The organism is Acidobacteriota bacterium (assembly GCA_038040445.1).
In the GTDB taxonomy this organism is placed as follows: domain Bacteria; phylum Acidobacteriota; class Blastocatellia; order UBA7656; family UBA7656; genus Onstottus_A; species Onstottus_A frigus.
Genome location: JBBPIG010000006.1, coordinates 1 through 115,343, shown reverse-complemented (window position 1 = coordinate 115,343; position 115,343 = coordinate 1). Strand labels below are relative to the sequence as shown.

Genomic DNA, 115,343 nt, shown 5'->3' with positions numbered 1-115,343 from the left:
ACGCTCGTTCAGATCACAGACGCGATCGCTGCCGCGATAGAAGAACACGCGCGTCGAACTCACCCTGCCGAATGCTGCGGCTTGCTCAGCGGCAGCAACGGCTTGATTACCGATATTCATCAGCTTCGCAACGACGCCGACAAACCTGAGACCAGGTACTTCGCGACGCCCGAAGAGTTGTTCGCGGCGACGCGGCGCATCCGCGAAGCAGGCCAGGCTTTGCTTGGGGTCTATCACTCTCATCCGCGGACGCCGGCTTACCCGTCGGCGTCGGATGTGGAGATGGCTTTCTACCCCGAAGCGTTCTACTTTATCATCTCGCTTGAACCGCGCGTTGAACTGCGTGCTTTCAAGATTGAAGATTCGAAGATCGAGGATGTGGAACTGGTCCGTGGTCCGTAGTCAGTCGTCCGTAGCTCTTCGATGCGAGTTGATGGCGAGAGAGCCACGGACTACGGACTACGGACCACGGACTACGGACTCTGCACCCATGCCGAACACAGTACGCATCACCGCTCTATTATTCGGTCAGGCTCGCGAATGGGTCGGGTCGTCGAGTCTCGATCTCGAATTGGACGCGCCGGCTACAGTCGAAAGCGCTTTTGCGATTCTCAGATCACGCCACCCGAGGCTCGCCGAGATGGAGCGGAGTTTGTTGTTCGCAGTCAATGAAGAATACGCCGCGCCTTCGCATCCTCTTTCGGAGGGCGACCAGCTCGCGGTGCTTCCCCCTGTGAGCGGCGGCGAAGCTGAAAGCCGCGACATCTTCGAAATCACTCGTGAACCGATCGACATCGCCGGCCTCCGAGCGCGACTCCTCGAAGGAGACTCGGGCGCGGTGGTGATCTTCGACGGAGTTGCCCGCAACAATACGAAGGGCCGCCGGACGCTGTACCTCGAATACGAAGGCTACGAGCAAATGGCCCGTCGCACAATGGAACAGATCGGCCGCGAGGTCCACGGGCGCTGGCCCGTCAATCGCGTCGGCATTATTCATCGCCTTGGCCGCATCGACATAGCAGAGTCAAGCGTGGTCATTGTCGTAACCTCCGCCCATCGCAAGATCGCGTTCGAAGCTTGCCACTACGCGATCGATCATTTGAAGAAGATTGTGCCGATCTGGAAGAAGGAGTACTTCGAGGACGGAGCGGTGTGGGTAGAGAACGAGAAGGCAGAAAGCAGTAAGCAGTAAGCAGAAGGCAGAAGGCAGAAAGCAGAAGGCAGTAAGCAGAAGGCAGCAGGAAGCAGTTTTCGAGTCGTCACGCTGCCTTCTGCCTTCCGCCTTCTGCCTTCCGCCTTCTACCTTTCCAGTCCGCTTCTCGCCTGAGCTGCTTCGCGCTTTTGCTGTTCGAGTTCGGCCACTCGACGCCCAACGTCAGTTTGTTCGGGATCGTCCTTGATCGCGCGCAACGTTTTTATCGCTTCGTCAAACTGATACATCCCAGCATAGCAATCAGCCAGACCGTACGCCGCGCGCACTCGGACCTTCGGATCGCTGCTCATCGACCCGAGCTTCTGATAAATCGGTAACGCTTGTTGATACTGCCCGCGCTCGATGTGATAGATCGATGCTTCGCGCAAATACGCCTGTTCGCTCAGCTCGTCGTAAGGGACCAGCTCGATGACTTTTTCGTACTCGGTCAGCGCCTGGCTGTAGTTTCTCTGCGCGAAGTAAAGATCCGCAATTCGCAATCGAATGCGGCGGCGCTCGCCCGAGTCTTGCGGGTTCAGGTTCTCATACTCGGCGATCGCTTCATAGGAACGTCCCATTTCGCCGAGCACTTCGGCAAGGCGCTCGCGCGCCAACTGGGCTGATGGATGTGACGGGTTCTGCTCGACGAAAGCGGTGTAGTGAGATCGCGCCTGATCGTAGCCGCGCAACTTGAAGTAATAGATGTTCGCGAGTTGGAATCTCGCCTCCGGAGCTTTTTCGCTGGCTGGATTATGCTCGAGGTAACGTTCATACTCCTCGGCCGCGCGCTTGTAGTCACCGGAATCCCATGCTTCAACCGCCCGCGAGAGCGATTGCTCTACATCGCGATCACACCCTCCGGCGAGAAATGCTACGATCAGCAGCGCGAAAAAAACGGAAAGCGCTCGCCCTGGACGGGCGTCCCTCTGTGGGCGCCCCTCGGGTGTCCCTCGAGAAGATTCTGGTAACGACGGGCGTCCAGCGAGGGACGCCAGTACAGAACTTGAAATCGTCTTTGTCAACGTCTCTATCGCTAGCTTTCCGGCTCTATGGTCGCGTCTTGCTGACGTTCGATCAGCGAAGCCGACGATACCAGGTCGCCGTCGGAAGCATCGATCAGCTTGACGCCCTGTGTCGATCGCCCCGATACGCGAATGCCCTTTGTCTCCATACGAATCAGTTTGCCCTGATTGGTGATTATCATAATCTGACTCTCGTCGTTGACCGGCAATACGGCGACAACCAGACCATTTCGGTCGCTGGTCTTCATGTTGATCACGCCCTTGCCGCCGCGCGACGTGACACGATACTCCTTGAGCTGCGTACGTTTTCCGAAACCGTGCTCCGAGATCGAGAGCATCTCAGTGTCGTCTGTAACGGCTGCGACACTTATTACGTAGTCGTTTTTCTCCAGCGTAATTCCGCGTACGCCGGAGCCCTGACGTCCCTGAGCTCTAAGCTTGGATTCATCGAAGCAAATTGCCATTCCTTCGTGCGTGGCTAGGAAGATCTTCTTCTTGCCGTCGGTGATCTCGGCGGCGATCAATTCGTCGCCCTCATCGATTCCCATTGCGATGATTCCGCCGCTTCGAATGTTGGCAAATCGTGAGAGCTCGGTCTTCTTGATCGTTCCCTTACGAGTCGCCATAATGACGTACCTGCCCTCTTCAAAGTCGCGAACCGGAACTATGCCGGCGAACTTCTCACCGTGAGGGATGTTGACGAGATTGACGATGGCTTTGCCTCGTCCCGCCGCGGCCGCATCCGGGATCTCGTGGACCTTGATTCTGTAGACCTGGCCGTTGCTGGTGAAGATCATCAGGTAGCTGTGAGCCGACGCGACAAAGATATGATCGACAACATCGTCGGTCTTGGTGGTCGCCCCCTTGCGGCCCGTACCTCCGCGCCGCTGCGCGCGATAGACGGACACCGGCGTGCGCTTGATGTATCCCGAATGGGTCACGGTGATGGCCATGTCTTCGTCGGCGATCAAGTCCTCGAGGGTGAGCTCGGCGCCCGATTCGATGATCTCGGTTCTTCGTTTGTCGCCGAACTCCTTCTGGACTTCGCGCAGTTCCTTGACGATGAGGTTGCGGAGCACCGACTCGTTAGCCAGTATCTCTTCCAGCTCGGCGATGAGCTGAATGACCTCTTTGTACTCATCGATCAGCTTTTGCCGCTCCAAGCCGGTCAGCTTCTGCAACTGCATTTCGAGAATGGCGCGCGCCTGCAGCTCGCTGAAGTTGAATCGCTCCATCAACGCCTCGCGAGCTTCGGGCGCGCTCTTCGATTTGCGAATCAGCGAGATCACCGCATCCAGATTGTCGAGCGCTTTCTTCAAGCCTTCGAGGATGTGCGCGCGAGCTTCGGCCTTTCTCAGATCGTAACGCGTGCGGCGCAGCACTACGTCGCGCCGATGCTCGAAGAAGATGTTCAGCGTGTCGATCAGTTTAAGCTCACGCGGCTGCCCGTTGACTATAGCGAGGTTGATCACGCCAAACGACTGCTGCATCGGAGTCAGCTTGTACAGGTTGTTCAGCACGATGTCCGGTATCGCGTCGCGTTTAAGCTCGATGACGATTCGCATACCTTCGCGATCCGATTCGTCACGCAAGTCGGAAATGCCGTCGAGCTTCTTATCGTTGATCAGCTCGGCTATGCGCTCGAGCAGCTTGGCCTTGTTCACCTGATAAGGAATCTCGGTGACGACGATGGCCATTCTTTCGCCGGTGCGCCCGACGCGATCTATGGAGGCCCGCGCGCGCATAATGACCATGCCCCGGCCTGTCTCGTAGGCGTTCTTGATGCCTTCGCGGCCGTAGATGAATCCGCCGGTCGGAAAGTCGGGCCCGGGTATCATGCCCATCAACGTCTTCAGGCGCGCGGTGGGATTTTGAATGAGGTAGATCGTGGCTTCGATGACTTCGCTCAAGTTATGCGGCGGGATGTTGGTGGCCATGCCGACCGCGATGCCGCCCGAGCCGTTGACCAGCAGATTCGGATACCGGGTCGGCAAAACCGTCGGCTCTTCACGCGACTCATCGTAGTTGGGAACGAAGTCGACGGTGTCCCTGTCTATGTCGGCAAGCATCTCCATCGCGATGCGAGTGAGTCTCGCTTCGGTGTATCGATATGCAGCCGGCGAGTCGCCGTCGACCGAACCGAAGTTGCCCTGGCCATCCACCAGCGGATAGCGGAGCGAAAAGTCCTGCGCCATTCGCACCAATGAATCGTAGACGGCGGTGTCTCCATGCGGGTGGTACTTGCCGAGCACATCGCCAACGACGGTCGCCGACTTCTTGAACGGCCGGCCCGGGACCAGCCCGATCTCGTGCATTGAAAAAAGGATGCGTCGATGTACGGGTTTCAGGCCGTCGCGGGCGTCGGGAAGCGCGCGGCCGATGATCACGCTCATCGCGTAGTCCAGGTAGCTGCGCTTCATTTCTTCTTCTATGTTGACTGGAATCTTATGTGCAGCTTCTGCCATTCTCTTTCACTCTTTCGCACTCTTTCGTTGATATAGTCAGTTGAACCTGGCTGTTGTCTTGCCGCGGATATTCGCCGCGATCGTGACAATGATGGTCGAGTTTGCAACCGTCCCGCCTACGCGCAGCAAGCCCGGTTGCACAACCACGAAGCGCAACTTTTCCAAAGCCGGGCTGCCTGGCCCGGCTTTTTGCTGCCTCGTCTTTTGTGTTGCTAGGAGGCGTGCCGGAAGATTTTCGGGCTTCTCAACCAAGCCTGATTTTACTAGATCGAGGCTCGGTTTTCAAAGCCGGCAGTTCGAGAAATCTCGCTAGGAATCAGCTACTTAAGTGGCGATAGGAGTCGACGCAGATGCGCCCGGTTGTAGTCGCAATCTCGCAAGCTCGGCGGCATCCTTCTGTCCAAACGCGAACACGCAAACCGAGCAGATCGCGGCGGCGGAGAAGACTAACCTTCGCATGCGTGCGCTCCTGACGCGGGATTCAACCAATGCCTATAACGTGGCTGCGGGCCTCGTCAAGCGAGCGACAAAGTTCGCTGTGAAGATACTGATTCGTTCGCGCGGCGAGCGGCAAGAAAAACTCCTCCGTTGTCCGAATGTACCGGCGTTTCTTCTCCAGCTTCGGGGTGTCGATGACCGATCTCATGTTATCGAGTCGATCGCAAAGCTTCACGAGCGGCGCACCGGTGTGAGCGGCGGCTTCGATGCGACCGAGGTAGTCGCGCAAGCTCACGTCTTCAAGCTTCGTCAGCAGCCACACTACTTCGGCGATCCGTTCATCGAACATTCGCCCGATGTCATCCCGGGTAACATCGCTGTCCTCGATCACGTCGTGAAGCAGCGCAGAACAAACCAGCGTTGGCGAGTAGAGACTCAGTTCATCCACCAGGGACACAGCTACTCGCACCGGGTGGACGATGTAGGGCGTGCCTTCGTCGCGCGTCTGCCCCGAATGAGCAGTCCGGGCGACATCATACGCGCGATGGACGCCGGCAAGCTGCTGCTCGTCGAGTTGCGGCGTCAGTCGCGCGATCAGATATTCAAAGTTCAGTTCGTAGTTCATCGCGGGAATGACTTCACTGTAGCAGAGCAAAGCGATGGCTCTCAACAGGCACAGGCCGCGCGATCAAAGGCGGGCAAAGTGCGCTACGCTTGCACCGGCAGTCTGCTTCATAGTTTAATAAACCGCTTGTCAGATACGCGCTCGGGGCGGAGCGAGTAGAAAATCGCGCCTGCTAGAGATAGTATTCGCTGTGCTCTTGCAGTGAGCAAAAAGGTTCGTTTGTCAATAGTTTGATGAGGATGAAGCGACGTTGTTTTTGCTATTCCATTGGAATACCATAGCCACGTTGTCAACTAGTTCACAAGGAGTTTCTGACAAGTCAGCAGCGATGCTCTAAAAACCGTGATAAATGCAGCGCAATCCCGTACAGCCTTGCATAATATCTTTAGGAAAAACACGATGTTAAGAAAAGGCATTGCAACGATCTTATGCTTACTTTTTGTGGTAGCAGCGTTTGCAAACAGCAAAGAGCAAGTAAATTTGAAAGGTTATCTTGTAGATATGATGTGCGCCAACAGTTATGCGGATGACCCGGAAGCGCTCACGAAAGCGAAAGAGCACACGAAGGAATGCTCGCTAATGGCGCATTGCATAAGAGCCGGTTATGCCGTAATGACCGAAGACGGTAAGATATACAAACTCGATAAGGCTGGAAATAAAAAGGTGGCCGAAATATTGGATAAGACCAAAGATGAACAAGGTCTGCTGGTTTCGGTTGAAGGCAGGGTCAAAGGCAACATGCTTTACGTCAAGAGCATTGCCGAAGTAGTCGCAGAAGATACAAAGGTGAAATGATGAAGCGAACGATTGCGGTGATGCTTGCCGGAATTGCGTTGATGCTTGGCAACGTGAGCGATTCGCGCGCCGAGATAAAAGAGATACGCATGACGATTGCCGGGTCCTTGTGCGGCTACTGCGTGTTTAACGTCAAGAAGGCCGTGGGCCGTCTGGATTTTGCGCCGAAAGGCGATGACATAAAAATAGTGGACATCAAACGCGGTCTGGGAGTCTTTACGCCCAAGCCGGATAAGCAAGCCTCTTTCGCAAAGATTAAATCTGCGCTGAAGAAGACGGGCTATGTGCTCGCTTCCGCTGAGATCATCGTTTCGGGCACACTCATACGCGAAGAGTCGAACTGGTTTATCGAGATAGACTCGTCCAAACAAAGATTTGCGCTCGAAGGACCGAATCTCACAGAGACGCTTGCCGACGCAGCTAGTGGAGCGAGTATTGAGATTACCGGTGATTGGCAAACGGTTGGCAAAGATGCCAGCAGCCGCGAAGTCATACACCCAACCGCCGCGCGCAAAAACTGAGATGGTTCCTGCTTCGGACAAGACATCCTGTGACGAACGGGAATAGCCTGGTTTCGCAAGCCAGTCTCGACAGCGCGTTTTGAGTTAGCGGCGATGCGCTCGCTGATAGAAACCTGCGAGCGCAGCCAGAGATGCAAACCGCTTAGACTATTTTGGCAAGGGACAAAATGAGGAAACCAACACGCGTCTTGATTCTTTTGTTGTGCTGCTCCGCTCTGGCATCGGCGCAGACAAACAAACACAGTTCGACAAAAGCCGATACACCTGATCAGTTCAATGAAGACTCGCTAAATCTGCTTCTCGCACCAATCAGCGATGCGGAAGAATGTCGAGGCAAGGGCGCGTCGCAAGGCAAGATAAGGTTTTCGACTGGAGACTCAGCAAAGACTGAGATTGAACCAGCGTTGCTATCGGTCAAGACCGTCATATCCGCGCAGTACCTGAAAGACATAGATTTTTCGCTTGTCGGCGGCAACAGCAAATCGACTTTGTACCTTGCGCCAATACGAACAACCTCACCGGCAGTCACGGTTTATAGAGGCGGCGTAATTAAGCCGCGCTACGTCTTCACGAGCCGCGAACTCGGCGGCATCAAGGCTGACATCCACGCACTTGAGATGACGATGACCTACGGGCCAACGCCAAAGATTGAACTTGAAACGGACCTCTCTTTTCAGCGCACTTCTTTCAGCGATGGAGTGAACAAAGGCTCTGACGCCAGTCTTGGCAACATAACACTTTGGGGGAAATACCGCTTCTTTCGCACGATGGAAACCTGGGGGCATAGCCACGCGGCGATTCGATTCGGGCTGGGATTGCCAACGACAAAGAAGACGCTGGAGAAAAAGCTGGACGCCGATGATTTCGTTCGTCAACAACTGACGACCAATACGGGCGGCATCTCTTTCAATAGCGATGTGTCGTTTTCGCAAGCGAAGAATAGATTTATTTACGGAGCCAACATCCAGGGCATCATGCGGGCTGACCGCGATGGTTATCGTCTGGGCAATGAAATAAGAATCAATACGGATTTCGAATTCATAATCCTTCCGCTCAAATATCAGAACCCGGGTAAAGAAGTCTATGCAATTCTTGAGACCAATTACGTCCACCGAAGACGCGGGAGAATAAATGGCGGGGAAGTGCCCGGCAGCAGCTCATCGGAATTTTATCTAGCGCCCGCGCTTCAATATACCGCGACTTCTCAGTTCGTGGTTGAGGCGAGCTTGCAACTGCCTGTTGTTGACAACAGCGGACCGATGGTACTGCGAACCAGGAGAAGTCTGCTTATCGGCGTCCGTTATTTGTACTGAGGTTTTCGAGTGAAGATTCTTGTTATTTTCGTTTTCCTGATTCTCTTCGTCATTCCCGTCAATCAAGCGACTGCCGAGCAAGCGACAGATGCGCTACCTGCTTTCACGTTGAAAGACCTGAAAGGACGCACTGTGCGGTTGAGCGATTATAAAGGGAAAGTCGTGCTGGTGAATTTCTGGGCGACCTGGTGCGTACCGTGCCTCGCAGAGATGCCTGAACTGGTCAAGTTGCAGAAAGAGTACAAAGGGAGCGGCTTGCAAATCATCGGCGTAACCTACGAGGCGGAAGCGAAAACGCTGGTCAGTCGGCTGGCTCGTAAGTTCAAGATCAATTATCCACTGCTCTTTGGCACAACTGATCTCTCGAAACAGTACGGGATCGAAGAGGTCCTGCCCGTAACGCTCGTCGTTGACCGCGAAGGAAAACTCCGTGACCGCATTTTGGGTGTACTCGATATGGAAGAATTTGATGAGAAGATCAAGCCCATGCTTGAGTAATGATGTATTTTTTGACAGAAGACCGGATATGAGAAAACCAACACGCGCTTTGGTTCTTTTGTCGTGCTGCTTTGCTGTGGCATCGGCGCAGACCCATAAACACAGTTCGGCAAAAAACGGCAAACATAATCCCTTCGTCGCGTCGGACAATCACGGTGGCTTCTACCTGCTCTATGTCGAGCGGGCAAATGATAAGAACAACCTGATGCTGCGTCATTCGACCGACGGCAGAGTTTTCTCTGCACCCTCTCGCGTCAATAACATTGATGGAGACGCGATGGTGCGAAACGAGAATCCGCCAAAACTGGCTGTCGCCCCGAACGGCGAACTGTATGCGTGCTGGGGAATGGGCGCGTCTCACAGCGAAGGCAACATTCGGTTTGCGCGCTCAACAAATGGCGGCAAGACTTTCTCTCCGGCAATCACTCTTAACTCAGACGCCAGGAAGAAACCCGCCGGCCACGCTTTTCAATCCATAGCCGTTGATAAACACGGTCGCGTTTACGTTGTCTGGATTGACGAGCGAAACAAAAAACCGGGAGACAGGGGAGCCGATATCTGGATGGCGACTTCAGAAAATGCCGGCAAGACTTTTTCACCCGACCGCAAGATCCTTTCGGATATATGCGAGTGCTGCCGCACTCATACGGCCGTTGATTCTGCCGGAAGATTATTCGTCGCTTATCGAACTGTCCCGCGCAATGGACCTATGCACCGAGACATTCTGGTAGCGAGGTCTGATGATGGCGGCAAATCATTTACCGCGAAAGCCGCGAGTCAGGATGTGTGGGAGATCAATGGCTGTCCAGTTGCCGGTCCGAGCCTTTCGATCGACAGCAAGGATCAAATAACCGTCGTGTGGTTTACCGGAAGCGATGATCGGCCTGGTCTTTACTACGTTACATCAACGGATCACGGAGCGACCTATTCAACTCGCAAATGGCTTGATGCGGATCAGAAGGTGGGCAAACACGCCCAGGCAATCGCTTGTTCCGGCGGCGTATTTGTGGCTTGGGATGACGAGGCGCAGAAATCTACCAGTTGGGGATTATTAGATCCGCAAAAAGGAATGCTACAGAAAAGCGCGCCGTTCGCCGATGCCTCTTATCCTACGGTAGCCGCCAGCAATGATACGGTCGTGATAGCCGGTATGCTGACGGCAACAGCGGATATTTTCTGGCGCGCTGAATCCCTGCCGGCCGCCCTTCATAGCCCGCTTGAGAAACCTCGTTAGAGCAGCGGACTCGATCAAGTTGGTCCCCGTCATGCGATGTCAAAACGCTCCTTCGGACAGGTCCCGGTTTTTAGTCACATCCGCCACCAAAGTGCACTAAGCTTGCACCGGCGCTCTGCGGCATAGTCTAATGACACGGCCTACTTTCAGTTAACACGCTCGGGAACGGTTAGACTATGCGATTTCTAATAGCCGTGCTCAGCCCATTCGTTTGGTGGCTTTGCCGGATGCTGTTCAAAATTGAGTTCCACGGCGTCGAGAACATCCCGAGCGAAGGCGCTTGCATTATTACACCAAATCACGTCACCTACGCCGATCCGGTCTGGATCACCGTCCCGGTGCGCAGACGCGTCTACTACATGGCGTGGGACAAGCCGTTTCGCATACCGGTGTTCGGACTCATGATGCGAATGTTCGGGGCGTTCCCGGTGAACCTTGATGTAGCTGGGGATGCGTCGGCTCAACGAGAGGCGATCGATATGCTGCGGAGGGGGCGCGCGTTAGTGATGTTTCCGGAAGGCGGCCGCACTAAAACCGGGAAGCTGATGGGGTTCAAGATGGGCGCGTTCAGGTTGGCTTTGGCTCACGGTGTTCCCATCGTGCCCGTGACGATCCAGGGAGCGGGTACGATCTGGCCGGTAGGGCAAATGCTCCCGCGGCTGGGCAAGCTGACAATCACGTATCACCCGCCGATCAAAGTCGAGCGTATGGATGAAGAGGCGAGCAGGTCCGAACTGAAAGAACGCGCGCGGCAACTCGCGAGAAGGACTCACGACATTGTGGCAACCGCACTCGATCCCGCGAGCTTGCCCGCACCGGAGGCCGGCGATACTCTCTCGCTTGAAACCAACCCCTAACGGCGATATAACTTCCGCAGTCATGGCAATGTCAAAAAGAACCGCAGTGCTAACGGTTAGCCTTTTGCTGACACTCGCGAGCTTGACGCAAGCCAATCTGCCGACGGGTCACGCGCAGTCGGTTGCCGGCGGTTCCAGTCAAACACCGGGTGACGCATACGCATACTTCATTCAAGGCGCGGTGAACAAGCCTGGCGTTTACCGGATTGAGAGCGCCCCGTCGCTGTTGAAACTTCTCGCCCTGGCAGGGGGGCTTGCGGATAGTCACGGCTCGACCGCCTTTATCATACGCAGGCTCAAGACCCCGGATTCACTCGTGCGGTACGTAAAGATCGATGCATCGCTCACGGGCAATCTCGAGGCGGCTACGAATCTCGAGCCGGGCGACATTGTGAACATCCCTCAGGCCGACGTTGTCTTCGTCACAGGAGAAGTGACCGCGGCGGGGTCGTTCCCGTTCAAAGAAGGCATGACGTTGGTGCAGGCGGTGTCGCTTGCTCGCGGCGTGACCGTCAGAGCAAAGACTGGCCGAGTAGTCATATTCCGGCAGGATTCAACCGGGACGCGGCTAGAAATCAACGTCGACCTCGATGCCGTGATGAGCGGGAAACAGAAAGACGTCCCCCTCCAGCCGAATGACATCATCATCGTTCCGAATGATCGGGCCAGGACTGTGTTTTGGCGGTTCCTGGATATTCCGCCGATTCCGGTTTTAGTTCCTTGCCGCGGTTCGCGTCCCTGCATGGCGCGGTTGGATTTGAGTCTGTTCGAAGCCGGTAACGAACAAGATTAGCTGGCACGCCCGAGATGCTGAAACCGCTTTCTTGCCACTAAGACCCAAAGTCACAAAGAAGCCCGAACCGATTAAGTCGGTGTGTTCACTGATCTGGTGCGCCTTAGTGTCTTTGAGTCTTAGTGGCGGCAAACAGGTTTTGAGCATCCTGTTGGTGCTGGGGAGGAACAAGCTTTGTTGGCTCTACAGCGGGAGCGGGTCGCCGTATTTCATCTCTCGAAGCTTCTTCGCGCTGTCGCCTTTGCGGAAATCATCGATGATCACAAGCCGGTGTTTAGTCTGCGCCGCTGACTTCGCGTTCGAGTTCAACAACGCTTCCATTTCCTTCAACCCGCGCTCGACATCGCCGGTATGAGCGTAGGTTAGCGCAAGCGCGATCGCCAGACCAACGTATGCCTCATCAGAATACTCGCCGGTAGTTATTTGAGACTTCGCTTCTTCGATCGAAGCGCGTATGCGATCAAGCTCGCCCGTGTAAAAGTCCGCGAAGTCGCGAGCCGCATACACGTACTTGCCGTTTCGCCACCCGTATACCATCACCGCTCCCGGTGAGGCCGCGTGCGACAGGTCGTCGTAGGATTCCCATCGCGCGTCGGTCACCAGCAACTCATGAATGCCGTCGCCGTTGAGGTCGGCAATCCTTTGAATCGGCGCCGCGGCAATCAGCTCCGCTTTGTGATTGCGCACCTGATAGATCTCGGTCGGGTTGCAGCTCCAACAATTTCCACCGCTCGAGCTCTGAACGATTATCTCTTTGATCCCGTCGCCGTTTATGTCGGTGGCGTTCAACTTGTTTGGCTCGCGCGCGAGAGCGAAAGAGAAAAAGAAGTCACTACGCCGGAAGATTGTCTTGGAAGTTCGGCCGTCGCCTTCGAGGATTCGCAGTTCAAAGGCCTCGTTGGGAGCCTTCGGTTTCTCTTGTTGGAAGATGGCTGCCAGGTGATGGGCCGTTCCGTCCAAGCTGGCTTCCACGGCCTCTTTCAGCCTCGAGCCTGTCGAGGTGAGCTGTGAAACCTCAGCCTGAAACTCGGCGCTGACCTTCGGCGTTGTCGCGGCTTGAGCGCGGTTGGCGTAGAGCGGCGCGCAACGGCCAGTGCTTCCAAAAGCGAATGCATCGAGCGCGACTGCGATGCTAATGATGAAAGCGTAACGCTTCATAGACTCCTTCAAACATCTCACCCCTCCGGGGTGACACTTCGAACCACGCGGCCGCTATTATCGACGCCGACTTCGAGCGTGCGCGACCGGACGCCTGCCGTCGCGAGCCGGTAACTCATCTCGGCGGCGATCTGCGAGAAGTTCTCGGTGGCGAACGCGATCATAGTCGAGCCCGCCCCGCTCACCGCTACACCGAGCAAGCCCGGATAGTCGCGCGTCTGCTCGTTCATTCGCAGCACCTCTCCGAGCCCCGGCCCGTGAGGGATGCGATGCGGCTGGTGCAAGCGGTCGCGTAGAGCTTCGGCGAACAGTTCGTAGCGGCGTTCGGCGATCAGCGCTTGCAGCAGCGCCGCGCGCTGAACGTTGAACACTGCGTCTCCGAGCTTTACTTCCCTGGGTAAGACACCGCGCATCTGCGAAGTATTCATTTCAAATTCAGGAATGCATAGCACGATCTTCACATCTTCAGGCCACGCGCGTTTCACTGTGACGAGCGATCGTTCCAGCCTTGCCGTTTCTGTTACACAGGCGACGACCAGCCCTCCCAGCAGACTGGGCGCAAGGTTGTCGCCGTGATCTTCAAAGCGCAGACAGTAGCCAAACAACTCCTCCTCGCTCAAGCGCTCGCCGGTCAGCGCCTCGTAGACCGAGATGCCCGCGACAATGGCGGCACTGCTGCTGCCTAGTCCTCGCGCAAGCGGAATCTGGCTGTTAACAAGCAACCGCGCGCCCTCAATTCTCTTTCCGCAAAGATCGGCGACTGAACGCGCCACCCTGGCGATCAGGTTCGACTCGTCACGCGGCACGCGATCCGCGCCTTCGCCCGTCGGCACGACCTCGAATCCGCCGGCACGGTCTTCAACCGTGACCCGCAGATACAGCGAGAGCGCCAGCCCGCACGCATCGAAACTCGCGCCGAGGTTTGAAGTGGAGGCAGGGATTGTGATTTCTGTGTGCACCAGGTTTATCTTCCGCAGGCTCCTAACCGCCAGCCCTGCTTGCGAGCACTTCAATCATTCGATCGTGTATCAGACCATTGCTCGCCACGACCTCGGGTTTGTAGTTTGAGAATGGACCGCCGCTGAAATTCGTAATGCGTCCTCCTGCTTCGGTGACGATCAACGTGCCCGCGGCCGTGTCCCATGGAGAGAGGTTCAGCTCCCAGAATCCGTCGAAGCGCCCGCACGCAACGTAGCAAAGATCCAACGCCGCGGCTCCGTCGCGTCGAAGCGCCTGCGCATTCATCGCGAAGTTGGTCCAGTGATCCAGATTCGTCAGCTTCGAGGTTTTTATGTCGTAAGGGAACCCGGTGGATAGAATTCCCTGCATCAAGTCATCTATCTTCGATACGCGAATCGGGCGGTTGTTGAGCGCCGCGCCGCCTCCACGTTCTGCGGTGAACAACTCGTCGCGCATTGGATCGTAGACCACGCCAAGCATCACCTCGCCTCGGCATTCGAGCGCTATCGAAACGCAGAAGATGGGATACCCGTGCGCGTAGTTTGTCGTTCCATCAAGCGGGTCAACGATCCAGCGATACTCGGAGCTGCTTTCCGAAAGGCCGCCTTCTTCGGCAAGGATTTCGTGACGTGGGTGGTGGGTTGAGATCGCGTCGCGGATTAGTCTCTCGCTCGCGAGGTCGACGTCGGTGACCAGATTGATCGAGCCCTTATAGTCTATGTCGATCGTGGTGCCGACCCGATCGCGAAGCAGCCGGCCGGCATCTCTAGCCACGCCTATTGCGAAGTTCAGCATTTGGCTATTTCAACACAAAGCCGCGCGAGCACCAAGACTTTGTGCGCCGATGGCGCTTTGCTTCTGGCCAAGCGTTAGGAAGACTTTGTAAGAAGTTGATCGCAATACCACCAACGCAGTTGGTGGATTGTTCATACTCGGCCTACAACGGCAGTGCCCAGCGTGCCAGCTCCTGAATCCCACCAACGCAGTTGGTGGATCGTTCATACACTACCTACAACAGCGACGCTCAGGCGGCTCGCCTCGTTGAACCCACCACGCATTCAGCCTGGCCGCAATCGGTTTGTAGGCCGGGTCTGAACGATCCACCAACTGCGTTGGTGGGATTCAAAGGGGCGAGCCGGCTGGGCGCCACCGTTGTAGGCCGAGTATGAACGATCCACCAACTGCGTTGGTGGGATTCAGGACCGATGCGCCGAATCTCGTGGTAGGCTAGGTATCAACAATCCACCAACTGCGTTGGTGGGATTTTTGCCTCGATGACCGAGGCACGACTCCAACGCGGCTAGTGCCTCCTAACTACTTAATAACTTCACGAACTCAACTGCCATCATTTCAGCCCAGAAGCGTTCTTCACCTTCGCGATCGGCCGAGATGAAGCCGACGTGCCCGCCTTGCTCCGGCGCGAGAAGTGCGACGTTCGGATTCGCTTCGATGTCGCGGTGCTTGAACGACGCGAACGGAATGAACGGGTCATCCTGCGCGTGAACGATCAACGTTGGAACCGTGATCCGATTGATAAACTGAAGCGAGCTTGCCCGCTCATAGTAGGTAGCCACGTTGCCGAATCCAGAATGCGGCGCGGTGTAAACATCATCGAACTTGCGAATCGACCATACGCCTCGCAGCCTCGATGCGTCGTAGCGCTCGGGGAACAGACGCGCCTTCCGCCGCATCCTGGCCCTCAGGCTCCAAACGAATCGCATGTTGTAAATCATATTCGATCGCTGCTCGATCGCGTCCGCCGAAGCGTTCAGATCAATCGTCGGAGAAACCGCGATCACACCTTTCAACTGCTGAGGCGCGCCGCCGCCGTATTCACCGGCAAGCTTGAGCACGACGTTGCCGCCAAGCGAGAAACCCGCCAGATAAAGTTCTCCGAGGCCATCGCGCTCTCCAAGCTCCGAGATAATATGTCGCAGGTCGTCGGTCAACCCCGCGTGATAAAGCGTCGAGGTCAGGTGCTCCGTTCCGCCGCAGTTTCGCGTGTTCACTCGCACCGCGTTGAACCCGGCCGCCAGAGCCTTGTCCGCGGTGCCGAGCATGTAGCGCGATTCGGTCGAGCCTTCCATGCCGTGGAGTATTACAAGCGTCGGCCGAGTCGCGCGCTCGTTTTGCCACGAGCAGTGGGCCAGCACTCGGACGCCGGGCCCACTATCAAAATAGCGCGGCTCAGCGCGCTCGGTAACAAGTTTGAACCGGCGCGGGATCAGCGAGCCCGCAAGCGTCTGCGCGTGCGCGTTCCTCAGCTTCGGTAGCGGGATGAACGGCATCCGGGCGAGGTGTTCGAGTATGCGATCTTTCGTCATGCGGTTGTGTGCTGTACACTCAGCCCGCGCGGCTCGGTAGTCGGCGAAGGCTAAGAAGAATTGTAGTTGCCGGGCGTCGAGGCTATCAAGCTTGCCTGTCCACTGCTACTGGAAACGCGATGGCAAACTCGAGAGATGAGAGGCATCGTTACGGTCAGCACTACACGCCTCGCGAGGTGGCGCGCCTATTAGCGGCCTTCGCAATCCGTCGGCCCGGCGACCTGGTGCTTGACCCGAGTTGCGGAGATGGGAGGTTGCTTGAAGAGGCGCTCGGGCTTAAGAACCGGCTCGCGGCTCATGGTGATTCACCGAGGCTGGCACGAGAGGTCTTCGGAGTGGAGCGGTCGCCGTCCGCGGGAAGGCTCGCTCGTCGAACGGGCGCTTGCGTTGCGGTTGCTGACTTCTTTGATGTTGAACCCGGCGCGAGATTGAACCGGACGACGTCGCTGCCGCTCGAGTTCGACGCCGTCATCGGCAACCCGCCGTATATCCGGCACGAAGTAGTAGGCTCGACGGACAAGCGCCGCATAGAAGCTTGCCTGGTTCGCGATCGAGTGGCTTCGCTGGAGGTGTTCTGGCCGCGTTGGTCCGGCCGCTCGGACATCTACGTCTATTTCTTCGCTCATTCGATTCGATTCCTGAAGAGTCGAGGGCGGCTGGTGTTTCTGACAGCAGGCAGTTGGCTCGATGTAGGATACGGGGCAGCGCTACGCGAGTTTCTGCTTGCTAACTTCCGAGTGATTGCAGTCATTGAATCCGGCTGTGAAAGCTTCTTTGAAGACGCGTCGATAAACACGGCAATCACCGTGCTCGAACGCGAACCCGATCCGCGCGCAAGAGACAGGAACGCAATTCGGTTTGTCCGGTTCAATCGCGCGCTGACAGAGATTCTCGGGGAAGACAGCGCGCATAAGGACGGGCAACCCAATGCCGCGGTGCAGCTTGCGAGCGACATCGAACGAGGCGTGACTTCATCGACCGGCGAGCGGTATCGAATTCGCGTCATCGGTCAGTCGGAGCTGTTGCCTGCTACGACGGCTGCTACGACGAAAGCCCCCCAGCTAGTCGCGCGCGCCGTCGCACAAGGGTGGGGCAAGTACCTGCGCGCGGACGACGTCTTCTTCAAGGTGATTGAACGCGGCAGTTCGCGATTGCGAAGCTTGTCGAAGATGGCAAGTGTCCGCTTCGGCGTTAAGACGGGCGCTAATGAGTTCTTCTACGTGAAGGAGGACGGAGGACGGACGACGGACGACGGGCAAAGGGCGAAGGGCGAAGGGCGAAGCGCAAAGAGCAAGGGGCAAGGGGCGAAGGGCAAAGGGCAAGGTACGAAGGGCGAAGGGCAAGGGGCAAGGGGCGAAGGGCGAAGCGCAAAGGGCGAAGGGGCGTTGCTCGCGTTGGCGGAGGTGGCTTCGGTGCGGCGCGGCGTCACTACCGGCGCCAATGAGTTTTTTTATCTCAGTCGGGCTGACACGCCAACAGAGACGAGAGCTGGCGGCCGGCGCTCGCAGGCAAAGAGATCAACCAACGGGCTCACGGTTGTGCGCGACTCTGAGGGAAAGTTGCGAGAGATCGAATCAGAACTGCTCTCGCCGGTGGTCTTCTCTCTGAAGGAGGTTCGTGGAGTTCTGCTCGAGCGAGTGGCATCGCAAAGGATGCTATTCAACTGCCCCCTTGCTGCCGACAAGCTTTCCGGCACTCGAGCGCTCGAGTACATCAAAAGCGGCGAGCGCGCAGGCTATGACCAGAGGCCCACTTGCGCGTCACGCGATCCGTGGTATTCGGTGGCGCGCGATATGCAACCCGCCCCGCTGATCTTCCCTTCGAAGGTTGGCGAGCGCTGGGTCGTCGCCTTGAATCGCGCGGGTGTTTTTGAAGATAAGAAGCTGTACGGCATCTTCCCGAACGGCGGCGTATCGGAACTCGCGCTTGCGGCGCTACTCAACTCAACCTGGGCGCGCTACTACGCCGAGATCACTTGCCGGCAGATGACCGGCGCGCAAGCGATCGCCGACATCGACGTCGCAGTGGCCGAACAAATACTGCTGCCCGATCCGCGCAAGTTACCGGCGTCGATAAAGAAGAAACTTGAAGCGGCAATTTTGGAGTTGTCGCGCCGTCCGGTGTACTCGGTCTTCGAAGAAGTACAGCGTCCTGATCGCCGTCGGCTTGATATGTTGACGCTTGAAGCAATCGGCTTCTGCGGGAGATCAGAGCAAGGCGTTGTTGATGAGCTATATCAGGCTGTATCGAACCTTGTGAAAGGTCGCCTAGCGAAGTCGCGCGCCGGACAGCGGACGTGAGCTAGTAAGTTGTGCGAGGCGCGGGGGTGATGTGCATACGGAAAGTCCACCAGCCGACAACGAGGCCGGCGCAGCGTCAGTTAGTTGGCGCCATTTCCGCGGTTTTCTCTGGAGCTTTACTGCCGTTTCTTTTCGATTCGTTATCCACGCCAAACACTCTCCGCAGGGCAAGGGCGTTCATTGATTTGTTTGATAAATCGTCTGACAGGGTGATTAGTTCGAATGGCGGCGGCTCATTGTCACGGCCGCCCTTGAAATCCATCAGGGCCTCGGCAAAACCGTTGATAGCCTCATTGACATCCTCCTCGGCGACGCTACGCACCCCGGCATAATAGAGCGTCTCGAAAGCCCTGATCGCGGGTGCGGCCTCAGTCAATGATCTAGAGGAGACAATCTCGGCGGCCGCCTTACACACCGGGTAATACACTTCCTTTCGCTCCTTATAAAGCGTGAATTCGTATTCTTGCCTTCTGTTTTCAAAGTATGTAAATAATGTCCAGCCAACCCCGACAACCAGGAAGACCAATGTAAGTGATCTGAGGCTCATGTCCCAGAGCTCGAACGTTGGCTTTGATTTCGCCTCGGAAGTCTTGCCTCCCGTGCTTCCCTGAGCATTCCCTGTTGTAGTCATGACATCCTCCACGTCGAAGTCGGTCTTATTGGGTCTTCGATCCTTCCCACAGAATCACCTCCTGTTTCGGATCACTTTTTAACTCTGCAGGTCTTTGCCCACCCAGCTTGCCAAGGCACAACTGCAGTCTGGAGTTCTTGATGCTGAAGATCCCCATTGTTGTCTTTCCTTTGTTGGGACCGGTGGCGATGGACAAATCGATCCAAGTTGGATTGCTCGGGTATAGAATAATCCTTCCCGTCTCTCTATAGTTTGGGAGCACCGCATATGAGTAACCATTAACCTTAATCTCCAGAGAGGCAATCAATCTGTTGCCACCTCGCAGTCTCCATTTGCCAAGCAACAACTCTGTAGGAGTCTGCGCCCGAGATGACGGAGTCGCACAGATGCTCAACAGCACTAAGAGCAGCGCCAAACGCAGTGATAATCGCATGATTGCCTCCCAATCGTTGTCATTTCCCAATTCACCGAAGCGAGAGGTTCTGGGCAAACTGATCTTACGACTTTCAGATGGAGTGATCAAGCTGACAACCTATCTATCTTATCCATTCTAGTCAAGGAGTGTCCCAGGGGCGACGCGATGAATGCTTTGACCCTTGAAATTGTAGGTTGGCTAATGCCCAGTCTTGGCGCAATTGAGATCTGCACGACGGAAGCCCGGCTACGCGACTAACCGTCACTTGTGTCAGCTCGGTCTAGTTAACAGCAGGCGCTTGCCAGTCGGGCATGTTGAAGACCCGGCCGCCGCGCTTGCAAAGGCCGCATTCTCTTCGCGCTTGAAAGACGCTACGATCGGTGACTGGAGGGCCGGCTCATGGCGGCGCGTTCCGTAGAACACCCTTTGCCCCAAAATGTTGCCGCAACCAAGACCAGGTCGCCGGCTGTGTGCACCGTCCGAATCTCTTCAAAGCCAGCTCTCAATAAAGCTGTCTCGTGCTCACTCAAACTCAGCAGGTGCTCTTCCTGCTGATCGCCATCATTAACCTCATCGGCTATGAGGATGATGCCTCCTTCCTCGAGAAGAAGTCTTAACTCACCATAGAGCTTTGGAATCCGCGCCCCTTCGCGCACCTCGTGGATGGCTTGCATCGATACGAGCGCATCGTACGGAGCCGGCAGCGATCGCCACCATCCATCATCGAGGAAACTCCCCTGGTGAAAAACGGCTCTGTGGCCGAAATCTCTGAGCCGAGCGCGGCTGAGTTCGAGCATGTGCGGCGAGAAGTCGAACAAGTGGTAAGAGGCTACATCGCATCCGGCTAGAACTCTCTCGGCTAGGAAGCCTGGACCGCTACCGACATCCAGAACCTTCGAAGCGTGAAGGACCGCTAGCTCAGAAACAATCGCTTCGAAAAGCTCCGGGCGGAATGGCCTTTTGGAATTTGCTACACTTGCCCACTCGTTGACATAGGCTTCGTCAAAGTAGTCGTGAGGTCCGGTGTAGTCGTGCATAAGAGCTACAAATTTAGCCCCCAGTGCAAGGCGAAGTCTACCCGGCGGAGTTGCCGCAATTCGGGCGGTGAGAAGCCCCGCCGGTTGCAAAGGCTCGGCGCCAGTGTCGCATACTCGCAGGAATCGCGATCATTTTGGGCGGCGCGTTGATAATTCGTTCCGCCCGACTTAGAATCGCACCGGAGATAAGGATGTCCTCAAAGAGCCCTTTCAACCGAATCGTCCTCGTCGTCCTCGATAGCGTGGGCATCGGTGAGATGCCCGATGCAGCCGACTACGGAGACACAGGCGCGGACACGCTCGGGCACGCGCTCGGCTCGCGAGAGGTGCGCATTCCGAATCTCCAGCGGATGGGTCTGGCAAACATCAGAAGCTTGCCGGTTCACCCAGTTGAAAACCCCAGCGGCGTTTTTGGCAAAGCGGCGACCCACTCACGCGGCAAGGATACGACCACCGGCCACTGGGAGATGGGCGGCATCATTACCGCGAACCCTTTCCCTACCTATCCGGATGGTTTTCCGCCGCGTGTGATCGAGCCGTTTGAGCGAGCGATCGGCCGCCGGGTCTTAGGCAACAAGGCCGCCTCGGGAACGGAGATCATCAAGGAACTGGGCGAAGAGCACGTTCGAACGGGAAGACCGATCGTTTACACGTCGGCCGATAGCGTCTTTCAGATTGCCGCGCACGAACAGGTTGTCCCGCTCGATCAACTCTATGAATGGTGTGAGATCGCGCGCGGGCAACTCACCGGGCAGGACGAGGTAGGCCGAGTGATCGCCCGGCCGTTCATCGGCGAGCCAGGCAGCTTTCGCCGCACCGAAGCGCGACAGGACTACGCGATCGATCCGCCCGAGGATACGTTGCTCGATCGCGTGAAGTCGGCGGGTCTGGCGGTTAGCGCGGTTGGCAAGATCGGGTCGATCTTCTGCCATCGAGGAACGACCGAAGAATTGAAAGCCGGCAACAACAACGCAAGCATAGATCAGACGCTGCACGCGCTCGGATCCACCGGACGCGGTTTGATCTTCACGAATCTTGTCGACTTTGACATGCTCTACGGCCATCGCAACGACGTGGAAGGCTATGCTCGCTCGCTCGAAGAGTTCGACGCGCGGTTGCCGGAAATACAGGAAGCGATGGACGACGACGACTTGCTGATGATAACCGCGGACCACGGCTGCGACCCGGGGGATGTCTCGACGGATCACACGCGCGAGTACGTGCCGGTGCTGGCGTGGGGGCGGCGCGCGCGTGCCGGAGTCGATCTAGGCATTCGATCGTCGCTCGCGGATATCGGGCAGACTGTAGCCGAGAACTTCGGGTTGACCCTGCAGGCCGGAAGAAGCTTTTTGCGAGAGATGTTGTAAACTAACTTCTGATCAGGCTGTGCGCAGTCTGCGCCATCCGATATGAGACTTAGCCTATGAAGCTGGCCGTCATCCTCACACTTGTTCTAACCGTCTCCTGGCACACGCGGACCTCCGCAGGCCCGGCAATACAGAGCACGCCGCCGGTGCAAGAAAAATCGCAGAAGGATGATGAGACCGCGCGGATACTCGAGCGGATCAAGAGCCGGCTGCCCGCCGAGCGCCGGGAAGCGATCGATCAACTGGCCGAAGCTGGTGACCCGCGCGCGGTTGAACCGTTGATTGCCGCGCTGAAGGATCAGGAAGGAGACGTTCGAGCTTCCGCTGCGAATGCGCTGGGGCAACTGGCCGACAAGCGAGCAGTCGAACCGCTGATCTCGATGCTCAATGACGAGGTTTCATTCGTACGCGCCGCGGCGGCGAGAGTGCTCGGTCAACTGGGCGAGGCGCGCGCGGTCGACGCGTTGACGGGCGCTCTCAAGGATGGCAATTCGACGGTTCGCGGGGCTGCTGCAATGGGGCTCGGTTCGTTGAAGGAAGCGCGCGCCGTGCCCGCTTTGATCTCGGCGCTCAGAGACGAGGCCCCTGACGTGAGGTCGGCGGTAGCGGCGGCCCTTGGCGACCTTCGCGACAAGAAAGCGGTGGCGCATCTTATCCAGACGCTCAAGGACGAGTATAGGATGGTAAAGCTGGCGGCGGCGCTTGCGCTCGCGGACATCGGCGACAAGCTTGCGGTACAGGCGCTTAGTGAAGCCGTAGCGAATGAGAAAGACGAAGAAACGCGCTCGCAGATGAAGGAAGCACTTCAGAGATTAATGGCTTCTCCGGACTAGGAAAGCAGAGGTCAGAGGTCAGAGGTCAGAGTCGGACGTCAGCGGACTGCCGACCTCTGATGTCTGACTTCTGCCCTCTGATTTCTGACCTCTGTTCTTTCACTCTTCGTGGGTTACGTTCCGCTTTCGAAGGCTCTTTCTGGCTCGACGCCTGGCAACCTGTGACTTCAGGCGTTTGCGTTCGCCGGGCTTTAAATAGAAGGCGTGCTTCTTGGTGTCAGTGATGATTCCTTCGCGGGCTACTTGTCGCTTGAAGCGACGGATTGCGCTTTCGATGCTCTCGTTATCGTGAACCTTTACTTGTGCCACTCAGAACCTCCGTTTCCTTTACCGAGCGAAAAGCTTACACAACGAGCATTGCGAGTGTCAATCTTCAGGAACCGGCCCGTTTCGTCAACTACGGCAAGCTTGTCTTATCCATGGCCAGCCAATAGACTACACCGCTGTGACGACAGAACGCATTCATCAGATCGCGCGCGAAAGCATCGAAACCAATAAGGCATTCTTCGAGGCTCACGCTGAGACCGTTGCGCGCGCAGCCGAACTCGTAATCTCCGCAATCAAAGCAGGCGGCAAAATGCTGATCTTCGGGAACGGCGGCTCGGCGGCTGACGCTCAGCACATCGCCGCCGAGCTTGTGAACCGCCTCAACTACGACCGCCCGCCCATAGCGGCGATAGCGCTTACGACGGACACCTCGATTCTTACTTCTGTCGGGAACGATTCGTCGTTCGACGAATTGTTCGAGCGGCAGTTGCGAGCGTTGGGCCGGAAGGGTGATGTGGCTCTTGCGATCTCCACGAGCGGCAACTCGCCGAACGTCTTGCGAGCGGTCGAGGCCGCACGCGAGCTTGGCATCCGGACGTTAGCTCTCGCCGGCCGCAACGGGGGCAAGCTCGCGGCTGCAGTAGACATCGCTCTCGTGGTAAATGCTCACTCAACGCAGCGGATTCAAGAGACTCATATCACGATTGGACACATCCTGTGCGAACTGGTTGAGGACGCGCTATACGGAACCAAGCGATAGGACGGAAGGACCAATTGGATCAATACCATTATGTCGCGATACAAAACCGAGCCAATCGATCTCTCCCGGATTGCTACCTATCCGCTGGCTTCACGTCCGAGCAAGGTGACCACGGCTGACTTCGCTAAGCCGGCTCAAGACAGTTCATCGCTAAAGGGCTTTCTGGACGGCCTGCCAAACATTCTGGCCGCGCGTGAACTGCGCGAGCTTGCCGGGCTGATCAGAGAAGCAAAGCAAAAGGGCCGCGCGATCATCGTCGGGCTCGGCGGCCATGTGATCAAGACCGGCCTCGCTCCCATGTTGATTGATCTGATGCAGCGCGGCTACGTGACCGGGTTCGCTATGAACGGCTCGGCTATGATTCACGATTTCGAGATCGCGCTTGTGGGCGCGACTTCGGAGGACGTGGATGCAACGCTCGGCGCAGGTACCTTTGGCATGGCGGAAGAAACCGGCCGCATAATCAACGAAGCAGTCACTGCCGGAGCAAAAGACAACATCGGAATGGGAGAAGCGATCGGCCGCCAGCTTCAGCTCACGGGGCCGGCACACGCCGAGAAGTCACTGCTTCACGCGGCATATGAAGCGCGGATCCCGGTCACAGTACACGTCGCTATTGGAACGGACATCGTTCACATACACCCTTCGGCGGACGGAGCAAGCACAGGTAAAACGACTCTACATGATTTCCGGCTCCTGTGTTCGCTTGTGCGAGACCTTGACGATGGCGGCGTCTACTTGAATCTAGGGTCGGCGGTTGTGTTGCCGGAAGTTTTCTTAAAGACAGTAACCGTCGTTCGAAACCTGGGATTCAAGCTGCAAGACTTCTACACCGCTAACTTCGATTTCATTCAGCAGTATCGCCCGCTGACGAATGTGGTGCGACGCCCGGTGGCCGGCAGCGGGCGTGGGTTTTCGTTTGTCGGACACCACGAGATAATGATTCCGCTGCTTGCCGCCTCTGTTATCAACGGAACTTGATCTACTATCCGAACGAGGGGAATAGGAAGTCTCTTGCGTGTCCGTAAGCCTTGCGGTATTTTCCGCGCGACATGGCAAAGCCCAGAATCGCCATTCTAATATCCGGCCGCGGATCAAACATGGTAGCCCTGCTTGACGCGATCCGCGAGGGCCGCCTCGATGCCGAAGCCGCGGTAGTAGTCAGCAACGTCAAGTCAGCTCCCGGGCTAGCGAAGGCACAGGATCGCGGCGTTGAGACGCTGGTCATCAGCCACAAGAACCGAACGCGCGAAGAGCACGACGGCGAGATCTGTGCCGAGCTGAAGCGTCGAGACGTTTCGCTCGTATGTCTCGCGGGTTATATGAGACTACTCAGCCCTCAGTTTGTGCGCGCGTTCGAGAATCGGATTCTGAACATCCACCCTTCGCTCTTGCCCGCTTTTCCCGGCATCGACGCGCAGCGGCAAGCGCTCGAGCAAGGCGTCAAGTTCACCGGCTGCACCGTGCACATAGTCGACGAACAACTTGACCATGGTCCGATCGTGATGCAGCGCGCCGTCGAAGTCTTCGATGATGATACGGTCGAGACACTGTCGGCGCGAATACTCGAATATGAGCATCGTATCTATCCCGAAGCCGCCGCGCGTGTGCTGAGCAAAGGCTTCCGCGTTGAAGGCCAGCGAACGTTTTTCTGAGGTTAGAAGTGGATTTGCAGTCGATCTGGAAAGATTATGGCAACGACCCGCGTGTCGGACTGCCTCGAAAGGACGATTCTACCAGCGTTATTTAATCGGGTCGTTGCCTGTCAGTTAGATTCACTAAGACCCCCGTACGGGTTGCCTCGACGAACCGTATGAATGGGCCAGATGGCCGCTGAACCCATGAAGCCGCGCCGGGGCTTACCTCAAAGGGTTCAGCGGCACACCGGTTACTCGACAACGAATTGGAACACGTTTGATTGCTTGCCGTCGGGATTGACCACGTAAACCTGGTGAACTCCCGGCTTCTGTTTTCTCTTCTGGGTTATCAACATAGTTCCGTCCAGTGTGGCCCACAGACCTTCACCGTCGACGTAGACCGTCGCGTCAGTTTGAAAGTCGGTTCCGGAAACAAATACTTTCTTCTTTTTGAACAGAGCTCCTGTGATAGCCGGGCCAAGACCGGGCGGTCTCACCACAAGCGTAAATGAGCTTTGTGAAGTGTTGCCCGATGAATCCCGGACCTGGGCGACTACCTCGAAGTTCCCGGACACGCTGGTCCTTCCAAACAGGAACCCGCTCATCCCCATCTGCACACCGGGAGGCATTTGCCCGCCAACAAGATCCCAATGGTAGCCGCCCGTTCCGCCGCTTGCCTCCAGACTTACGGCGTAGTCGCGGTCTACGTTGGCAGTGGGGAGCTCGGACGTCATGATGCTCAACCGTCCTACTCCTGTTCCTCCGGGATATACGGTGGTGATGCCGCGAACGTCGTCGGGTGTCAGCGATGCGCACCGATTGTCGAAGTGAACATAAGCCGCCATCGTCGCGCTTGTATCGGATGAATGGCCGAGCCCGAGCGCGTGTCCCATCTCGTGAGTGGCCACTTCTTGAAATTGGCAACGATTCGTAAAGTTACAAAGTGCGTAAGGATTGAACGACATATTGGCTTCGACTGCCTTGCCGTATTTGGTGCCGCCGATGTTCTTCGTGGTGTTCGGCAAGTATCTTACGATGCCGGACACGGCGAGCAACCCCGAGCAGCTTTGCGACGCCGCGAAGTAGTTGTCACAGTTATTGAACGAAATCGTGTTGGCCCCATCGGCGACTTGAACTCCGCAGCCGCCCGTTGTGCCGCCGTAGGTCAGGCGAAGAGAACCGCCCGCAGTGGTCCACGCATTCATCACCGCCCGGATGTCATTTTCCAGTTGGAAGAAGCTCGGCGCGCCCGTTGGATTGACATAGAAGACTACCGCTTGATTGCTGTCTGGCTCGAACCAGCGCGAAGGACTAGTCGGGTTCAGAAGCACCCATTGAGGAGTGAACTCCATACCGGGAAGCGTTGACTGAAACTCGACGGGCTGAGCAAGCACCGGAACGTCTGAATAGTACCTCTGCTCGAAATTGCGCATCCCCTTTCGGTTCGCGGCAATCAAGCTTTCTACCATCTGAGTGTAAGCGCCAAGTTCGCTGCGATTGATCCCGTTGTCCCCCGAACCGCCCATGATGACGACGTTTTCGCCTTCCAACTGGCGTTCGACAAAAGCGCGCCCGGTGGAGGAATCGCGGATGATGTTGAACTTCCCCAGGAAGCCCTGATGAACTCGCAGCGCTCCGTCGGGCCAGGTGTTGAGGTACAAGAGAACTTCCTGCCCGGCATCGAATCTCGGCATTCCGAAGATCTGCGTGCCTCGATCGCGCGTCTCTCCGCCCATCTCCTTCAGCACTATCTCACGCTCGGAGATCATGCCTTTCAGCACCGTGTTCACTTGTAAGCGAACATAGGTATAAACAACGTCGGTGCCGGCGTCCACGCCGGTCGAGAGCTCGATCACTCTGCCGATGACAATCGCGCGGGATTCGACAACCATCTCGCTGTCTCTCGGAACTACCGCAGTCGTAGCAAGTGCTGCTTCACCATAAGCGAGAACCAAGAGGCATCCCGCTAGTGAAAGGATATGGAGTCTTCGTTTGAACATAATGCATTCCTGATTGCACTTCGTTGTGCAGAAAAATCGTGTTGGAACAGAAGTAAATCCAGTGAGGGCCGCTCCAATTGAGGCAAGGATGATGCCAATGTTACTGAAGGTGAGTGGGGTTAAGAGAAGTTTTCGCTAAGCGAAACATCGTGTCCCCATTTTGGGGACTGCATCAGGAATGAAAGCCGAAGCGATGGGTACCACGGGGAGAGAGATGACTAACGTACCGATGGAGAGATAGGTCAGGTGAGGCAAACGGCAGCGAGCACAAAAACGCCGCGCCCTCTTCGACTAACCGGGCGCGGCATAATACTTGGCAAAGTCAGAATGACGAGAGTTTTCTCTCAATCAATCATCGATCTGACCGAACGGAGAACGTAATCGGCCGAGTTGTGACCATACCTATTTCGGTACCGCTTCTGAGCTCTGCTTCGCTTCCTTTTGTGAGCATTACTCCGGCTACGCCGGCTCCGGCTCCAATGATCGCTCCGATGCCGGCGCCCTTGCCGCCGCCGATTGCGCCGCCGAGCACGGCGCCGCCGACGGTCCCGCCGCCGACATAGGCGACATTACGTTTGTCGGATGACTTGCCGCTCACTTCGTTTTCAGCATCGACGTTACCGGCGCGTGTGTCTTGTAGCTCGGTCAGCGCGCCGTCGAGCTGATACCTGGTTCCATCAGGCAGGACAACCGACTCGAACTGCATTCCGAGCTGTCCTTCGCGCCCACGCGTGCGAGCCGGAGAGACTGAGGTCACCCGGCCTTCGACGATCGAGCGCGCGGGGACGACTTCCACTCCGCCAGCATAGACGGGAGTCGTGACGGTGGACTGGAAGCGATCTCCTACACGCGACGTCCCGCTGTTAAGAGTCTGGTTCATTCTGAGGCGGAAATATTGGTTCTGGGGCAATGTGTAAGTGGCGAAAACCGGCCCCACAACCGCAGCGTTGGCCCCGCCATTTTGCGAAGCCAGCGTCGCGGCGGTTTGCGCGCGCGCCTTGCTCCGGGTTCTTCGACTCAACGCCGGTTTGCAATTGCAGGTTCGCTTTTTCTGCGCCGCCAGTGCCGCGGACTCCAAGAGCGGCGCGATGATGGCAATCAACATAGCGGCCGCCAAAGCGGTGACGATGCGTCTTTTCATACTCCCTCCTGAGCGTGGTTCGTGTTAGAAGTGGAAAGATGATTTTTCGGCGGTGTTGGGATGACAGGAGCTTGCCCGGGTGTTGCCTTGCCCGCGAGGAGATTTCGGCTCAGCCGTGTCATTGCCGAGCAGGAGGGGAATTTCAGATTTCATATTGCAGATTGCAGATTATTGCAGATTGCAGATTTCATATTGCAGATTGCAGATTATTGCAGATTGCAGATTTAAGCGTCGCGATCGTAGGCAACCTTGAGCCAGCGCTTCACGTCATCGTCGATTTCTTCGACCGACGTAATCGGTATGCGGTGCGTTATGCGATCCTTCTTCGCGAATCCGCCGGTGTCAATCAGCCGCCCGCCGCCTTTCATATCTCCAAGCGCGAAGCCGATGTCGATTCGCGTCTGAGTAATCGGTTTGATCTGCGCGAACACGTGGTTACGATAGAGCGGGACGATGGTCTGGCAGGGACATGCCTTCGCTTCCTTGCCAATGGAGAGCCCAAGCTTGAGCAGCGCGTCGTAGATCGGACGCAACGACTCCTTCTTCCCCTCGAACATTTTCTCAACGTAGCGCTCGGCCGCTCTCAAGTAAGCTTCGGGATCTCCCTCTTCGCCGCCCTTGCCTTCGGCTCTCTCGGCAAGCCACCCCGCGTAGTTGGTCCCGAGCCCGTGTTCCGTCTTGAGCCACTCACGCCGCTCCTTCTCAGTTTTTGGGCCGGACTTCTTGATGAACTTGAGCCACGAATCCAGACTTCTGCCGGTCTTGGCTGGCAGATTGTGGATCGCCTTCTGAACCATCGCGACGCTCGGATGAATGCCGTAGATAGACTTGCTCTTTGTCTTAGCCGCTTTGCGCGCCATAGCGACCAACCTCCCTTTCTAATCGTCCCTCCTAACCTTGTGAACGCGTTATCGCGAGGGCTCTTTTAACCATAGAGCAGCGGCCTAGTCCAATAATGCGGATCCCTTTTCATTTCCCTTCAGCTTCCGGGTGTTGGCTCAGACTGAACCAATTGCCGGAATTGTCCTTGAATACGGCCCCGATCCCCCAGGGTTGCTCCTGGGGCGGAGATATGAACTCTACTCCTCTTGCTTTCAGCTCTTCGTAGGCCGCCTGGCAATCGGTGGTGTCGAAAACCCCGCCTCCGAGCTTCCCTCCTTGCACAAGCTCTCTGATCTGCTTGGCAGTGGCCTCGTCGAACATGAAGCCGGGGCTGGGTTCCATCAGGATTATTTCAAAATCCGGCTGGTCCTTCGGCCCTACGGTCAGCCAGCGAAACCCTCCGTCCATCGTTGCGTCGGTTCGAACTTCGAAGCCCAACTTGTCTCGATAGAACTCCAGAGCCGCTTGTTTATCCAACACATAAATTGCGGCATGTGAATTTCGCTTTAGTGGCTTTTCCTTCCATCACCGTCGTCCAACCGCTGTCGGCGCCCATCTCCAACTTCATTGTGTACATCGTTGGCGAGATTTCTTTCGCAGTGAAGCGCATCTTTGTTGGCTTGCCTGCCATCTTCGATTCCGAAGTCCAAATCAACGAATCTCCCTCGGCGGTACCCTTGAAGTGCTCGGCCTCGCCGAAGTTGTTGAAGGCGTCGTAGGTGTACACCTTTTCCTCGGCGTTGTAGCCCATTATCGACAACCCCTTCATCTCACCCATCGAGCCCTTGCCCTCAGCGTGCGTGACCACGAAGAATCCGCCCGGCAACCATTGGCTGCGATCCGTGCCGGTCATCTTTGAGCCGGGACCCATCGGGCCGGGTTTGATTTCATACTCAACGTTCCAAGTCCCGACGTAGTATTGAAGCCTCTTCTGCTCGGGTCCGGGCTTCGGCATCTGGGTAGCATCTTGCGCCGCGGTGACACCCGCAAGAACAACCACAAAGCACACAGCAGTGATTAGTCGTTTCATTATGGTTTCTCCCCTGAAGAGTTCGTAGTCCCGCCTTCAGGCGGAAGTTCGTCAAACAGCCTCTCAAGCAACGCCGCTACGGACTTCCGCCTGAAGGCGGGACTACGAACCCTTTTGCGAAGTATACAACACAAACAGAAGCGAGGTTCAAACAAAGAAGCGGGTCTCAATCCTCGACTTGAGCGCCGTCCACCGGTATCAGTTCAGAAGCGCGCAGATGCGCAAAGTGCTCGATGATCCGCCGTGCTTCGCGAGCGCCGACGAACGGTTTTAACTCGTCGAAGCTCGCTTCCGAGACACGCTTCAGGCTTCCGAAGTTTCGAAGCAGGCGGGCCTTCAACTTGTCACCCACGCCCGGTATCGACGTCAGCTCGCTCTCGAAGTCGCGCATCGCTCTGCGCTTTCTGTGATAGGTCACCGCGAAGCGATGGGTCTCGTCGCGGATCATCTGGATCAAGTGCAGCACTGGAGAATGATGATCGATCCGAACCGGCTCTTCTTTGCCCTTGACGAACAGCAACTCTTCCCGCTTGGCAATCGCAGCCGCCGGCAAGGCTTCGAGCCCGAGCTCGTGCAGAGAGCGCGCGGCCGCAGCAAGCTGGCCTTTCCCTCCGTCAATCAGAACAAGATCCGGAAGCGGTTTGTTCTCGCGCATCAATCGCGAATAGCGGCGGCCGACCACTTCGTACATCGACTGAAAATCGTCGGCCCTTCCTTCGACTGAGCGCACCTTGAATTTGCGATAGTCGGACTTCTTCATCGCGCCGTGCTCGCACACAACCATCGAAGCGACGTTTTCAGCGCCCTGGATATTCGAGATGTCGAACGACTCGATGCGATCCGGAACCGTCGGCAGTTCGAGCGTCTCGCGAAGCTCCTCGAGCACTTTCCGCATATCCGGCCGCTGCATTCGGAAGCGCTGATCGAAATTCAATCGAGCATTCTTCTCGACCAGGTCGATCAAGTCCCTCTTGACGCCGCGTTGAGGCATGACGATGTGTACGCGCCGCCCGCGTTGAGTGGTCAGGTACTCTTCGAGCAGTTGGCGGTCTTCGAAATCGACCGGCACATCGATCTCGCCCGGCGCATAGTCTCCCGCGGTGTAGTACTGCTTGAGCGCCTGCCCGATGAACGCGGCCGGGTCGAACGGGTCGGCGATGTCTTCCCAGTAGAACTCGCGCTTGCCCACCACCTTTCCTTCGCGCATCGTGAACAGCGACAGCGCCAGCAGCGGGCCCTCTCGATAGTAGCCGAAGATGTCGATGTCATCGCGCGAGATGACCATCATCTTTTGCTGCTCGCCAAGCTTCTGAATCGTCCTGAGCTGATCTCGAAAGCGCGCGGCCGCTTCGAACATCAGCTCATCCGACGCTTGTTGCATTCGGCGCTTCAAATCGGCTTCAAGATCCGCGGTCTTGCCTTGCAGCAACAAATCGACGTCCCGAACGGCCTCGTTGTATTGCTCGATCGAGCACAGGCGGCTCACGCAGGGGCCGAGGCAGCGCTTGATGTGATATTCGAGGCACGGCCGGTCGGCTTTCCCGTTTATATCCATGGTGCAGGTGCGAAGCTGAAAATTCGTGTTGATCAGATCGAGCGTGTTCCAGGCGAGCGAGATCGGCAGGAACGGGCCGTAGTAACTCGCCCCATCCTTCAATATCTTTCGCGCGATCATCGCGCGCGGCGCGCGTTCATTGGTGACCTTGATGTGAGGGTACTGCTTGTCGTCTTTGAGCAGCACGTTGAAGATCGGCTTGTGTTTTTTGATCAGGTTGCACTCGAGGGCGAGCGCTTCGATTTCATTGTCGGTGACGATGAGGTCGACGTCGGTTATGCGGGCGATCAGATCGCCGGTCTTAAACTCGTGGGCGCGATCGGAATGAAAGTACTGGCGGACGCGATTGCGGAGGTTCTTCGCCTTGCCGACGTAGATTATCTTGGCTTTCTTGTCGCGGAAGATGTAACAGCCGGGCTGAGTCGGTAGGTTGGAGAGTTTCTCTTCAAGAGACATCGGAGGTGGGGGTTGGGGGTTAGGGGATGGGGGTTGGCGATTTCTAACCCCGAACCCCTGTCCCCCAACCCCCTATTCAAGCTTGAACAACGGAACGTATTTGCCTTCTTCAAACGTGAACTTGAAAGTGCCTTCGAAGCGGCGGATGCCGGACACCCCGGCGCCGCTTGCGAGCGTTGGCATTCTCAGCGTGCCTTCGTACTGGTTGTAGTCGATCGTCGCGCTGAATGACTTCAGCTTGTTCGCTTCTTTGTCGACCGCGTCAAGGTTATGAAGCCCCTCGATCTTGATCGTCAGCACGTCGCCAGTCTGGGGCTCGATCTGCACGATGCCCGACGCCAGCGGTACATTGGTCACGTCGCCTTTGGGCACAAACCGAAACCATCGCTCGTTTTTGCGGCCGGCGACGACCTCTTGAAAGTTGTAGTACTTCACCCGTTCTGGCAGAAGGGGAAAGAACGCCAGGTCCCAGACCGCTCCAAACGAAAGCAACGTCGGCTCGTCCTCTTTTACGCTGCGCTTTGGGTTCCCCTTCTTGTCGGTGTCGGCGGTGACACGAACGACGACCGGGGTCTCTCCGGATTTGTCGGGTTTCTTCGCGGGCTCAACGGTGACCGTCGTATCGCGCAGCTCTTCCTGGGTCTCTTTGTCGCCTTTGACCTTGAACCGCTCGACGTGAATCTTCTGCTCGTAGCGGCAGTGATCGCGGAAATAGAGCGATCGGTCTTGATTGGCGGCAACCTTGCAAATTAACTCCGGCGCGGTACAAGTTTGCGCGCTTGCGCGACCGGCTGCGAGCGCAGCCACGACGAGCAGAACAACAACAGCGTGTCTCATCAACTTCTTGACTCCCAAAGGGTTTTTCGTGTATTAACTCTAGCGTTGCTCTGAGAAAGTATAGGTTAGTCGGGGATATCACGGCAAACGTCATCATTATCTAGCGCACGAACCTCAGCCCGTGCTGATCGCGCTGGCACCTCGGCCGCAACCGGCATATCAAAGAGTATGGAGGCCCCTATGAAGCTTAAGGCGATGGCTGTTGCAGGCATCGCAGCCGCAGTTCTGCTTGGCAGCGCGTGCGCGACCAAGAAGTATGTTCGCAATCGAGTCAACGAACGCGCGACCCCTCTCGAAAGCAGAACTGGCGAATTGGAAGAGACGTCGCGGCGCAACACTCAAGACGTAGGCCGGCTCGGCCGGGAAATCGAAGAAGTCCGCCAGAGAACCGACCGCGCTCAACAGGGCGCTGATCGGGCAGCCTCGTCCGCCGAGCAAGCTAACACGCGGGTGACCGGCGTCGAACAAACAGTCTCGGATTTGCGAACCAACCTCGACAAGTACACCGTTCAGAAGACCGTGACCGTTCAGTTCAAAGCGGGCAAATCGGAACTGTTTCCCGAAGCAACGGCCGCCCTTGACGAGCTTGCGAGCCAGATCAAGGATCGCAACGGCTTCTTGCTCGAGATCGAAGGCTTCGCTTCAGCAGAAGGCAAGGCTGATCTGAACGAACGTTTAAGCCAGGCGCGTTCGGAGGTGGTTAAGAGATACCTGGCCGAGCGCCACAACATCCCGCTTTTCCGAATGTCGATACTCGGCTTCGGCACGAGCCGCCCGGTCGGCCCGAACGAAACAAAGGAAGGCCGCGAGCAGAACCGGCGCGTCGAGGTCCGCTTGTTGACCAATAACGCAGTCAGCCAGTCGCACTGAGGATCAGAAGGCAGAAGGCAGTGAGGATTAGAAGGCAGAAGGCAGAAGGCAGAAGGCAGAAAGCAGTGCGCATATCTTGCGGCGGACTGCCTTCCGCCTTCCGCCTTCTGCTTTCTGCTTTCTGCTTTCTGCTTTCTGCCTTCTGATTTCTGCTTTCTGCTTTCTGATTATGGAGTTTGGGATTGAGATACCGCGAGGCAAACCCTTCGACGCCGTCGCTCTTGGACTCAATGCCATAGATCACCTGATCGTCGTCCCTCACTATCCGGAATTCAACACCAAGATTCCTTTCATCTCGCAAACGATTGCGCCCGGCGGCCAATGCGCGACCGCGATGGTCACGCTGTCTCGCCTCGGCATGCGCGCGCGCTACATCGGCAAGGTCGGTTCGGATGAGATGGGCAGTGTTCAGATTGAGTCGATCACATCGGAAGCCGTCGAGTGCTCGGGCGTGGTTGTCGTCGACGGAGCGGAAACTCAAACTGCGTTCATCATTGTCGACCAGGCGAGCGGCGAACGGACCATACTGTGGAACCGCGATGAACGTTTGATCTTCACTGAGGACGAAGTAGATCGTGAGGCAGTCACGTCGGGCCGAGTGCTTCACCTGGACGGGCACGATGTTGCAGCTTCGATCGCCGCGGCCGGGTATGCGCGCGAGGCGCGCGTGCCGACGGTGATCGATATAGACAACGCGTATCCGGGATTCGAACAGTTGCTTCCTCTGATTGATTTCATCGTCTGTTCAGGCAGCTTCACCGAGCGGGTAACCGGCGAGCCGGACCTCCGCGCGGGTCTCAAGAAGCTGGCTGAGACCACCGGCTCACCTTTCGTTGCCGCGACCATCGGCCGAGAAGGAGTGCTGGCCCGCTTCAAAGACCAGTACATTCACTCGCCGGCCTTCGCTGTCGATTGCAAGGACACCACAGGCGCGGGCGATGCGTTTCACGGCGGATTCATCTACGGGTTGCTTGCAGGGTTTTCGGTCGAAGACACCTTGAGATTTGCAAACGTGGTGGCGGCGTTGAACTGCCGCCGCGTTGGAGCGCGCACCGCGCTTCCGACGCTCGATGAAGTAAACGCACTGCTCGCAGCATAGGCTTCAGTCTGTGCCGGTAGTGTCCTAATCGACCAACCCAAGATTAGGACACAACTGTATACTTTGAGTTAAGCCAGCGATTCCTAAGATAAGGTATCATTGTCCCGGACAAAATTATGCCGATCACGATTGGTAAGAAGATTGAGAGCGACTATTCGAATCCGCTGGGCTTGCTCAGCGATTGTCACCGGCGCATCGAGAAGTTTCTTGATGTGCTGATGAGGGTCACCAGCCAGGCACGAGGCGCCGGCCTGAATGAAGACCAGCGGCACGCCTTGGAAGTTGCGCTTCGGTATTTCCGCGAAGCCGCTCCGAAGCACACGCGCGACGAGGAAGAGTCATTGTTCCCACGTATGCTGGCGTGTTCCGACGAGCGAGCGCGGTCAGCGATTTCCTTGCTTGACGAGTTACACGCCGATCATGAGCTTGCAGACGCGGGCCACGCGGAAGTAGAAGCGCTCGGGAGCCGATGGCTTTCGGAGGACGTTCTGTCGATCGAGTCGACTGACCGTCTTAGCGAGCTGGTATACCAGCTTCACTCGACGTATCAAAAACACATCGCGATCGAAGATGGGGAAGTCTTTCCGCTTGCGGGCCAAATACTGAGTGACGCCGAACTCGCCGCCGTTGGGCGAGAGATGGCGACGCGCCGGTCGATAGACCTGAACGCGCTTGAATCGAACCTGAGCGTTTCGCCTGGGGCGGACAAGCCATGACAACTTCAGCAAGGCGCAACGATAGTCTGATCCCGCTTTCTCGCGAGCATCAGTACGCTCTGATGTTGTGCTTGCGCATCCATCGAGGACTGATCGAGCACGACGCAGATGCAAACTGGCTTCAGATGAAAGCGGGCGTTGCGGTCCGCTTCTTCGAGGGCGAACTGGCAGCCCACTTTCAAGCCGAAGAGGAGGTCTTATTTCCAGCGATGCGCGAGCTTTCGGGCGCTCAGCAGATCATCGACGAGCTGCTTGTGGAACACGGGAAGATGAGGCGGCTCATTGATGAGTTGCGCCAGATTGAACTTAGCTCGCTCGCGTCTACGCTAAAGGAATTCGCCGATACTCTCGAGGCGCACATTCGCAAAGAGGAGCGCGAGCTGTTTCCGATCTACGAGCAGCAGGCATCGCCGGAAATCGTCTTCCGCGTCGAGCGCGCGATCTTCAGTCTGATCGGCTCGGCGGCTCAGCCTCGAAACCCGGAGTTGTTGAGGTAGGCCTGATTGGTTTGCCGGTGACTTAAGTCAGCCCTTATCCCGGCGTGTTCATTTCATTCAAACGTGACTCGATACAGAACCTTGAGGATGCAAGATGCAGATCAACACTACGAAGACCGTCAGAGAACTGACACTCGAGATCCCGGGCGCGACGCGGGTGTTCGAAAAGGCAGGCATAGACTATTGCTGCGGTGGCGGGAAGCCCTTTCAGGAGGCCTGCGCAGCCGCTGGCGTATCGACGGATGAAGTCGTGCGCTCGCTGGAGCGAGCCGGGGAGTCCACTGCTCTCGTAGCGGATGCTACCCAGTGGCAGACGCAGCCGTTATCGAAGCTTGCGTCGTACATCGTGGGCAAGCATCACGCTTTCACCAGAGACGAGTTGGCGCGGCTCGATGCGCTTCTGTCGAAGGTGTGCTCGGTCCACGGACAGAACCACGCCGAGCTGTTCCGCATTCAGAGTTTGTTCCAGGACCTGAATCGCGACCTGATTCCGCATATGCAAAAGGAAGAGATGGTTCTGTTCCCGTACATCGAGCAGATGGAAACGGCGGCGAGCGAGGGCAAGCCCGCGCCGGTTCCTTTCTTCGGAACGGTGCAGAATCCAATTCGCATGCTGATGATGGAACACGAGACAGCCGCCGAGATCCTCAAGCAGATTCGTCAGATCAGCGGCGGATTCTCAGTGCCGGAGGACGGTTGCATCAGCTACGAGACGCTATACAAAGCGCTCGACGCGCTCGAGCAGGACTTGCACCAGCACATTCACTTGGAGAACAACATTCTTTTTCCTCGGGCTGTGGCGTTGGAGAGGCTAACTAAAGTCTTTTAGAGAGCGGGGCTCCCTGCACGTCGTGACCCTCGGCGGCAACTCGTATAGTCAGCCACAGGGATTCTGTAGATGAAGCTGAAAGACAAGAGAAAAGGCTACCATTCCGGTAGCCTTGCGTGCTGCGTTTTGAAGTGAGCCGTGCAGGACTCGAACCTGCGACCCGCTGGTTAAAAGCCAGCTGCTCTACCACCTGAGCTAACGGCCCACCCTACGTCAGAGCACCTGGATGTTAGCCGACTCCTTTTTCGCGAGTCAACCCAAGCCTCTTGGTATTGATGGCCCAGTTCGGCGTGAGCCGCGGACTCGCCGGCGACTATCCCGAAGACTACAACGACACGCGCCTCTCATACCCCCCTGCCTGGCAAGAGCAGTGGACAGGCGTTTCGAAAGAGACCGTGATCAAGTTCGCGCGAGTGGGCTTCGACCGCGGCGAAGAGCGAAGGCAAGTGCTCAGTGATCATCGGCGCGGGAGTCAATCGCTACAGGTACAAACTTGAGGTGCTTCTTGCTGGCATGCTTACACTCGCCGTCCGCACCATCCGGGAGCCGCTGTTCAACGCGTTCAGCTTCACGGTCGGGCCGCGCCGTTCCTATGCACCACAACAACGTTTGTACTTTCGCCCGCTTCCGCAGGGACACGAAGCGTTGCGCGCGATTGTCGCAACACCCCTTTCGTGCTTCGATCTTCCCTTGAACAAGCCAAGCATGATCAGCGTCAGCCAGATCAGTACGGCTAACGCGGGTTGCGAGAATGTATAGCCGTGAAAAGCAAGAAAGAAGAAGCTCGACTCGTTGCTCCCTGGCGCGGCTTGCTGCTCGAGCTGCAAGCTTGTCATCTTTGCCCACGCCATCAACGCGCAGACGGTCAGCACGAACATGACCCCGCACCCAATCGCAAGCGCCCGCAGCTTCGCAACCAGCGAGTGCGACCGAGTCACGATCACAAGCGCCATCAGCATCGGCAAACCGTAGGTCACCATGTCGATTCGTAAGCCACTCGTCTGCAACCTGCCGTTAACCACGAGTTGAACTACTCTGGCTCTTGGCTTGATCGCAACTCGAGCATCAAAGAACGTATAGATCCAGCTCGCGCATGTGCCTGTTACCGCCGAGATAGCGCCGAGGGAATACCACCAGAGCGGGAGAATCACGATGTAGAGAGCAAGCGCGAGCGCAAACAGCCTCAGCCATTTATGCCCGCTGATGCCGAACGCCAAATCGCTCGAGCCAGAAGATGAGGATTGCCGTTGAGAGAAGAATGACGATGCTCTGGGCGACGTAGTCATGGATTTGATCGGCTACTGACGGAAAGTACATACCAACATAGTAAAGCCCCACGAGGCGAGTCAGGTTGATAGCCTGGATCAGCGGGACTCCGAACGCCAATCCTATCAGCCTGGCTCGCCACGAGGTAGGGAAGGCCACCACTCCTGCCAGGTACAGGCACGACGCTTCGACGCCGTCGCATCCCATCGCAATGTCCATCGAGTAGCGAGGAGAGTAAACCAGAGCGCCGTTCGCGACGGCGCCTGCACCGAACAGGTTGATGACGGCTGCGGTCGCTTTCGCCAGAAACTCAGTGTAGGGATTGATGACTCCAAACCGAACTCTGGGAATAACGCCAAACAACAAGTAACAAGTCCCGAAGATCAATACGAACAGCGCCAAAAACCGCAGCGGCTTGCGATTTGCCATCAAGAAGTCAGTCACTCGCCCACTCGGCAACATACTCACCGCCCACCTTGCGAGGTTGGCAACGCTTACTCAAGCTTCGAGTTGCCCTTTGTACGCACACTGCTCAACGCCGCCGCGCTCCGCCAATCAGCAAGTGCAGGATGAACGCAGCAACGAGACCTGAAGTGAGAGCGCCGAGAATATCAACCGGGTTTGCCGAAAGCGCAATCAGCGCCAGCGCTATCGCTGCTTCGACGTACATCGCAGTGCGCGCCAGCAGCTTCCAGTCCAGGGGCTTTTCCGCTCCCGTGAACGCAGTAGAAGGAACGGCTCCCGCGAGCGACATGGCTGCTTTGCTGTGCCCGGCCAGGAAGAAGGTGCAAGCAGCAATTATGAGCAGCGCCATCAATATCGCGCCCCACTCCGATAGCGTCGGAACGGCGCCACCTGGAGGAGGAGGCGGCGGCGGAGGAGGCGGCACACCGGTGATCTGGATGGAGAACACCAGGCTGCCGGTACAGAGGCTACTGTCGGTCGCTGTGATTGTGAAGTTGAAGGTGCCGGCCGCGGTCGGCGTCCCCGAGATGACGCCGGTTGCCGGGTTGAGTGTCAGGCCAGGGGGCAGCCCCCCGCTCGAGACCGTGAAGGTGAATGGGGCGGTTCCGCCGCTGGCCGCAACCGTCTGACTGTAGAAGGTCCCGACGACACCGGGGGGCAGCGTGGCCGGGCTGACACTGATGACGGGGCAGTTGGGCCCGCTGGGAATCCCGATTGTATACGCCCGGCTGCCGGGACAACCGTTCGCGTCGGTGGCTGTGATCGTGAAGCTGAATTGGCCAGCCGTGGTCGGCGTCCCCGAGATGACGCCGGTCGTCGCGTTAAGCGTCAGGACGGGCGGCAGGAACCCGCTCGAGACCGTGAAGGTGAACGGCGGGGTTCCGCCGATGGCCGAGATCGTCTGGCTGTAGGGCGTCCCGATGACCCCGGCGGGCAGCGTTGCCGGGTTGACAGTGATGAAAGGGCAGATGGGCACGACCGGGATCACGATGGAGTACGGCCGGCTGCCGGGGCAGCCGTTGGCGTCCGTGGCTGAGATCGTGAAGCTGAATTGGCCGGCCGTGGTCGGCGTCCCCGAGATGATGCCGGTCGTCGCGTTAAGCGTCAGGCCGTTCGGCAGTGCCCCGCTTGAAACCGCGAAGGTGAATGGCGCGGTTCCACCGGTGGCCGAGACCGTCTGGCTGTAGGGCGTCCCGATGACACCGGGGGGCAGCGTTGCCGGGTTGACCGTGATGACCGGGCAGCCGGGCGCGCCCGCCATCATGATGGAGTACGGCCGGCTGCCGGGACAGCTGTTCGCGTCGGTGGCGGTGATTGTGAAGTTGAAAGTGCCCGCCGCGGTCGGCGTCCCCGAGATGACACCGGTGGTTGCGTTGAGCGTCAGGCCGCTCGGCAGTGCCCCGCTCGAAACCGTGAAGGTGAATGGCGCGGTTCCGCCGACGGCCGAGACCGTCTGGCTGTAAGGGGTCCCTACGACACCGTTCGGCAGCGTTGCCGGGTTCACCGTGATGATCGGACAGGCGCTGGCAGGCCCGCACACGGTGACGTTGTTGGTATCCATCGTCACGGCGCCGTTTCGCGCCAAGACTCTACCGGACACGTTTGCGCCGGTAGTCAGCGTGATGCTAGTGAGTGCTAGAATGTTCCCTACAAAACTGGTGCTTGTGCCGAGCGTCGCGGAACTGCCGACCTGCCAATACACGTTGCAATTATTACCGCCATTGATCACCTGAACAGACGAGCTGCTCGCGGTCGTGAGCGAGCTCCCGATCTTGAAGATGAACAGCGCATTGGGATTGCCCAGGGCATTGAGAGTGAGGGTTCCCGTCAACTGGGCCGACGACGAAAAACAGTAGACCCCGGGCGTCAGCGTGAGGCCGCCGAGATTCTGACCGGTCAAGTCGACATTACACGCCGTGCCCGCTATAGCATTGTACGCAGTGGTGACATCACTCTGAGCCTGAGCCGCGGCGGCATCGTTCAGGTGTATCGTTCCTCCGGTCACGGTCCCCGGAGGAAAACCCGTAACCGCAGTACCTGGGCTGACGCCAAGGTTTCCGGTGACGGTGGTCGATCCCGTATTGGTCACAGTCGAACCAGCCAGGACCCCGAAACTCTGCGCCGTACCCAGTGATATCTGAGCCAAAGCAGGGGAGGCTCCGTAAAAGAACAAGGCGAAGGCAACGCTTGCCCAGAGACTCAAATGCTTGCGGTTGAAGTTCATGGATCTTCCCCTCCCGACATCATTGATCGCTTTTGGCGGAGCCAATTATACGCCGAACTGCAACCGCGTCAAGAAGCTCCAGCGATACCACAGCCGTGAGCCGAGGGTCGGTTGCCCAACCGGAGCGGCATCGGCAGCACCGCAAACCGATTCTGAGCGTGGGTGTGTTCGTGGGCCTCTTGTGCGTCTACTCTCATCGCCGTGCTTCAAGCTGAGTAATCCGCTCGTATGCGTCAATGATTCCACTAGACTCGAACTGTGGAGCCCGGACAGTCGCGATCAGCCGTTGAGCGCTAATCGTCGTGAGTCGGACACGACCTGTCGATCATGCGTTGAGGAGACCTCTCTTTTCACTATAGTATCACTGTGATAGCCGGGCGGTAGTTGTTGGCTTGGTTGGGAAGTGCTTAGTCTTAGGGTTGGGTAGTGGTATTGGTATCGGGGGTATTTGTATGACTCTGGCTCGAGGCTGGTTTGTTGCGCTTGTTCTGATCTCAATCGAACTGGGTTCCATTTCGGGTTCATCACCACCAGGCCAATCCAGCTCAGACGACGGAGTTTCGGACGATGAGTACGAGATATATTCGGCCGTTATCAAGCAGAATTACCTCCAGTCCGATACCAAACAATTGATCGTTGAGGAGCGCACCTTCCGCTACGACTTCGCAAGCGATGACGAGCCGTGGAAAGACAAACCGAAAGGCGTGTCCCTGGATCAATCGGCCGCCGAGGACTACGAAGCCAAAAACAGCCGGCAGTGGCTGCTGAACAAGGCGTCGTTTAAGCTGCCGGTGAAGTTCAACCTCATAACAGACCTCGATCTGAAGGCGATCTTCCACGGCCACTGGGGGGAGTTGGAATGGATCGGTTACTACAGGAGATATCCTGATTCAAGGGGCTTCGTAATGCTTTCCAGAATCGGCTTCAATACAGAGCGCACACAGGCTCTGATGTACGTGGGGAGTCGATGCGGCCCGAGCTGCGGTGACATACACTTTCTACTCCTGGAAAAAACTAACGGGAGCTGGACCACGAAAAAAGAGTTGAGGAAGAAGAACTGGGGTTGAGGACCGCGGAGCCAAAAGTCCTGACGGAGAGGCGCCTTTCTTGCGAACCCGTTGAGAATCTGTGTATCCTTCTTCGTTCATGTTCGGGAGCCTTCACCCGCTGTGAGCTATTAACCAGCAGGTCGCAGGTTCGAGTCCTGCACGGCTCACTTGCCCTTTCGACTCGTTCGTCTAGGGGCCTAGGACACCGCCCTTTCACGGCGGTAACACGGGTTCAAATCCCGTACGAGTCACCATTTCATAGCCATTCATCGACGCGGCGCCGTGGCCGCGTAGCGGCTTCCTCTCGATAGACGCATACCGATTCCATCGCGATCGCTGTTGCTCGCCCATCGCCATTGATGTAAAACTCCAAACGACTCTCAATCGAAGGTAAACCATGCGAAAAAGACTGATCAAGAGAGCAGTGGTCTCGGCGGTTTTGCTGGTGCTCGCTCTGATCGCGTTGCTCGGCTACACGTTCATCCCGCGCACGATTGACGTTAACGCGTACGAGAGCGGCTCGACTTCTTTCCACTCTCCCCAGAACACCGCCGCCCTTCCGGAGCTCACGCTATCATTGATCAAGTGCGGGAAGATGATGAGCAAGCAAGCCTTCGTCTATAGCGGCGGAAGCTGGTCCGTGAACTACGATAGCGGAATGGCAGCGGTGCTCGTGCGCCATCCAAAAGCAACCTTTCTCTTCGACACCGGATTTGGAGCTAACGTTGATGAACACATCAAGACGATCCCGTCATTGATGCAAGCGCTCACCACCTACGACAAGGAGACCAGCGCGGCCGCTCAGTTAAGAGACCACGGCGTCGATCCGGCAGGCATCAAGATGGTCATCATCTCGCACTCGCACTGGGACCACATCAGCGGGCTGGAAGACTTTCCGCAAGCCGAAGCGTGGTTTGCCAGGGAAGAAGCCGACTACATCGCCACGCTCCCGCCGCGCGAACTGGTCAAACAGATGGGCGACAAGCTCAAGCTTCACACGTTCGAGATGTCAGGCCCGCCTTACGAGAATTTCGACCGCAGCTTCGATCTGTTCGGCGATGGAAGCATAGTGCTTGTGCCACTTCCTGGTCACACTCCGGGGTCGATTGGAATGTTCGTCAATCTCCGCTCGGGGAAGCGGCTGTTCTTCATTGGCGATCTGACCTGGGCCATCGAGGGCGTGCAGCTTCCCGCTGAACGGCCGTGGTTGTCGCGCAAGCTTGTCGACCGTGACGATGAAGGAGTGAGACGTGCGATCGTCAAGGTGCACGAGTTGATGAAAAGGTATCCACAGATGATCATCGTCCCCGCACACGACCGGCGGATCCACGACAGGATCGCGAACTTCCCCGATGTTGAGCGATGAGGAGCACTACTGAGCTAGTGGCTGCTCGATCAGCTTCTCTGCCACTTCAGGTGGCAACGAGATCAAAGCGAAGGCGCGCGCCGAGTACAGGTAATCTTCGCCGGATTCATCCACGATGCGCAGATAGCCTGTCGGAGCCTCCGAGTCGGGCAGCACACGGTAGATTTTGTGCAGGATCAGATCTTCGCCCTGCGGGTCCTCCCGCAGACAGATCGCGAATTGAGGTTCAATGGACGACATACCTTATGAGTTGAAAGTTCTCGAACGTCATGCGCCACGAGCTATATTCTGCCGGGTGCGCTCCTGGCACGCAAGCGCGCGGGACCTTTGCGTGTAGGTTGCCATGTCGAAATTTCGCTGGGTTGCAACGTCGGCGATGGGAAACTTCACCGTAGATCGAGCGCTAAATACGTCTGCTCCCTGTAACGACTCTTGTCGTAGAATAAAGTCATGCCGATTAGGGCGCTCAAGGCAACACAGGCGGGGTACATCTTCGCCGTCGGGGGCATCGCCGCGGTGACGGTTGCCCTCAGGCTGTTGGGCGAGAGCATAAACTCAACAACCGTAGCGCTGGCGATGTTGCTGGTAGTTCTGTTTGTGGCCGCGCGATGGGGAGCGCGTCCCGCCATCGTCGCTTCCGTGCTTGGTGTGCTTTGTTTCAACTTCTTTTTTCTCCGCCCGCTCCACACACTGACAATCGCCGACCCGGACAATTGGATTGCGCTCATCGCTTTTCTGATCACCGCAGTCACAGCCGGTCAACTCTCGGCTCGTGTGAAGCGCCGTGCTGAAGAGGCCGAGACTGGGCGCCGCGAGATCGAGCGATTGTACGACGAGCTACGATCAGCTTTCGAGCGCGCCAGCCATGCAGAAGCATTGCGGCAAAGCGAACGGTTGAAATCCGCGTTGCTAGACGCGGTGAGTCACGATCTGCGCACCCCGCTTACTTCGATCAAGGCTTCGGTCACCACTCTGCTCGACGTGTTGAAGGCAAAAGCATCCGATGCGTCACCAGCCGTTCTGAGTGAAGAAGGGCGGCGAGAGATGCTCGAGGTGATAAACGAGGAATGCGACCGGCTCAACCGCTTTATCGAAGGACTTGTCGAGATGGCGCGGATAGAGGCTGGGGAGTTTCGGTTGAGACGCCGGTGGGGAACCATCGAGGAGATGCTGGAGATGGCTCTTGCGCGCGCAAAAAACCTGACGGACCAGCATCGAGTCGAAGTCGAGATCGAAAAGGACTTGCCCATTGTGCTCGTCGACGCGCGTGCGGTGAGTGAGGTCATATACACGCTCGTCGACAATGCCGCGAAGTACTCGCCGGCCGGAACGCTCATTCACATCGCCGCATCTCGAGCCAAAGACGACATGATAAGAGCGAGCGTGGAAGATTGCGGACCAGGCATCCCAGTTGAGCTGCGCGAGCGCGTCTTCGATAAGTTCTTTCGGGCGACCCGGGACGGCGATTCAAACAGGAGTCAGCCCTCGGGAACGGGGATGGGGCTCGCGATCGCGCGCGGCATAGTCGAAGCGCATAGTGGGCGAATATGGATCGAGAGCGGCGCTGGCGGGCTTGGGACGCGAGTCGTGTTCACGCTTCCGATTGGCGATGAAGAAGACAAAGCCGAGACGGAAGGAGAAATGCTTGACGAACCGTCCTACGCAAGGGCACAAGAATAACCATGCCACAGAAGCAACGCATTCTGATCGCAGATGACGAGCCGCAGATCACGCGGGTGTTGCGCACCGGACTGACTACGCGCGGTTATGAAGTGCGAGTTGCGGCCGACGGCGAGAGCGCGCTTGATACGTTCAACGACTGGCATCCGGATCTGGTGGTCACGGATCTGGCCATGCCCAACATGGACGGCCTCGAGCTGTGCAGGCGGCTTCGTCTGGTGTCGCAAGTTCCGGTCATCGTGCTTTCGGTGAAGGGCGAGGAGAAAACAAAGGTCGAAGCGCTGGACGCCGGCGCCGACGATTTCATAACGAAGCCTTTCAGCATGGAGGAGCTTCTGGCTCGCGTGCGCGCAACACTGCGCCGCGCTCCCTCCCCATCAACTGAAGATACGGACTCGACCGTTTTGGAAGCAGGTGATTTCCGTCTGGATGTAGAAACTCGAAAAGTGATCGTGCTGGGCAAAGAAATCCATCTAACGCCGAAGGAGTTCGATCTGCTCGCCCACCTCATGCGGCAACCGGGAAAAGTTTTGACTCATCGAAAACTGCTCACGGCAATCTGGGGAGCAAACTACGGCGAACAGACCGAGTACCTGCGCGTGTTCATCGGCCAGCTCAGGAAGAAGATCGAGCCCGATCCCGCTTCGCCTCGCTACATACTCACGGAGCCCTGGATTGGCTACCGCTTCGACCCTGGAGTCTGATTGTCGGAATCAAGCGAGTCTCTCGCATTGAAGAGGTAGCAATGATCGACGCAGAATTGCAGGACGCTTGATGACACCTGATTACGTCGCTGTCAGGCCAGAGTGGACCATCGTTACGTGCTCGACTACATACGCGAGCATGGAGCGGACAGTGAAACTCTGAGCAACATTTACGTGGTCGATGAGCACGGCGTCTTGATAGATCTTCGGATCAGGGTGTTCCTGCTGGCTCCGCTTTACGAATCGGTGCTCGATGTAATGGACCGTCAATTCGTTGCGCTCAAAGCTACGGACGATCAAGAAACGGCAGTCGCCGGCTTTCGCCGCGAGGACCGCACCGCGCTTCCGGTGACGGATACGACAGGGGTCTTGATCGGCATCGTCACGATTGATGAGGTCGCGATGGCTACCCAACCCGCCATTCGCAAAGCGTTGGAAGAAGAGAGTCGAAGCGAGATGCATTTCGCGGGGTAATTCAACGCCCCCCGCCCACCTTGCCAGCACGCGGGACGCGTGCGCTCCCAGGCTTACGAACTTTTTATAAACCTTTAACCCTAAACTTACGCGCGCGGTGCTAGCTTGATCATGCCGAGTTCGGAACGGCCCAATCGCTCGTTCTGAAGCGACAAATGTGAGGGAGCATCAATGAAAGAGAATGAGCTGATCGGCATAGCCGGAGTATTTGTTCTGACCCTTTGCTTGATCGCGCTGTATCACTTAATGGGTAAGTTTGGCCGCCACGGTAAGCGTTACGACGCTCGGATAAAGCGGGCCAAACAACCCGAACAGGATCAGCGGCCAGATCATGATCCGCGCACGACTTCTGGCAAGGATGACGCGTGGCTGTTATGGAATCCGGAACTCGACGAGCGAGATGGTCCGTCGAAGGCTGGCCTCCCCGACCACCACGAAACAAGGGGCCCTTGGCTACGTTCGTGAGAGTCGTTTAGAGCCGATGATCCGTTTCACAGGAGGTGAAACACTATGACTTGGTCGGAAATCAAGAAAGCTGTTGAGGACGCGGCATTGCTGACGAGGACGAAGTCTCAGTCATTCAATGTCAGGCGAATGACGGAAACAAGACTCTTCACAAGCTCAAACTCGGAAAGAAGGAGAACCTGCTTCAATGAAAGCCACACGCACCAAGTGCATCATAGCTGGAATCATAAGCGCTACGTTTCTTTCAGCCGGCACGCCGGCTCAACAAGCTAACGAGATTCGGCCGAAACCAGCCGACGCTAGAGTTGTATCCAACACCGCCGTACCGTCGGCGGCGGGCGCACCTTCTGAATCGACCGAACGTGAACGCATGCTGGTTGACCGAATTGAGAAGTTGGAGCGTCGTTTGGCCGAGCTTGAATCTCGAGGCGAATCTAAAACCGTTCGCGAGCCTTTGGAACCGGCTTCAACGGCCGCGGCCCCTGGCCAGCCTGTCGAGGGAGTCGCAGAGACCCAGCCGGAGAAGACGACTTCGGAGATCCAGCAGATCAGCAAAGAAGATCGAGGGGTGCTCGACTTCCTACGCGACACGACCTTCAACGTCTCGCTTGATGGATACTACGGCTACAACTTCAACAAGCCCATCGGCCGAATCAACCTGCTTCGCGCATACGACGTTATGAGCAACAGCTTCAGCCTGAATCAAGCGTCGGTGGTCATCGAGCGCGCGCCCAATGTTGAAGAAGCGGGCCGGCGCTTCGGTGTGCGGCTCGATTTGATGTACGGCCACGCTACTGAAACGGTGCAGGGCAACGCGGCAAACGAGCCCCGGCCCCAGGCATATCGCCCAGTGTGGCAAGCCTTCGGCACGTATGTAGCGCCCATCGGCAAGGGCCTCACGCTCGACTTCGGCAAGTTCGCAAGCAGCCTCGGCTACGAGACGAACTACACCAAAGATGATTACAACTATTCCCGCTCCTACTATTTCAACTTTCTGCCGTTTTATCACTTTGGTCTACGCGCGAAGTACGCGGTCAATGACAAGGTCACGGTTATGTACCATCTGATGAACGGCATTCAGCAATCGGAGGACTTCAATGGATTCAAGTCGCAGCACTTCGCGCTTATACTGACACCTATCAAACAAGTGACGTGGCAGGTGAATTACTACGTCGGTCAGGAGCAGCGCGATCTCGTGCCTGAACTGAATCCTGGTATTCCTAGCTTGCCGGCACAGCCGGGCCTCTCAACGAATGTGATTCGTCCCGTCCCGAACGGGAGGGTGCACATCTTCGACACGTACGCGACCTGGAACGTGACCGACAAGCTGATCCTGGCTGCCGAAGGCGACTACGTCGTCAATCGTGTGCAAGACGTGTCTGCACCTGTGCACATAAGCGGCGGAGTGGCTTATGCGCGATATCAGTTCACCCCAAAGTTCGCGCTCGCCGGTCGCGCCGAGTATCTATCGGACCGCGGGGGCCTCTTTAGCGGCGTGACGCAAGCGCTGAAGGAAACGACGCTCACCAGCGAATTCAAGCTTGCGGACGGCTTCTTGCTGCGCGCAGAGTGGCGGCGCGATTTTTCAAACCAGCCATTTTTCCTGAGCGATACACCGGGGATTCTCAAGCCGCATCAGAATACGGCGACGTTGGGAATGATCTGGTGGTTCGGCCGGAAGGAAGGCTCGTGGTAAAGGAGGGATCGGGATGTTAGACCTGCTGTTCATTGCGTTGGTTATCGTTTTCTTTGGCGTTGCGTTCTGGTATGTGCGCTTTTGCGAACGCGTGTAGTAAGGAGGAATCATGAACTCAGAAGAGTTTAGCAGGCTTGGGATCGCGGCTTTGATCCTGCTTGCGTTGTATGCCGCCCTGGTATTGCCGGGGATATTCAGAAACCTGTCAGGGAGAAGTCGATGAACCTGGAATATATCGTTAGCGGATTCATAGCTCTGGCATTGCTTGCGTACTTGATGTACGCGTTGATCCGGCCGGAGAAGTTCTAACGACGCCCTGGGAGCGCAGGCATCCCTGCCTGCTTGACGTTGTGCGAGAAGAGGCAGGCAGGGATGCCCGCGTCGAAGCGGAAGCCGCGGTGAACAGGCCCGCCGGGGGGCCGCCGGACCCCCTGCCTGTTGGTGTTGGTCCGCTACGCGGCGGGCGGGGCGCCCCCCGCTCCCAGGTGGGTAAACAAAATGACACTCAACGGATTCTTACAACTCACGGTTTACTTTCTGGTGCTGCTCGCTCTTACGAAACCGCTCGGAGTCTACATGACTAGAGTCTTCTCCGGCGAGAAGACCTTCATGAGCCGCGTGCTTGGCCCGGTCGAGCGCCTGATCTATCGCTTGTGCCGAGTCGATGCTTCAAGCGAGCAACACTGGACTACTTACACGGCTGCGATGTTGATGTTCAGCGTAGTCTCGCTGCTGGTTCTTTACCTGCTTCAGCGGGCCCAATACTATCTGCCGCTGAACCCGCAGGAGTTCGCGGGAGTCAAACCCGACCTCGCCTTCAACACCGCCGTGAGCTTCACAACCAACACAAACTGGCAAGCCTACTCCGGCGAATCGACGATGAGCTACCTGGTGCAGATGGCCGGGCTGGCGTTTCACAACTTCGTGTCCGCGGCCACCGGCATAGCTCTGGCAATCGCGTTCATTCGCGGAATCGCGCGCCGCGAGGCAAAGACGATCGGCAACTTCTGGGTAGACCTTACTCGATGCTCGTTGTACGTGCTCCTGCCCATCTGCATAGTCGGAGCGCTGGCGCTGGTCTCGCAAGGGGTCGTGCAGAACTTCAAGCCTTACACACAAGCCGCGCTGGTCGAACCGCAGCAGCTCACAAAGACCGACGCCGACACAGGAGAAGAAAAGACCGAGACGCAGACAGACCAGACGATCGCTCAGGGACCGGTTGCTTCTCAGGAGATCATCAAGGAACTGGGCACCAACGGCGGCGGTTTCTTTAACGCGAATTCGGCGCATCCATTTGAGAGCCCAACCCCACTGACAAACTTTCTAGAGATGCTCGCGATCTTCGCGATCGGGTCCGGCTTGACTTACACGCTCGGGCGAATGACCGGCAATCAAAAGCATGGCTGGGCGGTTTTTGCGGCGATGACGATCGTATTCCTGGGAGGGTTTCTCGTCGCGTACTACTTTGAAGCGCGAGGCAATCCGAACTTCAATCAATACGGCGTGACGCAGGCAGCCGTACAAACCAGCGGAGCCGAGCAAACGGGCGGCAATATGGAAGGCAAAGAGGTTCGCTTCGGCATCGCGAACTCGGCATTGTTCGCCACCATCACCACCGATGCTTCGTGCGGCGCGATTAACTCGTGGCACGATTCATACACACCGCTGGGAGGTATGATACCGCTGCTGAACATCATGCTTGGTGAGATCATTTTCGGCGGCGTCGGATCGGGGCTCTACGGCATGCTGGTGATGGTTGTGCTGACCGTGTTCATCGCGGGGCTGATGGTTGGGCGCACGCCTGAGTACCTCGGCAAGAAGATCGAATCGAAGGACGTGAAGATGGCGATGCTCTATGTGCTGGTCTTCGCTCTATCGATCCTCTGCTTTTCAGCGTGGTCGAGCGTTGCTCCATACGGCGCCTCCAAGATCAACAACGGCGGGCCGCATGGTCTGTCTGAGATCGTTTACGCATACGTGTCGAGCACGGGCAACAACGGTTCGGCGTTCGGCGGCATCACGGTCAACAACTATTGGTACAACACAACACTGGGGCTGGCGATGCTGATCGGGCGCTTCTTGATGATCATCCCGATGATGGCGATTGCGGGCAACCTGGCAAGCAAGAAGGCGGTGCCTCCTTCAGCAGGCACATTCCCGGTGTACACGCCGCTGTTCGTGGTGTTGCTGATTGGAGTCATCATGATCGTCGGAGCGCTGACGTTCTTCCCGGTGCTGTCGCTTGGGCCGATCGTTGAGCATTACTTGATGAACACAGGAACAACGTTCTGATTTTGGATTTTAGATTTTGGATTGAGCCTCGCTCGACCCGATCTCCAATCCAAAATCCAAAATCTAAAATCCAAAATTGATAGAGGTGTTATGTCAGAGAGAGCACAAAAGAGTCCGCTGTTTGATCCGCCGATCGTCAGGCGGGCTATCAAAGATTCATTCAAAAAGCTGGACCCGCGACAGGTCGCGAAGAACCCGGTGATGTTTGTGGTCGAGATCGGCAGCATCCTCACAACGCTGCTTATCGTTCGCGACATCGCCCAGGGCCATACAGGCAACTTGCTTTTCACCGTGCAGGTGACGCTGTGGCTGTGGTTCACGGTGTTGTTTGCGAACTTCGCTGAAGCGATGGCTGAAGGCCGAGGCAAAGCTCAGGCCGAGACGCTTCGCAAGGCTAAGACGGAGGCAATCGCCAATCGCGTCATCGGGGAGGTTAGCGCCGGCGTCGAGGGGGTGAAGACCGAGCAAGTTCCCGCGCCACAACTTCGCAAAGACGACGTTGTGCTCGTTCACGCCGGCGAGTTCATCCCCGGAGACGGCGAGATCATTGACGGCGTTGCTTCCGTAGACGAATCAGCAATCACCGGTGAGAGCGCGCCAGTAATTCGTGAGTCCGGCGGCGACCGCTCCGCGGTCACTGGCGGCACGAAAGTAATCTCCGACTGGATCAAGGTGCGAATCACTTCGAACCCTGGAGAGACATTTCTCGATCGAATGATTGTGCTGGTGGAAGGCGCGGAACGTCAGAAGACTCCGAATGAGATCGCGCTGAACATCCTGCTCGCGGGACTGACGATTATTTTCTTGCTGGCTGTCGTCACGCTTTTGCCCTATGCGATCTACAGCGTGAACGCTTCGGATCCCGGGGCCGGATTCGCTCCGTCATCACCTCCGACCATCACGGTGCTTGTCGCGTTGCTTGTCTGTTTGATCCCCACCACGATCGGCGGCCTGCTCTCCGCGATCGGCATCGCGGGAATGGACCGGTTGATTCAACACAACGTGCTGGCGATGTCCGGCCGCGCGGTCGAAGCAGCAGGCGATGTCAACACGCTGCTGCTCGACAAGACCGGAACGATCACGCTGGGCAATCGGCAAGCGGTCGAGTTCATCTCGATGAATGGAGTTTCCGAAACAGAGCTTGCCGATGCGGCTCAGCTTTCGAGCCTGTCGGATGAAACACCCGAGGGCCGGTCGATAGTCGTGCTCGCGAAGTCGAAATACAGCTTGAGAGGGCGCGAGCTCTCCGAGCGCGAAGCCCATTTTATTCCGTTCTCCGCGCAGACTCGCATGTCAGGAGTTGACATCGATGGCCGCGTGATTCGCAAAGGTGCAGTCGACGCGATTACTCAGTTCATCAACACCGAAGGCGGCGTAGTCCCGCCTGAAATGAAGGAGACAGTCGAGCGTATTGCGAGGTCGGGAGGCACGCCGCTGGCAGTCGCCGATCACAGCCGGGCGCTGGGCATCATCCACCTGAAGGACATAGTCAAAGGCGGGATGAAAGAGCGCTTCGATCAGCTCAGAAGGATGGGCATCAAGACCGTCATGATAACCGGCGACAACCCGCTGACCGCCGCAGCCATCGCGCGCGAAGCCGGCGTTGATGACTTTCTCGCCGAAGCCAAGCCCGAAGACAAGATGGCTTTGATAAAACGCGAGCAGGGCGAGGGCAAGCTCGTGGCGATGACCGGTGACGGCACCAACGACGCTCCAGCTCTGGCTCAAGCCGACGTCGGCGTCGCGATGAACACAGGAACGATGGCGGCCAAGGAAGCCGGCAACATGGTTGATCTTGATTCGAACCCGACCAAGCTGATCGAAATCGTCGAGATCGGCAAGCAGTTGCTGATGACCCGCGGCGCGTTGACTACATTCTCGATTGCCAACGACGTCGCCAAGTACTTCGCCATCATCCCGGCGATGTTCTCGACGTTGTATGCGCTGACCGGCGCGAAGTCCGGTCCTCTCGCGGCGCTCAACGTCATGCGGCTCGAGACGCCCCAATCGGCGATTCTATCGGCGGTGATCTTCAACGCGCTGATCATCGTCGCTCTGATTCCGCTTGCGCTTCGCGGTATAAAGTATCGCCCGATGGGCGCGGCAGCGGTGCTTCGGCGCAATCTGTGGATCTACGGGTTCGGTGGAATCATCATCCCGTTCATCGGGATAAAAGTCATAGATGTGATCATTCACGCGTTAGGGCTCGCCTGAGCCGGGAGCGCAAGCGTCTCGCCCGCACACAGTGTGGGCCAGGAGAGAGTCGATGAATATCTTGAAACAGATTTACCCAGCGATTGCAATGACCGTTGTGCTCACGGTGCTGCTCGGAATCATTTACCCTCTGGTTGTCACCGGACTCGCGCAGGTGATGTTCCCCGCGAAGGCAGGCGGCAGCCTGATCGAAAAGGACGGCAAGATCATTGGATCGAGCTTGATCGGCCAGCCCTTCACCGGGCCGGGCTATTTTCATTCGCGGCCTTCTGCGGCGGGAAGCGGGTACGACGCGACCGCTTCTGCCGGAACGAATCTTGGGCCGACCAGTCAGAAGCTGATGGACAACGTCAAGACTGCCGCGGAATCATTGCGAGAAGAGAATCCCGGCTCGCCTGTACCGATCGACATGGTAACGGCTTCCGCATCGGGGCTCGATCCTCATATCACCCCGGCGGCGGCTGCGTTTCAAGTTCCGCGCGTTGCCCGCGAGCGCGGCTTGAGTGAAGATGAGGTCCGACGGATCGTGCGCGAGCATGCCGAGGGGCGACAGTTCGGCATTCTCGGGGAGCCACGCGTTAACGTGCTTGAGTTGAACCTGGCGCTCGATAGAAGGGGCGAACTCAAGTGATGAGGCAACACCTACGTGGTTTGAATACCCACCTCTCACGAGGTGGGTATGGTGCCCAAGATGGTCGAGAGCGCAGCCTTTTGTAGGCTACAACATTACGAACCCACCTCTCACGAGGTGGGTATGGTGCCCAAGATAGTCGAGCGCGCTCCTTTTGTAGGCTACAACATCACGAACCCACCTCTCACGAGGTGGGTATGGTACGCAGGAGAGGCTTTCGCCGCCTCCGGCGTACCATTGCTATCAAGCTTGATATGAACAGCCTGAGACGAAAACTCGCATTCAGCTACGGACTGCTGATCATCATCATCCTCGCAGTCAGCGCGTGGAGCATCTACCATCTTGTGCAACTGGGGCGAGCGGTCGATGTAATCCTGGTCAACAACTACAAGAGCATCACGGCAGCGGAGAACATGAAGGAGGCGCTCGAACGACAGGACTCGGCCGCGATGTTCTTCATCGCCAGCCACGGCAACAAAGCACGCGAGCAGTTCGAAACAAATAGCCAGAGGTTCGCCGAGCAGTTCGAGATCGCTCAGGGCAATATTACCGAGGCAGGCGAATCCGAAATCGTCGCCGACATAAGCCTCAAGTATCAGGCATACAAGAAGGACCTCGAGAGCTTTCTCAGCCGAGCCCCACCCAGACAAACCGTCGAGCTATCCAACACTTATTTTGAGCGGCTGGAGCCGCAGTTTCTTTCTCTCAAGAACCGGCTCGACGATTTGCTGCACCTGAATCAGCGGGCGATGGTCGCTGCAAACGACCGCGCCGTTTCTGTTTCCAGGCGAGGAGAGATATCCACCGCCGTCACGGCTGTGCTGGCGATTACCCTGGCTCTCTTCTTCGCCTGGAGATTCACCCGGTATGTCGTCGATCCGATTTCTATGCTTGCCGAAAAGGCAAAGCGCATCGGCGAGGGCGACTTCGATCAGCACATAAGCGTTTCTTCCAAGGATGAAATAGGCGTGCTTGCCACGGAATTCAACCGGATGCTCGTCCGCCTTCGTGACCTGCGCAAGTCTGACTTCGGCAGATTGTTGATCGAGCAAAAGAAGTCTGACGCGGTCATCGATTCCATTGGCGAGCCGGTGATAGTAACCAACTCGCACAATCGTGTAATCAAAATCAATCGCGCGGCCCGGCAACTGTTCGGCAGTTTCCTGAGCGGCGATGGCGACGGCGCCGATCTGGAAAGCCTCGAAGGAGGCGAGCGGATCTTGCGCGCGGTACGTGATGCCGTTTCCATGCAGCGGCCGGTTGCCGTGGACGGCGAAGCCGCGATCGTTCCCATCAAGCTGGGCGGGGCGGAGCGCGACTTCCGCCTGCGCGCGACTCCGATGCGAGACTCGGAAGGCCGGCTGCTTGGCGCGGTCACCTTGCTTGAAGACATCACCGCTATCACCGAAGTAGATAAGCTGAAAACAGCGTTCATCTCGGTCGCGTCGAGCAAGCTGCGTGAGCCGCTTCATTCGCTGCGGCTCGCGCTTCACGCGGTCATCGAAGGGTATGTCGGCGAGGCGACTGAACAGCAGAACGAAATGCTCAGAAGCGCCCGAGAGAACGCGGACAAGCTGGATGAGCTGATCAGCGATTTGCTCGAGCTCGCAGAGATCGACTCGGGCGCGCGGCGGCTTTCGATGGAAAGGTTGCGGCCCATCGATCTTGCGCGTGAAGCAGTCGAGCGGTTTCGCGCCTCCGCCGACAGCAGGCAGATCAAACTGGAGAACAAAATCTGGCCGGACCTGTCCTGGGTGGTTGGGGACCGGCGGGCGATTGCCAGCATTCTCGATAACCTGCTGTCGAACGCCATACGTCATACCGATCGCGGCGGCAGCGTCGCGATTGAAGCAAACGAGCAGGTCGGGCGCGTTTACTTCAGCGTGCGGGACACCGGCGAGGGCATACCCGAGCAGTACCTTCCGACTATCTTCAGCCGGTTCAATCGCGTTGGTGACAGGGCGGACGGCACAGGTTTGGGACTTGCGCTGGTGAGGCGGCTTGTGGAGGCTCAAGGAGGACAAGTCAGCGTCGAGAGCCGTCCGGGTAGCGGCGCGACCTTTACTTTTGCGCTGACCACAGGAGGCCCGGCAAGCATTAGACATACCGCGTAAGTTCATATGGTCTCCCACGAGGCAACAACGGATCGATTGGCCGGCGCGCGGCCGAGCGCCGAGTCGCTGCTCGCCAAACAACAGCAAGCGGGCCGCGCCCGGCTGCGCATTTATCTGGGCGCCGCGCCAGGCGTGGGCAAGACCTATCAGATGCTCGAAGAGGCGCACTTGCTCAAGCGTCAGGGCGTCGACATCGTAATCGGTTTCATCGAGCCGCACGGCCGCGCAGAAACTGAGACACTGATAGGCGGCCTCGAGCGCATACCGCTGCGCCGCATAGATTATCGGGGCGTAACGCTGGAAGAGATGGACGTGGACGGGGTCATCGCGCGCCGGCCCGCCTTAGTTCTAGTCGATGAGCTCGCGCACTCGAACGTCCCTGGCTCGAAGCATCGCAAGCGCTACGAGGATGTGCTCGAGATCCTCGACGCCGGTATCTCAGTAATCAGTGCGGTGAACGTTCAGCACATTGAATCCCTAAACGACGCGATCGCCCGCATAACCGGCGTCCGAGTGCGCGAAACCATTCCCGATTATTTCCTGCGCCGCGCCGACGAAGTAGTCAACGTGGATGTCTCGGTCGACACGCTGCGAACGCGGCTCCGCCAGGGGAAGATTTACAGCGTCGAGAAGATCGAACAGGCGCTGACTAACTTTTTCCGCAAAGGGAATCTGTCAGCCCTTCGCGAGCTGGCTTTGCGCCAAGTGGCCGAAGATCAAGCGGCAAAGGCCCACGACTATCGCGAACGAGAAGGACTCGAGCAGGCCGCGATTCCAGAAAAAGTTATGGTGTGCATGGCGTCACGCGGCAGCGCAAAGAAGCTGCTGCGAACGGGCTCGCGCATCGCGGGACGGCTGGCGTCGGACTGGTACGCGGTCTACGTCGAAACGCCGCGCGAGGAACCCGGCCGGATGAATCCGGCGGATCACGCTGCTCTGATCGAGAACATCAAGCTCGCCGAGGAACTCGGGGCGAATGTAGTGAAGCTGAGGGAGCGGCGCGTTGCCGACGCCCTTATCGAATTCGCCCGGCGCGAGGGCATCACTCATGTGGTGTTCGGGCAATCGGCTCGCTCGCGATGGAACATCCTGCTTCATGGCTCGGTAATCAATCGCTTTCTGAGTGAAGTGCGCGGCGCGACCGTCCAGGTTGTTCCGCTTCAAGATGAGTAGTACACACCTCGTCTTTATGAAACCTTTATAGACCTTTTATGCCATTCTTATGTTGAGGGCAGTACGATGACACTGAGACTTCTGTGAGCCGCCAATCGCTCCGCTGGTTACGGCCGAGTAAACAAAGAAGCCTCTGGCGCTTATGTTATCGGTCGGTCGCGAAATCAATATAGAAACCAAAAACCTCCTCTGCCGCAAATGCGCCTGGCAAGGCCGCGGCGTCGAGCTACCGGCCGGGCTGGTAAGGATCAACCAGACCGAGATCTACCTGTACGCCTACCGATGTCCTGAATGCGGCAGCTTCGACTTAGCTTCAAAAGGAAAAGTGCTCGCGTTTAGGCCGCGCATCCCATCGGTTCCGCCGGACACAATGCAACAAAGCGTGGACGATGAGCGGCAGAGCGTCGAGTCGCGGCGGAGAAACTGAAACGCTTATGCCAATAGATGCGGTCACGTCTAAGAACGGCGTAAAGAATCCCACTCGCGTCAGGGTCGTTGTAGCTACAACTGTACTGCTGTCGTTCATCTCGTTCTGGCGCGCGGCGGCTATTGTGCTCAATGACCTTGGGTCGTCGGCCTATTACGTCGGCGGCATCGCGGAGCAAGCAGTCGGGCGAGCGGCTCCCTGGTTCGTTCTGGGCGTTATGCTCTTCTCTTATGCAGTGCGCTCTGTGTATGTCGAATCATGCGTGATGTTCACGCGAGGTGGAGTTTACCGCGTAGTCAAAGAATCGATGGGTGGGACGCTCGCGAAGCTCTCGGTCTCGGCGTTGATGTTCGACTACATTTTGACAGGCCCGATCTCCGGCGTCTCAGCCGGGCAATACGTCGTCGGGCTCGTCGCGCAAACCGTGACTTACTTCGGCCATCCATGGAATCCATCGCCATCAACGACGAATTATCTGGCAGCAGGCATCGCCATTCTCGTAACAATTTATTTCTGGTGGCGCAACACCATGGGGATGCATGAATCATCGGGGGATGCACTGCGGATCATGTACGTGACAACGGCGATGGTTGTCATGCTTATTCTGTGGGCCGGCTACAGTATCATCACCCAGCCGGACAAACAGAGATTGCCTCCGGCGCCGGTACCGCACAATTTGTCGTTCAATCGCGACGCAGTCGGCTGGTTGCCGGCCATCGCCCCCGGCGCATTGCGTGAGCTGCCACCCGAAACGGCGTCGGCCACCGAGCCCGAGCAAAAGGAGACTGAGCCACGCCTCGGCATTGTGGCCAACGCGGGAGCCCTGTTGGGTCTGATCGGGATACTGATGGCATTCGGGCATTCCTTTCTTGCGATGTCCGGCGAAGAGTCACTCGCCCAGGTCAACCGCGAACTCGAACACCCGAAGCACAAGAATCTCATGCGCGCCGGGTTTGTGATCTTCGTTTTTTCGGTGCTGTTCACATCGCTTGTTTCTTTCTTCGCGTACGCGCTTATTCCAGATGGCGTCAGGATGACTTATAGGGACAACTTAATCAGCGGCATTGCTATGTATCTTGCCGGCCCATTGCCGTTGAAGCTCTTGTTTCAAGCGTTCATTGTGATCGTCGGATGCCTGATGCTGTCAGGCGCCATCAATACTTCGATCATCGGATCTAACGGAGTGCTGAATCGTGTCTCAGAAGACGGAGTGATGACCGACTGGTTCCGGGCGCCGCATAAGAGATTTGGCACGACGTACCGAATGATCAATCTGATAGTGCTCTTGCAACTGTTGGCGATCATAGCCTCGGGCGGCAACACCTATTTGCTGGGGGAGGCTTACGCCTTCGGTGTCATCTGGGCGTTTACCTTCAACGGCCTGGCGATGCTGGTGCTGCGCTTCAAGGACAAATCGCATCGCGAGTGGAGAGTACCTTTCAATATAAATGTGCGCGGCAAGGAGATCCCGGTTGGGCTGGGGATAATCGCGGTGTTGCTGTTTTCCGTCGCCGGAATCAATCTGATCACCAAGGAAGTGGCGACCATAGCGGGAGTCGCGTTCACGATTGTGTTTTTCATAGTCTTTACGGTCTCCGAGCGCATCAATCAGAGAAAACTCGACAGATCAACTGCGGCCCTTGACCAGTTCACACTCAACTATCAGCCTGACGTGAGCCTTGATACTGTCCGCGCGCGGCCCGGCAGCGTGCTCGTTGCCGTGCGAGACTACAACACGCTCTCGCATCTCGATTACGTGTTGGGGCGAACCAACACCGAAGCGCAAGACATATTGGTGATGACCGCGCGGTTGATGAGAGGCCCGGACGCAGGCGAGCGTGACCTCTATGACTCCAATCTGTTTACGGATTACGAGCAACGCCTGTTTACGCGAGTCGTTGCGCTTGCCGAAAAGCATGGCAAACCGGTCGAGTTGGTTGTCGTTCCGGCGACCAACCTCTTTGACGCCGTGGCACAGACCGCTCTGCGTCTGGACTCTGCCGAGATCGTCGCCGGTCTTTCCTCCAAGATGACCGCCAATGAGCAGACGCGCGAACTGGGCCGCGCGTGGGAACGCCTGGCCGAAACACCACGCCGTCAAGTGTGGTGCAGGATCGTGGAGCCAGGAAATCGCGAACACAGCGTCTCGCTTGGTGCGCATGCTCCCGACCTCACCGAGGATGACATTAGCTTGATCCACAAGATCTGGCTGCAAGTGAGCCAGCTTCCAGCACGACGCCGCGTTCATCACCGTGATGTTGTGCGGGTGGCCCTCGAGCGGCTCGAGCGAGAACTACGCGGGAACACCGATGTGATGCTGGACTTTTACAAAGTCGAGCGAAAAGGTGTGCAGGAACCGGGCTCCGACAAAGACGGTAAAGATGTCGCGAATGCCGGACGGACTAAGCTGTAGTTCTCGAGGCGTCATTGAGTTCCGACCACCTGCGTTGGTGGCGGATTCGCCGAACGTCAAGAGTTTCCAGACGCCTGTGTTGTAGCGCACCTGCCCGTCGCGCCTGTACGACCTCTCAATCACTCGCTACACTTCTGCCGTCCATGGCGAGAAGCACTTTTCACCAATGGTTGCTAAGACTGCGGATGGGCGAGCCCACTGACTCCTCGTCTAAAAACCAGGAGCACCAGCATCCGTGGTGGAAGGTGATGTGTCTGACCGGCGTCGACTATTTTTCGACGCTGGGGTATCAACCGGGCATTGCGTTCCTGGCGGCCGGCGCACTCTCACCAATTGCCACGCTGGTGCTGGTCTTGCTCACGCTCCTGGGAGCGCTGCCGATCTACAATCGAGTGGCAGCAGAGAGTCCGCACGGCAACGGCTCGATCTCGATGCTCGAGCACTTGCTGCCCGGATGGCAAGCCAAGCTGTTTGTGCTTGTGCTGCTGGGCTTCGTGGCAACGGATTTCATCATCACCATCACGCTATCGGCGGCCGACGCTACGGCTCACATTGTCGAGAATCCTTTCACTCCGCATTTCCTGCACAACCGCATCGCAATAACGCTGTTCTTAGTCGCTTTCCTGGGCGCGATTTTTCTTAAGGGATTCAGAGAAGCGATCGGCGTGTCGGTGTTGCTGGTCGGGGCTTACCTGCTGTTGAACTGCATTGTCGTAGGCGTGGGATTCTACGAGCTCGCAACTCATCCGGCTGCGCTGTCAGATTGGAAGAACGCTTTGATCAGCGCTCACGGAAGCCCGCTTGCGATGATCGGCGTGGCGTTGATCGTGTTTCCGAAACTCGCCCTGGGACTCTCGGGATTCGAAACGGGCGTGGTCGTGATGCCGCTGGTCAAAGGATATGAAACGGATACTGAAGAGAATCCCGTCGGAAGAATCGCCAATACGCGCAAGCTGCTTCGCACGGCGGCTTTGATCATGAGCGCGATGCTGATCGCCAGCAGCGTGGTGACGGCGACGCTGATCCCCGCCGCCGAGTTTGCGAAGGGTGGACAGGCAAACGGCCGCGCGCTCGCCTACATTGCGCACAAATACCTCGGCAGTGTCTTTGGCACCGCCTACGATCTGAGCACGATTCTCATTCTTTCCTTCGCGGGCGCGTCGGCGATGGCCGGATTGGTAAACATAGTCCCGAGGTACTTGCCCAAGTATGGAATGGCGCCCAAGTGGGCCGCTGCCGTCAGACCGCTGGTGCTCGTGTACACTGCGATCGCGTTTGCTGTGACGCTGATTTTCAAAGCGGACGTCGAAGCACAGGGCGGGGCTTACGCGACCGGCGTTCTGGTGCTGATGAGCTCGGGCGCGGTTGCGGTGACGCTTTCAGCCTTTCGCCGCCGCAAACACGGCTGGGCCTTCGTGCTGATCTCGCTGGTGTTCGCGTACACGACGGTGCTGAACATCATCGAGCGGCCCGAAGGCATAAAGATCGCGTCGTTCTTCATCGGGTCAATCATCGCCGCTTCGTTTGTGTCGAGGGTGATGCGGACGACTGAGCTGCGCATCGAGCGAGTCGAGCTTGACGAGAAGGCGCGCGCTTTTATCGAGGAGGTCGCACGCAGTCACGAGATTCGAATCGTCGCCAACTGCCGGCAAGCAGGCGATGCGGGCGAGTATCGATTCAAAGAAAAAGAGCAGCGCGAGGACAACCACATTCCAAAAGGTGATCCGATACTGTTTCTGGAAGTCGACATCGGCGATGCTTCGGAGTTCAGTGATGAACTCTGTGTGAAGGGCGTCGAGGTAGACGGTTACCGGGTGCTCAGGGGAGAGAGCGCGGCGGTACCAAACGCGATCGCGGCGCTTCTTCTCTACCTGCGCGACACGACCGGCAAGATCCCCCACGCTTATTTCGCTTGGAGCGAAGGCAACCCGCTAACGTACCTGCTGAAGTACTTGATCTTCGGTGAAGGCGAGACGGCTCCGGTGACCCGCGAAGTTCTGCGCCAGGCTGAGCCCGACCCGGAACGCCGTCCGGCGATTCACGTCGGCGGATGAGCTGGCAAGGCGGGGGCAAGCCACCCTTCCCGACCTGTATCCTATTTTGATATTGATCGTTTGCAGGATCACTAGAAGGATCACAGGTCGGGAAGGGTAGCTTGCCCCCGCTGTTGCAAGAGGGCGCGTTAGAGTTCGGTGCAGCGCTTCGAGTCGGCCTTTCACCCAGGCGGCGATAGCTCACCGTCTTCGATAAGCGGCTCGAGACGCGGTTCGTGGACGATTCTCAACCCGTCGTATAGAATTTCGGTCCGCTCATCCTCTGACCCCATCACCCGAGAGCGAGCGGCGATAATCGACGGACGTATGGAGGAACAATGGCTAGAAAGAAAATAACAGTCGTCGGAGCGGGCAACGTCGGAGCGACAGCGGCGCAGAGGTTGGCTGATAAGGAACTGGGCGATGTGGTGCTGGTCGACATCATCGAAGGCATGCCTCAAGGCAAAGCGCTGGATCTTGCAGAGACCGCTCCGATCGAAGGTTACGATTCGCGGCTGGTTGGCACCAACGGGTATAAGGAAACCGCCGATTCGGACATAGTCATAATAACGTCGGGTCTTGCACGCAAGCCGGGTATGAGCCGCGACGATCTTCTGCGGACTAACGCTGGAATAGTGGGATCGGTAACCGATGAGATCATGAAGCATTCGAAGAACCCGATTCTGATCATCGTTTCGAATCCGCTTGATGCGATGTGTCATGTCGCGTTGAAGCATTCGGGACTCCCCAAACAGCGGGTCATCGGGATGGCCGGCGTGTTGGACTCGGCGCGGATGCGCTGCTTCATAGCCGAGGCGCTGAACGTGTCAGTCGAGAACGTAACGGCGTTTGTGCTCGGCGGACACGGCGACACGATGGTCCCTCTGCCGCGCTATTCTACCGTTGCGGGAATTCCGCTTCCGGATCTGCTCCCGCAAGACAAGATAGATCAGATAGTAACTCGCACCGCGAATGGCGGAGCTGAGATTGTGAGCCTGCTCAAGACCGGATCGGCTTATTACGCGCCGTCTGCCGCGGCAGTAGAGATGGTAGAAGCGATCTTGAAGGACAAGAAGAAAATTCTGCCGTGCGCTGCATATCTCGAGGGCGAGTACGGCATCAACGGCCTCTATGTCGGGGTGCCGGTGAAGCTCGGCGAGCGCGGCATCGAAGAGATCATCCAGATCAATCTGACTACCGAAGAGCGGTCGGCGCTACATCGCTCGGCTGCCGCCGTGCAGGAGTTGGTCAACGTTATGGGCCGGTGACGCAAACCGCCAGAAGGCGCAGTGCATCGAGCTCGGGCGGGCGCTTATTTAACCCAAAGAGTCAGACGATCACTCACCGCAAAGAGTAGTCCTGGCTTGGCGTCGTTTTTTCTTGACTCTGTTTAGTCGTTGCGCTAGTATGCGGCCCGCTTCGCGTAGGCTTAGAAGATTTACCCAGAGCGACTAGAAGTCTTGGGCAACGCAGTGAAAGCTTGATAGGAAGCCGCAAAGGGATGCTCGCAGGTTGCGAGCGTCGCTTTGCGGCTTTTTGTTTCAAGTTACGGGCGGACGATAGCGTCAGGTGACGCTGCCCCGGGCGCGCGAAACTTTGAGACTATCGGAGGAGGATGTATGTCGATGTCACAAGGCAAGGTCAAGTGGTTCAGTAATGCAAAGGGCTATGGGTTCATCGAGCAACCGGGCGGAGCCGATGTGTTTGTGCACTATTCGGCCATACAGGAAGACGGCTACAAGTCGCTCAAGCAGGGCGAGACCGTCGAGTTCGAAGTAGTTGAAGGACCGAAGGGACCCCAGGCGGAAGCCGTGAAACGGCTTTAACAAATCAATCAGGCGCATACGACGGCCCCGCTCGTCGGAGCGGGGCCTTTTTGATTTGCAGGGCCAGACTAGCAACAAGCCAGCGCTGACCAGTTGGCAAACTCCCTGCGAATTCCCTGCGAGTTCCATGTCAATCGGCGAATTCAATCCGGTTCTAGAGCCACTGGTCTTCTCTCCTGTGAACGATGTCCGACAACTTCAGCTTGTCGCGCGCTTGGTGACGCGCGGCATTCAGGTCCCACGAATAAACTGAAGTTTGTCCGACATTCGGCAACTTGATCTTCGCAAACATGGTTGCCCGCAACGTTCTTACGAACAGCAAGCGAAGAGCAGTCGAACGCCGCTGGCATAGGAACATCCGGGAAGCACAAGCGTTAAAAGCCTCCAGGAATTCAGTAATTGACGCGAAGCTTTCGGGATCCGGACCGGGCACAGCGGCCCCCGTGGTCGATACTATCCAGACAAGAACGAGGTGTTTACATGGCTTCAAAGCTCGCAAGGCTTCTCTTCATTCTCATCCTAGTGATCCCGAGCGTCCGAGCTCAATCAGCTCAATCAGCTTCTGGCGAAGCTGAAAAGAGAAAGGCTCGCGAGGAGCGCGAGAAGAAAGCGCTCGCGCTGGCAGACGAGATCATCAAGGTGGCGCAATCGCTCAGGCTGCCTGAGAATCGCATTCGGATCGACATAGCTCTGGCAGGATCTCTTTGGGATCGAGATGAAAAGCGCGCTCGCTCGCTGTTCAAATCGGCGGCAGCAAGTCTGAGCGAGATGACCGCGGCGGTCGACAGCGGGGATCGGGAGTATCCAAACCTGACTGACGTGCCTCAGCAACTGCGGCAGGAGATCCTCCAGGTTGTTGCAAACCACGACCCCAAACTAGCCCTTGATTTCTTACGGGCCTCGCGTCCAGCTTCTTCCGAGCAGCGGTCTTATGCGCAACCGGCTTTCGAAGCGCAACTCCAGATGAGGCTCGCTGAGCAGCTCGCGGCAAAGGAACCCCAGCAAGCGTTTTCGCTTGCCGAGGATTCGTTAAAGATCGCGATTGATAATGGGGCGATGAACATGCTTTACAGGCTTCATTCCCAGGACAAAGCGCTTGCGGAGAAGTTTCTTGGATGCATCTTGACCCGGCTTCGGAGCGATGACTTCAGCAGGAGCCCGGAGTCGGTGAACATCGCCATCGTACTCTTGCGCACCTGGATCGAAAGTAACCGACCTGCGTCTGACCAGTCAGGGCAGCGCTCCACTGTCCACCTTTCGCTTGCGAAGTTGGACGAGCAGACCGCGCGAGAGCTGAGTAACATCCTCATCAAAACGGTGTTCAACAACGCCCCGGCCGGCTTCACCGGGGTCGCGGTTGGCTCACTGGTCATTCACGGCGGCCGATCTTTTCGCTCGTATCCGGGACAGGTGGTTGGAATTCTACAGCAGCTAAAGCCGATGTTGCCGGATATCGAAAGGCTGTCTCCCAATCAGATTGCCGCCTTAGGCGAGCGGATTGCGGAGATGGACAGGTCAAACCAGATACAGCAGGGACCCTGGGCAAAGTATCAGGAGCTTCTTCAGAACGGCACGGCCAGCGAGTTGATTGAAGCTTCGAAAACTGCGCCTCCGGAAGTTGCGAATAATCTCGTTCAGCAAGCGGCGTGGAAGGCGTTGAATCAAGGAGACGAAAAGAGCGCCCGCGAGATTGTCGGACAAATTGCGGACCCCCAACAGCGTCGGGAGATGACCCTGAACCTGGATCGCCATTTGGTAAATCGCGCCAGCGAGCAACAGAAGCTTGCGGAAGGGCGTGCGCTACTATCGCGGCTTCCCTCGCTGGAAGAGCGGGCTGGTATCTTAACTCAATTGGGGGCCAGCGCGGCGGCGAAAGGCGACAAGTCGACTGCGCTTGAGCTTTTGGCCGAAGCTCAGGCGATGATCGGCGATCGAGCGCTGAGCTACCCGCAACTGCAAACACAGATTCAGATCGCCAGTGCATACGAGCAGCTCGATGCGGGCAGGAGCGCGGCGATTGTCGAGCGAGTGATCGATCAGCTCAACGAGCTTGCCAGCGCGGCGCTTGTGTTGAACGGGTTCGACATCCAACAGTACTTCAGGGACGGCGAGTTCGTTATCAACAGCGGCAATCCGATGAACACGGTTGCTCAAGAGTCGGCGCAAATGTTGGCCTCGCTCTCACGCAATGATTACGACCGCGCCAGATTGGCGGCTGATCGACTCCAACGCCCGGAGATGCGAGTGATGGCGCTGCTCCAGATCACGCAAGTAGCACTAAGCCCTGATGATCGGTAAACATGTCGACGCTCCCAGCTTCGGCGGAATCTCCTCACTGAGGTCGCAGTCGTTCACGCTTCGACCCAGGGTAGACCTCGAGCGTTCGGAAGCCGGCCACGGCAATGCAACTTTAGTGGGCCGGAGACGGTCTTGTGTGCGGAGCGGCTTATCAGCGGGCGGGGCGGGCGGCGAATTTGACGCGGCCGTTGTCGACTCCAACGACGAAATCGACTGCATCGGTCGCCAGGTTGTCTTTGATGTGCTCGGCTCGCGAGGTGAGGAATTGTGTGAATACTTCGAGACTCAGTACGCCTATTTTCTCACCGCACTTTCGCTTTGCGGCTACGAGTTGGTCGTAAAGCTCGCTGACCTTTTCGGGTTCGAGCTGTGGATCGTGACATCGAATCACTGCCACCTGTTCGCGTAGCGCGGTTAGCGCCTCAGGCGTTGGAGGCCGGCCGCTCTCTTCGCGGCTTTGAGTGTGCCGCCGCCACAGCTCGCGCATGACGTTGTAGCGCGCAACCAGGCTGTTGTAACGAAACCGCTGTCCGAATGACAACCCGCGCATGTCGTAGATGCGCTTGATGGCGGTCTCGACGCGTCCCTTCGTGTCGATAGGCGGCCGCAGCGTTCCGCCATTGAAGTAGATGTCGTACTCAACCTTCAATCGTCGAATCTCGTACTCGAGCCGATCAAGGTCCTGGTCTATAGGACTGTCTATCTTTGGTTCCATTAACTGACTCTGGGAGGGCTTGGCTGTAACGTGTGGGGGTTGTGTTAGAATGTACGTCAGACACTGACCGGTGTCAACGGAAATCACATGCCGAATCACCTGCTTAGATCGCTGCCCTCGATCGAGCGGCTGTTGGAGAGGCCGTTGGCGTCGCAACTGTCCGCTGCCCTCAGCCGCGAGCGCGTGCGAGACCTGCTTCGTGAGATCACAGACGAGCTGCGTGAACAACTCGCCAGCGCAACTCATTCCTCAGCACTCAGTCCTCAGTCGTTAACTGAAGAGGTCGAGCGCAGGCTCAATGTGCGAGCTGCCCAGTGCGCCCAGCCATCGCTTCGCCGGATCATCAATGCTACCGGAGTCATCATTCATACGAATCTCGGCCGCGCGCCGCTTGCTCTCGAGGCGGTAGAAGCAGTCTCAGAAGCCGCCGCACACTATTCGAATCTCGAATACGATCTGCAGCGTGGCGAGCGCGGCCAACGCGAGACACATTGTCAGGAGTTGCTGGCGCGGCTGGCGGGAAGCGAAGCCGCGGTGGTCGTCAATAACAACGCCGCCGCCGTGCTGCTGGTGCTCAACACGCTGGCAGAAGGCGGCGAGGTGATCGTCTCCCGCGGAGAGTTGATCGAGATCGGCGGCAGCTTCCGAATTCCTGATGTGATGGAGAAAAGCGGCGCGACCCTCCGCGAAGTCGGCACGACGAATCGCACTCGAATAGCCGACTACGAGCGAGCGATCAACGAGCGCACGAGGTTGATACTGCGGGTGCATCCGTCGAACTATCGCATCATCGGGTTCACCGAGCGCCCGAGTGCGCGGGAGATAGCCGAACTCGCCGGGCGAACGGGCATCCCGTCGTTTGAAGACCTGGGCTCTGGCTGCTTGATTGATCTTTCGCCTTACGGGGTGAAGGATGAGCCGGTGGTTGCCGACTCGTTCAAGTCCGGTATCTCGGTGGTTTCTTTCAGCGGCGACAAGATGTTGGGCGGCCCGCAAGCGGGCATCGTCGCGGGCCAACTGGGGATCGTTGATCGAGTGCGAAAGAACCCGTTGATGCGAGCGATGCGGTCCGACAAAATGACATATGCGGCCCTCGAGGCAACGCTAAGGCTTTATGAGCGAGGCGCCGCTCTCTCGGAAGTACCGGTGATCCGTACCATCGCGACGACTCGCGAACAGATAGCCGAACGCGCGGCACGGTTCGTCGAATTAATCGAGGAATTGGCAAGCGGCAGGTTGAAAGTGAGCCTCGAGGACGGGGCGTCGGTTATCGGCGGCGGCTCAGCGCCGGACGTCAAGCTTCCGACGGTGCTGGTTGCTTTGCAGGACACCTCGGCGACCGCGGCCATGCTCGAAGAGCGGCTTCGAGGCCACCGGATTCCGATCATCACCCGCACCGAGCGCGATCGCGTATTGATTGATCTGCGCACGGTTGCGGTCGAAGAAGAGGCGATCATCCTCGACGCGATTGCCGCGCTCGTGCAACCTACGGCGGAGACCGCCGCATCCGTCGAGGTATCGGCATGACCGCAACATGAACTTCGAGACTCCAGGGTTCGCCGCGCAACAACAACAGAGCCGCTATGCTTAGTTAGGAACAGAACAGAATGATGTTTTTACTCTTAAACCTCCTTCAGCCACAACAGCCCCGCTTATCCCGAGCGGTGATCGTCGGCGCCGTGCTTGTATTCATTGTGGGCGTCTCACTGCTGGTCTACTTTTTCCGCCGCTACAAGAGGATGGAGAAAGAGCCCGAAGAAGATTGGGACATGTCCCGGCGCAGCCTCTTTGTGAACGTTGCGCCACCGGTACAGCAGGCCGAAGAACCCGTCGGCGCGGTGACCGCCGAAGTCGGCGTGCCAGTTCCGGAAGCATCTTCGATTCAGACTGGCGGTACGCGTGAGCTCGCAACCGAAGTTGAGTTGCCGCCGTCCGCGCATTCGACGACAGCCGAGGCGGAGCTACAAGTCGAGACCTCACCGTCTCAAGAACCCATTCAGCCGGCGCCACCAGTTGAACCTTCGCCCGAGCCTCGCCCCACGGAGCTTTTGGCGAGCCCTTCACCCAAGGAACCTGCAGCGGAGACCGAAGTAGAACCCGAACCTGCCGCATTTGACGATGAGGTATGGGCTGGTTTGGAGGTGGCCGAGCAGCCGATCATTGCGCAAGAGGAGTCAGCTACACCAACGCCGTTGCCGCCGGCACCCGAGCTGCTCCGCGACGCGCGAGTCGACGAGCGTTCGCATCGCGAGCCTTTCGAGCCGCCTCGCATAGAGCGCATCATGCACCGCGAGCCTTATGAGCCGCCTCGCATAGAGCCGCTTACTCCGCGCGAGCAAGCCGCGGCGACCCGGGAATTGCGGTCGGCGCGGCCGCCTCAGGTTGAGGAACCAAGCGGAGACTTCGGCCAAAAGCGCCCGGCGGCTACTGGATTGTTTGGTTCTTTGTCGAGCGCTTCCGGCGCCGCTGCGCCGGCTGAACCTGCGCGCGTCGATAGCGGCACCCGTGAACTCGCGGCCGAATCAATTCGAGCGACGTCAGTGAGGGTGCCCCAGCCATCTGTCCCATCCATTGCCGGCGCTTACGCGCACAAGCCACCCGCCGGTTCTGTTTTAGGTCTGCCCGCTGAGCGATCACAGCAGCCCTTGATCTTTGGCGATCCTGTCCGTGACTCACGCGATGCCGGCATAGGGGCGTTGTCAAACTATGGAAAGGACGTCGGTCCGAGGGGTGGCCGCACCGGAACGATCGCTCTCCTGGCGGTGGTGGTTCTGCTCGGCGGCGCGGTGCTGTTGTACCTCTTTGTTCCTTCGGTTCACTCACGAGTCGGGGCTTACGTAGCGAACCTGCGCGGGACCGACACCCAGGCGGCGCGCGAGGCCGCGATGAAGCAAAGAGCTCAGATCATCCCGTCATACAGACCCGAAGTGAATAAGAATATGGTGACGGCGAGAGGCGCCGTCGACAACATTTCAGACGAACCGCTCGAGAACCTGTCCATAGAAGTGTCGCTGCAACGCGGGGCCGATACGCCGCCGGAGATTCGCAACGTTTCGGTCGTCCCAAACCCGCTGCCGCCGGGCCAGAGGGGAACATTCGAGTTTGAGTACGACGGAAAGCGCGACACAGGCTTTACGGGTTACAAGATCACCCGGCTTTTGAGCAATGGGACTGAGGTGAAGTTCCGAATGCCAGGACAAAAGTAGCGATCGTGTTCTATTCCATCGGACAACAGCTTGACGCGCTCGGGCCACCGTACCGGGTGTCTAAAGAGAAACAGGTACGAGCCGAAGAACTACTGAGCGAGAGTAAAGGGCGACGACTCACGCGCACTGAGCGCCGCGAGTTGGACGCTTTGCTCCGCGAGTCCGACCGTGTCATGCTCCGCCGCGCAGAGGCTATGCATCGATGAGCCGATCACAGCGGCCTACCTGGGCTGAGATCAATCTCGACAACCTGATCCACAACTATCGCGTAACCAGCGCAGCCGTGGGCCCTGGTGTAGCGATCATGGCTGCGGTGAAATCCGATGCCTACGGCCACGGCGCCGTTGAGTGCGCGAGCGCTCTCGAAAAGGCCGGCGCCAAGTGGTTTGGCGTCGCGCTGCCTGAGGAGGGAGTCACGCTGAGAGACTCCGGCATCACAAGCTCCATTCTATGTCTCGGCGGTTTCTGGGACGGGCAAGAAGAGTCGATCATTTCTCATCAACTGACCCCTGCCGTCTTTCGATTGGATACTCTTGAGAGACTCAATCGAGCGGCGCGGGCCGCGGGCCTGGTTGCCGATTATCACCTCAAGGTTGACACGGGAATGGGACGACTCGGTGTGCCGTGTGCCGAACTGGGAAGCTTTCTTGAAGGCGCTGCGCGATTCGAGAACGTCCGGCTCGACGGCGTCATGACACATCTGGCGTCCGCGGATTGTCCCGACAAGGATGAATTCACCCTGCGACAGATGCGCTTATTCGAAAACGCAGTCGAGTCGGTGCGCGCCAGAGGACACACGCCGGTATGGATCCACGAAGCCAATAGCGCGGGCGCGCACGCTTATCCCCGATCGCGCGGAAACCTGGTGAGGCTGGGCGGGGTGCTCTACGGTCTGTGGCGCGACGTAACCAATTCCTCAATCGAGTCGTTGGACTGGCGTCCGGTGATGTCTTTGCGGACGCGGATCATGCTTTTGAAGACCGTTCCGGCGGGCGCTGCGCTGGGCTACGGCGGAACCTTCGTGACGGCACGCGAGAGTCGAATCGCGACTCTGGCGATCGGCTACGAGGACGGGTTGCGGCGGGCTCTCTCGAACCGGGGCAAGGTAATTGTGCGCGGCCAGTTGGCGCCGATTGTAGGCCGCGTGAGCATGGACCTGACCCTGGTCGACGTAACCGGCGTCGAGGGCGCAGCACGGGGCGACGAAGTTGTGATCATCGGCGGCCAGGGGTCAAGTCAAATAACGGTCGAAGAAGTCGCCGCCCAAATCGGGACCCTTTCATATGAAGTGACCTGCGGAATAAGCGACCGGGTTCCACGGGTCTATCTGCCGGCGAAAGTTCAGAATCGGTAGCCGGTAGCCCGTTGTCTCGGCATTACTTGCCGACGGTCGTAGCACTCGATTGGGCGCCCGAGCGCGCTTGTAACACCGGACTTAAGCGCCTAACAACTGCCGCCCTGACCCCTGACCGCTAACTACTTATTCAGCTTGCCCTCGCGATGTTTTCATATATAATCTCCGCATTGCAGAGAGCTTAGAGTCGGGCAGGGTCCCTTGTGACACGGGGTAGCGGTAATATCAAAAGTCAGTGGAGTGAGGTCTATTATGCAGCAGCGGTCGCCCGCAGTAACGAAGGACGTGTTCGAGAAGGCTGTGGGATTCACCAAGGCTGACGAGTTCCGGCGAGCGGGACTCTACCCCTATTTCACCGAGTTTTCCAGCGGCGCGGATTCAGGCGAAGCCGAAGTGATGATGGGTGACCGCCGCATCCTCATGTTCGGCTCGAACAATTACCTTGGGCTGACCACCAACCCTGAAGTCAAAGCTGCCGCTAAACAAGCAATAGACCTGTATGGAACAGGCTGCTCGGGCTCGCGGATGCTCAACGGGACAATGGATCTGCACGTGAAGCTGGAAAAGGCGCTCGCCCGCTTCATGAAGCGCGAGGACGCGCTCGTCTTTGGTACGGGGTTTCAGACGAATCTGGGAGCACTTTCAACGATCGCTCAAAAGGGCGACGTTATCATTGCGGACCGCAACATACACGCTTCTATACTGGACGGGTGTCTGGCATCATTCGCGCGAACGACCCGGTTTCGCCACAATGACATGGCCGATCTCGAGAAGGTGCTTGCAAGCCTTCAAAGCGATGAGGGCAGGATGATCGTGGTCGACGGCGTCTTTTCGATGGAAGGCGACACCGCCAATCTGCCTGAGATCGTGCGGCTGGCTCGCAAGTACAGCGCGCGAATTTATGTCGACGAAGCGCACGCCATCGGCGTTCTTGGCAGCAACGGCCGTGGCTCCGCCGAACACTTCGGAGTTGAAACCGACGTCGACGTCGTCATGGGGACCTTCTCGAAGTCGTTCGCATCGATCGGCGGCTTTGTAGCGTCGAGGCGCGACGTTATCGAGTTCATCAAGCACCACAGTCGAGCATTTGTCTACTCGGCTTCACTTGCTCCCGCAAACGCGGCGGCCGTGCTGAAAGCCATCGAAATAATCGAGCGCGAGCCGGAACGGCGCCAGCGCTTGCGCGAGTTGAGCGCATCGTTACGGCGCGAGCTGGTGCGGCTCGGCTTCAAGCTGCTCGAGGGGTTCACCCCGATCATCCCGGTTGTCGTGGATGACGAAGTGCTGGTCTGCAAATTCTTCTGGGAGTTGATGAGCGAGGGCATATACACGAATCCCGTTCTCGCTCCCGCCGTGTCGCACAGCCTGGTGCGGATAAGCTGCATGGCAACGCACTCCGACGAGCAGGCCGAGCGCCTGCTCGAATCCATGTATCGCATAGGTAAAAAGCTGGAGCTGATTAATTAGGGGTTGGGCGTTAGGGGCCGGGGGTTGGATGAGAAGCCTACCCCCAATCCCCGGCCCCTATCCCCCACTTCGTTATGAGGCGAATCGCTGTAACCGGAATCGGGATAATCGCGCCGACTGGCGTCGGGCGCGAGCGCGTCTGGCAGGCGCTTGCCGAAGGGCGCAGCGGTATATCGCACATCGAAGACTTTGATACAACGAACCTCAAGACCAACATCGCCGGCGTCTGCCGCGACTTTCGGCCCGAGGAACTCTTCGACGAGCGTGAGATGTCGAGGCTTGACCGCGTATCTCAACTGGCGATTGCGGCGACCGGTATGGCGACGCGCGAAGCAGGCCTCACCAACGGGCAACTCGATAGTTACGATGCCGGGGTCTACCTCGGGACCGGGTTTGGAGGCCAAAGCTCGATTGAGGAGTTCTGCGGCGCGTTTTTCTCGAACGGAAAAGGCCGCCGGTCGGCCATCGCGATACCGAAGTCGATGTATAACGCCTCGTCTTCGAACATTGCGATACGCTTCAAAACTCGCGGGCCAAACATAACCGTGACCACGGCATGTTCGTCGGGCGCCAACGCGATCGGTCAAGCGTTCCATCTGATTCGCTACGGACACGCCGATCGAATGATAGCTGGGGGCGTGGATGCTCCGATCACTCCGGTCGTCATGGATGCGTGGAAGGAAATGCGAGTGCTCTCGACGAAGAATGAACCGCCCGAACGCGCGTGCAAGCCATTCAGCGCGAACCGCGATGGATTCGTGCTCGCCGAGGGCGCAGGGATCGTCGTCCTCGAGGATCTGGAAACGGCCCGAGCGCGCGGAGCGCACGTCTATGCTGAGGTCATCGGATACGGCTCGACGGCGGATGCTTCGCATATTACGTTCCCGGATCCCGACGGCGAAGCGCACGCGATAACCCGCGCGTTAAAAGATGCGGGCGTCGATCCAAAGGAGATCGACTACATCAACGCGCACGGAACGGCGACCAAGCTGAACGACGCATCCGAGACAGAGGCCATCAAGCGGGTGTTCGGGAGCCGCGCCTATGAGATCCCCGTTAGTTCGATCAAGTCAATGCTCGGACATTCGATGGGCGCAGCCGGCGCGATCGAATTCATCGCGACTGTGCTTGCGATTGAAAACCAGACCATCCCGCCGACGATTAACTACGAAGAGCAGGATCCGCAGTGCGATCTTGATTATGTCACCGAGGGCGCGCGCCGAGTGGGACGCACGACGCCGCTCAGGACTGCGATCTCGAACTCGTTCGGCTTCGGCGGGAACAACGCGGTGCTTGTTGTCCGCGCGTGTGTGCAGTAGTATCAAGGCTTCAAATCTGGGCCGCAGTAGATCAGGTTGAGGAAAAGAGCTATGACCAGAGAAGCTGTTGAGTCTATTGAAGACGCCGTGAAGAGCATCATCGTCGCTGAGCTTCGCGTGGACCGCAGTCAACTGGGACCCAGCACGCATTTGATGAAAGACCTGGGCGCCGACTCGCTGGACGCGCTCAACATCGCCCTTCTTCTTGAAGAGCGATTCAGAATCAAGATTCCCGACGACGCCATTCCACGATTTCTAACCGTGGGCGACATTGTTCATGGCGTTAACGAACACTTGGCACATGCCGCTCAGTAATACGAGTCCTGCATTCAATAACGAAGCGTCCTCATTTCAATAATTGCGAGCTGTTCTCTGGGTGAACGATCATGACCCTTTGCAGGATGACCGTCCTATTCGTTTTGGCTAACCTCCTGTACTTTCCCAAGACGAGGCCGATCTTCGCACAGACCAAAACTAGCATACGATCTGTCGACTTCTACAACTTCACCTACGACACAGGTCCTTCGAACAAAATAGCTTTGCGCAAGGGACTGTCGCGAGAGGAACCGATACCGCGCATGTTTAGCGAAGAGAGACTGATACTACTAAGGTATGTTGATTTGAATGGCGATGGAAGAGAAGAGGCTGTTATTGCTATCCGCGATCTGGAGCCGGGGAGCGGGCCAATCAGTATGGACTATTTTGTCTATGAATTTCATGAGGGATCAGTGAGGCAGATATTTCACGAATCGCAAGAAGGGCCGAAGGGACTGTGTATTAATGGGCGGTCCTTAATTATCACCGCTGCTTCATGGACTGATGAACATGTTCGAGTCCCGCATTGCTGCCCTGAGTATACCGAAAGAAAGGTATATCAATTGCGCGGTTCTAGGTTTGTTGTCACATCCCGCCGCCGATGGAAGAACTATCCATTCCAGCACTCAAAGATCTACAAGGATCTCTCAAGATGTAGATGAATAACCGACTATGACTGGGGCGCGGCCTAACGCCATATGAAAGTACGCCCTTTCGATCACCTAGCAACACACTAATGCCTCACCATCCAACATCGACTCACCTTGAACGTCTCCTCAGGCGCCGGGTACAATGAAAGGTTCTCGACCCAGGCGGATTCTTCTCTATGCGGGCTCGGTCTGAATGGCGATAGATAAGATAACAATTCGCGGCGCTCGCCAGCACAACCTAAAAGACGTAAGTCTCGAGATTCCGCGCAATCGCCTGACCGTCGTGACCGGTCTCTCAGGCTCGGGCAAGTCGAGCCTGGCCTTCGACACCATCTACGCCGAAGGCCAGCGCCGCTACGTCGAATCGCTGTCCGCCTATGCACGCCAGTTTCTGGACCAGCTTGAAAAGCCCGACGTCGATTCGATCGAAGGGCTCTCACCGGCGATATCGATCGAGCAGAAGACCACGATGCGCAGCCCGCGCTCGACCGTGGGCACTGTGACCGAAGTCTACGACTACCTGCGGCTGTTGTTCTCCTCGATCGGTCTGCCGCATTGTCCAAAGTGCGGCCGCCCAATCTCACGCCAATCGATCGATCAGATCGTTCAACAAATGGCGACGCTGCCCGAAGGCGAGCGCGTAATGATCCTCGCGCCAATCGTTCGCGGGCGGAAAGGCGAATTCAAAAAGGAAATCGAGAAACTCGCGCGCTCCGGATTCAACCGGGCTCGCATAGACGGCGAGATTCGCCAACTCGACGAAGAGATCAAACTGGACAAACGCCGCAACCACACGATCGAAGTGGTCGTCGACCGGCTGCTGATCAAACACGGCGTGCAGAAGCGGCTCGATGAATCGGTGCATCTTGCGGCGAAGCTCACCGACGGACTGGTAATGGTCTCGATCGTCGACGGCGAAGAGCGCCTGTACTCGGAGAAGATGGCCTGCCCCGAGTGCGGCATCTCGGTTCCGACCCTCGAGCCGCGTTCCTTCTCATTCAACAGCATCTACGGCGCATGCCGCGATTGTCACGGTCTGGGGAGCCGCGCGGAAATCGATCCGGCGAAGATCGTCGCTGATCCGCAGCTTCCGATCAGCGATCAGGATCCGTTTCCTCCCGACACGAACATCAGCAACTACCTGCGCGATGTGCTGAAATCGATGGCCAAGCAAGCGGGCATCTCGCCCGACAAAGCGTTCGCCGACTTGCCGCAGAAGGTGCAGGACTCATTTTTCTACGGCTCGAAAGAAAGACTGTCGCTGCGTTACGGTGCTTATGAGTACAAGACTGATTGGAAAGGCGCCGTTCCGTATCTGATGGCGCGCGCCGAAGATATGAAGAGCGAGAGCGGCATCGCGGCGTTCGAAGCGCTAATATCGCCGACCGTTTGTCCCGCTTGCCAGGGCCGCAGGCTTCAACCTGCGTCGCTTGCGGTCCGAGTTGGCGGCCGAGCCATCGCCGACTACACTGCGATTCCCATCTCGCAAGCAGTCAAAGTCTTTAATGCAATCAAGCTGAACGCCAGAGAGGAGAAAATCGCGGGACTGATCTTGCGAGAGATTCGCCAGCGAATGAGTTTTCTGGACACAGTCGGGCTCGGCTACATCACGCTCGATAGACCTTCGTCCACGCTCTCAGGCGGTGAAGGCCAGCGCATCAGGCTTGCAACGCAAATCGGCTCTCAACTGCGAGGCGTTCTGTACGTGCTGGACGAGCCTTCGATTGGGCTTCACCCTCGCGACAATCGCAAGCTGCTCGACACGCTCGAGCATCTTCGCGACTTGGGAAACACCGTGCTGGTCGTCGAGCACGACGAAGAGACGATTCGCCGCGCCGATCACGTGGTCGATCTGGGTCCTGGCGCCGGCGCCCACGGCGGCTTCGTGGTCGCGCAAGGTACTCCCGAGGACATCGCCCGCAATTCTGCGTCTCTCACTGGGCGGTACATCGCCGGCGACTTGTCGATTGCAGTTCCGTCCGAGCGACGGAGTACGAACGGCAAGGCGATCGAGGTGCTCGGCGCGCGCGCGAATAACCTCAAGAACATAGACGTCAGGTTTCCTCTTGGATTGTTCATCGTAGTGACTGGTGTTTCGGGTTCGGGCAAATCGACGCTGGTCGACGACATTCTTTATCGAAGCCTGGCCCGCAAACTCTATCGCAGCTTGAACGATCCAGGGGCGCACCGTGAAGTGACCGGGCTCGAGCACATAGACAAGATCATCGAGATCGACCAGTCACCCATCGGCCGCACACCTCGCTCGAACCCGGCGACCTACACGGGCGTGTTCACTCCCATCCGCGAGCTGTACGCGATGCTGCCCGAGTCGCGGGAGCGTGGCTACAAGCCGGGCCGCTTCTCGTTCAACGTAAAGGGGGGCAGATGCGAAACCTGCCAGGGCGACGGAATGAAGCGCATCGAGATGAACTTTCTGCCCGACGTGTACGTGATGTGTGACGTGTGCCGCGGCGCGCGCTACAATCGCGAGACGCTTTCGGTGAAGTACAAGGGCTACTCGATAGCGGGCCTGTTGGACACGACGGTCGACGAAGGGTTGCCGGTGCTCGAGAATATTCCGCAGGTCAAAGTGAAGCTTCAGACGCTGATCGACGTCGGGCTGGGCTACATCAAGCTCGGCCAGTCGGCGACGACGCTTTCAGGCGGCGAGGCACAGCGCATCAAGCTGGCCAAGGAGCTGTCGAAGCGAGCCACCGGACGCACGTTGTACATTCTTGACGAGCCGACAACCGGATTGCACTTCGAGGACGTTCGTAAGCTGCTCGACGTGCTTCATCAATTGGTCTCGCTCGGCAACACAGTCCTTGTGGTAGAGCACAACCTCGACGTGATCAAGAGCGCGGATTGGGTCATCGACCTGGGACCCGAAGGCGGCGAGGACGGCGGCAAGGTGGTCGCCGAAGGCACGCCCGAAGACGTCGCCCGCTCGAAGAAGTCTTACACTGGCCAGGCGCTTCGCCCGCTGCTCAATGGGCATCGATCGAGATGAATGATATGGCTGATGCCTGCTTTCGAAGTAGTGGGAGTTAGTCGAACAGTTCATCAACGGGCATCGTCCAGCCGGGTACTGCCGGTTCTGCCCCTGCAATGTCACCACGTTTGTAGAATGTCGGGGTTTCTGGATCGGTGAATCGGTAGACTTTGATCACATCGTCGCCGAGCAGGTCTACGTCCCACACAACGAGAGTTCCGGCGGCAAAGTAGTCGCGTCGCTTCGCGGCTAGCTCTCGTTCTGCTGCCGGTCCGTAGTCATTCTCGCTTCTGACCTCGACAGCAAAAGCGGGAGCACCGTCAGCAAACTTCAAGCCTTCGAGTTCACCCGTGTACCAGGCGGCATCGGGGCTGAAGGACTGGCGATTCGGTAAGTCAACAATGAATCCTACGTTGTCGGGTACTGCATAGCTGCCGCCCATCTTTCTTTCGTAGCTACGCAAGCTGAAGAACACGTTGCCGCTCGCACGCCCTGGGATTCCACCGGTTGGCCTGATTCGTACAACCTCTCCGTTGATGATCTCAGCCTTGCCGTTTTCGGGTATGTTGTAGAGGTCTTCGATTGTCGCACTGGTTCTCGATGACATAACCAAACCTCGCGGCGCCATATTAGCATAACGCGCTAAGTGAGAGACAGCATCGTTGTTTGTCCCGGCACAGGTGATTGGTTTGATCAACGCCTCAACTTCACAGAGGTGCATCCACCAATGCAGTTCGTGGCCCCCCAACTGGGGGTGGTGGAATTGCCAGTGAACACGTCGGGACCGGCGCCTCGCGTCCGTGTAGGCTGAGTATGAAAGCGCCACAACTCCGTTGGACGGAGTTTGGCTGGCGATCTACGCGTGCCGGGGCGGTCTTAGGAGTTCATACCCTTCCGAGCGGGCGACGTAGGTCGCCGCCGTTATATCGCCGACCACATTCAAGGTCGTGCGGCACATATCAAGTATGCGGTCCACACCTAAAATGATCGCGATCAGCGCGGGGTTGACCCCGATAGTCACCAGCACAACAACTATGAACGGGATTGAGCCCGATGGCACTCCTGCTGTTCCTATGCCTCCGAGGATGGCCAGGTACGCCACCATTACTTGCTGGCCCAGCGTAAGATCAATTCCGGCAAGCTGCGCGAGAAACAACACGGTGACGCCTTCATAGAGAGCGGTGCCGTTTTGATTGGCAGTAGCGCCAACCGTCAACACAAAGCTGTTGATCTCGCGCGGCACCCCCAGATTCTCCTCCGACACTCGCAAAGCGGTGGGCAGTGTTGCGTTGGAAGACGAAGTCGAAAACGCCGTCAGCATCACGGTCTTGATCCGGCGGAAAAAATCGAGAGGCGACAAGCGAGAAAGGAAATAGACCGATAGCGAGTAGACACCAAACATGTGAATCGCCAGGCCAGCCAGAACCGTCGCCACAAACCAAGCGAGCGCCCACAGCAAATCCAGCCCAAAGCGCGCCGTGTTATTGAACAGCAAACACGCAACCGCGAACGGCGCGAACTTCATGATGATGTCTATGATCTTGGCAGAGATCTCATAGACTGCCTCGAGCACCCGCACGAACGGCGCGGACACCGAAGTCGAGATCATCGTCGTCGCGACACCCAGAATCAGAGCGAAGAACATCAGATGAATCATGTTCGGCGTGTCGCCTTCTTTCGGATCACGCTTTACGCCGGCAATGGCTGCAATGGGATTGGTCGGCACGATGGTCTTTACCACCGTCATCAGCACCGAGTCCGACGCCCCTGGTTTTTGCGCCTCTTCCACTTGCTTGGTGGCGTCTGATCCGTAGCGCGCCTGGAGCGCCGCCGCGGTCCCGGGATCAATGCGCTTGCCGGGCTTGACGGTGTTGGCCAGAGTCAGCCCGATGACGACTGAGATCGCGGAAATGACTACAGTGTAGGCCAGACATTTCAGGCCAACGCGGCCGAGCTTGCGCACATCTCCGATACCCGCAACGCCTATCACCAGCGACGAGAAGACCAGCGGTATTACGGTCATCAATAGCAAGCGAAGAAAGAGCTGGCCTACGGGCTCGGTGATATTTGTGACGACCCAGTTGACGCGAGCATTATCGCCGCCCCAGAAATAGTTGGTTGCAATTCCGGCGCTGACGCCCACAATCAGGCCTATCAGGATGCGGGTGTGCAGGGGCATGCCTTTCGGGCGATCCGGCGTCTCGTCCTTCAGATCTGTCGTCTCTTCTCGCTCATAGGCATCGGGGTCTTGCGCGGGGATCGCCAGACGCTCTTCGTCTTTTTCGTCGGCCATTGTTTTGTTCCAATCAGCGCAGGAGAGCGCGTTCAGTCGCGGAGCGCAGTCTGAGTCATCGGCGCGCACGCCAGACTTCCGTGTACCTTGCCGCCGCTGCGCAGGATAACCATCGCCCGTGTGGTGATTCTCAATTGCGATGGCTCAAGGCTTATAGCACAGGGTCAGAGTGGTGAGCAATCACGCCCGGCGCCGGCGAGAATGTGTGAAGACTGCGGAATACCCCGTCGCGCTGAATAGCCTCTACGAAGGCGTCGAGTTCCCCGCGCAATAACCCGTCGATCTCGTGCCCAACCACCCGGATTATTTTCTACTCCTGGAGCGGGCCTGATAGAGCCGCTCTGTGAAGCCACCCTCCTTGAGGAAAGCCTGTTCAAGCTGCCGCAGTTGTTGGTCCAGAAGGTAATTGGTCTGGTGGATGAGGCACACCAATATGTTTGCGGCTACCTCTGGTGGGGATTCCTCAATATAGGACCTATACGTCAAATAAGACCTATTCTTTTCATAGGCCAGGCGGCGCACCGCTTGGGCGGTAGGATGGTTCTTGCCCCACAGCGCCAAACCGCGCTGCCGTAGGAAGTCCTCGTAGTCCAGCAAGAGTTCTTCGAGGCTTGCGCGTGCCACACCAACCAGTTTCAACTCGAATTTCTTCGAGGTTCCGGAGGCCTGGCTTCCCTCAGCGATGTTCTGTCGTCCGCTGCGCGCGGCCTGCACCATCTGGTCGTGCGTCCGCGAGCGCTTGTCGATGAACCGATCGCAAAACTTAACAGTGGCGTCATAGACCAGCTCGGCGTGCTGGAAGGATTTTAGTTGACGATAGCCGCCGTGGGCGGGGATTAGTTTGTCTTGGTTCATAGTAGGAATACTCCCAATAGGCCGAATAGGTCCAATACGTCCAATAGGTCCTATTCACCGTCTTCACAACAACCGGTTCTCTTGAAAACTAAAATACCCGTTCTTTCCGACGATGATATGATCCAGCACCCTGATCTCAATCGTGCGCGCCGCTTCGACGACTGACCGCGTCAGGTGCTTGTCCTCCTGCGAAGGCTCCGGGTCGCCGCTTGGATGGTTGTGGCTCAAGATCAATCCTGCCGCCTTGTGAGTCAGCGCAGCTTTGATTATTTGGCGAGGATAGACTATCGCTCGGTCGACCGTTCCCTCTTGAAGCACCTCGTGGTCGATCACCCGGTTCTTGACGTTCAAGTAGATAACCATGAAAGCTTCGTGCGGAAGCCCGGCCAGTTTCACGCGAGCGAAATCGATCACGGCGCTCGGTGACGAGAGCACGTCCTTGCTCTCCATCCGCTCCTTCAGATAAGCCTCGAAGAGTCCCTTGACCAGTCGAATCAAGACGGCAGACGCCGCGCCAACGCCGGGGACCTCCTCGAGCTCGTCTTGAGCGCCATCGAGCACCCCGTTCAGCGTGCCAAAGCGCTTCATCAAAGCTTTCGCTGAAGGTTTGACGTTGAGTCGGGGAATTGCGTAGGTCAGCAGCAGCTCGACTAGCTCGTAATCGTGAAGTGCCTCGGCACCCGCTTTAAGGAATTTCTCGCGGAGCCTCTTTCGGTGTTCCAGGTAATCGGGCTTGTCTTCCATCTGACAGCTCCAGTGCGGTCGCGATGTTCAAACGAATGATTACCCAGGAAGTACCAGCGATTATACTCTCGCTTGTGCGGTAAGCAATCCTCGCCTGAGTGGATTCTTTTTCGCCGCCAAAGGTTGACGCCAGCCGCTCACCGCAATAGCATATCGGTCTTCCAGGCGCGCAGTGGAATTCAGTGAGCTTTCACGCCAATAGAACTCTCCAGTGATGGCAGGCTTATGAGAAAACTCGCCGCGATAGCTCTCGGTCTGGGTTTATTGGTTGCGATTGGCTCGAGCCAGAACCTTTCGACCTGGACAAATGATTCCTCAGTAAGTGCTGCGCAGACTAAAGTCTACGCCCGTTCGGACCTTGCCAGGCAAGCTCGCGCGGCGCTGGCTCAAACTTCCGGGCGCATCGAGATGGAAGGGTTGTCGAAGCCGGTCGAGGTGCTACGCGACACCTGGGGAGTCGCGCACATATACGCACAGACTCAAGAAGATTTGTTTTTCGCTCAAGGCTTCGTCGCAGCTCAAGACCGGCTGTGGCAGATGGAAATATGGCGGCGAACCGGCGAAGGAAAGCTCGCCGAAATCCTTGGGCCTTCAGCAATCGAGCGAGACAAGTTCGCGCGGCTGATGCGCTATCGCGGCGATATGGAAGCCGAGTGGAAGAGCTACGCGCCGGACGCGAAGACGATCATCGAATCATTCGTCCGGGGAGTGAACGCCTTCATTGAGATCAGCCGCGAGCGTTTGCCGATTGAGTTTCAACTGACCGGAACACGCCCCGAGCCGTGGACGCCCGAAGCCTGCCTGACTCGAATGGCCGGTTACATCATGACTCGCAACGCGTCGAGCGAAGTCTTGCGCGCGCAACTCGCGCGAATGCTCGGAACCGACAAGACCAGCGAGCTTGTAGAGACCGATCCCTTCAAGAAGCTCGAAGTGCCCGAGGGCCTGGATCTGAACGGAATCGATGGCAAGATTCTAGCGGCCGCGAACGCCGCCAGCGGACAGGTGTCGTTTGGCAATTCAAGCGAAGGCTCTAACAACTGGGTAGTCAGCGGCGCCCTCACCAAAACCGGCAAGCCTATTCTCGCGAACGATCCTCATCGAAACATTAGCCTGCCGTCGCTTCGGTACCTTGTTCATCTCGTCGGTCCGGGCTGGAACGTGATCGGCGCCGGAGAGCCGACGCTGCCGGGAGTCGCGGCAGGTCACAACGAGCGAGTCGGCTTCGGATTCACAATCGTCGGCATCGATCAGCAAGACCTATATGTCGAACAGACCAACCCACAAGATCCAACGCAGTATCGCTACAAGAACAACTGGGAGAAGATGAAGATCGAGCGCGAGATGATCGAGGTAAAGGGTAAGCCCGCGGCCGTCGAAGTCGAGCTTCGCTTCACCCGTCACGGACCTGTGATCTACGAGGACCCGAAGCTTCATCGCGCGTATGCGCTACGCTGGGTCGGCAGCGAGCCGGGATCGGCGGGCTATCTCGCGTCGCTCTCGCTCGACCGCGCGAAGAACTGGAAAGAGTTCTTGAAAGCGCTCGAGCGATGGCGCGTTCCGTCCGAGAATCTGGTGTACGCGGATGTGGACGGCAACATCGGATGGCAAGCCGCGGGGTCGGCGCCGCTACGAGAGGGATGGTCGGGGTTGCTTCCCGTGCCCGGCAGCTCGGGCCGTTACGAGTGGAAAGGATGGCTTCCGCTTTCGGAGCTGCCGCGCGCTTACAACCCGTCGAAGAATTTCATCGCGACTGCGAATCACAAGATCATCCCCGAAGGCTACAAGCACGAGATCAACTTCGAATGGGCGGCGCCGTTTCGGTTTCATCGCATCGAGGAAGTCCTGGGGAAGGGCGGCAAGTTTACGATCGAAGACTTCGAGCGCTTGCAACATGACGAGACGTCTCTCCCGGCGCGCGAGCTTGTGCCGTTGCTGAGAGGGAAGCTGGTCGAGTTTGCCGTCAGCACGCAAGAAGCAGCCGAGTTTATGCTTAGATGGGACTGCGTGCTGGCAAAAGACTCCGCAGCCGCGGCGATTTTCGAAGTGTGGCTTCAGAAACTCAGTTCAAACTTTGCCAGTCGAGTTGTTCCTTCAGAAGCTAAGAGTCTGGTGAGCGGCGCGTCCTTGTTCACCCGGATGATACGAGTGCTGCGACTTCCCGACGAGAAGACCTTGGGAGCCAACGCGCAAGCTAAAGCGGCCGTGCTCATATCCGCCAGCTTCGACGAAGCCGTGACCGAGCTCCGGGCGCGATTCGGGCAAGACATGAAAAAATGGCGATGGGGTGATCTTCACTTAGCGGAGTTCAAGCATCTGCTCTCGACTGATGATGCGAGACGCGCGGTGTTCGATCTGAAGCCTGTCTCTCGCGGAGGCGACGGGAACACGGTCAACGCTACAGCCGGCGCGAGGTTCATTCAACGAAGCGGCGCATCGTTTCGCGAGATACTCGATCTCAGCGACTGGGACAACTCGGTCGCGATCAACGTGCCGGGTCAATCGGGGCAACCGGGAAGCCCGCACTATGGCGACCTGTTGCAGCTTTGGGCGGAAGGCAGATACTTCCCGCTGCTGTTCACTCGCGAGAAAGTAGAGAAGCACACGGCCGAGCGCCTGCTGCTCGAACCAAAGCGCGCGGGCCAGGCAGCTACAAAACAGTAACCGCATCGATTGCGGTTGGGTACATGGCCCTGGGAGCGCAGGCATCCCTGCCTGCCTCCTCTAGCACAACGCCAAGCAGGCAGGTATGCCTGCGCTCCCAGGCCTCGATCTCACACGGAGGAAGAAATGTTCAAGAGATACACGGCTATCCTGCTAACGATCGTGACCTCGTTGGCCTCAGGCGTCGCAGTCAGCGCCGGAGCGCCCCAGGAGAAGTTTGATCAGGAAGCGATCACCAAGATCAAAGAAGAGGGAATGAAGCGCTCACAGGTGATGGAAACTCTCAGTTACCTCACCGATGTCCCGGGGCCGCGGCTCACCGGCTCGCCGGGCATTCGGGCGGCGCAGGAGTGGGCCAAACAGAAGCTCGCCTCGTGGGGCTTGCAGAACGCGCGCCTCGAAGCGTGGGGGCCGTTCGGGCGAGGCTGGTCGCTTGAAGGGTTTTCGGCCAGCATGATCAAACCCAACTACGCTCCGCTGATTGCGTATCCGAAGGCCTGGTCACCCGGCACCAACGGAGTAGTTCGCGCTCAGCCGGTATACTTCAACGCAAAGACTGAGGCCGACCTCGCCAACTTCACAGGCAAACTCAAGGGCGCGATAGTTCTGCTCACGGCTCCTCGCGAACTCAAAGCACATTTTGAAGCGCTCAGCCGTCGTCAAACCGACGAAGAGTTATTGAGGCTCGCGAATGCCGAACCGCCCGGCGCAGGAGGCCAGGGCGGAGGTAGAAATTTTCGGATGACCGACGAGCAGCGAGCAGCCGCCGCGCTTCTGACTAAGAAGTGGTTGATGCTACAGCAGGAAGGCGCGGCGTTGGTGCTCGAGCCTGGGCGCGGCGACGGCGGAACGATGTTCGTTCAATCCGCCACTCTCGTCTATCCGGCGGACACGCCGCGAGAGAAGCAGAAAACGATTCGAGACAAAGACGCGCCGCCATTTGTTCCTCAAGTCGTAGTTGCCGCCGAACACTACAACCGGATCATTCGAATGATTCAGCGAGGAGCGCCGGTCACTCTCGAGTTCAACGTCTCGACGAAGTACTACGATCAGGACCTGATGAGCCATAACGTTATCGCCGAGATTCCGGGAACGGACCTGAAGGACGAGATCGTGATGCTCGGAGCGCACTTCGACTCGTGGCATAGCGGCACCGGCGCTACAGACAACGCCGCGGGTTCGGCTGTGTGCATGGAAGCGCTGCGAATACTTAAGACGCTTGGTTTGCAGCCTCGTCGAACGATTCGGATCGGACTCTGGAGCGGCGAAGAGCAGGGGCTGCTGGGCTCGCGCGCTTACGTGGCCGAACACTTCGGCAAACGCCTCGGTCCCGACCCTCGCTTCGGCACAGGCGCCGATCAGACTCCACCCGCCCAACAGGCGCCTCCTCAGTTCGAGCTCAAACCCGATCACGATAAGTTTGCCGGCTACTTCAATCTCGACAATGGTACGGGCAAGATTCGAGGGATTTACCTGCAAGGCAACGAGGAAATGCGAACGATCTTCAGGGCATGGTTCGCTCCGTTCAGAGATATGATCGGAGCGGGGCCTGCGCCGGATCCAAAGGCCGCGACGCCGAGGGAGTTGCCGGTGGCGACGATATCGATTGCGAATACCGGGGGAACCGACCATCAGTCATTCGATGGTGTGGGGCTGCCGGGATTTCAGTTCATACAGGACCAGATCGAGTACGAGACAAGAACTCACCACTCGAATATGGACGTGTATGATCGCATCCAAGAGGACGACATGAAACAGGCGGCTACGATCATGGCCGCGTTCGTGTACAACACGGCGATGCGCGACAAGAAGCTTCCGCGCAAGCCGCTTCCGGGTCAGGCCGTGGCTCGAACGGGGCAGTAACCAGAATCGACCACGAATCGAACGGGTGCGACGGATTCTCACGGATCGGATCAGTGAGAATCCGTTGCACCCTTTCTTCGTGCTCTATCTGGTGTTTTGTTCGGAGTCGGGCTGTGACTCGGAAGGTTGTGATGCGTTTAGGATCTCGATGCCTATGAGTTCCTTCCCGCGGTAATCGTAGACCACACCTTTCTCGATATCGCCCTTGCTGCGAGTGGGAGCTACGCCTTCTCTAAACCGCAGGTACAAGGTATCGACATCGGCGTCGTACTCGACCCGAACTGGCAAGGTGGGAATCTGTATGCGCTGGGCGGCGCTAACAAGCAAGCGGCTCGGGCTAGCTCCTATCGGTCTGCGCGCCATATGATCTTGCTCCGGTCGACAGCATCATCGATGTACGCTGTGATGATGAAGCCGTCGAGCTTACTGACCTCTCTGTAGAACACCAACAGTATCTTCTCCGTCCGAGCGCTAGTACTGCGACAAGCGATCCCCGCGCACCTCGAAGAATGAAAGAGGGATTCTGCACAGCATCGAGCACCTTCTCGTAATAAGTCGCCATGTAAGGCCTTCGACCAACTATGTGATCCCAGCGCTCTTCGGTTAGGCGGATAGCAACACCATTGATCGAATCTACTGTGTCCAGGATCATGAACCTGACGGAGAGAATACCACACGCCAGTAGCAGGCCGCTATTCTCAATGAGGCGAAGTTTTCGTGGGACGGAGCAGGAGTTGTATTGATTGAGCGGTTGCGTCTACTCTCTTGAAGGCAAGGACATCCGAAAAGCGAAGAAAGGCGAAACCAATGCCAAACGCGATCGACATACACGTCCACCTGCCGACGGCGAGCTTCCTCGACGGTTCGGTCAAGCCATTCAAGGAACCGGCGGAGGCGTTCTTTCGAAGCAAAGTCCCCGTGCGCGAGATGGACGAAGTCGCGCGCGTCTACGAAGAACTCGACATCGTCGCAGTGCTGTTGGCGTGGGACGCTGAGACCGCAACCGGACTGCCGCCTCTTACAAATGATGAAGTTGCTGATGTCGTCAAGAAGTACCCGAAACAATTTGTCGGCTTCGCCAGCGTAGATCCGTGGAAGGGCAAGCGCGCGGTCGCGGAGATGCAGCGCGCCATCAGTGAGCTTGGGTTGATCGGAGCGAAGTTTCATCCCGGCATACAGGCCTTTTATCCGAACGACTCACGGTTCTACCCGCTTTACGAAAAGATTGCCGAGCTTGGCGTACCGGCGTTGTTTCATACCGGCACGAACGGGCTTGGAGCAGGAACGCCGGGAGGGATGGGAATAAAGCTCGACTACACGCGGCCCATCTATCTGGATCACGTTGCCGCCGATTTTCCCCAGCTTACGATCATCGGAGCGCACCCGGCCTGGCCGTGGCACGAAGAGATGCTCGCGATCATCGGGCACAAGTCTAACGTGTTTATGGATCTGTCGGGCTGGTCTCCGAAGTACGTTCCCAAAGCGATAATGGACGAGGCTCGAGGGCGGTTGCAGGATCGAATACTGTTCGGGAGCGACTATCCGTTCATCACGCCGCAGCGGTGGCTAGCGGACTTCGACGCGCTGGAAGGGTTTTCACCGGAAGTGCGACAGAAGATCCTGCACGACAATGCGGCGAAGCTCCTGAAGCTGAAGAGTTCTTAGAGACCTTTGCGAGTCTTTGCGTTCTTTGCGAGCAACGGGTTTCGCGCAAAGTCGCTAAGACTCGCAAAGGACTCTAAGACTCCAAGCTAACAAGCGATCAGTGTTATCCGTGGGCTATGCGGCGCTGGCAATGCGATTCTTGCGAACTCATAGACCACCGATGACACTGGTTTGACGGGTTCGCACGGATTTCGTACCCAATACTCACCCGAAGTCGGGCCGGCCAATCGAGAGATGTTCTCGTTCATCAGCGAACCGCCGTAGTCGTTTGCTCCCGCACACAAACAGGCTTGGGTTACCTCGCGCGACATCTTTCAATGAGGACGACCCTCTTATTCGTCGGTGCGTCATTTCGGTGCGTCGTGCCAGTGCCCGTGCTCGGCAGACCAGATTTTGCCTGCGGGAACCGGGCCTGGCGGTTGGGGACCCGGTTGAAACGCTGGCTGAGCCGCACCTGGCTGGCCCCCGGCTCCCGAAGCTGCCGGAGCACCGGGCGCGACATGCCAATGGCCGTGCTCGGTATTCCAGACCTTCCCTGCCGGAGCAGGGCCTGGCGGCTGAGGCGAACCCGGAACGCCTTCCGGCTGAGGCGAACCGGCAGCACCTGAATCGAGCGGAGCAACCACCGTGGCTGGCTGCTGGTTGCTATCCTTGGAGACAAATATCGCCCCGGCGAGGATCATGCCACCGATCAGCACAACCACAATGACCCGGTTATTTCGGCTGGTCTTCATGATAAATTCCTTTTTTCTTCAGAGATATCGAGCGAGGTTTCTTTCCTGTGAGCGCGCTACGCGCTTTGCAGAATCGGTTCGAGCTTTCTAACCGTAAATCTCCACTATCTTGTAGAGCGTTGTTCGCTCCGCGGGGACTCGCCCCAGCTCGCGAATGCGCCCGTGAAAGTCTTCAGGCGAAAGATACTCACCCGAAGTCGCGCCGGCTAGCCGAGAGATGTTCTCGTTCATCAGCGTTCCGCCGTAGTCGTTTGCTCCCGCGCGCAAACAGGCTTGAGTTACCTCGCGCGACATCTTTACCCACGAAACCTGAATGTTGTCTATCCAACCTTGGAGCATCAGCCGCGACAGCGCATGAACCTTCAGATGTTCATCGACGGTTGGTCCGGGGCGCGCATCACCCGATCGATACAACTGCGTGAACTCGTGAACGAATCCGAGGGGAACGAACTCGGTGAAGCCGCCGGTCTCCTTCTGAACGTCCCGCAGCAGCATCAAGTGACGAACCCAGTGTTCCTCGTTTTCGGTATGACCGTACATCATCGTCGACGTAGTGCGTATGCCGAGTCTATGCGCCGTTTTTATCACGTCGAGCCACTCGGACACCTTGAGCTTGATCCGCTCGATCTGATGGCGAACACCATCGTCCAGGATTTCAGCCGCGGTGCCGGGCAACGTTCCAAGCCCGGCATCTTTCAACATCGCCAGGTAATCCGGGAGCGGCATCCCGGTCAGCTCGACGCCGTACGCGACTTCCATCGGAGAGAACGCGTGGATGTGCATCTGCGGAGTTGCCTGCTTGATTGCGTGAAGCAGGTCGCGATAGTAGAACGGATCGAGATCGCGAGGCAGCCCGCCTTGCACGCATACTTCGCGAGCGCCTCGCTCCCACGCTTCGATGGATCGACGCCCGATTTCTTCGAATGAGTGGAAGTAAGCGTCCTTCTCGCGAGGCGCGCGGCTGAACGCGCAGAAGCGGCACCCGATAAAACAAATGTTGGTGAAGTTGATGTTTCGATTCACGACGTAGGTAATCACATCGCCAACGCGCTCGCGCCTGATGCGATCTGCCGCAAGCACCAGCGCCTCCAACTCGTGGCCGCTGGTGCGCGCCAGAATCAACCCGTCGTCAAAGCCGAGATCTTCCCCGTTCAGCGCTGCTTCGAGGACGCGCGTCACCGCCGGATCAATCTTCGCCAGCAGATTGTCCAGCCTGCCAGGCGCGTCCCACTGAATGTCGTTCAGCGAAGTCATCTCAGTACTCCCACCAGAATCCGTCTTCAGCCTTCAGCCGCATGTAAGCCGGCGAGGGATCATCGGCCTCGCCCCATATCTCGATGTGTTTCGGATGAACGGCCGAAGCGAAGTATTTCTCGCCCAACGCACGGTAGATCCTGGCTCGCAGCTTTTTATCGGTTACCTCTTCGGCAGCGCCAAACATCGAAACGCCTTTATACTTGCCTTGCTTCCCACCGTCGATTACCCACGCGACGCGCGCTTTGCGTTTGAGGGCCTTCCACTTCGGACTGTTGGCGTAGGTGCCGGCGTAGTAGTCGCGCCCGATGACTACAAACCACACCGGAACTACTCGCGGCTGGCCACGGTCAATGTAAGCAAGGCGCAACAGCTCCTGTTTCTGGCAGAACTCTTTGAGCTTTGGAGGTAATCTCTTCATCAGTTTTGAAAGGACCAAAAAATCAGTTTGGGTGACGATTTACTCAATGTGAAATCTAGCACGTCACTGGTGTCATAGCCATTCGAGTCAATTCGGCGATATTTCGTCAAAACTGTGAATCACCGCGTGGCTGGGCGATGGTCCTTGAATAGGATTTCCCGGCCGCACGCATAGCAACGTTTCGAAACCAGCGGACGCGGCGGCGTCCAACTCAGCGGTCACATCAGACACAAAAACTATTTCGTCCGGCAGCCGCTCGAGCGAGTTTGCAATGCGGCGGTAGCTCTCCGGGTCTTGCTTTGCACCGATGTTAGTGTCGAAGTAGCCGCTGATGAACGAAGTGAGGTCGCCCGCTTCGGTGTTCGCGAACAACAGCCTTTGCGCAAGCACGCTGCCCGACGAGTAAATGCAAATCTCTTTGTTCTGCTCGCGCCACCGCTTGAATGCGCGCGTCACGTCTTCGAAGATCTGACTGCGCAGCTCGCCGTTTCCATATCCTTCTTCCCAAAGTTTTCCTTGAAGTGATTTCAACGGCGTCGACTTTCTATCGCGATCCATCAGCCATTGCACATATGCGGCGACCCGATCGACCGGGACGTGTTCAGCAGGTCCCTTCAACAGCGGCGGATCAAGCTCACACCTGGCGTCTTCCGCGTTTTCCTCGAGCAAGGCGCGAATGTCCGGCTGCACTTCGGGCGACGATCGATGGGCCGCAAGATAAGGCTTCACATTTTTTCGCGCGTAGGGGAAAAGTATTTTGTAAACGAAATCAATCGGAGTGGTTGTGCCCTCGATGTCGAGAAGAAGGACTTTGACGGGTTTTGTGAAAGGCGACGTCACGATAAGAGTCGAGAACTGAAGCTACGGCCTGCGGCTCCTTCCGCAAGCCGCCGGCGCTACTCTCAAATCAGCTAGACGCGCCGCGGTTCTCGCCGGCTGCAGCGTCCTATGCGTTTGCCAACCGCGGGCTTTTTGATCCACGCGCCTTTGCAGCGGCGTCGCGCAGCGCTTCGCGGCGGCGTGCGAGGATTGCCTCCGCAGTAGGGTCGGCAAAGATGACAGCTTCCATGTGCTTACAGATATCGGGTTCTCCACTCGCGGCGCGTAGCTCGGCCAGATAGGGTTGAATCTTGCTGAAGGTTGCAAATATCTCCCCGTGCGCCGCGCGGAACGCGTCGCCATCAATGGCGCCGGTTGTCACCAGCGAGGCTGCCATGTCCCAATAACCAATCACCATGCGGAAGAACGCGTTTCGCTCGCCGCTCACGATCGTGACGAGTTCGGTGAAGCTCTCCGGGTTGAATTCGCGCAGGAACCAGTCGCGCGCCTGCCGAAGCACCGGCTCGCGGCGCAGCTCGAAGAGCTGAAGATTCAACTGCGCGTTCTCGAAAGGAGTCGGCATAGTCATCTCTTGATCGGTGCGAATCCGTCAAACCCGCGTCCAAACCCGCGTCGTCCGTGGTCGATTTGTTCGTGAGATTCGTATTGCCGGTGACGCATAGACCACGGATGACACTGATTCGACTGATTTGCGCGGATACCCCTAGTTGATTGCACTTTGCGACGGGACATGCGAAGGTCCGAAACACATCGGCTCATACCCGGCATCCACTCCGCTCTCGGTGTAGTTAGGGGCCCAGCCCGCCGGGTCCTGGAACAAGCGGATCGCTCTGATCTCGCGGGTCTCGCACAGGTTGAACCAATGCCAGGTGCCTCGCGGGACGCGGATCAAATCGCCGGCTTCGACCTCGATGGCCACGACCGCGCCGTCAGGCGGATGGATGTGAAACACCCCGCGGCCGTGAATGATGAAGCGAACCTCGTCTTCGTCGTGCCAGTGCTCGCGATTGAACTTTGCCAGCATCGCTTCCAGTCCGGGCGTCTGCGGGTTCACGTCGATCACGTCCGCGGTGACGTAGCCTCCCCGGGCTTTGAGCTCTTCAATCTCGTCAGAGTAAGCGCCAAGGATCTCGTCCGCAGGCGCATTGGAAGAAATATCGCGCGACGAGTCCCATCGCTCGTATTCGATTCCGATGCTTGCCAGGTAGCCGGTGATAGCTTCTCGATCTCGCAGCGTGCGATTCTCGCCGGTGATTGTGACGATGGCCATTACTTCTTCCTCCGAACTTCGCGCTCATCTCGAGGTGCTGTAGGTTCGCCCTAACACTTCCAATAAGAACTCCAGAATCTCAACGTGGCGCTTCGCTTCCGCTATGTCCGCGCCCCAGGTGTAGAGTCCGTGCCGGCGCAACAGGAAACCGTGCGCGTGCGGATGCTCGTTCAATGTGGTTTCGACCGATCTCGCGAGTTGAGCCATATCCTGCGAGTTGTCGATTATCGGCAGCCACTCGCGATGCTCGTGCGTCGAAACTCCTTCAAGCCCTTTGAGCATTTCGTACCCCTCAATGCTCAGGCCATGCTCGGTCGCGCCGGAAAGAATATTGCTCCAAACCGAATGGGTGTGCAACACGGCGCCGGCGCCACGGAGGCGCGCGACTGTGAGATGTAGCAAGGTTTCAGCCGAGGGCCGGCCCGCGCCCTCGAGTACATTGGCGTCGCCATCAATCTGAAGAATGTGATCGGCGGTGAGCTCGCCTTTATCGACGCTGCTGGAAGTGATGGCCAGGCGCAGCGGGTCGCGGCTCACCACCGCGCTGAAGTTGCCGCTTGTCCCGAGCACCCATCCGCGACTATGGAAGTGAGGGCCGAGTCGAGCAAGGCTTACGGCCAATTCTTTGAAAGGAGCTGTGTCGATGTCAGTTTCTCCGCTAAGCCGAAATCATGCTACCTGGTAAATAGCGGGCCGGTACCTTGGACTCGGAATCGGCTTGCCCTCCGAGCGCGCGGCTTCAATCCACGCGTCCTTGGCGATCTGCACTTCCTTGAGCGCGTCTTCAGGTGTGATTCCAAACGCTGAACACGCCTCAAGGTCGGGGATGTCGGCGATGTAACCGCCGTCCTCTTCGCTGTAGAAGATGTTGATGTGATAGTCCTTCATGCTCAATCTCCAATTAGTGTGCTCCGCCGCTGAGGTTCAATCCGACGACTCCGATTATGATCAAGCCGAGTGAGATCAGCTTCAGCGCCGTAGCCGGCTCCTTGAACCAGAGCACCCCGATCGTGGCGATCAAAGCGGTTCCCACCCCGGACCACACTGCGTATGCGACGCTCACGTCAAGCTTCTTCAGCGCCAACGTCAGCATACCGAAGCTCAGAGTGTAAAACACAAACAGCAAGATCGAAGGAACCACCTTCGTGAAACCTTCAGACAATTTCATGCACGTTGTGCCCGACACTTCGAGCAGTATTGCCAGCGCCAGATATAGCCACGTCATAGTTGTCCTCGTCTACAAAACCCCGGTGGAATTGCCTAGGCGCGCGTCAGACTTTCGCGCATCACCTCTGTCAGAGGTGATGCGCGAAAACCTGACGTACACCCGGATTGCCTCCCTGAACTAACCGCCCGTTCGCAGTTCGTTACCTTCATCGATCTTTCTCTTAATCAACGCCTCGCGTATCCCTGATCGTCGGACATCCACCGCACCCGGCGGCGAAGCCCCTCGTCGATGAATTCATCCCGGCAAATAAACTCAGGATAAATACTGAGCCGCTCTGTTAACTCGAAGCCTTCAGCCGCGGTTCGCTCGGCGAGCTTCTCAATGTGAGGCCACGGTTTTTCGGGATTGATGAAGTCAGGCGTCAGCGGCGAAATTCCGCCCCAATCATTCAACCCGGCTTTGAGCAAGAACGGATAGTCGTCGTCCGAAAGATTCGGCGGCGCTTGCACGTTCATTGAACCGAGCACCAGCCGGGCGACTGCAATGGTTCGTGCGTGATCCGACTGGCTCGGTTCCGGATGATCACGCATCGGGATTTCAGGCTTCGCGCGGAAGTTCTGAACGATCACTTCCTGAATGTGACCGTAGCGCTCGTGCAGCTCGCGTATCGCGAAAAGCGCATCAACTCGTTCATCCAGGGTCTCGCCGATGCCGATCAGGATTCCGGTCGTGAATGGGATATTCAACCGGCCGGCGACTTCAATTGTCTTGAGCCGGAGCGACGGCGGTTTGTCCGGCGCGTTGTCGTGAGGCATGCCGGGAAGAGTCAGCCGCTCGCTTACGTTTTCAAGCATCAGACCCATACTCGGGTTGAACCGGCGAAGAGTCTCCAGATCTCTCCTTCCCATCAGGCCGGGGTTCGCATGCGGCAGCAGTCCTGTTTCATTCAACACTCGCTCGCACATCTCGGCTAGATAAGACAACGTTGTTCGATGACCGAGCCCGGCGAGCGTCTCGCGCATCTCGGGGAAGATTGCCTCGGGCCGATCGCCAAGACTGAACAGCGCTTCTTTGCAGCCCAATCGCGCTCCCGCTTCCGCTACCGCGAGCACTTCGTCGGGGGTCATCGTTAGCGCGCCGGGCTGGCCAGGATCCTTACGAAACGTGCAGTAGCCACAATAGTCGCGGCAGAGGTTCGTTAGCGGTATGAAAACTTTCTTCGAGTAGGTAATGCGACGACCCGTGACGCGATTGCGCAGCTCAGCCGCCCCAGCCATCAACGAGTCAAGCTCAGCGCCGTCGCGTGCGCGTATGAGAGCGCGCGCGATGCTGGGAGTGACTTCGCCTTCGCGCGCCGCAGCAAGCGCGTCGTCAAATATCAAATGAGCCGTTGAAGTAAGAACCTGCATAACCTTTAAGCCTGGGAGCGCAGGCTTGAGTGCTTCCCCCTTTTCTTTGGAGAGGGTCTGGTTGCGTGAGGCCGGCAGGCAAGGATGCCTGCGCTCCCAGGGTCTCCCTCTTTCAGCGAGCGCTCCACAGCTTAAATCTCGTAGGCGTGATCTTGATCATCGGTCTTTCGTCAATCGCCATCGAACGGTACTGCGGATATTTTTCGCGCAATAGTTCGACCGCGCGCGCGTGCTCGGAAGCGTTCTCCGCCGGCGAGATAATCATTCCGGCGCCGCTTATGAGAACGTACACCAGCTTGCTCCAGTCCTCCGAGTAGTCGTCAATGATAAGCGCGACCCGCGAATTGGCGCGAATGTTTCTCACGCGCTTCAGCTCTTGATCCGCGACGCTCTTTGCTTTCTCGTCGAGCGCCACGTAAAAGCTCTCCCCGTCGAACGCATAACAGATGGGAACAACCGCCGGCTGTCCAAGTGCGTCGCTGGTTGCTAAACGAGCTACGCGATGCCCGCGGATGAACTCTTGCGTGCTTTCATCGATATTGAGCGGCATACCAGGACCCGATGCGTGATCCGTGATGCGTGATCCGTGATTCGTGATGCATGAACATGGCGGTCAAGGATCAATGGGCAGGATCACAGGTCGGGAAGGTGGGCTTGCCCCCGCTCTTGTCTTTCAAGGAATTGGCTGCGAACGCGGGGGCAAGCCACCCTTCCCAACCTGTGATCCGGGTCAACCGACCGGTCGCTGTGCAAGTTCATGAATCACGCACCGCCTTTCACCCCCTCGGACATCACTCCCAACGCATCATTCTTTACGCATCACGCATCACGGATCACGCATCACGCATCACTTCGACACTTCTATCAACTGCTCCATCACCGCGAGCATATCATCGATGCTTGCGCTCGGATCGAAACCGATGGCCGGCGGTGATTGAATCAGGTGAGTAACGCCCATATCCCGCAGCCGCCGTGTATCCTCGCGCAACTCATCGAGCGTGCCCATCATCGGTGCGCGCCCGCCCGCGTGCGACGGAGCGCCCCCGCCCGCGTGCGACGGAGCGCCCCCGCCCGCGGACGACGGAGCGCGTCCGCCCGCGGGCAAAACAATCGCGAAAGCTCGCAAGACGACTTCCATCTCGCCCCGGCCTGCTCGCGCAGCGGTCTGACGAAACTGGTTTATCATTCCTTCCAGCCACTCGAAGCTCGGGATGCCCGCCGGATTCCATCCGCTCCCGAACTTGACCGCGCGGTCGAACGTGTATTGCCCGAAGCCCGCGATATAGATCGGCGGATGCGGTTTTTGAACCGGCTTCGGTCCGACTCTCGATTCAGGGATGTGATAGAACTGGCCTTCGAACTTCACCGGGTCCGTGGTCCACAGTTCGATCATCGCCCGGAGAAACTCGTCGCAGCGCGCGCCCCGCCGCTCGAACGGAGTGCCCGCCGCTTCGAACTCATCGCGCGACCACCCGGCACCCACTCCCACCAGCGCGCGGCCGCCTGATAGCACATCGAGCGTAGCGATGCGGCGCGCAAGCTGAATCGGCGTGTGGTAGGGCAGCACTACTACGCTTGTTCCGAGTTGTACTCTCTTCGTATGGGCCGCCACGAAAGTCAGAGTCTCAATCGGATCGAAGACTGTCTGATAGGTTTCAGGCAATTTGCCGTCTGGCGTTGCTGGATAAGGTTCCTTCGGGTTGAGCGGCCACAACAGCCGCTCGAGCACCCACACGGAATCATAATCAAGCTCTTCGGCGCGGCGGGCGACTTTGATCAGATTCTCCGGTGAAGCCTGCGGACCTAGTTGCGGCAGCGATATCCCAACTCTCATCGTTCCATCAGCTCCTCGTTCGAATTTGGCGAATATTCACGGTATGAAGTTTCAGTACGGAAGTCAACGGCAGACCATATCGCAATTGAGTTGACCTTGCGATTGTGCTAAAACCTAAATACACGAAATATTGCCGCGGGAAGAGCTATTGATGTTCAGAGTATTTTTCTTGTTCGCAATCATCCTTCTCTCGGCGCCTGGCGCTACGGCACAGACCCGCCCTGCAGTGAAGCCACCGGAAGGCAAGATTCTCGACAAATTCCCTACGGACGCCGACCAGGAGGGAGGCCTTCCGTCGGATATGCGTATCAAGATGGCCATTGCCCGCGCCGAGGGCGAGCATAAGAAGGTGCTCGAAGACGTGGAGAAGTTGAGCAATCTGTCTGGCGAAATCGCCAGGGGCTATGGGGAGCGCAAGCAGCTTTCAGCCGATGATCTGAGAAAGCTCGGCACGATCGAAAAGCTCGCCAAGCGCGTGTTGACTAACGCCGGAGGCGAAGAGGTCGACCGGAAGTCCGATACGGACGAACGCATGCCGCTGGCTGACGCCATCGATAAGCTGAGCGCCACGGCTGCCAACATCAGAAAAGAAATGACGGCCGAGACCCGCTTCGTCGTTTCGGCAACCGTCATCGCCAATTCCAACGAAGTGATCAGCCTCGCTCGCTTCATACGACGCCAGAAAGCAGACTGATGCCCGCCACCAGAAGCAACCCGTCAACCAGCGCGTCTTCCGCTAAGCGGAAATTGACGGCCGGTTTCATCGCGGCTGTGTTCGCGCTCCTCCTTTCCAGTCCCGCGCATCCAAGTTCTTACGGCCAGGAAAAGAAGGCGAAGCAGGATGAGGCCCAGCGCCGCGATGATGACACGGTGCGGCTGCATTCGGATCTTGTGGTCGTAAACCTGATTGTTACCGATGCCGCGGGGCAATACGCCCACGGACTAAAGGCGAAAGACTTCACCGTGCTGGAAGACAACGCTCCGCAGTCGATCAATTCTTTTCTTAGCGAAGAAGCTTCGTTCGCCGCGGCGATACTCATCGATATGAGCGGAAGCATGGACTACAAGTTTGGCCTGGCGCGAGGGGCAGCGGCTTCGTTTGTGGATCACATTCGAGACAACGACCAGGTCGCGGTCTACGGCTTCAACAACAACGTCAAACTTTTTCAGGATTTTTCGGATGTACGCGACATCTCGGACTACGTTTGGGACGCCAAAGCCGAAGACAACACTCGGCTGTACGACTGCGCGGCGGAAGCAGTCACCGCATTGGAGAACCGGCCCGAGAAGCGCCGGGCGATTGTGTTGATCTCAGACGGCTGGGACACGACGAGCCGCAAGGCGTCGTTCGATTCGGTGTTAAAAAAGGCGCTCGCCGCCGGGATAATGATCTACACGGTTGACCTGATCGATGATAACTCGCGGATCGGGAACGCAAGTTGGATCCTGGGACTGAGGCGCGGGCAAACCGAGATGAAAGAGTTCGCCTCGCAGACCGGCGGGCGATATGTTTATACGCCGCAGGGCGACAAGCTTGAAGAAGCATTCACAAACATCGTGGATGAGCTAAGAAATCAATACACACTGACCTACTACCCCACTAATCAAAAGCGCGACGGCCGTTGGCGCAAGCTCAGCGTGGGTGTTACGCGTCCCGGGCTGATGACGCGGGCCCGAAAAGGCTACTGGGCGCTGAAGTCATAGCTGGCTCTAGCCCATACCGTTGACGAGAAACCTTGCTTATTTGCAGCTTGACTAAACCGCCTATGCGGACAAGAATGTCAGCGAAAGGACAGGTTCCCCACTTAAGCCCCCAGTTTCGTTTCCCGCAGGACAAGCAGTTTCTTCTCTGAGGAGTTTGCCATGCCTTCAAATAGGAAAATGTTCGTCCAGATAGTGACGCTTCTCGTCGTGTTGCTAACGTTCGTCTTTGCCGTGCGCGGCGAGACTCAATCGCTTGAGACCTTGCTCGCCTATCTGAAGAGTCCCAACGCGAGCACGCGACAGGACGCGGCGCACAAGCTGGGTGAACGCCGGGTCCGCAATCAACTCGCGGTCGAAGCGCTCGCGGTGGCGGCTCGCAAAGATGAAGACTACGACGTGCGCGCCGAAGCGCTTCGGTCGCTGGGAATGATCAAGGACTTCTCGGCGCTGCCCGAGATGCTCGACGCGCTCAAGGACCCGAACTCGAATGTGCGCGGCGTGGCAATAAGATCGTTGGTGGCGCTGTACACCGAGCACGACATAGATTTCATAACCAACCGTCGCTCCGGTTGGAACCTGTTCAATCCGTTTCTCGACACAAACGATCACGAAATAGTCGAGCCTTACGTTGCGGTCGATCCCACAATCGTCACAGCGATCGGAGAATCGGCTCGAGGTGACCGCGAGCGCAATGTTCGAATATCCGCCATTCGCGCGCTCGGCGTTTTGAGAGGTACGGCCGCGATCCCACATCTTGCCGACGCGCTCAGCGCGGATCAGGATCTGCGCATGGAGGTGCTTCGAGCGTTTATCAAGATCGGAGATCAGTCGGCCGGCACTTACCTGATACCCTTCTTTCGCGACTCGGATCAGAAGGTGCGAACGCAGGCGATGGTCGCGGCCGGCATGCTCAAATACAAGCCGGCGGTCGAGCCGCTGCTTTCGGTCTACGGTTTGGGTCCCGAGAAGAAAGGCGCCCTCAAGAAGGTCGGCGACAGGGTGAAAGGAAGCTTGAGCTACCTGCCGGCGCGCGACGAAGCTGCGCTGTGGGCGTTGTCTTTGATAGGCGACGAGAAGGCAGAGCAGACCTTCGTCGAGAACATGACTGACAACGATGCAGACCGCCGCCAATACGCGATCGAGGGGCTGGCGCGAATAGCCGACCCGCGCTATCAGGACCAGATATCCCGGCTGGTGCTAACCGAGAAAAACAACGATGTGAAGCTCGCCGAGTATTGGGCGATGTACAAGATGGGCGGCACCACAAACATCCAGTACATCGTGCGCAAGCTCGAGACCGATCAGGAAGATCAGGCTCGCGCTTACTTGATGGACGCCACGAGTCCGGCGGATCTCTTTCCTTACATTCGCTCGAGCAGCAAGGAAGTCCGGCAAAAAGTAATCGAGATACTCGGACGCATTGGCGACCAGGAAACAATAAAGGAGCTGGAGCCGGTGGTGCGCACGTCGAGCGCTTCGACGGCGGATACGGCCACAGTTGCAATCAAGCGAATCGAGTGGCGCATCTCGGGCCGGCCTCGCGCGAGCGACAGCGTCTTGCAACGCGAGCGTCCGCGGCGCGCCTCGAACCCGTAATGTTTGGACTGCGCCGCCTCTTGCGCGACCAAGCTCTTGGTTAGAGGCGGCGGCGCTTTGCTTCAGCTCCCACTAGCAACGTCTTCGGCATCGTGAGTTTCACCCACTCAGCCAAAGCGCCGCCAAAACATAACCTGGGAGATCGCCGACCGGGGCGGCGCAATCCACAGAAGCCAAAGCGCCGCCAACTGTGTCGCTATGCGGGTTGCTGACCGGGCGGCGCTCTCCACACGCCTTTGCTTCACTTTTGCTTTATCGATCACCTGCGACTTAGAATAGGCCTTCGTCGTTAGACAGCCATCCAACGGAGAACGTTCATGAGGGGAAGAATGGCGGCGCTTGCATGCGCGGCGCTACTGCTGGGTGCCAGTGTAACCGCGCAGGATCTGACCGGCGAGGCCCGACAAATCATGGAACGCGCAGACGTGAGACGCGCGTTCGATTATGTCGATGCGCATAAAGATCAGATACTAGCTGAGTGGATAGCGCTCACGGAGATCAACGCGCCGTCCGGGAAAGAACGCGAGCGAGCCGAAGCAGTGCGAAGAGCGTTGCAGTCTCTCAACCTGGACAAAGTCTACTACGACTCCAAGGGTAACCTCATCGCCGTTCGCAAAGGCACCGGCGGCTCGAAGCCCGTCGTGTTTGACGCGCATCTCGACACGGTGTTTCAAGAAGGCTTGAAGATCAAAGCCGAGATTCGCGATGGAAAGATCTTCGCCCCGGGTGTTGGGGACGATACGCGAAATGTCGAAGCGATCCTGGCCTCGATTCGCGCGCTTGATAATGCTGGGATCAAAACCAGAGCCGATCTGATCTTCGTGTTCACGGTTGAAGAAGAAACGTCGTTCGGGGGAGTAAAGCATTTCATCTCCGAGAACAGGGAGCGAATCGGGCAGTACGTCGCGCTCGACGGCGGATACGAGGGCTTGAACTACGGCGGCATAGGGATCAATTGGTACAAGCACCACTTCATCGGCACGGGCGGCCATACGACTTCAAAAGCGCCGCCATATTCGGCGACGCTTGCGGCCGCGCGGGCGATCACGCGTATCTATTCGCTCGAGCTGCCAAAGGATCCGGTGGTGCACTTGAACATCGGGATGCTCGGCGGAGCTGACGTCGTGAACGCCAAAGCGGCGGATGCGTGGTTCACGGTCGATCTGCGATCCACCAATCAGAAACTGATCGATGACTTCGAGCAGAAGATCGCGCAGATACTCCTCGAAGAAGCCGGTCGAGTTGGCATGCAGGTGAAGACCGAGCTGCCCGAGGAAAAAGTTCCGGCCGCCCAGATCCCGGGGAGCCGCGAGTCGTTTACCGTGAGAATGGCGGAGGCGGTGCATCGAGCAATTGGATTTGAGAATGTGACTGTGGGCAACAGTGCCTCGAACAACTCGAACGTCGCGTTACTGGCTGGCTTGCCTGCGATCTCTACCGGCTGTGCTCCGTGCGGCGGCGATCACTCGCTGGGCGAGTGGTGCCAAATCGAGCCGATCTATCGCGGGATAAAGAAGCTGATCTTGCTCGAGATCGCGCTGACCGAAAAATAAGGATGTAGCGTAGACTGTCCAGTCTGCGATGGCGCTGTCCGGTCTGCGCATGGCGTCGGATGAAGATAGGCTGATGTGGAAACACCCGCAGACTGGACAGTCTACGGTACATCTACGTAGGAGGCAAAATGAGAGGTTCACACCTGTTGTTCATGACAAGCTGGGTAATTCTGCTGGTAGTCTCGGTAGCCATCGTTCTTATCTCTGCCCAATCGCTGTGGGTCGCCTACACCGGGAAGCCGGACTCCCTCACCCCGGAGTACACGCTTACCCAGATTGGAGAACAGGGTGGCGACCAGGCGGTCAAGGCATTCAGAGGGCGGCGCGCTACAGCGGCGACCTTTGCGCTCGCGTATGCGCTGCTGGCAATCGCCGTAACGTGGGTGCCGTATCGACGCGGCGAGCGATGGGCGTGGTGGGCGCTGCTGGCTTCACTCGGAGTGTCGCAGTTTTTGTCGCTCCTTCGCGCAGTCATGTTAGCGACCACTGCCGGGGTCAGCACCCCGGCAGTTCTTCTCGCGTTCGTGTTGCTGGCTTTGCTGGCGGGCGCGCCGCGAATGTTTCAACGCGGCTCGATCCAGAAGCTTTGAAGGCGCCTCCGTCCCGCAGTCTCAAGGAGTAGCCGAACTGGAAGAGTACGATTCACTCTTCACCGGCGACTCGCCATGGCGTAAGACAATTTCGACGCCGGCAGACGAACCGTCGAGCGCTCTCCTCGCGAGCGCGCAACCTATCTCGAACAAGCACAAGCACTGTTGGCTGTATTCCTGTCCAGGATAGTAAATGTTCTGCCTTGAGAGAAAACCTGCATTGAAGCAGTTCCGGTCCCCCGGCAAGTATCAATCCTCGCGAGCAATCTGCGATCAGGCCCGCTCACTTGAAGAGTGACGAGGCAGCCCTTCTTACTTATTGCAGCTTTTCCACTCAAGGTAAGGACACCGCAATTGATGAACTGATAATCTCCAGTGTTTGTGTTGACGAGCAGCAAGTTGCCGTTGCTGTCGTCTTGCAGGCACGCATCGAAAGGGGGAGGGTCGGAAATCTTGGCGACGAAAGCTGTGATGCTATTGCCTCGTTTGGCTAGTTGGAAAGCGCCCGGCGTAGTTGGAAAGTTGTCGGACGTGGTGGACCCGGTTATGTAAGCGCTTCCTGCATTGTCAATCGCGATCGCGTTCGCGAAATCAAAACCACTAGAGTGAAGGGCTCCTTCACCTCCACCCAAATAAGTTGAGAAGACGAGTGCCGATCCTGTCGCGTTAAGCTTTGCCACGAAGGGGTCGCTTTCAGCGTCGGCTAGCGAGCCTTGCAAGGGGACCACCGTTGGAAAGTCTGTTGAAGAAGTCTGACCCGTGACATAGGCGTTGCCAGCCGTGTTCACGGCTATTCCTCGACAACTGTCGAAGCTGCCGCCGCCGAGGTGTGTGGAGTAAACAAGTTCAGCGTGTACGGTGTCGAGTTTTGCAACAAAGCCGTCTAGAAGCCCGCCGCCGAATGATTGCATCGGGTTCCTCGTCGGAAAACCGGCCGATGTTGTAGCGCCCGCCACGTAAGCATTTCCAAACGCATCTACAGCAATGCCCGAAGCGACGTCGGCTGTATCACCGCCTAGATAGGTGGAGTAAAGGAGTGCAGTGCCTTGTGAGTTTAGCTTCGCAACAAAACAGTCGAAAGTGGCGGAAGCCCCAGCGTAGAGCGTCGATGTAACTCTCGGGTCAATGGCTATTGCGTTAGCGGGAGCGTTGGTCACCCTGCTTACGGTGGTCATCCAACTGACTCCTCCATCGGTGCTCTTCTGTATGCCGTGATCCGTGCCGGCATAAAGGGTATTCGTCGCAATCGGATCAATAGCAACAACCCGAACAGCCTTGCTGGGAAGACCTGAGTTGATCAGACTCCAGGTTTGTGCGCCATCCGTGCTTTTCGAAATCCCGCCGCCGATAGACCACACATAGAGCGAGGCCGTATTGACCGGGTCAATAGCGATGCTTCGGGCGCCTGAAGGGGTGCCAAGCCTTCCCCTCCAGACGGTCCCGCCGTTAATACTCTTAAACACTCCGCCGGAATCCGCGGCATAGATTGTGGTGGGCGTCCTCGGGTCCACCACAAGACCATGCAAGGTGCTGGCGATGTTCCCAAGCGGGTCTCTTACTGTAACTCCGCTCCAGGTTGCCCCGCTATCGATGCTCTTGAAGACCAACTGCCCCCTCGCCGCATAAAGCGTTTGTGGCGCGCTCGGATCTAACGCAACTACTTCTGCTCCGCCAAGAAGAGGGATCGTGTTCCAGCTCATTCCCGCATCTGTGCTCCTGGTAAGACTCCTCCCGCTGATGCCATACAGCGTCGAGGTTGTCTTCGGGTCTATCAATAGCTGGTCCATGGCAAGAGTAAACAACCCGTTGTTCGAAGCAATCCAACTGCTCCCGGCATCGGTGCTCTTGAAGACTCCACCGCCGGTCGTGCCGATATAAAGAGTGTTCGGAGCACCCGGATCAATCGCTATTGTGTTAACCGAGAATCGAGCGGGCAGACCATTGTTGATTGCAGCCCAAGTGGCGGCTCCATCGATGCTCTTAAAGGCTGTTTTGTCGGTGATCTCCGACTGCACCGGATTCACTAATGGAAAATCAGGCGAGCTTGTTGTGCCCGCAACGTAGGCATTGCCGGTGGCATCCACCGCGATGCCGTTGCCAGAATCTGCGCCAACACCTCCCAAATACGTGGAATAGACGAGCGATGTGCCTGTGGCGTTGAACTTCGTTATGAAGCCGTCGGACCCGGCGCTAATATTCCCCTGCAACGGATTTGATGTGGGGAAGTCGGTCGAGCCGGTTGAACCAGTCACGTAAGCGTTTCCGCTCGCATCTACGGCTATGCTTGTGGCAGTCTCGCCGAGGCTGCCTCCTAGATACGTGGAATACACGAATGCGCTTCCCGCCGAGTTCAGTTTAGCAACAAACGCGTCGTTGGCTACCCCGGCGAGATTAGGACTGAACGCGTTCGCTGTCGGGAAATCGGTAGAACTGGTTGTGCCGGTGACGTATGCATTGCCAAATGGGTCAACAGCAATCGCGCTGGCCTGATCCGTCTCGCCGCCGCCGATATATGTCGAGTAGACGAGGGCGGATCCGGCGGCATTCAACTTAGTCACGAACACGTCGCCCGCACAACAGAAGGAGGCGTTGTTCGGCTGCAAAGGGTTTGCGGTCGGAAAATCATTTGAATTGGTGAAACCGGTTATGTAGGCAAAGCCCGCCGGGTCTACAGCAATGCTGTTGCCGGACTCGCCAAAACTACCTCCCAGATAAGTGGAGTACACCAGTACCGGATCGATCACCAGCGGCCGGCTCGCATCGTATCGTCCTAGCTCAAAAGCTACTTCATTCTCGCCTTGCTTCGCGTATCCAGCACGTACGCGTTCTCTCTTTTTATTCAGTTCTTGATAAACAATTGGACTCCTCTGACGCGTCTCGCCCGCGGTTGTGCTCAGCACCAGATCGCCTGCCTCATCTATTCGCATTTTCTGAGCGCCTTCAAATGTGAGCCTGATACGGTTGGGATCGGCTCCGGGCGCTACTATCAAGTCGTACTCAAGCTGGCGCTGGTTGCCGTAGTACACAAGATCGACGCCAGGGTAGACCTGCTCATACTTCACCTTCGCGTAGTTCGGGACATTCGTTCGCCACTTCTTCGGATCGTTCCCGATGAAGTAGTTGCTCTTGCCCGGCAGCTTATCGAGGCCTGTTACTTTTGCCGAAGTGTTCCCGCCCACCAGCTTCATTCGCAACACCGAGTTCGTCGATTCAACCGGCGAACGGCGCGCGCTGCTAGCATCCACTGAGAGGGTTGGTCTTCCTTCAGGTGCTGGTGTTTGGTTCGGGCCTTCCAGTCTAAACACCGCTTCGGTCGAAGTCAGGAACAGCGTCTGGCCGCCCCAACGAGAAATGAACTTCACGCGCGAATCCGTCTGTCCATCGTTCGCTTCGAAACTCATCGGAAGCTTGCCGTAGACCTGATTCACCCGCGCGTTGGTTTCCTTGTCTACGGTTGCAAGCGACCGAGAGCTTTCAGCGTCCAGCAGTTTCGCCGGACGTTTGTAGAGGCTACGTGCTCCCGTGGGCAACGTCGCGCGGCCAGACTCAAGAAAGGGACTTCCCGTGGGGAAAACTGGCGCCATGCTCGCGAGGCCAATGAACAAAGCCACAGATCTCTTGGTAACGTTCTTCATCTTTGATGTCCTCTTTGTTCGATCTCGGTCCAGATGTGCGACACGTTCACGCCGAACGAGAGCGCTTTCACACCTACCTCGCTTGGTACTCGAGAAACTTTGGCCGCTGAACCACCTTGGGCCACCCAGGATGGCCTAACCATAACCCTAACCGGATGTGGCTAGCAACAGGTTTCGTCTGACGATTGAGTCCCACGCTAGCTCTCGGAGCGCGCTCGATCGACTCGCGAAAGTTTTTAACGCGCGGCTACAGCGGTTTGAAGTGTTGGGGCGCTTCCCAGGCCCCCTTCACACCGAAGGGCATGATGACACCCATTGACACTGATTCACAGCGCTCGATATGATTCAGCGTCGGCCCATGCGGATCACAAAGCTTTGACGCGTGAGCGGCGCATGATTCTTCCTCAAACGGAGCCTTGATTCTTCATCGCAGAGGGGAGTTCCAAATGTTAATCCGAAAAGCAAGCCTGTTCATCCTCACAACCGCACTCTTACTCTTTAGCTCGGCGCTCACGTTCACCTCCGGAGGCGCAGCGGTTGCTCCCGCGCTGAGCAGCGCGCGCGCCGAAAGCAAAGCGCAACTGTCCGCCGAGCGAATCAGCAAACACGTCGGGTTTCTCGCCTCTGACAAATTGCAAGGCCGGCGCGCCGGAACCTCGTTCGCAGACGAAGCGGCCGCTTACATCGAAAAAGAATTTCGCAGCTATGGACTCAAGCCTTCATCGGCGGCCGGCTTTCTTCAACCGTTTACATTCGTCGCGGCGGTCAAGCTCGGCGATAGCAACAGCTTTCAATTGAAGACCGCAAGCGGCGCTCGATCGCTCAAGGTAAAAGAGGAATTCATGCCTCTCGCGTTCTCGCCCTCGGCGCCGGTTGCGGGCGAAGTCGTGTTCGTGGGTTACGGCATCAGCGCGCCGGAACTGCAATTCGACAGCTACGCGGGCGTCGATCCAAAGGGAAAGATCGTGATGATGCTGCGAGGCAGTTCCGATGGTGACAACCCACACGGGCGCTTCGCCGCCTTCACTCAGCCGGGACTCGAGATTCAGAACAAAACGCTGAAGGCGAGGGAGAAAGGCGCTCGCGGTGTGATCTTCGTAAGCGCGGAAAAGGACTTTCGCGAAGACCGCTTGTCGCGCCTGCGGCACGATCTGAACTTTCTGGACTCGGGAATTCCGACAGTGGTCGTCAGTCGCGATTCGGCAACAGCAATTCTGGCTTCGAGCAATGTGTCGCTGGCCGACGCTGAGGCGAAAGCAAAGGATGCCGGCTCTTCTCGACTAATAGCCGGGGTAACCGCCGACTTTAAGACGGACGTCGTCAAGGTCAATGGTAAGAGCGCGAACGTCGTCGGCGTGCTTGGGGGCAGTGACCCGCAGCTCGCGTCCGAATACGTCGTCATCGGCGCTCATTACGATCATCTGGGACTCGGCGGGCCCGAGTCGCTCGCGGCAAATCCAGAAGGGCAGGTCCATCACGGCGCCGACGACAACGCCTCGGGCACTACGGGGTTGCTCGAGCTTGCGCGAGTGCTCGCAGCCGAACGCGGCAAGATCAAACGCAGCATAATGTTCATCGCCTTCAGCGGTGAAGAGCTCGGATTGCTTGGCTCAGGCGCATACACGAAGACCCCGGTCGTTCCACTGGCTTCGACTGTCGCGATGCTGAACATGGACATGATCGGCAGGCTTCGCAACGGTTCGTTGTTTGTTGGCGGAGTCGGCACGTCGCCCGCGTGGAAGCCACTGCTCGAGAAGCTGAACGGCACAACCCAGGTAACAACCCAGGCAACAGCGAGCGCGGCTGCAAATCCACCTCGCTTTCAACTAGGCTTCGGCGAGGACGGCTTCGGACCGAGCGATCACCAGTCCTTCTACGTGCGCGATGTACCCGTATTGTTCTTCTTCACCGGCACGCACGACGATTATCACAAACCCTCGGATACTGCGGACAAGATCAACGCCGAAGGGTTAAAGCAGGTCGCCGAGTTTGTTCGCGAGATTGCCATCTCTGTTGCCAATGAACCGCAACGCATCGCGTTTACCAAGGTGAAAGTGGAACAGAGGCCAACCGGGCGAGGGTTTCGCGTTTATCTGGGAACCGTGCCCAACTACTCCGATCAAAGCGACGGTCTGAAACTGGACGGAGTGCGGGCCGGCTCGCCTGCTGAAAAAGCGGGCCTGCGTGCGGGCGATATCGTAGTGAAGCTGGGAAAGATGCCGATCAAGAACGTGTACGACTACACCTACGCGCTTGGCGAGATGCGAGGGGGCGAAGAAGTCGAAGCCGTGATACGCCGCGATGGTAAAGAGATGACGATGAAGATCACTCCCGAAAAGCGGCAGTGAAAAGTCTTAGTTGAAACTGAATGAAACTGCATTGAAAATTGAGAATTGAAAATTGCAAAATGAAAATTGAACGACATCGCGCGGCGCTCGATCTCAATTTGCAATTTCTAATTTTCAATTTTCAATTTTCAATTGCGGCTTGAGAAGAGGAACCAGATGCTCCTGGAGGGAAAGACCGGCATCGTGTTCGGCGTGGCCAACAAGCGAAGCCTGGCCTGGGCGATCGCACGCCGCGCGGCGGAAGAGGGCGCGCGCATCGCTCTGACCTATCAAGGTGAGAGGCTCGAAGAGAACGCGCGAGAGCTTGCCGGGTCGTTGAAAGATCCGCTCGTGCTTCCGTGCGATGTGACTCGTGACGAAGACATCACTGCCGTGTTTCAGGCGGTCAAGAAAGAATTTGGCACGCTCGATTTCGTGGTGCATGGAATAGGTTACGCGCTTCGCGAAGAACTGGAAGGCGAATATCTCAACACCTCGCGTGAGGGGTACCGGGTCGCGCAAGACGTCAGCGTCTACTCGTTGGCCGCGATCGCGAGAGAAGCCGCGCCGCTAATGGAAGAACATGGAGGCAGCATCGTGACGCTCACCTATTTTGGCGGCGAGCGAGTGATTCCAGGCTACAACGTTATGGGTGTGGCGAAGGCCGCGCTCGATATGAGCATGAAGTATCTCGCTGCGAATCTCGGCCCGCAGAACATTAGAGTGAACGCCATCTCCGCGGGTCCTGTGAAGACTCTGGCCTCGGCGGGCATCGGCGGTTTCTCAAAGATCCTCGAGCACATGCGCAACCGCGCTCCGCTCCGCCGCAACATCGATCAATCCGAAGTCGCCGACGCCGCGCTATTCTTGCTTTCCAACTTGTCGCGCGGGGTCACCGGCGAAGTCCTTCACGTAGATTGCGGCTATAACATAATGGGTATGTAGAATCGGAAGGCGGAAGGCAGTGCCTTTTGCCTACCGCGCCCTCGCTTCCGGCGGCCAGATGTATTTGTGAAGCTGTAGCTGAAACCGCCCGCGCAATTTATCCTCGAGCATCCACGCGACGACCTCCTCCGGCTCGATCATTCCAAACGCTGTCGAAATCAAGAGCTTCACGCGATCTTCTAATCGGTGCTCACGAATTGTCTCGAGCGACCAGTCGTAGTCGGCTCGATCTGCAATGACAAACTTAACCTCATCAAAGGGGCGCAGATGTTCGAGATTAGACCAGAGGTTCTTTTCACACTCGCCCGAAGCCGGACACTTCAAATCCATAATGCGAACGACTCGAGGGTCGAGCCTTGATATATCGCGATGTCCACCGGTTTCGATAAGCACCGTATGTCCCGCATCCGCGAGCCTCGCCGCAAGCGCGTAGATCTCCGATTGCAGCAACGGCTCGCCGCCGGTAAGCTCCACCAGCTCGCAGTCATACTTCTCGACCTCGCTCAGGATCTGATCGAGCGTCATCGTCGTGCCGCCGGTGAAGGTGAACTCCGAATCGCACCAGCTACACCTCAGATCGCAGCCAGTGGTGCGAACGAACACGCACGGCAACCCCGCGTAGCTCGATTCGCCCTGAATGCTCTGATAGATTTCGGTGATTCGCATCTTCTCGGTTTTCACAGAACATTCTAGCCCGCTTCCATAACCCGCGCGAGGCTGTGACAGACGAGCGTCGGCGCGGGCTGCCGAAACTCGTTGAGTGAGATTGACCGTGACTGCTTCCTTCATTCTGACCGATTCTGCCCCAATAAACCTGCGCACCGGGACTCACCCAAAGAGTTCGCTGTTGCCTCGTTATCCAATGGGCCCGCGGAGTGCGAAGTCAACCCCTTCTTCTCCAAGGCATTTGCGAGCCCGACGACCCGCCTGCCCGCCGAGCGGGTAGCGTTTCTCCGATCAACGCCGGCATTCGAATTCCATCGCTATCGCGGCACGAGCATTGAATTGAAGAAGACTCGGTTTGAAGTTGGACTATGCGCCGGGAGTGTCAAAAGGCCTTGGCTGAAGCGATTGAACATCGGGTCAGGAGATCGGAGAACGACGCGGCGAGCGCCTTCATGAGCGCGGTCTCGGCGGCGGGGTTGAGCGTCTTTGTTTACGCCGCCTATGTCGTCGCGACTGGCGAGCTGAGCGTCGATTGGATTCTGCTCGGCCTTGCCACCACGCTGGTAGTCGGACGCACGAGCATTCGAATTCCCAGGACTGATAGCACCGTCTCGCTGGATAACACCTTCATCTACCTTTCAGTCTTGCTCTACGGCGTTTGGCCCTCGGTGGTGCTTGCTGGAGTCAACGCCATATTGTGTTCGCTTCGCGATCCTAATCGCAGGAGGGTTGCTCCGTTCCGCGCGGGCGCGATGAGCCTGTCCGTCTTCGCGTCAAGCTCGATGGTTGCGCTTGTATTCGGCAATCCCAATGAAGTCGCTTCCGACGTGAGCCGCCTGATCCTGGCCGCAGAATCGCTGGCGTTGGTTCACTATGTGTTGAGCTCCACACTGGACAGCATTGTAGCCTCGCTCCGAAACGGCAGAGGCATTCTGAGGACGTGGCGGGAATCGTTTTTGTGGACCTGGATGTCGTACTTCGCTGGAGCCGCCGCCGCCGCGCTGATCTTCAAGCTGATAACAGTAATCTCGTTCTACGGTTTCATTGTCGCGGTCCCGATCCTGGCGATCACGTTCCTGACGTACAAGAACTATCTCGAAAAGGTGCAGTCGTCGATTCGCCACGTGGAAGAGATGACCGACCTGCATCTGCGAACGATCGAGGCGCTGGCGATCGCGATCGACGCAAAAGACGAAGTCACTCACGACCATGTCCATCGCGTTCAGATCTACGCGGCCGGACTCGCCCGTCTTTTCGGACTGAGTGAACCGGAGACCGAAGCGTTGAAGGCCGGCGCGCTGCTTCACGACATCGGCAAGCTTGCCGTGCCCGACTATATCCTCAACAAGCCAGACAAGCTCACGCCCGCCGAGTTCGATACGATGAAGCTTCACACAATAGTCGGGGCGGAGATCCTAAGCCGAGTCGCGTTTCCGTATCCGGTCGTGCCGGTGGTGAGGCACCACCATGAGAGATGGGACGGCCGCGGTTACCCCGACGGGCTGCGTGGCGAGCAGATACCCGTCACTGCGCGCATCCTGTCCGTCGTCGATTGCTTCGACGCGGTGCGCGAGGATCGGCAGTATCGCAAGGCGATGACTCGCGAGCAAGCAATCGCTCTGATCAAGAGCAGCAGCGGATCGATGTACGATCCTGAAGTGGTCCGGCTGTTTCTCGAACACCTTCCGAAGTTTGAAGCCGAAATAAAGCAGCAAAAGAGAGAGGTCAAGGCGCCGGGGCCGAAGCTCGCAATCAGACCGGATGCCGGCGCGCAAAAGATAGACAGCCACCAGATAGCGTTCGAGCCCATTCGCAACGCGCATCGCGAGGTTACGGCACTCTACGAAATAGCCCAGACAATTGGAACGAGCCTGGACCTGCGCGATATGTTCGCGGTCTTCTCTTCAAGGCTGCAGGATATCGTCAGCCACACAACCTGCGTTCTTTACCTTGGGAAGTCGAACTCGATTGACGTCGAAGCGGTGCATGTCAGCGGCCGCAACGCCGAGCGCTTCAAGGGCGCGAGCATCATACTCGGATCCGGCATAACAGGCTGGGTCGTCTCCAACCGCCAGCCGATGTACAACTGTGATCCGCAGCTTGATTTCGACGCCGCGCAGGTCAAGCTCGATACGCCTTACCGCACGGTGATCGCAGTGCCTTTGCTGAAAGGCGACGACGTGCTAGGCGCACTCACGCTCTATTCTGCCGACCTCGACGCCTACTCACCCGACCATCTGCGGCTGGTCGAAGCGGTGGGCAAGCTCGCTGCCGACGCCATAGCAAACGCCGTGCATCACGAAGAAACAGAAACCCAACTATCAGATCCGCTCACCGGCCTGCCGAATGCGCGGGCGCTAAGGCTTCGTTTCGAGCAAGAGGCAGATCGAGCGCGCCGCTATGGTGCTAGCTTCGCGCTGTTGATTATGGATATCGACGGCTTCGAGAGCGTGAATGACTCGCCTGCAGGCGGGGCGGGTGACGACGCGGTGCGTGAAATAGCCGGTTTGCTCACGCGCCAATTCCGATCCGAAGACTTTCTCAGCCGGTACGCTGGCGATGAGCTCATTGCACTTGCGCAGATCGAGGCGATCGAGGTGCGCGCGTTGGTTCATCGGATTCAGCAAGCCGTAGACGACCGCACGTTTGGAACCAACGGTTCGAGCGTATTCGCCGGCATAAGCGTTGGGTGGGCCTGCTTCGGCGCGGACGGCGAATCTATCGACGAGTTATTGTTATCAGCCGACCGCGCAATGTCCGCGGATAAGCTTCGCAGGAAAGCAGTAGTTTCGATATCCGCATCGATCAGTGCCGCGTGATGTCCCGTCAGCGCCTTCCCGCCCGTTACCCGGTAGCTCTCTCATTCCCCGAAGTAATCGCATCGCGATGAGCAGGTTTCCCGAATCGTCACTCGATGAAGCCCGGACAGACGGCCTTCTAAACGCTCCCATATCCAGCGCGCGAGGTTCTCGCTGGTGGCGTTGTCGAGCCCATCTATCTCGTTCAAGTAATAGTGGTCCAGCCGCTGGCGCAGCGGCTCGAATGCGTCGGAGATCTCGGCGTAGTCGATGAACCATCCGGTCGTTGGATCAACATCTCCGCGCACGGCGACCTCGCATCTGAAGGAATGTCCGTGCAGCCGCGCGCATTTGTGATCATGCGGAACGCGGGGTAAGCGGTGAGCCGCTTCAAACGTGAACTCTTTCACAAGCTCGACAACCATTGCGAATCAATCTTAGCTTCCACCGGAAATAATCCGCAAACGGTATCTAGGACACTAGCAAATATCAACACAAGATTAGGACACTGCCCAACTCAGCGGTCAGTAGTCAGTGGTTGGTCTGCTGCGATAGACTGAAACAATTCATGCGAACGACCGATGACAAGTTCATGCGAATGGCGATCAGGCTTGCCGAGCGCGGCGTTGATCGGCCTTCGCGCGAACCACTGGCTGGGGCTCTCGTGGTGGCCGATGGCCGCGTGGTGGGTCGGGGCTACTGCCGCGAAGGAGGGCCCCCCGCCGTCGTCGCCGCTGTTGACGAGGCCGGAGGGCTGGCCCGCGGCGCAACCGTGTACACCAACATCGAGCCGCGCCGCGATACCCCAAACGAATCCTGTGTGAGGCGATTGATCGATAGTCGCGTCGCTCGCATTGTCGTCGGCGCAAGAGACTACAATGATCAATCTCAGCCCGCGGGCGGTGGGATTCTCAATCAGCTTGAAAGCATCGAAGTAGAGACCGGCATCTTAGAGCAAGCTTGCCGCGCGCTGAATGAAAAGTACTTTAAGTATTCTGCGACCGGTGTTCCGTTCGTCACGGTAAAGTTCGCTCAGTCGCTCGACGGCCGCATCGCCACCTCGACTGGCGATTCGCGATGGATAAGCGCACCGCCTTCCCTGCAACTGGCTCACAAGCTGCGCCGCGAGCACGACGCGATCCTGGTGGGCATAGGGACGGTGCTGGCCGACGACCCGCAATTGACAGTCAGGCTGATAAAAGGCCGCGATCCGCTACGAGTTATCATCGACAGCAAACTTCGCATACCGCTCGCTTCGCGCGTGCTCGCCGGCGGCGCGGCGCCGCGGACGCTCGTGGCGGCGGACGTCACCGCCGATCCCAATCGCGCGAGCAAGATTCAGGAACTTGGCGCCGAGATACTCCGCCTACCGGCCGCCCGGAACCGCTCAGGAATCGATATCTCGCGCTTGCTTGAAGAGCTTGGGCGTCGCGGCGTCGCATCGGTGCTTGTTGAAGGGGGAAAGGGCGTCATCACATCGCTGCTTGCGGCCCGAGCAGTCGATCGCCTGGTTGTTGTCATAGCTCCGAAGATAATCGGCCAGGGGACTGAAGCGATCGGCGATCTGGAAATAACCCGGCTCAGCGACGCGATAACTTTTTCCTCGGTCAAGATACGCAGGCTCGGCCCGGACGTCATTTTCGACGGCCGACTGAAGTAACACCTGGGAGCGCAGGCATCCCTGCCTGCCTCTTCTAGCGCAACGCAAAGCAGGCAGGGATGCCTGCGCTCCCAGGTGTTACTTCAGGTCAGCCCTCGTCCTTCACCAAACCGACGGTAACTACGCCTGCGCCCTTCGCGAGGTCTATCAACAGCACGACGGGTCCGTAAGCGAGCATCGGCGGAGCCTTGATGAAAAGCGTTCTTGTATCGAGAGGGCGCTGTTCCATCAAATCTGCCAACAATGGGAGAAGCTCGCCTACTTCAATAGGCTTTGAGTTAAGCTCAAGCCGCATATCGTGTGCTACGGTCAGCATCAGCGTTTCGGGCGACGGTTCTTCAATGCCCGACGCGCGCTCCGGAGCCTTAACCGGCAGCTTCGCTTCTTTGTGCGGCTGGATCACCATGAAGATGATTAGCAACACGAGCAGCACATCGATTAACGGGGTCACGTTGATGACGGGTGGCGGGGACACAGGGCGTACGCGGGCCTTTGGAAATGACAAAGCATTTCACCTCGATTCTAGCGTTAGGCGCTCTGGCGTTGTGTTGCTTCTTGATTTGACACCGCGCGTGTCGAACGGGTTCCAAGTAGCATAGACTTTATTTGGACTGCGGCGCGGGGGGGGGGGGTGGGGCGGGTGGTGGGTTTTTGTAGTGATAATAAGAAAAAA

At 57.6% G+C, this 115,343-nt stretch carries 104 protein-coding genes and 2 tRNA genes (1 of these 106 running past the window's edge); 59 read left to right on the top strand and 47 right to left on the bottom strand.

All coding sequences use genetic code 11. The features are described from left to right. Both AABO57_08535 and AABO57_08530 read left to right on the top strand, forming a co-directional pair. On the top strand, nt 1-402 hold the 3' portion of the coding sequence (locus AABO57_08535; protein ID MEK6285773.1) for a M67 family metallopeptidase. Its footprint begins 9 nt before the window's first position; 402 of the gene's 411 nt are visible here — the last part of the coding sequence; the start codon falls outside the window, past its left edge; the stop codon is at nt 400-402. Between the two features lie 88 nt (nt 403-490). Next, entirely contained in the window at nt 491-1,192 is a 702-nt protein-coding gene (locus AABO57_08530) for a molybdenum cofactor biosynthesis protein MoaE (protein ID MEK6285772.1), read from the top strand. Between the two features lie 107 nt (nt 1,193-1,299). Here the strand turns inward: AABO57_08530 and AABO57_08525 are convergent, their stop codons facing one another. The 5 genes from AABO57_08525 to AABO57_08505 form a co-directional block, all read right to left on the bottom strand. Further along, nucleotides 1,300-2,214: a tetratricopeptide repeat protein gene (locus AABO57_08525; protein MEK6285771.1), complete on the bottom strand. Its 915-nt coding sequence runs from the start codon at nt 2,212-2,214 to the stop codon at nt 1,300-1,302. 11 nt (nt 2,215-2,225) lie between these two features. Further along, nucleotides 2,226-4,679 carry a DNA gyrase subunit A gene (gene gyrA / locus AABO57_08520; GenBank protein ID MEK6285770.1) on the bottom strand — a complete coding sequence of 818 codons (2,454 nt, stop codon included), beginning with the start codon at nt 4,677-4,679 and terminating at the stop codon, nt 2,226-2,228. A 36-nt stretch (nt 4,680-4,715) separates the two neighbouring features. Beyond that, complete coding sequence (locus AABO57_08515; protein MEK6285769.1) at nt 4,716-4,844, bottom strand: hypothetical protein; 129 nt, start codon at nt 4,842-4,844, stop codon at nt 4,716-4,718. Nucleotides 4,845-5,003: 159 nt separating this feature from the next. Beyond that, nucleotides 5,004-5,138, bottom strand: a complete 135-nt coding sequence (locus AABO57_08510; GenBank protein MEK6285768.1) for a hypothetical protein — start codon at nt 5,136-5,138, stop codon at nt 5,004-5,006. 22 nt (nt 5,139-5,160) lie between these two features. Next, on the bottom strand, nt 5,161-5,742 hold the full coding sequence (locus tag AABO57_08505) for an HD domain-containing protein (GenBank protein ID MEK6285767.1): 582 nt from the start codon (nt 5,740-5,742) through the stop codon (nt 5,161-5,163). Nucleotides 5,743-6,141: 399 nt separating this feature from the next. Between AABO57_08505 and AABO57_08500 the strand changes: the two genes are divergently transcribed. The 7 genes from AABO57_08500 to AABO57_08470 all read left to right on the top strand — a co-directional run bounded on the left by AABO57_08500 (nt 6,142) and on the right by AABO57_08470 (nt 11,753). Continuing rightward, the gene (locus AABO57_08500) at nt 6,142-6,537 is read left to right on the top strand and encodes a hypothetical protein (protein MEK6285766.1); all 396 of its coding nucleotides are present in this window, start codon (nt 6,142-6,144) and stop codon (nt 6,535-6,537) included. After that, the gene (locus tag AABO57_08495) at nt 6,537-7,058 is read left to right on the top strand and encodes a hypothetical protein (GenBank protein MEK6285765.1); all 522 of its coding nucleotides are present in this window, start codon (nt 6,537-6,539) and stop codon (nt 7,056-7,058) included. Before AABO57_08500 ends, AABO57_08495 begins: the two co-directional genes overlap by 1 nt. Nucleotides 7,059-7,225: 167 nt before the next feature. Beyond that, the gene (locus AABO57_08490) at nt 7,226-8,371 is read left to right on the top strand and encodes a hypothetical protein (GenBank protein MEK6285764.1); all 1,146 of its coding nucleotides are present in this window, start codon (nt 7,226-7,228) and stop codon (nt 8,369-8,371) included. Between the two features lie 9 nt (nt 8,372-8,380). Continuing rightward, nucleotides 8,381-8,869 carry a TlpA disulfide reductase family protein gene (locus AABO57_08485; GenBank protein ID MEK6285763.1) on the top strand — a complete coding sequence of 163 codons (489 nt, stop codon included), beginning with the start codon at nt 8,381-8,383 and terminating at the stop codon, nt 8,867-8,869. Nucleotides 8,870-8,897: 28 nt separating this feature from the next. Further along, nucleotides 8,898-10,103, top strand: a complete 1,206-nt coding sequence (locus AABO57_08480; GenBank protein ID MEK6285762.1) for a sialidase family protein — start codon at nt 8,898-8,900, stop codon at nt 10,101-10,103. A 176-nt stretch (nt 10,104-10,279) separates the two neighbouring features. Continuing rightward, entirely contained in the window at nt 10,280-10,960 is a 681-nt protein-coding gene (locus tag AABO57_08475; protein ID MEK6285761.1) for a lysophospholipid acyltransferase family protein, read from the top strand. A 28-nt stretch (nt 10,961-10,988) separates the two neighbouring features. Further along, nucleotides 10,989-11,753, top strand: a complete 765-nt coding sequence (locus tag AABO57_08470; GenBank protein ID MEK6285760.1) for an SLBB domain-containing protein — start codon at nt 10,989-10,991, stop codon at nt 11,751-11,753. A 183-nt stretch (nt 11,754-11,936) separates the two neighbouring features. Here the strand turns inward: AABO57_08470 and AABO57_08465 are convergent, their stop codons facing one another. The 4 genes from AABO57_08465 to AABO57_08450 form a co-directional block, all read right to left on the bottom strand. Next, complete coding sequence (locus AABO57_08465; protein MEK6285759.1) at nt 11,937-12,911, bottom strand: VCBS repeat-containing protein; 975 nt, start codon at nt 12,909-12,911, stop codon at nt 11,937-11,939. Nucleotides 12,912-12,928: 17 nt separating this feature from the next. Further along, a complete protein-coding gene (gene thrB / locus AABO57_08460) occupies nt 12,929-13,870 on the bottom strand; it encodes a homoserine kinase (protein MEK6285758.1) in 942 nt (313 codons plus the stop codon). 22 nt (nt 13,871-13,892) lie between these two features. Beyond that, on the bottom strand, nt 13,893-14,666 hold the full coding sequence (locus tag AABO57_08455) for an inositol monophosphatase family protein (GenBank protein MEK6285757.1): 774 nt from the start codon (nt 14,664-14,666) through the stop codon (nt 13,893-13,895). 515 nt (nt 14,667-15,181) lie between these two features. After that, nucleotides 15,182-16,195, bottom strand: a complete 1,014-nt coding sequence (locus AABO57_08450; GenBank protein ID MEK6285756.1) for an alpha/beta fold hydrolase — start codon at nt 16,193-16,195, stop codon at nt 15,182-15,184. Between the two features lie 119 nt (nt 16,196-16,314). On the opposite strand from AABO57_08450, the gene AABO57_08445 reads away from it, so the two are divergent. Further along, nucleotides 16,315-18,495, top strand: a complete 2,181-nt coding sequence (locus AABO57_08445; protein ID MEK6285755.1) for an N-6 DNA methylase — start codon at nt 16,315-16,317, stop codon at nt 18,493-18,495. 76 nt (nt 18,496-18,571) lie between these two features. Here the strand turns inward: AABO57_08445 and AABO57_08440 are convergent, their stop codons facing one another. The 3 genes from AABO57_08440 to AABO57_08430 form a co-directional block, all read right to left on the bottom strand. Continuing rightward, nucleotides 18,572-19,126, bottom strand: a complete 555-nt coding sequence (locus tag AABO57_08440; GenBank protein MEK6285754.1) for a hypothetical protein — start codon at nt 19,124-19,126, stop codon at nt 18,572-18,574. A 25-nt stretch (nt 19,127-19,151) separates the two neighbouring features. Further along, a complete protein-coding gene (locus AABO57_08435) occupies nt 19,152-19,559 on the bottom strand; it encodes a hypothetical protein (GenBank protein ID MEK6285753.1) in 408 nt (135 codons plus the stop codon). Between the two features lie 353 nt (nt 19,560-19,912). After that, nucleotides 19,913-20,578: a class I SAM-dependent methyltransferase gene (locus AABO57_08430; GenBank protein ID MEK6285752.1), complete on the bottom strand. Its 666-nt coding sequence runs from the start codon at nt 20,576-20,578 to the stop codon at nt 19,913-19,915. Nucleotides 20,579-20,769: 191 nt separating this feature from the next. On the opposite strand from AABO57_08430, the gene AABO57_08425 reads away from it, so the two are divergent. Then, entirely contained in the window at nt 20,770-21,945 is a 1,176-nt protein-coding gene (locus AABO57_08425) for a phosphopentomutase (GenBank protein MEK6285751.1), read from the top strand. Nucleotides 21,946-22,001: 56 nt separating this feature from the next. Beyond that, the gene (locus AABO57_08420) at nt 22,002-22,778 is read left to right on the top strand and encodes a HEAT repeat domain-containing protein (GenBank protein ID MEK6285750.1); all 777 of its coding nucleotides are present in this window, start codon (nt 22,002-22,004) and stop codon (nt 22,776-22,778) included. A 99-nt stretch (nt 22,779-22,877) separates the two neighbouring features. Here AABO57_08420 and rpsU read toward each other — a convergent pair whose 3' ends face one another. Continuing rightward, entirely contained in the window at nt 22,878-23,087 is a 210-nt protein-coding gene (gene rpsU / locus AABO57_08415) for a 30S ribosomal protein S21 (GenBank protein ID MEK6285749.1), read from the bottom strand. Nucleotides 23,088-23,223: 136 nt separating this feature from the next. On the opposite strand from rpsU, the gene AABO57_08410 reads away from it, so the two are divergent. The 3 genes from AABO57_08410 to purN all read left to right on the top strand — a co-directional run bounded on the left by AABO57_08410 (nt 23,224) and on the right by purN (nt 25,460). After that, nucleotides 23,224-23,805, top strand: coding sequence for a D-sedoheptulose 7-phosphate isomerase (locus AABO57_08410; protein ID MEK6285748.1), 582 nt, complete (start codon nt 23,224-23,226; stop codon nt 23,803-23,805). Between the two features lie 30 nt (nt 23,806-23,835). After that, entirely contained in the window at nt 23,836-24,786 is a 951-nt protein-coding gene (locus tag AABO57_08405) for a hypothetical protein (GenBank protein MEK6285747.1), read from the top strand. 71 nt (nt 24,787-24,857) lie between these two features. Then, on the top strand, nt 24,858-25,460 hold the full coding sequence (gene purN, locus AABO57_08400) for a phosphoribosylglycinamide formyltransferase (GenBank protein ID MEK6285746.1): 603 nt from the start codon (nt 24,858-24,860) through the stop codon (nt 25,458-25,460). A 233-nt stretch (nt 25,461-25,693) separates the two neighbouring features. Here the strand turns inward: purN and AABO57_08395 are convergent, their stop codons facing one another. The 7 genes from AABO57_08395 to AABO57_08365 form a co-directional block, all read right to left on the bottom strand. Next, nucleotides 25,694-27,442, bottom strand: coding sequence for a matrixin family metalloprotease (locus AABO57_08395; protein MEK6285745.1), 1,749 nt, complete (start codon nt 27,440-27,442; stop codon nt 25,694-25,696). Nucleotides 27,443-27,794: 352 nt separating this feature from the next. Next, nucleotides 27,795-28,583, bottom strand: a complete 789-nt coding sequence (locus tag AABO57_08390; GenBank protein ID MEK6285744.1) for a hypothetical protein — start codon at nt 28,581-28,583, stop codon at nt 27,795-27,797. A 224-nt stretch (nt 28,584-28,807) separates the two neighbouring features. Next, nucleotides 28,808-29,443 (bottom strand): DUF5655 domain-containing protein, encoded by a 636-nt coding sequence (locus tag AABO57_08385; GenBank protein MEK6285743.1) that lies wholly within the window; start codon nt 29,441-29,443, stop codon nt 28,808-28,810. Nucleotides 29,444-29,552: 109 nt separating this feature from the next. Next, complete coding sequence (locus AABO57_08380) at nt 29,553-29,942, bottom strand: VOC family protein (GenBank protein ID MEK6285742.1); 390 nt, start codon at nt 29,940-29,942, stop codon at nt 29,553-29,555. Continuing rightward, on the bottom strand, nt 29,935-30,495 hold the full coding sequence (locus AABO57_08375) for a DUF1579 family protein (GenBank protein ID MEK6285741.1): 561 nt from the start codon (nt 30,493-30,495) through the stop codon (nt 29,935-29,937). The genes AABO57_08380 and AABO57_08375 overlap by 8 nt, the downstream gene beginning before the upstream one ends. A gap of 166 nt (nt 30,496-30,661) precedes the next feature. After that, a complete protein-coding gene (gene uvrC / locus AABO57_08370) occupies nt 30,662-32,506 on the bottom strand; it encodes an excinuclease ABC subunit UvrC (GenBank protein MEK6285740.1) in 1,845 nt (614 codons plus the stop codon). 72 nt (nt 32,507-32,578) lie between these two features. Further along, on the bottom strand, nt 32,579-33,343 hold the full coding sequence (locus tag AABO57_08365) for a hypothetical protein (protein ID MEK6285739.1): 765 nt from the start codon (nt 33,341-33,343) through the stop codon (nt 32,579-32,581). Nucleotides 33,344-33,523: 180 nt separating this feature from the next. Here AABO57_08365 and AABO57_08360 point away from each other — a divergent pair, with 180 nt between their 5' ends. The 5 genes from AABO57_08360 (at nt 33,524) to ric (ending at nt 37,354) form a co-directional block, all read left to right on the top strand. Then, nucleotides 33,524-34,213: an OmpA family protein gene (locus AABO57_08360; protein MEK6285738.1), complete on the top strand. Its 690-nt coding sequence runs from the start codon at nt 33,524-33,526 to the stop codon at nt 34,211-34,213. 169 nt (nt 34,214-34,382) lie between these two features. Further along, entirely contained in the window at nt 34,383-35,312 is a 930-nt protein-coding gene (locus AABO57_08355) for a PfkB family carbohydrate kinase (protein ID MEK6285737.1), read from the top strand. A 116-nt stretch (nt 35,313-35,428) separates the two neighbouring features. Continuing rightward, nucleotides 35,429-36,028, top strand: a complete 600-nt coding sequence (locus AABO57_08350) for a hemerythrin domain-containing protein (protein ID MEK6285736.1) — start codon at nt 35,429-35,431, stop codon at nt 36,026-36,028. Next, on the top strand, nt 36,025-36,525 hold the full coding sequence (locus AABO57_08345) for a hemerythrin domain-containing protein (protein MEK6285735.1): 501 nt from the start codon (nt 36,025-36,027) through the stop codon (nt 36,523-36,525). The genes AABO57_08350 and AABO57_08345 overlap by 4 nt, the downstream gene beginning before the upstream one ends. Nucleotides 36,526-36,619: 94 nt before the next feature. Next, a complete protein-coding gene (gene ric / locus AABO57_08340) occupies nt 36,620-37,354 on the top strand; it encodes an iron-sulfur cluster repair di-iron protein (protein ID MEK6285734.1) in 735 nt (244 codons plus the stop codon). Nucleotides 37,355-37,486: 132 nt separating this feature from the next. Here the strand turns inward: ric and AABO57_08335 are convergent. Next, a tRNA-Lys gene (locus tag AABO57_08335) sits at nt 37,487-37,559 on the bottom strand. Nucleotides 37,560-37,629: 70 nt separating this feature from the next. Here AABO57_08335 and AABO57_08330 point away from each other — a divergent pair. Continuing rightward, complete coding sequence (locus AABO57_08330) at nt 37,630-37,851, top strand: hypothetical protein (GenBank protein MEK6285733.1); 222 nt, start codon at nt 37,630-37,632, stop codon at nt 37,849-37,851. Nucleotides 37,852-37,944: 93 nt separating this feature from the next. On the opposite strand, the gene AABO57_08325 is transcribed toward AABO57_08330, so the two are convergent. The 3 genes from AABO57_08325 to AABO57_08315 form a co-directional block, all read right to left on the bottom strand. Next, entirely contained in the window at nt 37,945-38,571 is a 627-nt protein-coding gene (locus AABO57_08325; GenBank protein MEK6285732.1) for an SEC-C domain-containing protein, read from the bottom strand. Beyond that, on the bottom strand, nt 38,546-39,064 hold the full coding sequence (gene xrtH / locus AABO57_08320; GenBank protein ID MEK6285731.1) for an exosortase H: 519 nt from the start codon (nt 39,062-39,064) through the stop codon (nt 38,546-38,548). The genes AABO57_08325 and xrtH overlap by 26 nt, the downstream gene beginning before the upstream one ends. Nucleotides 39,065-39,152: 88 nt before the next feature. Continuing rightward, nucleotides 39,153-41,231 (bottom strand): putative Ig domain-containing protein, encoded by a 2,079-nt coding sequence (locus tag AABO57_08315; protein ID MEK6285730.1) that lies wholly within the window; start codon nt 41,229-41,231, stop codon nt 39,153-39,155. A gap of 530 nt (nt 41,232-41,761) precedes the next feature. Between AABO57_08315 and AABO57_08310 the strand changes: the two genes are divergently transcribed. The 3 genes from AABO57_08310 to AABO57_08300 all read left to right on the top strand — a co-directional run bounded on the left by AABO57_08310 (nt 41,762) and on the right by AABO57_08300 (nt 43,724). After that, a complete protein-coding gene (locus AABO57_08310) occupies nt 41,762-42,376 on the top strand; it encodes a hypothetical protein (GenBank protein MEK6285729.1) in 615 nt (204 codons plus the stop codon). 160 nt (nt 42,377-42,536) lie between these two features. Further along, a tRNA-Glu gene (locus AABO57_08305) sits at nt 42,537-42,612 on the top strand. Between the two features lie 143 nt (nt 42,613-42,755). Next, nucleotides 42,756-43,724, top strand: a complete 969-nt coding sequence (locus tag AABO57_08300; GenBank protein ID MEK6285728.1) for an MBL fold metallo-hydrolase — start codon at nt 42,756-42,758, stop codon at nt 43,722-43,724. 6 nt (nt 43,725-43,730) lie between these two features. On the opposite strand, the gene AABO57_08295 is transcribed toward AABO57_08300, so the two are convergent. Beyond that, nucleotides 43,731-43,964, bottom strand: a complete 234-nt coding sequence (locus AABO57_08295) for a hypothetical protein (protein ID MEK6285727.1) — start codon at nt 43,962-43,964, stop codon at nt 43,731-43,733. Nucleotides 43,965-44,174: 210 nt separating this feature from the next. Here AABO57_08295 and AABO57_08290 point away from each other — a divergent pair, with 210 nt between their 5' ends. From AABO57_08290 to AABO57_08215, 16 genes are all read left to right on the top strand, one after another. Continuing rightward, nucleotides 44,175-45,404: a DUF4118 domain-containing protein gene (locus tag AABO57_08290; GenBank protein ID MEK6285726.1), complete on the top strand. Its 1,230-nt coding sequence runs from the start codon at nt 44,175-44,177 to the stop codon at nt 45,402-45,404. Between the two features lie 2 nt (nt 45,405-45,406). Next, the gene (locus AABO57_08285) at nt 45,407-46,108 is read left to right on the top strand and encodes a response regulator transcription factor (protein MEK6285725.1); all 702 of its coding nucleotides are present in this window, start codon (nt 45,407-45,409) and stop codon (nt 46,106-46,108) included. Nucleotides 46,109-46,210: 102 nt separating this feature from the next. Then, nucleotides 46,211-46,582 carry a CBS domain-containing protein gene (locus AABO57_08280; GenBank protein ID MEK6285724.1) on the top strand — a complete coding sequence of 124 codons (372 nt, stop codon included), beginning with the start codon at nt 46,211-46,213 and terminating at the stop codon, nt 46,580-46,582. A 171-nt stretch (nt 46,583-46,753) separates the two neighbouring features. Beyond that, on the top strand, nt 46,754-47,047 hold the full coding sequence (locus AABO57_08275; protein ID MEK6285723.1) for a hypothetical protein: 294 nt from the start codon (nt 46,754-46,756) through the stop codon (nt 47,045-47,047). A gap of 187 nt (nt 47,048-47,234) precedes the next feature. Then, nucleotides 47,235-48,743 carry a porin gene (locus AABO57_08270; GenBank protein ID MEK6285722.1) on the top strand — a complete coding sequence of 503 codons (1,509 nt, stop codon included), beginning with the start codon at nt 47,235-47,237 and terminating at the stop codon, nt 48,741-48,743. A gap of 219 nt (nt 48,744-48,962) precedes the next feature. After that, complete coding sequence (gene kdpF / locus AABO57_08265) at nt 48,963-49,052, top strand: K(+)-transporting ATPase subunit F (GenBank protein MEK6285721.1); 90 nt, start codon at nt 48,963-48,965, stop codon at nt 49,050-49,052. Nucleotides 49,053-49,241: 189 nt separating this feature from the next. Continuing rightward, nucleotides 49,242-51,035, top strand: coding sequence for a potassium-transporting ATPase subunit KdpA (gene kdpA / locus AABO57_08260; protein MEK6285720.1), 1,794 nt, complete (start codon nt 49,242-49,244; stop codon nt 51,033-51,035). A 90-nt stretch (nt 51,036-51,125) separates the two neighbouring features. After that, nucleotides 51,126-53,249 (top strand): potassium-transporting ATPase subunit KdpB, encoded by a 2,124-nt coding sequence (gene kdpB, locus AABO57_08255; GenBank protein MEK6285719.1) that lies wholly within the window; start codon nt 51,126-51,128, stop codon nt 53,247-53,249. A gap of 58 nt (nt 53,250-53,307) precedes the next feature. Further along, the gene (kdpC, locus tag AABO57_08250) at nt 53,308-53,880 is read left to right on the top strand and encodes a potassium-transporting ATPase subunit KdpC (GenBank protein MEK6285718.1); all 573 of its coding nucleotides are present in this window, start codon (nt 53,308-53,310) and stop codon (nt 53,878-53,880) included. A 197-nt stretch (nt 53,881-54,077) separates the two neighbouring features. After that, the gene (locus tag AABO57_08245; GenBank protein MEK6285717.1) at nt 54,078-55,994 is read left to right on the top strand and encodes an ATP-binding protein; all 1,917 of its coding nucleotides are present in this window, start codon (nt 54,078-54,080) and stop codon (nt 55,992-55,994) included. Nucleotides 55,995-56,000: 6 nt separating this feature from the next. After that, nucleotides 56,001-57,167, top strand: a complete 1,167-nt coding sequence (locus AABO57_08240) for a universal stress protein (GenBank protein ID MEK6285716.1) — start codon at nt 56,001-56,003, stop codon at nt 57,165-57,167. Nucleotides 57,168-57,601: 434 nt separating this feature from the next. After that, nucleotides 57,602-60,007, top strand: a complete 2,406-nt coding sequence (locus AABO57_08235; protein ID MEK6285715.1) for an APC family permease — start codon at nt 57,602-57,604, stop codon at nt 60,005-60,007. Between the two features lie 185 nt (nt 60,008-60,192). Next, entirely contained in the window at nt 60,193-62,061 is a 1,869-nt protein-coding gene (locus AABO57_08230) for an amino acid transporter (protein MEK6285714.1), read from the top strand. Nucleotides 62,062-62,378: 317 nt separating this feature from the next. Then, nucleotides 62,379-63,308 carry a malate dehydrogenase gene (gene mdh, locus AABO57_08225; GenBank protein ID MEK6285713.1) on the top strand — a complete coding sequence of 310 codons (930 nt, stop codon included), beginning with the start codon at nt 62,379-62,381 and terminating at the stop codon, nt 63,306-63,308. A gap of 351 nt (nt 63,309-63,659) precedes the next feature. After that, nucleotides 63,660-63,866, top strand: a complete 207-nt coding sequence (locus AABO57_08220) for a cold shock domain-containing protein (protein MEK6285712.1) — start codon at nt 63,660-63,662, stop codon at nt 63,864-63,866. A gap of 480 nt (nt 63,867-64,346) precedes the next feature. Next, a complete protein-coding gene (locus AABO57_08215) occupies nt 64,347-66,164 on the top strand; it encodes a hypothetical protein (protein MEK6285711.1) in 1,818 nt (605 codons plus the stop codon). A gap of 151 nt (nt 66,165-66,315) precedes the next feature. On the opposite strand, the gene AABO57_08210 is transcribed toward AABO57_08215, so the two are convergent. Continuing rightward, nucleotides 66,316-66,879 carry an MXAN_5187 C-terminal domain-containing protein gene (locus AABO57_08210; GenBank protein MEK6285710.1) on the bottom strand — a complete coding sequence of 188 codons (564 nt, stop codon included), beginning with the start codon at nt 66,877-66,879 and terminating at the stop codon, nt 66,316-66,318. Between the two features lie 87 nt (nt 66,880-66,966). On the opposite strand from AABO57_08210, the gene selA reads away from it, so the two are divergent. From selA to uvrA, 7 genes are all read left to right on the top strand, one after another. Continuing rightward, the gene (gene selA / locus AABO57_08205) at nt 66,967-68,406 is read left to right on the top strand and encodes an L-seryl-tRNA(Sec) selenium transferase (GenBank protein ID MEK6285709.1); all 1,440 of its coding nucleotides are present in this window, start codon (nt 66,967-66,969) and stop codon (nt 68,404-68,406) included. A gap of 80 nt (nt 68,407-68,486) precedes the next feature. After that, nucleotides 68,487-70,085 carry a hypothetical protein gene (locus tag AABO57_08200; protein MEK6285708.1) on the top strand — a complete coding sequence of 533 codons (1,599 nt, stop codon included), beginning with the start codon at nt 68,487-68,489 and terminating at the stop codon, nt 70,083-70,085. 202 nt (nt 70,086-70,287) lie between these two features. Beyond that, on the top strand, nt 70,288-71,439 hold the full coding sequence (alr, locus tag AABO57_08195) for an alanine racemase (GenBank protein ID MEK6285707.1): 1,152 nt from the start codon (nt 70,288-70,290) through the stop codon (nt 71,437-71,439). 252 nt (nt 71,440-71,691) lie between these two features. Beyond that, nucleotides 71,692-72,906 carry an aminotransferase class I/II-fold pyridoxal phosphate-dependent enzyme gene (locus AABO57_08190; protein MEK6285706.1) on the top strand — a complete coding sequence of 405 codons (1,215 nt, stop codon included), beginning with the start codon at nt 71,692-71,694 and terminating at the stop codon, nt 72,904-72,906. Nucleotides 72,907-72,980: 74 nt separating this feature from the next. Further along, nucleotides 72,981-74,225 (top strand): beta-ketoacyl-ACP synthase II, encoded by a 1,245-nt coding sequence (gene fabF / locus AABO57_08185; protein ID MEK6285705.1) that lies wholly within the window; start codon nt 72,981-72,983, stop codon nt 74,223-74,225. A 51-nt stretch (nt 74,226-74,276) separates the two neighbouring features. Beyond that, nucleotides 74,277-74,540 carry an acyl carrier protein gene (locus AABO57_08180; protein MEK6285704.1) on the top strand — a complete coding sequence of 88 codons (264 nt, stop codon included), beginning with the start codon at nt 74,277-74,279 and terminating at the stop codon, nt 74,538-74,540. Nucleotides 74,541-75,383: 843 nt separating this feature from the next. Beyond that, on the top strand, nt 75,384-78,200 hold the full coding sequence (uvrA, locus tag AABO57_08175) for an excinuclease ABC subunit UvrA (protein MEK6285703.1): 2,817 nt from the start codon (nt 75,384-75,386) through the stop codon (nt 78,198-78,200). Nucleotides 78,201-78,237: 37 nt separating this feature from the next. On the opposite strand, the gene AABO57_08170 is transcribed toward uvrA, so the two are convergent. The 4 genes from AABO57_08170 to radC form a co-directional block, all read right to left on the bottom strand. Continuing rightward, a complete protein-coding gene (locus AABO57_08170) occupies nt 78,238-78,789 on the bottom strand; it encodes a Uma2 family endonuclease (GenBank protein ID MEK6285702.1) in 552 nt (183 codons plus the stop codon). A gap of 249 nt (nt 78,790-79,038) precedes the next feature. After that, entirely contained in the window at nt 79,039-80,475 is a 1,437-nt protein-coding gene (locus AABO57_08165; GenBank protein ID MEK6285701.1) for a dicarboxylate/amino acid:cation symporter, read from the bottom strand. Between the two features lie 303 nt (nt 80,476-80,778). Continuing rightward, nucleotides 80,779-81,330, bottom strand: a complete 552-nt coding sequence (locus AABO57_08160) for a four helix bundle suffix domain-containing protein (protein MEK6285700.1) — start codon at nt 81,328-81,330, stop codon at nt 80,779-80,781. A gap of 63 nt (nt 81,331-81,393) precedes the next feature. Next, nucleotides 81,394-82,074 carry a DNA repair protein RadC gene (radC, locus tag AABO57_08155; protein MEK6285699.1) on the bottom strand — a complete coding sequence of 227 codons (681 nt, stop codon included), beginning with the start codon at nt 82,072-82,074 and terminating at the stop codon, nt 81,394-81,396. Between the two features lie 225 nt (nt 82,075-82,299). Between radC and AABO57_08150 the strand changes: the two genes are divergently transcribed. Together AABO57_08150 and AABO57_08145 are read left to right on the top strand one after the other, a co-directional pair. Continuing rightward, nucleotides 82,300-84,738, top strand: coding sequence for a penicillin acylase family protein (locus AABO57_08150; GenBank protein MEK6285698.1), 2,439 nt, complete (start codon nt 82,300-82,302; stop codon nt 84,736-84,738). Nucleotides 84,739-84,864: 126 nt separating this feature from the next. Next, complete coding sequence (locus tag AABO57_08145) at nt 84,865-86,601, top strand: M20/M25/M40 family metallo-hydrolase (GenBank protein MEK6285697.1); 1,737 nt, start codon at nt 84,865-84,867, stop codon at nt 86,599-86,601. An 84-nt stretch (nt 86,602-86,685) separates the two neighbouring features. Here the strand turns inward: AABO57_08145 and AABO57_08140 are convergent, their stop codons facing one another. Further along, on the bottom strand, nt 86,686-86,964 hold the full coding sequence (locus AABO57_08140) for a DUF2283 domain-containing protein (GenBank protein ID MEK6285696.1): 279 nt from the start codon (nt 86,962-86,964) through the stop codon (nt 86,686-86,688). A 444-nt stretch (nt 86,965-87,408) separates the two neighbouring features. Here AABO57_08140 and AABO57_08135 point away from each other — a divergent pair, with 444 nt between their 5' ends. Next, complete coding sequence (locus tag AABO57_08135) at nt 87,409-88,266, top strand: amidohydrolase family protein (GenBank protein MEK6285695.1); 858 nt, start codon at nt 87,409-87,411, stop codon at nt 88,264-88,266. A gap of 347 nt (nt 88,267-88,613) precedes the next feature. Here AABO57_08135 and AABO57_08130 read toward each other — a convergent pair whose 3' ends face one another. From AABO57_08130 to AABO57_08075, 12 genes are all read right to left on the bottom strand, one after another. Then, nucleotides 88,614-89,000, bottom strand: coding sequence for a hypothetical protein (locus tag AABO57_08130; protein ID MEK6285694.1), 387 nt, complete (start codon nt 88,998-89,000; stop codon nt 88,614-88,616). A gap of 87 nt (nt 89,001-89,087) precedes the next feature. Beyond that, nucleotides 89,088-90,254 (bottom strand): 5-amino-6-(D-ribitylamino)uracil--L-tyrosine 4-hydroxyphenyl transferase CofH, encoded by a 1,167-nt coding sequence (gene cofH, locus AABO57_08125; GenBank protein MEK6285693.1) that lies wholly within the window; start codon nt 90,252-90,254, stop codon nt 89,088-89,090. A gap of 1 nt (nt 90,255) precedes the next feature. Beyond that, nucleotides 90,256-90,675, bottom strand: coding sequence for a pyridoxamine 5'-phosphate oxidase family protein (locus tag AABO57_08120; GenBank protein MEK6285692.1), 420 nt, complete (start codon nt 90,673-90,675; stop codon nt 90,256-90,258). Nucleotides 90,676-90,762: 87 nt separating this feature from the next. After that, nucleotides 90,763-91,515 carry an acireductone synthase gene (mtnC, locus tag AABO57_08115; GenBank protein ID MEK6285691.1) on the bottom strand — a complete coding sequence of 251 codons (753 nt, stop codon included), beginning with the start codon at nt 91,513-91,515 and terminating at the stop codon, nt 90,763-90,765. A gap of 106 nt (nt 91,516-91,621) precedes the next feature. Further along, nucleotides 91,622-92,077 (bottom strand): hypothetical protein, encoded by a 456-nt coding sequence (locus AABO57_08110; protein ID MEK6285690.1) that lies wholly within the window; start codon nt 92,075-92,077, stop codon nt 91,622-91,624. A 141-nt stretch (nt 92,078-92,218) separates the two neighbouring features. Further along, the gene (locus AABO57_08105; protein MEK6285689.1) at nt 92,219-92,785 is read right to left on the bottom strand and encodes a cupin domain-containing protein; all 567 of its coding nucleotides are present in this window, start codon (nt 92,783-92,785) and stop codon (nt 92,219-92,221) included. Between the two features lie 24 nt (nt 92,786-92,809). Next, nucleotides 92,810-93,406 carry a methylthioribulose 1-phosphate dehydratase gene (mtnB, locus tag AABO57_08100; protein MEK6285688.1) on the bottom strand — a complete coding sequence of 199 codons (597 nt, stop codon included), beginning with the start codon at nt 93,404-93,406 and terminating at the stop codon, nt 92,810-92,812. Nucleotides 93,407-93,454: 48 nt separating this feature from the next. Then, complete coding sequence (locus tag AABO57_08095; GenBank protein MEK6285687.1) at nt 93,455-93,673, bottom strand: type II toxin-antitoxin system HicB family antitoxin; 219 nt, start codon at nt 93,671-93,673, stop codon at nt 93,455-93,457. A 13-nt stretch (nt 93,674-93,686) separates the two neighbouring features. Next, nucleotides 93,687-94,010 (bottom strand): multidrug efflux SMR transporter, encoded by a 324-nt coding sequence (locus tag AABO57_08090; protein MEK6285686.1) that lies wholly within the window; start codon nt 94,008-94,010, stop codon nt 93,687-93,689. A gap of 167 nt (nt 94,011-94,177) precedes the next feature. Then, a complete protein-coding gene (gene cofG / locus AABO57_08085) occupies nt 94,178-95,362 on the bottom strand; it encodes a 7,8-didemethyl-8-hydroxy-5-deazariboflavin synthase CofG (protein MEK6285685.1) in 1,185 nt (394 codons plus the stop codon). A gap of 112 nt (nt 95,363-95,474) precedes the next feature. Continuing rightward, complete coding sequence (locus AABO57_08080; GenBank protein ID MEK6285684.1) at nt 95,475-95,912, bottom strand: TIGR03668 family PPOX class F420-dependent oxidoreductase; 438 nt, start codon at nt 95,910-95,912, stop codon at nt 95,475-95,477. Between the two features lie 297 nt (nt 95,913-96,209). Continuing rightward, nucleotides 96,210-97,196 carry an LLM class F420-dependent oxidoreductase gene (locus AABO57_08075; GenBank protein MEK6285683.1) on the bottom strand — a complete coding sequence of 329 codons (987 nt, stop codon included), beginning with the start codon at nt 97,194-97,196 and terminating at the stop codon, nt 96,210-96,212. Nucleotides 97,197-97,347: 151 nt separating this feature from the next. Here AABO57_08075 and AABO57_08070 point away from each other — a divergent pair, with 151 nt between their 5' ends. The 5 genes from AABO57_08070 to AABO57_08050 all read left to right on the top strand — a co-directional run bounded on the left by AABO57_08070 (nt 97,348) and on the right by AABO57_08050 (nt 102,639). Continuing rightward, nucleotides 97,348-97,890 (top strand): hypothetical protein, encoded by a 543-nt coding sequence (locus AABO57_08070; protein ID MEK6285682.1) that lies wholly within the window; start codon nt 97,348-97,350, stop codon nt 97,888-97,890. After that, a complete protein-coding gene (locus tag AABO57_08065) occupies nt 97,890-98,900 on the top strand; it encodes a VWA domain-containing protein (protein MEK6285681.1) in 1,011 nt (336 codons plus the stop codon). Before AABO57_08070 ends, AABO57_08065 begins: the two co-directional genes overlap by 1 nt. A 159-nt stretch (nt 98,901-99,059) precedes the next feature. Then, entirely contained in the window at nt 99,060-100,496 is a 1,437-nt protein-coding gene (locus AABO57_08060) for a HEAT repeat domain-containing protein (protein MEK6285680.1), read from the top strand. Nucleotides 100,497-100,813: 317 nt separating this feature from the next. Next, the gene (locus tag AABO57_08055; protein ID MEK6285679.1) at nt 100,814-102,049 is read left to right on the top strand and encodes a M20/M25/M40 family metallo-hydrolase; all 1,236 of its coding nucleotides are present in this window, start codon (nt 100,814-100,816) and stop codon (nt 102,047-102,049) included. Between the two features lie 128 nt (nt 102,050-102,177). Continuing rightward, entirely contained in the window at nt 102,178-102,639 is a 462-nt protein-coding gene (locus AABO57_08050; GenBank protein MEK6285678.1) for a hypothetical protein, read from the top strand. A 140-nt stretch (nt 102,640-102,779) separates the two neighbouring features. On the opposite strand, the gene AABO57_08045 is transcribed toward AABO57_08050, so the two are convergent. Next, complete coding sequence (locus AABO57_08045; GenBank protein ID MEK6285677.1) at nt 102,780-106,274, bottom strand: SBBP repeat-containing protein; 3,495 nt, start codon at nt 106,272-106,274, stop codon at nt 102,780-102,782. 446 nt (nt 106,275-106,720) lie between these two features. Between AABO57_08045 and AABO57_08040 the strand changes: the two genes are divergently transcribed. Continuing rightward, nucleotides 106,721-108,622, top strand: coding sequence for a M28 family peptidase (locus AABO57_08040; protein MEK6285676.1), 1,902 nt, complete (start codon nt 106,721-106,723; stop codon nt 108,620-108,622). Between the two features lie 156 nt (nt 108,623-108,778). Next, the gene (locus tag AABO57_08035) at nt 108,779-109,546 is read left to right on the top strand and encodes an enoyl-ACP reductase (protein ID MEK6285675.1); all 768 of its coding nucleotides are present in this window, start codon (nt 108,779-108,781) and stop codon (nt 109,544-109,546) included. A 30-nt stretch (nt 109,547-109,576) separates the two neighbouring features. On the opposite strand, the gene AABO57_08030 is transcribed toward AABO57_08035, so the two are convergent. Further along, nucleotides 109,577-110,335, bottom strand: coding sequence for a radical SAM protein (locus AABO57_08030; protein ID MEK6285674.1), 759 nt, complete (start codon nt 110,333-110,335; stop codon nt 109,577-109,579). 269 nt (nt 110,336-110,604) lie between these two features. Between AABO57_08030 and AABO57_08025 the strand changes: the two genes are divergently transcribed. After that, the gene (locus AABO57_08025) at nt 110,605-113,031 is read left to right on the top strand and encodes an HD domain-containing phosphohydrolase (protein MEK6285673.1); all 2,427 of its coding nucleotides are present in this window, start codon (nt 110,605-110,607) and stop codon (nt 113,029-113,031) included. 41 nt (nt 113,032-113,072) lie between these two features. Here the strand turns inward: AABO57_08025 and queD are convergent, their stop codons facing one another. Beyond that, a complete protein-coding gene (queD, locus tag AABO57_08020; GenBank protein MEK6285672.1) occupies nt 113,073-113,435 on the bottom strand; it encodes a 6-carboxytetrahydropterin synthase QueD in 363 nt (120 codons plus the stop codon). A gap of 143 nt (nt 113,436-113,578) precedes the next feature. Between queD and ribD the strand changes: the two genes are divergently transcribed. Beyond that, complete coding sequence (ribD, locus tag AABO57_08015) at nt 113,579-114,670, top strand: bifunctional diaminohydroxyphosphoribosylaminopyrimidine deaminase/5-amino-6-(5-phosphoribosylamino)uracil reductase RibD (protein MEK6285671.1); 1,092 nt, start codon at nt 113,579-113,581, stop codon at nt 114,668-114,670. A gap of 88 nt (nt 114,671-114,758) precedes the next feature. Here ribD and AABO57_08010 read toward each other — a convergent pair whose 3' ends face one another. Continuing rightward, complete coding sequence (locus tag AABO57_08010; GenBank protein MEK6285670.1) at nt 114,759-115,175, bottom strand: biopolymer transporter ExbD; 417 nt, start codon at nt 115,173-115,175, stop codon at nt 114,759-114,761. Nucleotides 115,176-115,343: the final 168 nt, after the last annotated feature.

Coding starts and splice junctions, on each gene's coding strand:
- AABO57_08530 (MEK6285772.1), top strand. CDS start 491: ATGCCGAACACAGTACGCATCACCGCTCTATTATTCGGTCAGGCTCGC.
- gyrA (MEK6285770.1), bottom strand. CDS start 4,679: ATGGCAGAAGCTGCACATAAGATTCCAGTCAACATAGAAGAAGAAATG.
- AABO57_08510 (MEK6285768.1), bottom strand. CDS start 5,138: ATGCGAAGGTTAGTCTTCTCCGCCGCCGCGATCTGCTCGGTTTGCGTG.
- AABO57_08505 (MEK6285767.1), bottom strand. CDS start 5,742: ATGAACTACGAACTGAACTTTGAATATCTGATCGCGCGACTGACGCCG.
- AABO57_08500 (MEK6285766.1), top strand. CDS start 6,142: ATGTTAAGAAAAGGCATTGCAACGATCTTATGCTTACTTTTTGTGGTA.
- AABO57_08495 (MEK6285765.1), top strand. CDS start 6,537: ATGAAGCGAACGATTGCGGTGATGCTTGCCGGAATTGCGTTGATGCTT.
- AABO57_08490 (MEK6285764.1), top strand. CDS start 7,226: ATGAGGAAACCAACACGCGTCTTGATTCTTTTGTTGTGCTGCTCCGCT.
- AABO57_08480 (MEK6285762.1), top strand. CDS start 8,898: ATGAGAAAACCAACACGCGCTTTGGTTCTTTTGTCGTGCTGCTTTGCT.
- AABO57_08475 (MEK6285761.1), top strand. CDS start 10,280: ATGCGATTTCTAATAGCCGTGCTCAGCCCATTCGTTTGGTGGCTTTGC.
- AABO57_08470 (MEK6285760.1), top strand. CDS start 10,989: ATGTCAAAAAGAACCGCAGTGCTAACGGTTAGCCTTTTGCTGACACTC.
- AABO57_08465 (MEK6285759.1), bottom strand. CDS start 12,911: ATGAAGCGTTACGCTTTCATCATTAGCATCGCAGTCGCGCTCGATGCA.
- AABO57_08455 (MEK6285757.1), bottom strand. CDS start 14,666: ATGCTGAACTTCGCAATAGGCGTGGCTAGAGATGCCGGCCGGCTGCTT.
- AABO57_08450 (MEK6285756.1), bottom strand. CDS start 16,195: ATGACGAAAGATCGCATACTCGAACACCTCGCCCGGATGCCGTTCATC.
- AABO57_08445 (MEK6285755.1), top strand. CDS start 16,315: ATGGCAAACTCGAGAGATGAGAGGCATCGTTACGGTCAGCACTACACG.
- AABO57_08440 (MEK6285754.1), bottom strand. CDS start 19,126: ATGACTACAACAGGGAATGCTCAGGGAAGCACGGGAGGCAAGACTTCC.
- AABO57_08435 (MEK6285753.1), bottom strand. CDS start 19,559: ATGCGATTATCACTGCGTTTGGCGCTGCTCTTAGTGCTGTTGAGCATC.
- AABO57_08430 (MEK6285752.1), bottom strand. CDS start 20,578: ATGCACGACTACACCGGACCTCACGACTACTTTGACGAAGCCTATGTC.
- AABO57_08425 (MEK6285751.1), top strand. CDS start 20,770: ATGTCCTCAAAGAGCCCTTTCAACCGAATCGTCCTCGTCGTCCTCGAT.
- AABO57_08420 (MEK6285750.1), top strand. CDS start 22,002: ATGAAGCTGGCCGTCATCCTCACACTTGTTCTAACCGTCTCCTGGCAC.
- AABO57_08405 (MEK6285747.1), top strand. CDS start 23,836: ATGTCGCGATACAAAACCGAGCCAATCGATCTCTCCCGGATTGCTACC.
- purN (MEK6285746.1), top strand. CDS start 24,858: ATGGCAAAGCCCAGAATCGCCATTCTAATATCCGGCCGCGGATCAAAC.
- AABO57_08395 (MEK6285745.1), bottom strand. CDS start 27,442: ATGTTCAAACGAAGACTCCATATCCTTTCACTAGCGGGATGCCTCTTG.
- AABO57_08390 (MEK6285744.1), bottom strand. CDS start 28,583: ATGAAAAGACGCATCGTCACCGCTTTGGCGGCCGCTATGTTGATTGCC.
- AABO57_08385 (MEK6285743.1), bottom strand. CDS start 29,443: ATGGCGCGCAAAGCGGCTAAGACAAAGAGCAAGTCTATCTACGGCATT.
- AABO57_08375 (MEK6285741.1), bottom strand. CDS start 30,495: ATGAAACGACTAATCACTGCTGTGTGCTTTGTGGTTGTTCTTGCGGGT.
- uvrC (MEK6285740.1), bottom strand. CDS start 32,506: ATGTCTCTTGAAGAGAAACTCTCCAACCTACCGACTCAGCCCGGCTGT.
- AABO57_08365 (MEK6285739.1), bottom strand. CDS start 33,343: ATGAGACACGCTGTTGTTGTTCTGCTCGTCGTGGCTGCGCTCGCAGCC.
- AABO57_08360 (MEK6285738.1), top strand. CDS start 33,524: ATGAAGCTTAAGGCGATGGCTGTTGCAGGCATCGCAGCCGCAGTTCTG.
- AABO57_08355 (MEK6285737.1), top strand. CDS start 34,383: ATGGAGTTTGGGATTGAGATACCGCGAGGCAAACCCTTCGACGCCGTC.
- AABO57_08350 (MEK6285736.1), top strand. CDS start 35,429: ATGCCGATCACGATTGGTAAGAAGATTGAGAGCGACTATTCGAATCCG.
- AABO57_08345 (MEK6285735.1), top strand. CDS start 36,025: ATGACAACTTCAGCAAGGCGCAACGATAGTCTGATCCCGCTTTCTCGC.
- ric (MEK6285734.1), top strand. CDS start 36,620: ATGCAGATCAACACTACGAAGACCGTCAGAGAACTGACACTCGAGATC.
- AABO57_08330 (MEK6285733.1), top strand. CDS start 37,630: ATGGCCCAGTTCGGCGTGAGCCGCGGACTCGCCGGCGACTATCCCGAA.
- AABO57_08310 (MEK6285729.1), top strand. CDS start 41,762: ATGACTCTGGCTCGAGGCTGGTTTGTTGCGCTTGTTCTGATCTCAATC.
- AABO57_08300 (MEK6285728.1), top strand. CDS start 42,756: ATGCGAAAAAGACTGATCAAGAGAGCAGTGGTCTCGGCGGTTTTGCTG.
- AABO57_08295 (MEK6285727.1), bottom strand. CDS start 43,964: ATGTCGTCCATTGAACCTCAATTCGCGATCTGTCTGCGGGAGGACCCG.
- AABO57_08290 (MEK6285726.1), top strand. CDS start 44,175: ATGCCGATTAGGGCGCTCAAGGCAACACAGGCGGGGTACATCTTCGCC.
- AABO57_08285 (MEK6285725.1), top strand. CDS start 45,407: ATGCCACAGAAGCAACGCATTCTGATCGCAGATGACGAGCCGCAGATC.
- AABO57_08275 (MEK6285723.1), top strand. CDS start 46,754: ATGAAAGAGAATGAGCTGATCGGCATAGCCGGAGTATTTGTTCTGACC.
- AABO57_08270 (MEK6285722.1), top strand. CDS start 47,235: ATGAAAGCCACACGCACCAAGTGCATCATAGCTGGAATCATAAGCGCT.
- kdpF (MEK6285721.1), top strand. CDS start 48,963: ATGAACCTGGAATATATCGTTAGCGGATTCATAGCTCTGGCATTGCTT.
- kdpA (MEK6285720.1), top strand. CDS start 49,242: ATGACACTCAACGGATTCTTACAACTCACGGTTTACTTTCTGGTGCTG.
- kdpB (MEK6285719.1), top strand. CDS start 51,126: ATGTCAGAGAGAGCACAAAAGAGTCCGCTGTTTGATCCGCCGATCGTC.
- AABO57_08245 (MEK6285717.1), top strand. CDS start 54,078: ATGGTACGCAGGAGAGGCTTTCGCCGCCTCCGGCGTACCATTGCTATC.
- AABO57_08240 (MEK6285716.1), top strand. CDS start 56,001: ATGGTCTCCCACGAGGCAACAACGGATCGATTGGCCGGCGCGCGGCCG.
- AABO57_08235 (MEK6285715.1), top strand. CDS start 57,602: ATGCCAATAGATGCGGTCACGTCTAAGAACGGCGTAAAGAATCCCACT.
- AABO57_08230 (MEK6285714.1), top strand. CDS start 60,193: ATGGGCGAGCCCACTGACTCCTCGTCTAAAAACCAGGAGCACCAGCAT.
- mdh (MEK6285713.1), top strand. CDS start 62,379: ATGGCTAGAAAGAAAATAACAGTCGTCGGAGCGGGCAACGTCGGAGCG.
- AABO57_08220 (MEK6285712.1), top strand. CDS start 63,660: ATGTCGATGTCACAAGGCAAGGTCAAGTGGTTCAGTAATGCAAAGGGC.
- AABO57_08215 (MEK6285711.1), top strand. CDS start 64,347: ATGGCTTCAAAGCTCGCAAGGCTTCTCTTCATTCTCATCCTAGTGATC.
- AABO57_08210 (MEK6285710.1), bottom strand. CDS start 66,879: ATGGAACCAAAGATAGACAGTCCTATAGACCAGGACCTTGATCGGCTC.
- selA (MEK6285709.1), top strand. CDS start 66,967: ATGCCGAATCACCTGCTTAGATCGCTGCCCTCGATCGAGCGGCTGTTG.
- AABO57_08200 (MEK6285708.1), top strand. CDS start 68,487: ATGATGTTTTTACTCTTAAACCTCCTTCAGCCACAACAGCCCCGCTTA.
- alr (MEK6285707.1), top strand. CDS start 70,288: ATGAGCCGATCACAGCGGCCTACCTGGGCTGAGATCAATCTCGACAAC.
- AABO57_08190 (MEK6285706.1), top strand. CDS start 71,692: ATGCAGCAGCGGTCGCCCGCAGTAACGAAGGACGTGTTCGAGAAGGCT.
- fabF (MEK6285705.1), top strand. CDS start 72,981: ATGAGGCGAATCGCTGTAACCGGAATCGGGATAATCGCGCCGACTGGC.
- AABO57_08180 (MEK6285704.1), top strand. CDS start 74,277: ATGACCAGAGAAGCTGTTGAGTCTATTGAAGACGCCGTGAAGAGCATC.
- uvrA (MEK6285703.1), top strand. CDS start 75,384: ATGGCGATAGATAAGATAACAATTCGCGGCGCTCGCCAGCACAACCTA.
- AABO57_08170 (MEK6285702.1), bottom strand. CDS start 78,789: ATGTCATCGAGAACCAGTGCGACAATCGAAGACCTCTACAACATACCC.
- AABO57_08165 (MEK6285701.1), bottom strand. CDS start 80,475: ATGGCCGACGAAAAAGACGAAGAGCGTCTGGCGATCCCCGCGCAAGAC.
- AABO57_08160 (MEK6285700.1), bottom strand. CDS start 81,330: ATGAACCAAGACAAACTAATCCCCGCCCACGGCGGCTATCGTCAACTA.
- radC (MEK6285699.1), bottom strand. CDS start 82,074: ATGGAAGACAAGCCCGATTACCTGGAACACCGAAAGAGGCTCCGCGAG.
- AABO57_08150 (MEK6285698.1), top strand. CDS start 82,300: ATGAGAAAACTCGCCGCGATAGCTCTCGGTCTGGGTTTATTGGTTGCG.
- AABO57_08145 (MEK6285697.1), top strand. CDS start 84,865: ATGTTCAAGAGATACACGGCTATCCTGCTAACGATCGTGACCTCGTTG.
- AABO57_08140 (MEK6285696.1), bottom strand. CDS start 86,964: ATGGCGCGCAGACCGATAGGAGCTAGCCCGAGCCGCTTGCTTGTTAGC.
- AABO57_08135 (MEK6285695.1), top strand. CDS start 87,409: ATGCCAAACGCGATCGACATACACGTCCACCTGCCGACGGCGAGCTTC.
- AABO57_08130 (MEK6285694.1), bottom strand. CDS start 89,000: ATGAAGACCAGCCGAAATAACCGGGTCATTGTGGTTGTGCTGATCGGT.
- cofH (MEK6285693.1), bottom strand. CDS start 90,254: ATGACTTCGCTGAACGACATTCAGTGGGACGCGCCTGGCAGGCTGGAC.
- AABO57_08120 (MEK6285692.1), bottom strand. CDS start 90,675: ATGAAGAGATTACCTCCAAAGCTCAAAGAGTTCTGCCAGAAACAGGAG.
- AABO57_08110 (MEK6285690.1), bottom strand. CDS start 92,077: ATGCCGACTCCTTTCGAGAACGCGCAGTTGAATCTTCAGCTCTTCGAG.
- AABO57_08105 (MEK6285689.1), bottom strand. CDS start 92,785: ATGGCCATCGTCACAATCACCGGCGAGAATCGCACGCTGCGAGATCGA.
- AABO57_08095 (MEK6285687.1), bottom strand. CDS start 93,673: ATGAAGGACTATCACATCAACATCTTCTACAGCGAAGAGGACGGCGGT.
- AABO57_08090 (MEK6285686.1), bottom strand. CDS start 94,010: ATGACGTGGCTATATCTGGCGCTGGCAATACTGCTCGAAGTGTCGGGC.
- cofG (MEK6285685.1), bottom strand. CDS start 95,362: ATGCAGGTTCTTACTTCAACGGCTCATTTGATATTTGACGACGCGCTT.
- AABO57_08080 (MEK6285684.1), bottom strand. CDS start 95,912: ATGCCGCTCAATATCGATGAAAGCACGCAAGAGTTCATCCGCGGGCAT.
- AABO57_08075 (MEK6285683.1), bottom strand. CDS start 97,196: ATGAGAGTTGGGATATCGCTGCCGCAACTAGGTCCGCAGGCTTCACCG.
- AABO57_08070 (MEK6285682.1), top strand. CDS start 97,348: ATGTTCAGAGTATTTTTCTTGTTCGCAATCATCCTTCTCTCGGCGCCT.
- AABO57_08065 (MEK6285681.1), top strand. CDS start 97,890: ATGCCCGCCACCAGAAGCAACCCGTCAACCAGCGCGTCTTCCGCTAAG.
- AABO57_08060 (MEK6285680.1), top strand. CDS start 99,060: ATGCCTTCAAATAGGAAAATGTTCGTCCAGATAGTGACGCTTCTCGTC.
- AABO57_08055 (MEK6285679.1), top strand. CDS start 100,814: ATGAGGGGAAGAATGGCGGCGCTTGCATGCGCGGCGCTACTGCTGGGT.
- AABO57_08050 (MEK6285678.1), top strand. CDS start 102,178: ATGAGAGGTTCACACCTGTTGTTCATGACAAGCTGGGTAATTCTGCTG.
- AABO57_08045 (MEK6285677.1), bottom strand. CDS start 106,274: ATGAAGAACGTTACCAAGAGATCTGTGGCTTTGTTCATTGGCCTCGCG.
- AABO57_08040 (MEK6285676.1), top strand. CDS start 106,721: ATGTTAATCCGAAAAGCAAGCCTGTTCATCCTCACAACCGCACTCTTA.
- AABO57_08035 (MEK6285675.1), top strand. CDS start 108,779: ATGCTCCTGGAGGGAAAGACCGGCATCGTGTTCGGCGTGGCCAACAAG.
- AABO57_08030 (MEK6285674.1), bottom strand. CDS start 110,335: ATGAAGGAAGCAGTCACGGTCAATCTCACTCAACGAGTTTCGGCAGCC.
- queD (MEK6285672.1), bottom strand. CDS start 113,435: ATGGTTGTCGAGCTTGTGAAAGAGTTCACGTTTGAAGCGGCTCACCGC.
- ribD (MEK6285671.1), top strand. CDS start 113,579: ATGCGAACGACCGATGACAAGTTCATGCGAATGGCGATCAGGCTTGCC.